The following is a 111620-nucleotide window of genomic DNA, read 5'->3' on the forward strand; positions in this document are numbered from 1 at the left end:
CACGGTCGGCGCTCAACGATGCCGTCGGCGGCAAGACACAACTCACGAACGCCGTGGTCGCGCTCGTTCTCGTCGTCGTCCTTCTCTTTCTGACCGGCGTGTTCACGAATCTCCCGGAAACGGTCCTCGCCGCCGTCGTCATCGTCGCCGTCAAAGACCTCATCGACACGGCGGCGCTCCGTGAACTGTATCGCGTGAGCAAGAGCGAATTCGCCATCGCGATGGCGGCCTTACTCGGGGTTCTCGCAGTCGGGATGCTCTGGGGCGTCTTCGTCGGCGTCGTCCTCTCGTTGCTGGTCGCGATTTCTCGAGTTAGTAGTCCAGCGACACACGAACTCGGTCAGATCGCCGAAACGGACCAGTTCGTCGCTCTCGACCTGTACCCGGCGGCGACGCCCATCGCGGGCGTGTTCGTCTACCGCGTCGAAGCCGAACTGTTCTACGCCAACGCAGAGACGGTTCGTACCGACCTCCTCGACCGTCTCTCGAAGCGCGACTCCGACGTCGAACTGGTCGTCGTCGATCTCACGTCGTCGCCGACGGTCGACTTCGGGGCCGCGCAGATGCTGGAGGAACTCCAGCAGAAACTCGAATCTCGCGGCATCGACCTGCGTTTTGCCGGGGCGGAGTCCGACATCGTGCAAATGTTCGAAACGACGGGACTCGCGGCGAACGCGGGCGGCGTAAAGACCGAGGAATCGGTCGCCGACGCCATCGACCGCTGGAGAGCGGAGCAATCACCCTAATTCGGCTCTCCAGCCGAGGTGAACCGCCGCGGGGCACGTGGTTCGAGACGCCAACGGCGTCTCGTCATCACGAGAGAGCGAAGCTCTCTCGAACGACCCCGAGGCACTCGCCTTGCTTATCTGTAGACGGATGACCCGAAAGAGGATAGATATCCGATAATAGTCCGTACTGTGCGACGGCGACGTTTCCCTTTCGCTGCCGTACACGGTCGTCCCAGAGTAGGTTTATGCGGTCCGGTAGCGTACAGCTACTCGTAGAAGAGACGTGGAGCGGCAGTTCTCGGTACCGTACGCACCTCGGTCGGGAGGACGCGACGGTCGCCCGAGTGAACGAGAACCGCTCCGTCACCGAACGAATCCCGATTCGAACAGACAATCAGATGGAATTCACGAGCGCGACACGAAATTTGGTCGACGATCAACGACATCCCGTCACTTTGATCACCTACCTGCTGGCGCTCGTTGCGTGGGTGATGCTGGTTACCCGTTCACTTCCGATGCCCGGCCCGGAGATGGGTGCGGCGATGTCGAGTCCGGGAATCCCGGAGGCGATGGCGCTGGCGCACGGCGCCGTGGGTATCGGGCTCTATCTGCTCGTCTGGGGGGTGATGATGACCGCGATGATGTTTCCCTCTGCAGCACCGGCGTTCCGTGCTTACTATCGATCGTTGGGGAAGGCGCCGATTTCGACGAAGATGTCGCGAACCGCGGCCGTAACGGGAATATTTTCGCTCGTCTGGCTGCTCACGGGAGTAGCTTCGCTCGCCCTCAACATCGTCGTACCGATTTCCGGCGTCGCATCCCGCAGCTGGCACCTTCTGTTCGGCGTGTCTTTGGTAGTGGTCGCGACATATCAACTTTCGACCTACAAACGCCACCACTTAGAGCACTGCCGAGCACCGTTCGATATCGCTGATACGGGTTCTGACGTCCGAAGCACGGTACGCTTTGCGGTGCGTCTCGGCGCCTCCAGCGTTGGATGTTGCTGGGCGCTCATGGCCCTCGTGGTCGTCGTCGGGTCGATGAATCTGCTCTGGATGGCTGCAATCACCGTCCTGCTGTCCGCCGAACTGCTCGCCCGTCGTGGCGAACGTCTGGCTGAAGCCATCGGAGTGCTCTTCGGTATCGGTGGTGTAGCGGTGCTCCTCTCCGTGCTTGCGTAGCGGTCCCGACGCGAAAATCGTGCTAATCGGGGCGACGGTCGCTCGTGCGTCGAACGGCTGTATTCTGTCACGAGTGGAGGTCAGTCACGGTTCATAATCGGCCGTTTTGTCCGGAGGGAGTACCGTGGGTACGTTCGAGACCGGAGTATGGAGCGAGAGCGCACGAAAAGCGACTGCGAAGCGAGTGGGGAACCGATTCGATGTCAGTGAATGCGGTTGCGTCTGTGGGTTTCGATGGGGACACTCGTTCCAGGAATCGGGGAGTCCGAATCTTCGTAATCGCCGGACGGAAACCGATTATGAAGAACGAGACGTGCTATCTCGGCGGCGAGTCGCTCGCACTCGACCGGCACGATTCTTCGTATACTGCGTCTTGCCCGCCGTATGGGCTATTTCAGCCGATGTTCTCCGCCACCGGTACAAGTTCCTAGTTCGAATTTCACTCCTTCTTCACGGTCTATTACCGGGCGTTCGGGCCGATTATGAACCCTGTTCGACGCCGCGATTGAAGCGGAAAACTCTCATAATCGGTTCTCGTCCAGCGGTTTTGATTTAGACTACGTCGGGAACGCGCTGCAGGTACCGTCCGAAAGGAGCGACGGCACATTGAGCGTCGCTCGTCCGGCGGGGCGTATCAGAGCGCGACGATGTCGGTAGACGATAGTCACCCGGCGGTCGAAGAGGGAGGAGGACAGCCCGTTTCGACCACTGCCGTGGGGTCAGTTCGACGACCGTTCGCGCTCTCGTCGGGCTTCTATGTCGTCGACCGTCTCGTTCTCAAGCAGGCGCTCGACCCGACGCTCGAACTCCGCTTCGTCGATTTCGCCGCGAGCGTAGCGGTTTCGGAGTGTGTCGAGGGCGTCCTGCGTCTCTTCCCGTTCGTCTCGCTCGTTGCTCTCGCCCTCGTTCGCCGCGTCGGCGTCCGGTACGAACGTATCGCTGAGGATGGCCACCAACGGTAACACGACAGCGAACCCGACGGGGAACACCATCCACCACCAGGGCTGGCCGGTGAACAGCGCCACGAGCCCGATTCCGAGCACGAGGAAGACGGTGATGGCCGGCGCTTCCTCCAGCAGCGATGCGAGCGCGTCGTTCATGCGGGATAGCTCGCTCACCGGTCCTAAAAATCCTGTCACGTCTCGCGGGGCCGAGGGAGAAAGTAAACGTTATTCCTGCCGAGCGGTTTCTTCCGTGTACGGGTTCGTGGTCTAGTTGGTCATGACGCGGCCTTTACAAGGCCGAGATCGGTGGTTCGAACCCGCCCGAACCCATTTCTCACGGCGCAACGTGACGAGCGAATCCCTTCCGACGGGTTCGACTCGGGAACGGAGCGGTTCGCCGGGAGTACGCTGTCCCTCGGAGGACGGTCGCACGGCCTACCGCTTCCCGCAGTCGCTTGTAGGGGACTTGTGCGTTCGAGAACGCCGTCCTAACTGCTATCCGGTCACGCCGGACTCCCGCGTCGCGCGTCGCTTGCGCAGTTCGTGGCCGAGTGCGCCGCCGATGCTCCCGAAGACGACGGGGTAGGCGACGCCGGCGACGGCGGCCGCGGGGAAGTACCTCGGGTGGACGAGCGTCGCGTCGACGCCGACCGAGAACGCCAGCGTCCCGGCGAGCGAGAGCGGCAGGTAGCCGAGGAAGACGAGCGCTCCGACGGAGGCCGAGTGCCAGATGGTGCGGCCGTCGGATACGTGGGCCGCCAGCGCGCCCGCTCCGACGAGGAGGACCGGCGGCACGAGATAGAGGAGTTCGTACGCCGGCTTGGCCGCGGCGATGAGGTTCACCGACCCCTCGACCGTCTCCGTGGAGAACGGAACGAAGTGAGCGCTGTAGAACAGCCAGCCCGCGCCCTTCCAGGCGGGAACGACGACGCCATTCGTGCCGAGGTACGCGGCGAGGTCGTCGATTTCGGCGGTGCTCGCGAGTTCGACGTCCGCCAGCGCCCCCCAGACCGCGCCGCCGGTCCAGAGGAACGAGAGGAGATACCCGAGGAGGTACGCGACGATGCCGACGACGCCGGTCAAGAGGAGCGGGGACCGGAACGCGTCGCGGTCGAGTGCCATGACGCGAGTACGCCAACGTGACACAAATGTTTTCTGTACGATCGGATACAGAAGCGGTCCAGAAGAGCGCCGACCGCTATTCGCCCTCGATAGCGGGAGATTGCTCGCCCGTCGTCGGCGCGTTCCGGGCGTCCACCGTGTGCGCGATGGCCACCAGTGCGAAGGCGACGACGACGAGAACGGCGAGAGAGAGGTCCGCCAGTCCGCCGAACGGTGGGATTCCGAACGACGACGCCGCGACGGCGACGGAACCGGCCCCGGCCAGCGCGAGGTACCGCTTGCACCAGGTGATGTCGTCACGGGCATCCATCTCGAGATAGGGGTCGATCTGTTCGGCCGCCGTCGAGAGTTCGACGATGCCACGATTCTGATTGTAGTCGACGATGCCAGCGTCGTCGAGCTTCGGAAGATGAGACTGGTAGAGAGCGGTGTAGACTCGCTTGCGTTCCGCGGCCGATATCGTGTCGACGGCGGTGTCGTTCTCCCACGCCGCGACCTGCTCGGCGAGGTCGCTCAACTGGACCGTTCCGTCGATCTGCTTCAGGTAGTGGAGCGCGTACCGACGTCGCTGGTTCTTCAGGACGTCGAACACCATGTCTCGCGAGAGAGGGTCGTCACGTTCTTTCGATGCGTCTGAGTCGAGGATATCGGGGACGCGGCCGGCCATCCCTGATTCGTCCCCGTCTGTTTCGCCTCGGTCGTTGCCGTCTGTACCGGAGGAGTCGCCGATAGTACTCATTACTATGCCACCCCAAGCTCGTAACCCAGCATGGATTCGTACATTACTCGGTCCAGCCTTTGTTATTCACCATTTACCGGTTGTAAACTGGGGCTTACGGAAAGCGGTAGACAATCCCTATCGGAACGTTTTACGGTGGTAAGCGGTGGTTACCAGCCCGCTTTCGATTCGCGCCGATAGAAGTGATACGGGTCGAACAGGTCGCGGCTACCGGCCGTGGAGATTCTCGTGGAGTCCGATGACGAGCGCGGGGACCACGACCATGAACAGGTGTTCTTCGACCGGGATGCCGAGCAGATCGACGCCGGTCCGGAGCCGGATGGCGAACACGCCGATGGCGAGGGTGTACCAGTCCCAGAAGTAGGCCACGGGATAGAGCACGAGGATGGTCTTGCCGGCCCGGCGGAGGGCGTCGGCGCGGACGAGGAGCGCCAGGGCGACGGTCCCGAACGCTATCTCGGAGGCGAGGTACGTGTACGGTCCGAACAGTGCTCCGATGTCGGGGAGCGCCGTCGACGCTACGGAAGATACGAGCACGTTACGGAGTACGCACCGAGGCGAGAAAAGTATCCAGAAATGAGGGAATTGCGACAAAGTTCAAGACCGACGAGTGCGATGTTCGAAACGACGATGGATATATCTACCATTGCGAGGACGGACTACTACGAGATCGAGAGCGAGGAGCGACTGGGGAAGGCCCGCTCGATGTTCGAGGAACACAATCCCAAGGGCATCGTCGTAACCGAGGCGGGCGAGTACGAGGGAGTCATCACCCAGAAGCAGCTTCTCCAGTCTCACATCGAGGACCACACGAAGGTGGCGACGCTGACCAAGCCCGCGCCGAGGATCCAGCGCGACGACGATGTCCGGGACGTCGCGCGCTCGCTCGTCGAGGGCGGGACGAAGGTCGCCCCGGTGTTCGAGGACGGCACCCTCTGGGGCATCGTCGACGAGGACATGATTCTCGAAGGCGTCCTCGACAACCTCGACGCGCTCACCGTCGAGCAGATATACACCGAGGACCCGATCAGCGTCCCGGAGGACGGGACGCTCGGCCGTGTCATCAACCTGATGCGCGAACACGGCATCTCCCGTCTGCCGGTCGTCAACGACGACGGCTTCCTCACGGGCGTCGTGACGACCCACGACGTGGTCGACTTCGTCACCCGGAACATGGACAAGCCGACGCAGGGCGACCGCGGGGGCGACAACGACCGGATGCTCGACCTGCCCGTCTACGACGTCATGAACAGCCCGGCCGAGACCATCTCGCTGTCGGACACGGTCGAGGAGGCGGTCCGGAAGATGTTCGAGAAGGACTACGCCGGCCTCGTCGTCACGCCCGAGGACGACGACCGGGTCGTCGGCGGCATCATCACCAAGACCGACGTGCTCCGGGCGCTGACGTTCACCGAGGAGGATCACATGGACGTCCAGATAACGAACGTCAGCCTGCTCGACACCATCTCGCGCCAGGATATCCGCGAGAGCATCGAGGAGATCACGAGCAAGTACCGGGACATGCAGGTGCGCCACGCGCACGTCCGGTTCCACGAGCACAAGGAGAAGCTCCGCGGCACGCCGCTCATCCAGGCGAAGATTCGCCTCCGGACGAACCGCGGACAGGTCGCCGGGTCCGGCGAGGGGTACGGCGCGGCACAGGCGTTCAACGTCGCCCGGGACACGCTGGAGCGCAACGTCCTCGAACTCAAGGGCGTCCAGAGCGACCGCGAGTACGAAGGTCAGCTCCTCCGGAAGCTCGGCGAACTGTAGTCCGAAACCGACGTTGACCCTTTCAGGCGAACGCTCGCAACACGCCCTGACCGTCGGTACCACCGATGTCCGGGAGCGACGCGCGCTCCGGATGGGGCATCATCACCGCGACGCGTTCGGTGTCGCCGAGCACGCCCGCGACGTTGCCCTTCGAGCCGTTGGGGTTGGCGGCGTCGGTCACGCGCCCGTCTTCGTCGCAGTAGCGGAAGAGTATCCTGTCCTCGTTCTCCAGCGTCGCCAGTCCGTCGTCCGTTATCTCGAACCGGCCCTCGCCGTGCGCGATGGGAATCTCCACGACCTCGCCCTCGTCGTAGGCGCTCGTCCAGGGAGTGTCGGCGTTCTCGACCCGGAGGAAGACGTGCTCGCACTGGAAGCGGGCGCTCCGGTTGACCGTGAACGCGCCCGGCGTCAGGCCGGCCTCGCAGCCGATCTGTGCGCCGTTGCAGACGCCGAGCAGCGGGACGCCGTCCGCGACCGCGTCCCGGACGTCGGCCATCACGGGGGAGTTGGCGGCGATGGCGCCAGCGCGGAGGTAGTCGCCGTAGGAGAATCCGCCGGGCAGCATCACGCCCGAGACGTCCTCGGGGAGTCCGTCCTCGTGCCAGACGATCTCCGCGTCGACGTCGAGATGCGAGAGCGCGCGCTCGGCGTCGCGGTCGCAGTTGCTCCCGCCGAACCGCAGTATCGCTACCGTCATCGCTCCCGAACGTCGACCGCGTAGTCGTGGATGGTCGGGTTGGCGAGGAGTCGTTCGGCCATCTCCTCGGCGCGCTCGCCGGCCGCCTCGGCGTCGGCGGCGTCGAGGTCTATCTCGAACTCGTCGGCCCTGCGGAGCGACTCCAGTTCGAAGCCGAGTCGCTCCAGCGCCCGCTGGGTCGTCTCGGCCTCGGGGTCGAGGACGCCCGATTTGAGCCGGACGGTCACCGTCGCGGTGTAGGCAGTCATCGTCTTAAGGTGGTCGTCCATGCTCAAAAGCTCTTTTGGAACGTCGTCGTTGTGCACGAACGTGCGGTGCATCGACGAGTGTTGCGCCAGTGCGAACGCTTTTGCCCGACGACCTCGATTGAAACGTTCAATGGCTGCCCTCCTACCGCGGCTAGTGGTACGATGAGCGCCCGCGAGCTGACCGAGATAACCGTCGTCGGCGACGACGACACCGGACTCATCGCCCGGATTACGACGCTCCTGTTCGAGCACGGCGTCAACATCGAGGACCTGGACCAGGCGGTCAGGGACGACCTCTTCCGGATGACGATGCGCGTCGACGCGACGGAGATGGACGCGAGCGAACACCACCTCCGGCGTGAACTGGCGGCGCTCGGCGACGACCTCGGCGTCGACGTCCGGGTTCGGTTCCCCGCCGACCGCGACGCCCGACAGGTCGCGGTGCTGGTCACGAAGGAGTCCCACTGCCTGGAGAAGCTACTGGCGGCCCAGACCGAGGGGGAACTCGACGCGGAGATCGGCGTCGTCATCGGCAACCACGACGACCTCCAGCCGGTCGCCGAGCGCCACGGCGTTCCGTTCCACGACGTCGGCGACGAGAGCGGGAACCACGACGAGCGACGGTTGCTCTCGCTGCTGGACGACTACGACGTCGACCTCGTCGTGCTCGCGCGGTTCATGCGCATCCTCAGCCCGAAGGTCGTCTTCCGCTACGAGGGGCGCATCATCAACGTCCACCCCAGCCTCCTGCCGGCGTTCCCCGGTGCGAAGGCGTACCGCCAGGCGAAGGAGGCCGGCGTCCGCGTCGCCGGCGTCACCGCCCACTACGTGACGACCGACCTCGACCAGGGCCCCATCATCACCCAGCGCGCGTTCGACGTGCCGGACGGTGCGAGCGTCGAGACGATGCGCGAGCGGGGTCAGCCCCTGGAGGCCGAGGCGCTGCTCGAGGCGGTCGAACTGCATCTCAACGACGACGTGGTCGTCCGTCGCGGCCGCACTGAACTCCGCGACCCCGACCGGGAGTACCAGCTCGGGCTGCCCGACGCCGTCGACGGCGCGACGCCGGACTATCCCGTCGACGGCGAGCGGGAAGCGACGAGCGACGACTAGCGGGTTCGCGCGCCGTGACGACTGGACTCGGCCGCGGCCGGCAAACTCGTTCCGGATTCTGCTATCGGTCGGCGCGGACGTAGTCGAGCCAGCATCGAGAGGAGGAGAGCGAGATTCCGCCGCCGTCGTAGACCGCGACGTGGATGACCGGGTCCCAACAGAACTCGTTGGAGAATTCCGTCTCCAGACGGGTGCTCTCGTTTTCGATGGAGAGGTTGTACTCACCGTTGTCCAGCACGTCCTCCTCGGTCACTTCTTCGTTCGGCAGGAGGGCGAACTCCTCGGCGTAGCTCGCCGTACCGCCGTCCGTTCGCCGAATCGAGACGGAGAGGGCGCGGTCGACGGCCGTCTCGTTCGTTACGTGAAGGTCGGTGGACTTGGTCGACGCCGCGTACAGTCTGCTGCCGGCCACGACGGCGACCGGGGCGGCCGCTTTCAGTACGTCTCTCCGCCTCATCACGCGACGTTACTGTAGGATAGATTATAAAACGTTGGCGAAGCGCTTCACCTCCGCGCCGCTCTCGACGAACACCAGCACGCGCGGCGGTCGGACGGCCTTCGGGCGGGTGCGGAGGCCAGCCTCGCGCGCCGCCCGCGCGACGTCCTCGACGTCCTCCCGGAGTTCGACGTGAATCCGGTCGGGGTGGACGTAGACGCCGCCGAGGAGTTCGCCGTCCTCGTCGTCCGCGTCGCGTCGTTCGACCTCGTAGGCGAGCGCGCCGTCCTCGGTGGGTTCCACGTCGCGGTCGGCGTTCACGACGGCCAGGGCGTCGAGCGCCCCGTCCTCGCGGCCGTCGAGTTCCGACGCCAGCAGTTCCGCGATGCGCCGACCGTCCGTGACTCGGTCCTCGACCATACCGGACGTTGGCGCGGCCGGCGTTTAGGTTTCTCGTCTCGCGGACCGAACCCCGCGCCGAAGCGCATCACCGCGTCTCACTCCGACGATTTCAGCTCCTCGCGGGCCTCCTCCGCCTCGGCGTGGACGGTGACGCCTCTCCGGCGAGCGTAGACGACGGCCGCCGCCTCGACGGTCAGGCCGGCCTCCTGCTGGAGTTCGTTTATCTCCGCGACGGCGGTCCGCTTGTCGGTCCCCGCCGAGACCACCTTGTCGAGCACCTTCTCGAACGTCGACTGCTCGCGCAGCAGGCTCTCGTCGGGCACGAACTCCTCCGGTATCTCGACCTCGCTCGGGTCGAACTCCGCCACCAGTTCGCCGTCCTCGCGCGCGAGCAACCCCTGGCTCGTCGCCACGTCCACGAGGCGCTTGGCCTGGTCGGGCGAGAACCAGTCGCGGTCCAGCGACAGCGCGACGACGTACTCGCTCTCGCTCATTCGGTCACGACCCGTCTGCCGGAACGGCGCTGCCACCGCTGTCCGCAGGCTCATCGTCCCGCCGTCCCGCCCGCGCCGGCCTAAATCTGCCGATGTCGGGGCGCAATCGAGCCATTGAAGTGTGACCTGCCCGACCTGCCGTACATGAAAGACCAGGGACGCTCCACGCGCAAGCGGACCGGCGGCCGACTGAAGCATCTCCACAAGAAGAAAAAGCACGAACTCGGTCGCGAGCCGACCGAGACCCAGGTCGGCGAGAACGACTTCCGCACCGTCGACGCCCGCGGCAACACCCAGAAGATCCGGGCGCTCACCACGGACGTGGCCAACGTGACCGACGGCGACGAGACGGTCAACGCGACCATCCAGGACGTCGTCGAGAACGACGCCAACCCCAACTACGCTCGCCGGAACATCATCACGAAGGGCGCGGTCATCGTCACGAACGAAGGCAAGGCCCGCGTCACGTCGCGTCCCGGCCAGACCGGACAGGTCAACGCCGTCGCCGTCGACGAGTAACCGCCGCTTCCGTTCTCCCCCGTTCTCCACACGCGACCCTCGACAGCCCCGGGTCCGTCCTCCGATTCGATTCCGCGGGGCCGACTCGCGCCTACCCGTACCGCCGCGCGTGGTCCTCGCAGAACTCGGGGTCGTCGAGTTGGGCGCGAACGACGCCCTCGTGGCGGTGCGCGTTGTGCAGGCGACACCGCTCGTCGTCGCAGAACGCCTCGCCGGTCGCCAGGTAGTGGACCGCCTGGAGGACGTACCCCTTCAGCGCCTCGGTCGTCCGGGGGTCCTCGCGGCGCAGGAACGCTGCCTCGACTCGCTCGGCCAGGACGTCCTCCGGCGGCACCTCGCCCGTCGCTCGTGCGTACCGCCGCTGGTGCCAGTAGTACTCGGTCGGCTTCGCGGGCGCGCTCCAGAGACCTGGGACCGAGACGACCGCGGGCCGACCGAGGACGCTCACTCGGCGGTGCCAGCGGTCGTTCCCCCACGTCGCCAGCGGCAGGTCGAGCAGTGCGACCCGGCAGTGCGAGAGCGACCGGTCGCTCCCGGCGGCGTCCAGAGCGGCGTTGCAGGCCCGCTGGACGGCCCGCCCGTCGTACAGTCGTCCCTCGACGTCGTCGCTCGTCCGCGGCCCCGTCCGGGGACGGTCCGGGTCCGCGACCTGCCGGTCGACGACCGCGGACGGGTCGAGCGGGAACGGGTCGCGCACGGTCACGTCGGCGGTGAGGCGTCCGCGAAGCCAGTCCGCTATCGCGTTCGCGTCGACCGCGTCGGACTCGGGCCGGTACAGCGAGACGCGGCCGAGCACGGCTCTCAGTCGTCGGCCGGCGACGGGGTGCGCGCCATCTCGACGGGGTCGGCGTCGGCGTCGAGTTCGTCCAGCGCGACCTGGGCGGCGCGCTTGCCGGAGAGCAGCATCGCGCCGAACGTCGGTCCCATCCGGGTGAGGCCGTACGTCGTCGCGGTGGCGAGTCCGGTGGCGACGAGGCCCTCGTGTACTTTCCCGGTGTGTTCGACGACCTCGTCCTCGCTCTTGGCGACCCACATCGAGTCGTGGCCCGGCGAGTCGTGGCCCGGCGCGCCGTACTCGTCGTCGCCCGACTGGTCCATGCCCGTGTTGTGTTCCTGGGCGTGTTCGATGCCCGGCGCGTCGAGGACGCCGCGCTCCTGGAGCTTCGAGACGGCGACCGCCTCGTGACCCGTCGCGTCGATGACGAGGTCGGACTCGACGGCGATGGGGTCGACGCAGGTCAGCTCGCGCGGGAGCGCGTGGACCGGCGTCCAGTTCATCACGACGCCGCCGACGCGGTGGCCCTCGCGGACGACCACGTCGGTGAACTCCGTCATGTTCTGCATCTTCGCGCCCGCGTCGCAGGCGGCCTTGATGAGCCCGGAGCAGGCGTGCGGGCCGTTGGCGACGTAGAGGTCCTCGCTCTCGTCGCTCTCCTCGTAGGGCACGTCAAGTTCGTCGAGGACGGACTGGGCGGGGTCGCGCACGGTGACCTTGTTCATCAGGAAGCCGCCGAGCCAGAACCCGCCGCCGAAGTAGTTGTTCTTCTCGACGACCATCGTCTTGACGCCGCGCTCGGACAGTTCCTTCGCGGCCATCAGCCCGGAGGGACCGCCGCCGACGATGACGACCTCGCTCTCGCTGAACTCCATGAACTCGTCGCTCCACTCCTGACCGATGGCGCGCGTTACCTCCGCTTCGCCTACCTCGCTGAAGCCTTCGAAGTCGTTCATACCACCTAGTGATATTCCAAGGTGGTTGAAAATTGTTTCCCTCCGCTCGCCCCCTCCGTCGGCGACGAAACGCGATCGACGACGGAACGGAAACGCGACAGCGGCGTCGGTCGGACCGGAGCGGACGGTCGAAGCCTGGCTATCCCGCCTGTTCGACCATCAAGGTTATATGAATGGTGTGCCTTACCATAGCATGTATGGCCTCCGCACCGACCGGTGACGCTGACGAATCTGTTTTCGACCAGTTCCTGTCCGACCGCGGCCACGAGACCGAGCAGGTAGACTGGCAAGAGGAGTATAACAAGAAGCAGTGTCCGGAGTGCGGCGGACTTCACGAACTCGCGGCCTCCCGGTGCTCCGTCTGCGGGTGGGCACCGTAACCGTCGAACCGACGAGGCCCGTCGTCCGTTCACAGCGCGGTTATCATCCCGGCCCCGACGACGACCAGCGCCGCGCCCGCGACGACGCCGTACGTCACGCGCTCTATGTCCCGGAGCAGGAAGTAGGCGAAGAGAGTCGTGAAGAGCGGCGCAGTCCCCGTCAGCGGGTCGACGACGGCGATACGGCCGGCGGGCAGCGCCAGCGCGGCGAAAAGCGACAGCAGCGCGACCGCCGTGAGCAGACCGCTGACGGTGAACCGGGCGTACGTCCCCCGCGGTGCGGTCAGCACGTCCCACCGCCCGCGAACGGCGGCGTACCCCGCCAGTGCGACGAGCGCCGCCGTCTCGTTCAGCGCGACCGCCTGCAGCGCCGTGGCCGGCGACGTTTCGAGGCCGTACCGCCGGACGACGTTGCCGACCGCGAACGCGGCCGCGGCCGAGAGGGGAAAGAGCAGCTCGCGGGGCCGCCAGCCGCCGATGTCGCCACCCTTCGCGAGCGCGAGCACCACGAGTCCGGCGACGAGAACGACGATACCTGCGGCGGTCGCGAGCGAGACCGGTTCGCCGAGCCACGCGAACGCCAGCGCGGTCGCGAACAGCGGGCGAGCGCTGATGCCGGCGCTGTTGATGCTCGCGCCGACGCGGTGGACGCCCGTGAACGTCGCCAGCCGTCCCAGCGCGGTCCCGACCAGTCCGGCGACGAAGAAGACGGTGACGGCGGCCGGCGAGAGCGAGGCGAGCGGATCGGTGCCGCGCAGCGCCAGCAGTGCGAGCCAGTAGAGGCCGCTGTCGACGACGACCACGACCAGCGACGCCTGGAGCGCGCTCCCGCCGGCGTCCATCCCTCGCTTCGAGACGACCGGCTCGAACCCCCAGAGCACGGCCGGTACGAGCGAGAGGGCGTACACCGCTAGCGGAACTGCCATCGGCCCTACTCGCGTCGCTTTCGGCTTAGCTGTCGTGGCGGCGCACGCCCCGGACCGACGCCGACGCGGAGACGCCAGGGGCGGAATCCCGAAGCGGACGGTGCCGTCGTCACGTCGGATAGATGTCGACAGACATTTATTATAAGATTTCAATCCATGCGCCGAGCCAGAATGCCAGAGTGCCAGAACTGCGGGGCGTTCGTGACCGCGGCGTACGCGCGAGTGTTCACCCCACGAGACGTCGACGAGCCCCGCGTCTGTCCGGAGTGTGAGGACAAGATTCGCGACGGATCCGACGTCCGGAAGACGCGGTCACCACGTGGCAATTGAGTGACAGAGCGTCCGGCGAAACGGCGGTTTCGATTCACGTCGTTTTATAGGTTCCCGTCACTTGTGGTGGTGTAATGACTACGACAGAGGCCGAGGCGGAAGCGCAAGTAACCCGACTGTTCGGCGGCCCGGGAAGCGGTAAGACGACGGAGCTGCTGGACCGCGTCGAGGAGATCCTCGACCGCGACGATGTCGCCGTCAACGACGTGCTCGTCGTCTCCTACACTCGCGCGGCCGCGAACGAGGTCCGCGAGCGCCTCGCGGAACGCCTGGACGTCGACCCCCGCACCCTCCAGGGGAACGTCTGCACGATGCACGCGAAGGCGTACGAACTCCTCAACCTCTCGCGAGGCGACGTGGTCGGCGAGTCCGACAAGAAGGAGTTCTGCGAGGAGTACGGCCTGGAGTTCGAAGACGAGTACAGCGGCTCGGGCCGCCGAACCGCGCGTTCGACGACGCTCGGTAACAAGATAATCGCCACCTCGCAGTGGCTCCAGCGCACCCGCCGCGACGTGGCGGACTGGTACGACGTCCCCTTCCAGTGGAACGAGGAGGAGGTGCGTCTACCGCCGGACATCGACTCGAACGCCCAGGAGGGCAACAAGTACACGCCGACGTGGCCGAGCGACGACGACCGCTTCGACGTTCCCGAGGCCATCCGCGGCTGGCGGACGTACAAGGGCGAGAACGGCCTCATCGGGTTCGCGGACATGCTGGAGCGCGTGAAGCAGCGCTCGCTGCTCCCGAACGTCGACTACCTCGTCATCGACGAGTTCCAGGACATCACCCAGCTTCAGTTCGACATCTACGAGGAGTGGAAACCCCACATGAAGAACGTCCTCATCGCGGGCGACGACGACCAGGTCGTCTACGCGTGGCAGGGCGCGGACCCCAAGCTACTGCTCGGGGAGGGCGGCAACGACGTCATCCTCGACACCTCCCACCGCCTTCCGTCGCGCATACTGAAGGTCGTCCAGCAGGAGGTCGGCCATATCGAGGAGCGCCAGGAGAAGAACCTCTCGCCGCGCGTCGAGGGCGGCACCGTCGAGGCCGTCGAGAGCCCGTCGATGCTGGAACTCGTCCGCAACGTCCGGTACACCGTCGAGAACCACGACGGAACGATGATGATACTGTTCCGGGCGCGCTACCAGATGTTCCGGTTCATCGACGAGTTTATCGACGAGGGCATCCCGTTCCGCACCCTGACCGACCAGCGGATGTGGACCGACCGCCTGAACCAGTACGTCGACGCCGTCGACAAGATCGACCGCGACGAACCGGTGAACGGTCTGGAGGCCCGGCGACTCGCCGACATGCTCGCCGACTCGGCGTTCGGAACGAACGAGCGCGACGACTTCTTCGACGACATCGACGAGCGCAAGGAGGAGGCCGGCGTCGACGACCTCACCGAGATAGAGGTCGACGCCGACGTCGTCACCGACCACGTGCCGTTCATGCCCGGTCCGGCCGCGGCCGCCGACATGGTGCGGAAAGTCACGAGCTACCAGCGCAACTCGATGGAGTCGTACTTCGAGGGCGACTACCGGGAGATGGACCGCAGCCGCGTGCGCGTCGGCACCATCCACAGCGCGAAGGGTCGCGAGGCCGACCACGTGTTCGTCTCGACCGACCTCACGGAGAAGGTCGTCGAGCAGATGGCCGCCTCCATCGACGACGAGACCGAGGTGCCCGGCGTCGACGAGTTCACGTCCACCACCGACCCCGTGCCCGTCCTCACCGACAACGAACGCCGCGTGTTCTACGTCGGCATGAGCCGCGCCCGGCAGCGTCTCGTGCTCATGGAGAACCTCGTCAACGGTGCCCCGACGCTCCCGCTCGACGTCCTCCTCGACAACGAACCGGGCGACACCACGATCGAGGACGTGCTCGGCGAGGAAGTCGAGAGCACGCCCTGAGGGTCCGTCTCGGTTCGAGCGCTCGACCGTCCCGGGACCCGACGCGACCGAGCGGCGACGCTACCCGGACTGCGTCTCGATCGCGCCGGCGCTCGTTTCGACGCGAGCGTCGGACGAGACGTCGTCGAACTCCCCGGCCTCCGCCGCGGGAAGTTCGACGGTGAACGCGCTTCCGTCGGGGCCCGTCTCGGTCAGTTCGACGGTTCCGCCGTAGCGTTCGGCCAGCGTTCGGACGAGGTAGAGACCGAGGCCGTGAGTGGCCCCGGTGTTGTCGCTGCGCTCGAACAGCGTCGACCGCTCGTCCGCCGGAATCCCGGGACCGTCGTCCGCGATGCGAACGACGACCGCGTCGGCCGTCCGCTCGGCGGTCACGTTCACCCGGGCGGGCGCGCTGTCGTTGTGTTCGACCGCGTTCCTGAGCAGGTTCGAGTAGATGCGCGGAAGGAGGTCGTCGGCCACCACCGGGGCGTCGTCCGGGAGGTCGGCGTCGACCTCGACCGATTCGTAGGTGCTCCGGAGCTTCTCTAGTTCCGCGTCGAGCACGTTCGCGAGATTCTTCGGTTCCGGTTCGGTGACGTCCTGGGTCGCGTCTATCAGCACGCGAACGTCCTGGATGACCTTCGCCATGTCGCCGCTCTGGCGACGGATCGTCCGCAGGCTATCGCGGGCGTCGTCGGGGAGGTCGTCGTCCTCCAGCAGGAGCGACGCGTTTCCGGTGATGACGTTCGTCGTGTTCAACACCTCGTGTCTGAGGAGTCCGTTGAGGTAGTCCAGCCACTGGCGCTCCTTCTCGACGACTTCGGCGCGGACGGCGGTCCGTTCGGCGACGATTTCGCGTTGGATGGCCTGCGCCTCGATGCAACCGACCAGGAGACCGCCCGCCGCGCCGACGCTCACCGTGAACCGCACCCACCCGACCTGGGCCGGGAAGTCGTACGCCCAGATTACCAGCATGGGGAAGTTGATAGCGAGGGAGAACGCCGCGCCACTGCCTATCCACTTGACGATGCGTGGGTACCGTCCGGGCGGAAGGTCACTGCGAGCGAGCCAGTAGCCGCCGTAGAGGACCCCAACGACGAAGACGCCGGAGGTGAGAAGGCTGACGAGAAAGTCGTCCGAGGCGACGTACTCCGCGCCGTGGAAGACGACCAGTTCGCCGAGGAAAAAGACGGTGAGCAGAACGGCGAACCCGGACACGAGCGTCGGTATCTGCCGCGTCTTGAGAATCGAAGCGGAGGTCAGCTTCGCGTTCACGAACCGTCCATCGCACCCCCGTTCATAATGATTGCTGGCTGGTATTACGATTGATAATGAGGCCGCGAGGGCGCCCCGATTTCGCGGAGGTGCCGTGGTCGCCGTTGCCGACGCGCGGTCGTCAGGGCTCGAACACCGGTCGAACGCACCCGTCCTGCTTGTGTTTGAACAGTTCGTATCCGCGCGGCGCGTCCTCCAGCGAGAACCGGTGGGTCGCCAGATACGACGGGTCCATCTCGCCCTCCGCGACGTGCTCCAGCAACTGGGGAACGTACCGCTGGCCGTGTTGCTGGGCGGTGCGGACGGTGAGACCCTTGTTCATCACGATGCCGAGCGGGAACTTGTCCATCAGCCCGTAGACGCCGAGAATCGACAGCGTTCCGCCCTTCCGGCAGGCGACGATGGCCTGTCGCAGCGCCTCGCCGCGGTCGGTGTGGAGCCTGAGCGCCTGCTTCGTGCGGTCGTAGGCGTGCGCGATGCCGGTTCCGTGGGCCTCCATCCCCACCGCGTCGATGCAGGCGTCGGGACCGCGTCCGCCCGTCATTCCCTTCAGTTCGTCGACGACGCTATCGACCTCGGTGTAGTCGATGGTCTCGGACCCCGCCTCCTCCCGCGCCATCCGCAGTCGCTCCGGGATGCGGTCGATGCCGATGACGCGCTCGGCACCCATGAGAGCGGCGCTCTGTTGGGCCATGAGCCCGACTCCGCCGCAGCCCCAGACGGCGACGACGTCGCCCTCCTCGATGTCGCAGAAGTCCGCACCCATGTAGCCCGTGGGCCAGGCGTCGGAGGCGAACAGCGCCTGCTCGTCGTCCAGTTCGTCCGGGACGAGGAAGCAGTCCTCGTCGGCGTGGGGCACCCGCACGTACTCGGCGTGCGACCCCGCGTAGCCGCCGAAGGCGTGCGTGTAGCCGTAGATACCGGCGGTCGGATAGCCGAGGACCGGCTCCTGTAGCTCCGGATTCGGGTTCGTGTTGTCACAGAGCGACCAGAGGTCGTCACGGCAGTACGCGCAGTTGCCGCAGCCGACGAACGAGGGGACGACCACGCGGTCGCCCTCCTCGACCGTCTCCACCTTGCGACCGACGGCCGCGACCTCGCCCATGAACTCGTGGCCGATGACGTCCCCCTCGCGCATCGTCGGGAGGTACCCGTCGATGAAGTGCAGGTCGGAACCGCAGGCCGTCGACAGCGACACCCGCAGGACGACGTCGCGAGGGTTCACGATTTCGGGGTCGGGAACGTCCTCCACCTGCAGGTCGTTGACGCCCTCCCAGCAGAGCGCTCTCATATCAGATCACCGCTCCCGCGGGCGGACGGGTTGCGTTCGAGCGTCGGAATTTCGCCCGTCTCGGCGAGGCTCTTGAAGCGGCGGAGCGCCGTGCCGGCGAGCGCGTCGGGCACGACACCGAGGCGGTTCATCGCCGCGTCGCCGACGCGTCCGCCCGGCGGGTCGAACTGGACACGGAGGGTCACTTCCGTCCCCCGGTCGCCCGGCGCCGGGCGGAACTCCACCGACCCCTCGTTGGGCACCGCCGCGCCCGGAAGCGACTCCCAGTGCAGCGGTTCGCCGTCCGCGTCGAGTCGCGTCTCCCACGAGACGCTCCGTCCGAGCGGTCCCCCGACTTCCCAGCAGTGACGCTCCTCGCCCGCGGGCGTCACCTCCGCGAAGTGGCCGACGACGCGCGAGAGCCGTTCGGGGTCACGCCAGTACTCGGCGAGGTCGTCCGCGGATTCGCCGACGGTGATGGACCGCTCGACCGTCCGGCCGTCCGTCGCCACCCCGGGACCGCGTCGGTTCCCGGCGGGCGTGCCGAGCGAGCGGTCACCGTCGACGGCGCGGTACAGCAGCCACCCGCCGACCAGCGCCGCCGCCGTTCCGACCAGCGACCGTCGTCTGAGCCCGAACGACAGGAGCACCCCGCCGAACACCGCGGAGGCGACGCGTTCGACGTTGCCGGCGTCGGCGTCCGACGGGGAGTCCGCCGGCGCGTTCCGGGCCGGCAGGCTCACGCCGGACCCTCCGAGTCGTGGTCGAAAGCGGCGACCGCGGCGTCCCTCGAACCGTCGTTTTCCCACACGAAACTCCGTGAGTCGACCGCACCGGTCGGACCGTCGGCTATGGCTCGACGGTCGACAGCGTTGGTGAACATGTCGTTTCTCCCCCGACGCAAAATCAGCGGTTCCCGTATTGTACTTTGTGCCCAGGTGGCAGACGCACACGGCTTCCTCGTCGTCCGATTCCTCGGTCACTCCTCGTCGTCCGACTCCGCGACCCGACCGACGACACGCTGGGCGGCTTCCGCCGGGACGTCGGTGGGCGTCGTCAGCCACTCCTGGAGGACGACCATCAGGACGCCGACGGCGAGGAAGCCGCCGCCGACGAGCGTCTGACCCGCGAGCAGGCGCTCGACACCGAGCAGGGCGACGGGGAGCGCGAACACCAGCGTCGCCGCCAGGCTGACGGTGTCGAGGATTCCCAGGTCCATGGGAGTCGGTAGTCGGGGGGCGGGCAAAAGTCCGCCGGAGCCTCCCGACCGGCATTCGGAAGGATTTTCACCGCACCGCTTCACGAATCTGGTATGTTTACCGGAATCGTTGCGGAGGCGGGCGAAGTGCGCGCGGTAACCGACGACGAGGGCGGTCGCCGCCTGACCATCGCCGCTGACGAGGTGCTTTCGGACCTGAACCACGGCGCGAGCGTCAGCGTCAGCGGTGCCTGCCTCACCGTCGAGTCGTTCGACGAGGAGTCGTTCGAGGTGTTTCTCGCGAGCGAGACCGTCGAGAAGACCTACTTCGACGAGGTCGCCGTCGGCGACGCGGTCAACCTCGAACGCGCGCTCCGGGCAGACGACCGCCTCGACGGTCACTTCGTCCAGGGCCACGTCGACACCGTGACCGAGGTCGTGGACGTGCGGCGAGTGGGAGAGGACGGCGAAGTGCTCCGGACCTCGGAAGAGTCGAGCGGCGCTCCGCCGCGAGGGGGGTGGGAGTACGAGTTCGCCGTCCCGGAGGAGTACGAGGCGTACGTCGCCGACAAGGGGTCGGTGGCGCTCGACGGCATCAGCCTCACGGTTGCCGAGCGCGGCGAGGGGACGTTCACGGTCGCCGTCATCCCGACGACGCGCGAATTGACGAATCTCTCCGAGAAGGAACCGGGGGACCCCGTCCACCTCGAAGTCGACGTGCTGGCGAAGTACGTAGAGCGCATGCTAGCGGAGTGAGGTCGGTCAGTCGTCGAATCTCGACCGGGAATCGTCGTCGGCGTCGTCGGACTCCGTTCCGGAGTCGGCGTCCAGCCCCAACGCAGAGTCGTCGAACTCCGTCTCGGAGTCGACGTCCCGACCGACCGGGGAGTCGGCGGACTCCGCTCCGGAATCGGCTTCGACTCCGACAGCGGAGTCGTCGAGACCCGCCGCGCCCGCGGCGTCCGCGGTCGGGGCGGCCGCGAACTTCTCGTACGCGTTGCGGTAGCGCGCTATCTTCCGGTACAGCAGGTAGCCGAAGATGCCGTCGTAGACGAGCACGAAGGCGACGAAGGCCGCCGTGGCCGGTATCGACGGGAAGAGTCCGGTCACCACGGCGGGAACGACGCCGACCAGGGAGTTGTACGTCGCGTGGATGAATGCCGCGATGAGCAGTCCCTTGACGACGATGGGGCCGGCGTTCTCCTGGTTGAACTTCGCGAGGCCGAGGTAGTAGCCCGCGAACGCCGAGTAGATGACGTGGCCCGGGCCGGCGAACAGCCGGAAGACGGCGGTCCTGCCGGCTTCGACGAACGGCTGGGGGGTGGTGGAACTGGCGAGGAACTCCTGGCTGATGTAGATAGCGTTCTCGATGGTGGCGAAGCCCAGGCCGGCCACCGCGCCGTACACGGCACCGTCGACGACCGCGTCGAACTGGGGTCGCCGGAAGGGGTACAGCCGGACTGCGAGCATCTTCACCGTCTCCTCGACCGGCGCGACGACGACGTAGAAGAAGAGGACCATCCCGACGAGCGGAACGGACTGGAACAGCGGTTGCGCGAGACTGTTCAGGACGGCCGCGAACCCCGCGAACAGGATGCCCAGCATGAAGGTGCCGACGAGCAGCGACAGCGGTTCGGAACTGGTCACGTCCGCGTACCAGATGTACGCCACGATGCCGAACGCGGGGACGACCGACAGCAGGACGAACGCGCCGATCCAGGGGTCGGTGATGGCCGCCAGGCCGCCGAGCGCGAACTGGGAGACGAGGATGAGGAGCGCGAGCAGGACGACGACGGTGTGCGTAGTCCGAACGATGGCGGCGTAGACGCGTGTGGCGAACCGGTCGAACCGACTCCGCCGCTCCCACGTCGAAACCTCGTAGAGGTCCGTCGATTCGTCCGCCGAGCGGGCGACCGGATCCCGTTGCTCGTCCATGCCGGGCGTTCCGGAGCGGAGAGGGTAAATCGTTCGGCTCACGTACCTTATACTCCTTATATGTATACAAATAACATTGATTCTCGTAGGGGTGGCCTTATGAAGGATGCTCTGCGACCGTGGAACGATATGGCACCGAGAAGCTCCAGTCGGGGGTTCCTGTACTCCTCCCCGCCGACAGAGACAGACGACGCCGACGAAGAGACCGCCCGAGAGCGAGACGAACCGACGAACGACGTGGCCACCCGCGACGAATCGCCGACGCTCGCCGAGGGTGCCGCACGCGGGACGACCGACGCGAACTGGACCGGCGACGTCCCCGCCGACGACTGACCGGCCGACGACCGGCACCACGAGCGCGACCGTACTCGCCACCCTGAAGAGGACCCCGTCCGAACGGGACGCTATGCCAGCTGGCCCTGACCGCTCGTCCGCCGCGCCGACCGCCGACCGAGTTCTTCGGCCGCCTCGACCGGACGCTCCGCGAGCGGCGTGTCGACCATGAGTCGGGTGCGCGTCCGCGGTATCTACACGACGGCGCTGACCCACCTGCTCGCCGACGCGTTCGACGTCGTGCAGGCCTCGCCGCCCATTCGCCGGCGCTTCGACCGCGAGTTCGAGACGGGCGAGTACGACGCCACCGTCGAGACGACCGACGACCGCCAGGGCGTCGGCGTCTTCGGTCCCGACGCCGGAACCGTCGTCGACGAGCTCGCCGACGTGGGACGCGACACGCTCCACTGGACCGACGCCGCCCCACGCGGTGCCGTGTTCGACGGCGTCGTCGACGAGACGATGGGCAGCGGCGCGGTCGTCGACCTCGGCGAGCGCGAGGGCTTCCTCCCCTTCCGCAAGGTGGGCCGGCGCGTGCACGAGGGCGACGCGGTCAGGGTGCAGGTCCACGACCCCGCCGCGCCGTGGGACCGCGACCGCCCGCTCCTCGACACGGACGTCGCCGTGTTCGGCGGCGTCGCCAGCCTCTCGAAGGGCGTCGAACGCGTCGTCGCCGACGCCCCCGACGAGGCCAGCGAGCGGGAACTCGCCCGGACGACCGAGATGCTCCCGACCGACGTGCCCGACGGGTGGGGCGTCCGCTGGGAGTACGCCGCCGCCGACGCGAGCGTGGACGAGATGGACACCGCGCTCGGCCGCATGGCGACCGCCGCGGAGACGGTCGACGACGCGCTCGCCGACGCCCCCGACCCCGGAGACGCCGGGGCCAGCGAAGGCCTCCCGCGCCGTCTCGCCGCGCCGGAGGGGACGGCGTGGCTCTGGTTCGGCCGCGAGTCGCGGTTCGAACTCGACGCCGCCCGGCGCGCGGTGACGACCACGATGGCGGGACACCACCGCGTCAAGGCCGCCGCCGAGTCCGCGAGCACGGCCGTGGACTTCGTCGAGGACCTCTGTGACCCCGGCGAATCGTTCCCCACCGGTCCCGTCCTCCGGCAGTTCGGCCCCGCGGAGGGGGAGACGGTTCGCATCCGCCACGGCAAACCCGACGGCCGCTGCTTCTCGCTCGGCCGGGGCGAGGTGACCGAACTCGCTCCGGCGGAGGGCAAACTCACCGTGCGCCGCCGGATGAGCGCCGGCGGCGACTACGACGCGCTCGGCGTCCCCCGCGAGGACGGCGACGTCGCGGTGACGAAACTCCGCGAGGGGCGCTGGTGGTATCCGACCGTCTACCGCGACGAGGACGGCGACGTCAAGGGCACCTACGTCAACGTCTGCACGCCGGTCGAGGTGTTCCCGTCCTCGGTCAAGTACGTCGACCTCCACGTCGACGTGGTGAAGTTCCCGGACGGCCGCGTCGAGCGCGTGGACGACGACGAACTGGACGACGCCGTCCGGGCGGGTCACGTCCCGGAGGCGCTCGCGGAGAAGGCGCAAACCGTCGCGGCGAGCGTGGCGTCGGCGCTCGGGTGAGTCGGGAGTCCCTCATCGCCGCGACGCGACGAAGTTGACGAGCAGCAGCGCCAGCAGCGCGACGCCGGCGAGTTCGGGATGGTCCAGCAGGAGGTCGAACGGCGAACCGCCGCCGCGCTCGCCGGGCGTCGGCTGCGTCGTCCCGCCCGTCGTCGGCGGCGTCACCGCGAGCGTCCCGGCGTCGACGCCGCCGACGGCCAGGCGCTTCCGTCCCGCGGACTCGGCGCGGTAGGTGAAGGTCACCCGCTTCGTCTCGCCCGCGGGAACCCGGACCTCCTCGCGGGCGACCACCTCGCCGTCGACGGTGAGGTTGGCGGTGTACGTCCCGGAGGCGTTCCCCTGGTTCTCGACGGTGGCGCTCACGGTGACGTTCTCGCCCGCCGCGGCCGCCGTGCTGGACAGCGTGGCGTCGGTGACGGCGAGGTCGGCGGCGGGCCGGGACACGGTCACGTTCGCCGTCGCGGTGGCCGCGTTCCCGCCCTCGTCGACGACGGTCACGTTCGCGGCGTAGGACCCCGGTTCGTCGTAGGCGTACCGGACGGTCGGGGCGGACGTGGTCCGGTCGACGCTACCGTCGCCGTCGAAGTCCCAGCGGTAGCGCGCCACGTCGCCGTCGGGGTCTGTCGTCGCGTTCGCGTCGAAGGTCGCCTGTCGACCGACGAGCGCCGAACCGGGGGCGTCGAGTGCTGCGTCGGGCGGAGCGCCGCAGCCGCCGGATTTGACGACGACGGGGGCCGACGTGTCCAGTTCGGTCCGGTTCGGACCGCTCGCGCCGCTGGAGAGGACGCTCCAGGAGGTGACCGGTTCGAACGCCCGGTCGGGGCGGTAGAGCGCGGCCCGCTCGTTGAACGCCGGCGCGATGCGGATGCTGAAGTCGCCGGCCAGTCCGCGGAAGACCGCGCCGTCGGTCCGCGACCCGCCCCACCGCCAGTCGATCCGGTTCCGGGAGAAGCGGTCCTCGCGCCCGTCGTAGGTGTCGTCGACGAGGATCCACTCGCCGGACTCCGGCAGGCCGCCGAACCGGAAGGTGACCGCGCTGTGGGGGAGCGGCCGCACCTCGCGGTTCCGGCGAGCGTCGTGGACGGCGACGAGGCTGACGACGCCGTCAGGCCCCTCGTAGAGGAACAGCGAACTCCCGTTGTCGCTGGTGAACCGCCCTGGCATGAACGAACTGTAGAGCCAGCTACTCCGGGAGGTGTTCGGGTTACGGTAGTCGTAGAACGCGGCGACGTTTCGCTCGCCCTCGAACGGCGTCACCGGGACGCAGGTGTCGCCCTGCTCGACGGCGTAGGTCTGGTTCGACGCGGCGGGCGCGTCCGGCAGGTCGTCGCCGGGGATGCCGGGCGGCGGCACGTCGGGGAGGCCTGTCGCCGCCCCGCCCAGGACGGTCGACGCGACGACCAGGAGGGCGAGCGCGCGACGGAGGCGTCTCATCGGTCGCTCACGGGGAGGAACTCCCTCCGCTGTGCGGACCGCAGTGCCGTTCGCGCCGTCTCCCGGCATCGCGTCTCGGCTCTCGACCACCCGTCGGGGCGGCGCTCGGACGGAACGGTCGTCGCTCTCTTCGCTCGGAGTGTCACTGTCGGCCGGACGCGGAACGTGGACTTTGTTCCACGCCGGTTGACCGGCGTTAGTCGGGACCTGTAGCCGGACGCGGGCGGCGGGACCCGTCGACGTTAGCGAGCGCGGGCTTCCCAGTGGACGGCCTCCGGCGCGTCGACCGGGTCACCGTCGACGTCCACCACCGCGACGGTCACCGTCTCGGCGTCGACGGCTTCCGGGAACGCCCGGTTCTCGGACTCGGTCTGCAGGAGGACGCTCGTCGGCGGTTCGGCGAGGCCGTGCCGAACCGCCTCGCCGTGCGCGACGGTCGCGCGACCGCCGTTCTCGGTCGGGTAGCCGACGTTGTCGCGGACGAGGCTCGGTCGAGTTGCGTATCGGAGCGCCGCCTCCGGGTGGCCGGCGAAGGCGTTACCGACTACGCTCGTCCCGTCGTGGTCGCCCTCGACGTCGACGCCGACCCGCTGGCCGGGCGATGCCCGGTCGTCGTAGCAGTCGTTGTTCGCGAGCGTCGCGTACCGGTACGGTCCCTCGCCAGCGAGTCGGATGCCGGCGGCGTCCCCTCCCGCGCCGTTCCGGAACACCGAACAGCCGGTGACCCGGAGGTGGTCGCCGCCGTTCTCGAACCGGACGCCCGACCGGCCGTTCTCGAACACCGTCGAGTCCGCTATCGACACCGCTCCGGCGGGGGCCGCGACGAAGACGCCACAGCCCTCGTTCCCCGAGCAGTGACAGTCCGCCACGTCGAGGACGGGGGTCGCCCCGTCGAACGCCGCGATGCCGTGGCCGCCGTTGTCGACCGCGTGGCAGTCGCCGATGCGGTGTTCGGTCGCGGCGGGCGACGTGTCCGCCTTGTCGCTCACGACGAACCCGTGCTCGTCGTTCCCGGTCGCGGAACAGCAGACGAACTTCACGGCGCGGTCCGCCGAGTCGCGGAAGCCGATGCGGTTCCCCCGCGCGGTACAGCCGACGGCGGCCATGAACCCGGCGAGGACGTTCTCGTCGTCGGGGCCCTGTGCCTCGAACATCACGCCGTTGTTCCCGTTGTCCGCGGCGTGGCAGTCCGAGACGACCACGGTCTCGGCCGCGGAGCGACCCGCCCCGATGCCGATGCCGTTCGCGCCGATGTCGCCGGGCGACCGGAGTCGACCGTTGCGCTCAGCGACGCACCCGTGGACGAGGCTGTCGACCATGAAGTCCGTCCCGATGCCGGTCGCGGGCGCGCCGTAGGTGTACACGCCGAGGATTCGACAGCGCTCGACGTGCTGGAGGTAGACGCACTTCTCCCCGGTCGAGTACGTCTCCCCGTCGCCGAGGGCCGAGCAGTCGACGGTCAGTTCCTCGACGGAGAGGTCGGTCAGGGGGTCGTCCGGGGTTCCGAAGCCCTCCAGCGCAGCGTAGTCGTCCCCGTCCGCGAGCAGCGTCGTCGCGCCCGGTCCGTCGCCGCGGACCCGGACGCCCGAGCGGAGCGTCACCGGCGACGCGACGCGGTAGGTCCCGGGCGGGAGGGAGACGGTGCCGCCGTCGTCCGCCGCGGCGTCGACGGCCGCCTGAATCGCCGCCGAGTCGTCGGTCGTCCCGTCGCCGGCCGCCCCGTGGGCGGTCGCGTCGTGCCACTGCCCGCCGGCGGATGCGGTACCGTTCGGCGCGTCGTCGTTCGGTGGGTCGTCCATACGTCTTCCACCGCACGACTCGGCAAATCGCTCTCGGCCGTCTCCCGACTACCCCGAGTCGGGTCCCGGAATCTCGGCGTCCGGGACGTACGCGACCCACGCCGCCAGCAGGAGCGCGGCAGCGAGCAGTCCGACGCGCAGGACGGTCTCGACGAGTCCCGTCACGCCGAGGCCGTCGAGGACGAGGAGGCTGACCCAGAGGGTGGCGGCGGCCGCGAGCAGGAACAGGACGTGCCGGCGGAGTCCGGGAGTCCGCCCGGCGACGACGTAGGCCGCGGGGAGCATGAAAAGCAGCGCCGGCCCGACGAACAGCAGTTGCGAGTACGGGTCCGGCGGCGTGAGCGTCGCCCCGAGCACGAACGCGAGCGTGACGCCGACCAGGAGGGTCGAGGCGATTCGCTGGAGTGAGACCACGTTCGAACGTTCTCCCGCCGGGCCGTCAATCTTCTCCCAGCAGTTCCGGCAGGTCGTTCACGGAGTCGACGACGGCGGCCGCGCCCGCGTCCTCGTACTTCCGGCGACCCTCCGCGCCGGTGAGGCCGCCGGTCAGCACGCCGACGCCGTAGTAGTCGCAGTCGGGGTCGGCCTCGTCGGCGTTGACCGCCGTCTCTACGTCGTCCAGCGTGTCGCCGACGAAGACGACCGCGTCGGCGTCGAACCGTTCGGCGAGCGTCGTCAGCGCCTTCGGGTGGGGTTTGCCCTCCTCCCAGTCGTCCATCGTGAACCGGCGGTCGTCGGGGACGGAGAGACCGGCCCGCTCCAGCGCGATGTCCGCCTCCGCCGCGGGGCGGCCGGTGACGACGCCGACGGGGTAGCCCGCGGTGAGCGTCTCGACCGTCTCGGCGGCGACCAGCACGGGTTCGTCGTCGATGTACCCCTGGTCCGGTCCGTCGAGCGCGGCCGGGTCGCCGCCCTCGATGTCGGCGTACAGGTCCGGGCCGAGGTAGAGTTGCTGGAACACGTCGCGCAGGCGCTCGGGGTCCCAGGCGTCGCGGACGCGCTCGACGGCGGCGTCGGCGAGCGCGTCGTCGACGACCGCCTCGGCCGCGTCGAGGCCGCCGCCGCGCTCGGCGATGCGGTCGGTGAACGCCCCGACGGAGCAGTCGAGGCCCTCCCGGCGCGCGAGGACGTACAGCGCCGCGGCGTACGTGAGCTCCCAGTCGTTGTTGAATCCGCCGGCGTCTTTGAACGACTGCACGTCGGCCTTCGGGACGGTGTCGCCGTAGACGCGCTCGACGGAGTCGACGATGGCCCGGCGGTAGGAGTCGGCCACGTCCACGAGCACACCGTCCACGTCCAGCACGACAGCGTCGGCTTCCATGGTCGTGCGCTTGTGGCCGACCGACAAGGGTCTGCCGGATTTATCGTCCACCGTCGAGAACGCGGAGCCATGGAGTACGACGAACTCCAGCGGGTGTACGGTCGCGAGGAGTACTACTGGGGCACGGAGCCGAACGAACTGGCCGAGCAGGTGGTGGCGTTCGCGCCCGACCGCGACCGTCCCCGGGTCGTCGACGTGGGTGCCGGCGAGGGCCGGGACGCCGTCTACCTCGCCGAGCGAGGATGCGACGTGCTCGCGGTCGACGTCGCGCCGAACGGGCTGGCGAAGGCCGAGCGACTGGCCGACGAGCGCGACGTGGAGATAGAGACGCGGCAGGCGGACGTGAACGACCTCTCCCTGCCGCCGGTCGACGCCGTCTACTCCATCGGGACGCTCCAGTACCTCCGGCCCGAGAACCGCACGGCGCGGTTCGACCAGTTCGAGGCGGCGACGACGCCCGGCGGCGTCCACGTCCTGTTCGCGTTCGTCGACCACCCCGATATTCCGCCCGCACCCGACTGGGGCGAGGAGGAACACTTCTACCGGCGGGGAGAGCTCCGGTCGTACTACGACGACTGGGAACTGCTGGCCGAGGACGCGCTCGTCTTCGACGACGAGTCCGGCGGCGAACCGCACCGCCACGCCGCCGAGACGCTGGTCGCTCGGAAGCCAGCCGACGAGTAGTGTGAGGGAGACGACGAGGTCGTGACAGAAACCCTGTTATTTCGAGTTCGAGTGAACTCCCTAAGTTTTTAATTCTGGATGGAGAGATGCTAACATGGCGATAGAGACTATCCTGCTCGCCGTAGGACCGGGCGACGCGGAGAGAACCGACAAGCTAGCTTCGGCCGTCGCGGACGTCGCCGGGCCGACCGGCGCGACGGTCGTGCTCGCGCACGTGTTCACCGAAGACGAGTTCGACGAGGTCGTCGGGCGACTCGACTACGACCCATCGGGGACGCCGAACCCCGACGAGGTGGCGGCTCGGCACGCGACCATCCGTTCGCTCGCCAACTCCCTCGACGAGGAGGAGGTCAGATACGCCATCCGGGGAGCCATCGGCCAGCACGGCGAGACCATCGTCGACCTCGCGGAAGACGTCACCGCCGACAGCGTCTTCGTCGGCGGGCGCAAGCGTTCCCCGACCGGGAAGGCGGTCTTCGGGAGCACCGCCCAGGAGGTCATGCTCTCGGCGCCCTGTCCCGTGACGTTCGTCAGGTCGGACTGACCGCCGAACGACGCGGCTCCGAAGATACTCCCTTCTTTCGAACGCGACCGTCCGTCGTCCCGGGAGCCGACGACGTATCGTCCCGCGGGACGAGCGTCGCTCCGGGAACACGGCCGACCGGATGGACCAGTCTCCCCGCGGACAGTATCCGGGGAGTGAACGGTTCAGAGTGCGGGAAACTCCGGTACTCGCTGGCGAGTAAATGCTTGTAGTTAAGTGGGACGACGGCCCTCTTTGGAAGCAAATGGGCTACTACGCGGGCGTCGACCTCGGCGCGACGAACGTCAGGGCGGCAGTCGCCGACGACGAGGGAACGGTCATCGCCGCCCACGAACGACCGACGCCGCAGGGGCCGACCGGCATCGCGGTCACCGAGGCGGTCCTCGACGGCCTTCGCTCGGCCTGCTCCTCCGCGAGCGTCGACCCGTCGGCGGTCCTGGCGGCTGGTATCGGTAGCATCGGTCCCCTCGACCTGGCCGAGGGTGCGGTCGACAATCCGGCGAACCTCCCCGACAGCATCGACCGCATCCCGCTAACGGGACCCGTCGAACAACTCATCCACAGCGACCGGGTGTTCCTCCACAACGACACCAACGCGGGCGTCATCGGCGAGCGGTTCCACAGCGACCGCAACCCCGACGACATGGTGTACGTCACCATCTCCAGCGGTATCGGCGCGGGCGTCACCGTCGACGGCGAGGTCCTCTCGGGCTGGGACGGCAACGCGGGCGAAGTCGGCCACATGATAGTCGACCCGCAGGGCCGGCGCACCTGCGGCTGCGGCCGCGACGGCCACTGGGAGGCGTACTGCTCGGGCAACAACATCCCCGATTACGCCGAGATGCTGTACGAGGACGCCGACGTGGACACCGCACTCCCGGTCGAGGACCCCGACTTCTCCGCGAAGGACGTGTTCGACTACGCGGGCATGGACGCGTTCGCCGACCACGTCGTCGAGCAACTCGCGCACTGGAACACGCTCGGCGTGACGAACATCGCCCAGGCGTACGCTCCCATCGTCGTCCACGTCGGCGGCGCGGTGGCGCTGAACAACGAGGAACTCGTCGTCGACCCCATCAACGAACGCGTCGACGAGTACGTGTTCAACAACGTCCCCGAGGTGCAGTTGACCTCGCTCGGTGACGAAGTGGTGCTGAAGGGGGCCATCGCGAGCGCACTCACCGACGGAACCGGCGACCGGACCCGGATGCGTCGCTGAGGCGGGCCGCCGCTTCGCGGACACCGACCGTCGGCGGACACCGAGATATTTACCCGCCCCGGGCCGAACCTCAGCACATGATACTCTCGGACGCGGACATCCTCCGTCGCCTGGAGGAGGGCGACCTCGTCGTCGACCCGCTCGACGACCCCGCACTACAGATTCAGCCGGCGAGCGTCGACCTGCGACTCGGCGAGCAGTTCCTCGAGTTCCAGCACGCGAACATCCCCTGCATCCACCCGGACAGCGAGAAGGAGGTCGAGAACTACGTCACGGAGACGACGGTGCCGGAGGGCGAGGAGTTCATCCTGCACCCCGGCGACTTCGTCCTCGGGACGACGAAAGAGCGCGTCGAGATTCCGCCGGACCTGCTCGCACACGTCGAGGGACGGTCGTCGTTCGGTCGCCTCGCAGTGGTCATCCACGCGACGGCGGGCGTCGTCGACCCGGGGTACTGCGGCCAGATAACGCTCGAATTGTCGAACCTCGGCACCGCGCCGGTGGCGCTGACGCCCGGCACGCGCATCTCACAGCTCATCTTCACGGAGCTGAAGACGCCGTCCGACCGGCCCTACGGCAGCGAGCGCGGGTCGAAGTACCAGGACCAGGAGGGGCCACAGGCATCCCGCATCGGCGGCGACGAGGAGTTCGGTGGTGACCAGACGTGAAGTTCGCCGAGGAGGTCGTCGTCGAGGAGTTCCTCCCCACCTTCCGGTCGATGCTCGCCGCCGATCTGCGCGAACGCGACCTGACCCAGAGCGAGGTGGCGGACGCGCTCGGCGTGAGCCAGAGCGCCGTCTCGAAGTACGCGCACGGCGAGGTGGCCCAGAACGACCGCGTCCGCGACGACGAACGCGTCCGGCGCCTCGTCGAGGAGATCGGCGAAGGCTTGGCGACGGGCAGCATGAGTCAGGTGCAGGCGCTCGTCGAGGTCGAGGTCCTCGTCCGGCGACTGGAGGACCACGACCTCATCGCGCAGTTGCACGAGGAGGCGATGCCGGCGCTGGAGGGGTACGGCGGCGACTTCGACGTCCACGACCCCGACGACGAACTTCGGTCGACCGAGCGCGTGCTCACGTCGATGCGCCGGGCCATCCGTATCGTCGAGAACACGAGCGGGTTCGCCGCACTCATCCCGGCCGTCGGGGCGAACCTCTGTGAGTGCCTGCCGGACGCCGACGGCATCGACGACGTCGCCGGCATCCCGGGGCGCATCTTCGACGTGAAGGGCCGGGCGACCATCCCGGCCGAACCGGAGTTCGGCGCGAGCGAACACGTCGCCTCCGTCCTGCTGGCGGCCCGGGAGCACGGTAGCGACGCCCGCGCGGCGCTGAACCTGCGCTACGACCTGGACCTCATCGAGCGCCTCGAGGAACTCGGCCACGTCACCGCGGAGTTCGACGCCGAGTACGACGACGTCGCGTCGGTCGTCGGCGAGGCACTGTCGGAGACGTCGGACGCGACCGTTCTGTACCACACAGGCGGGTACGGCATCGAGCCCATCACGTACGTCCTCAGCGACAGCGCGGCGGACGCCGCCCGCGTCGCGCGGAAACTGGCGTAGGGCGTCGTCAGTTCCGGAACGCCCGAACGACCTCGTCCGGCGACGACCCCTCGTCGAGTTGCGCCTCGGCCGTCTCGGCTAGCGAGACGAGTTCGGCGACGGCCGCCTTCCGCGTCCGGACCTGCCCGACCGGGCGAGCGGCGGAGTAGCCGTTCTCGACGCCGTGTTCGAACTGCAGGTTCCAGTCCCCGTCGCCGCCGGTCAGCGCAGACCATATCGCGCGCACCGTCATCCGTCCGTCCCGTCGCTCCATGGCGATTTCCCGGCCGCGGTCCGGCGAGCGCTCCCATCCGTCGGGGAAGTCGGCGGTTTCGAGTGCGGACATACGTTCGAAAAGACCGCTTCGGGGCCAGTGTCTCCTGCCTGCATCTTCATCCCCCTTACGGGGGCCCCTGAATTTGCGGCCGAGAGCGAGAGACGACTCGCCTTCGCCCGCCGTCGGTGGTCCCGGGTTCCCGGGCGTCCTCGACTTCGGACTGGCGTCGGCGACCTCGCACACGTGTCAGCTTCCCCACCACGGCGGATTCGTCATGCACAAAGTATATACTTTGTTAGTGTGTCGGTTTACTTACCTCGGGTAGGGGTACGCGAGGTATTCTTTCGGTGCCGACGGCGAGCGGCCGCGCTGGTCGGTTCGAGCGACGGATACCGTCGCGGACCCCGTCGGCCGGGCGAAAAACGTCCCCGAGGGTCTCAGTCGGCGGCGAGGACGAGGTGGTCGTCGTCGACGTTGGCGACGTCGTCGTCCTGGAGTGCGTACGTGTTCTCGCCGTACTCTCCCACGTCGAAGCGGGTCTTCATCTCCTCGACCCTGTCCTCGTCGGCCTCGACGTGCGCGGTACCGTGCTGGACGTCGGCGACCACGCCCACCTCGGTCCCGTCGGCGTCGACGACTCTCTTCCCTTCGTCTTCTTCCGAGAGTGCGACTGACATCGGGTCGAAGGAGGGTCGCGGCGGGTTTCAGGGCTGTGGCCGACCGGGCGTCTCCGGCGCGGTCGCCCCCTCGTCGCGACCGCGAGCGAACAGGAACGCCGCGAACGCCAGCGGCGACAGGAGCGCGGCGACGAAGCTACCGCCGACCGCCAGTTCGCCCGGTCCCATCGAGGCGGCGCCGCCGCCGTCGGCGGACGCGACGCCGGCCTCCTCGCCGACGACCACGACCCCCGTCATCCCCATCGACTTGTGGGGCGAGCAGACGTACTTCGACGTTCCCGTCTCCTCGAAGGTGTGTTCGAACGTTGCGCCGGCTTCGCCGAGCATCTCGCTCTCGAAGCTCCCGTCCTCGGCGACGACGTTGTGCATCCCCTCGCCGGTCCACTTCCACCGCACGGTGGTTCCGGGGTCGACGCGGACGGCTTCGGGGCCGAACGCGTACGGTCCGCCGTTGCCCTGGACGCCCACCTTCACGATCACTTCGCTCTTTCCCGTCTCGTCGACGACGTCCGGCGCTGTGTTCGCGGCGGCCGGGGTCGACGCCAGCGCGGCGGCTCCGACCGCCCCGCGGACGAACGTTCTGCGGTCGATTTCTGTCATCGAATCACCCCTCGTAGCCCGCGTACTCCATCAGCTGTCCGAAGATGTCCGAGTTCATCGCTTCCTTGTAGACGATGGCCGACAGCATCCCGCCCGGATAGCTGGCCCCGTTGCGGACGTGGTCGACCTTGTGACAGTGCATCAGGTAGATGCCGGGGTCGGCGTCCGCCTCGAACTCCAGCGTGTACCGCTCGGCGGGCGAGACGCTCACCACGTCCTGGGGGAACTGCATCGCCTCCGGGTAGTCGGCGCCGTCCTTCTCGACGATTTTGAACCGGTGGTTGTGCGTGTGCAGCGGGTGCGACATGAACCCGGCGTTGACGAAGTGGATGCGAACGGTGTCGCCCTTCTCGACGATGAACGGCGTGCCGTCCTCGGGGTGGAGCGTGCGCGGCGCGCTCTTGCCGTTGACGGTGAACACGTCCGGGTTGCGCTTTCGCAGGTCGAAGCTGCTGTTCTTGCCGGCGTACATCCGCGAGAGACTGGAGTCCCACTCTCGTACCGTCGCGAAGTACTCCTTGTCGGCCTCCTCGTACCCCTTCGGGTCGACGCGGAGGATGCCGTACATCCCCATCTCCATGTGCATCGGGGTCTGGTAGTGGCAGTGATAGAGGTGAGTGCCGGGGACGTTCGCCGGAATCGTGTAGGTGTGTTTCTCGCCCGGTTTCACCGTGACGCCGGTCGTCGTCGGGACGCCGTCGTTCTTCCACGTCTTCCGGACGCCGTGGAAGTGCAGCGTGTGCGGGTTGTTCATGCCCGAGTTGTCGAGCGTTATCTTCAGGTCGTTGCCCTCGGTCGTCCGGAGGATGGGTCCCGGAACGCTCGGCTCCCTGTCGTCCGCCCGGAACGCCCACGTCTTCGGCAGGTTGACCGGGCCCCCCATCGTGTCGAGGGGGTGTACCTCGTGGCGGGCCGGGACGGCACTCATCGTCACCTCGTGGTTCTGCTCGTCGAGGTCGACGACCTGTGGGACGCTCGTCTTCGGCAGTTTCGCCGCAGCGCCCTTGTTCATCGCCTGCTGGTCGCGCTGTTCCGGCTGGGACGGCGCGGTACAGCCAGCGGCGGCCACGACGCCCGTCGCGCCGGTCGCCTTCACGAAGTCGCGTCGCGAGATACCGGATCCGGGTGCTCCAATTTGAGTCATACACGTACTGCTTGGAATAGAGGGAGTATAAGACGGAACGCCCGTTCTCGCGCATTGAGATGCGTTCTCAGTTGCTGGGAACGGCTCGAACATGTTCGGAGAACGACGTTCTCCGGGGGTTCACGAGAAGTACTTCAGCAGGTCGTCGCGCTTCTGGTCGTGCAGGTGTGTCTTCACCGCCTCCTGGAGCGCGTCGATGTTGCCCCGTTTCGCGCTGATGGGCGCGATGGTGTCTCGCCACTGCTTCCACGGCGGATACAGCCCGAGGCGGTCACAGAGGTCGTTCAGGCGCTCGTCGCGGTCGTCGACCTTGTCCATCTTGTTCACCGCGACGACGGTCGGAACGCCCACGTCTCGGAGGAAATGGAACATTTCCACGTCGTGGGGGACCTCGTCGCCGCCGGAGTGGCGGTCGATGATGTCGACGACACTCTTGCCGTCGACGACCAGCACGCCCACGAGGATATTGTCGGCGTGTTTCTCGATGTACTGTACCACGTCGGTCTTGATCTGCTCGCGGCGCTCCTCGGAGACGCCGGACATGAACCCGAAGCCGGGCAGGTCGGTGAGCACGAAGTCGTCACCGGCCCAGTCGTAGAAGTTCGGCGACCGGGTGACCCCCGGCTTGCCGCCCGTCTCGAACTGGTGGCCGGTCAACTCGCGCATCAGCGTCGACTTGCCGACGTTCGAACGACCGACGAACACGACCTCCGCATCGCGGTCCGGACGACCCTCGAACATATCCGCCCTTTCGCCTCTCGGGGCTTAACCTCCGCGGTTGCACGAACGCTCCCGCAAGCAGGTGGACCAGACCCCCACGGCCGAGCGAACGTCGCCTCTCGCACTCGATGCGATGCCAGCGGTTATTTCGTCCTGCGCGCTCGAAGCGAAACTGTGCGTCACGTAGAGGTCACGATTCCGGCCGGTGAGCGGGAGACGGTAGTCGAGACGCTAGAGGAGATGGGAATCGACTACTACCTGACGGACGCGACCAGCGGACCAGCAGGCGACCGCGAACACACGGCCGTTGCGACGTTCCCACTGCCGGAGACCGCTGTTCAGCCGGTGATCGACGAGCTGCACAGTTCGGGTCTGAGCGAGGACGCCCACGTGGTCATCATCGACGCCGAGGTCGACACCTCGCGGCGTTTCCAGGAACTCACCGAAAGGTTCGAGACCGAAAACAGCGTCGACCGCATCGCCCGGGAGGAGATACTCATCCGGGCGCACGAGCTGTCGCCCCGCTTCTGGACGTTCATCACCATGACGATAATCAGCTCCGTCGTCGCCGCGGCGGGGCTGTTGCTCGACTCGCCGGCGGTGGTCGTCGGGTCGATGGTGATCGCGCCGCTGGTCGGTCCCGCGCTCTCGACCGGCGTCGGGACCGTCCTCGACGAGGACGACCTGTTCCGTCGCGGGGTGAAACTCCAGGCCATCGGCGGGGTCGTCTCCATCCTCAGCGCGACCGTGTTCGCGTTCGCCGTCAGGAGACTGTACCTCTTCCCGCCGAACACGAACATCGCGACCATCGGCCAGATAAGCGGGCGGTTGACCCCCGACTTCCTCTCGCTCATCGTCGCGCTCGGGGCGGGCGTGGCGGGCGTCTTCAGCCTCGCGACCGGCGTCTCGGTCGCGCTGGTGGGCGTCATGATCGCGGCGGCGCTCATCCCGCCCGCCGCCGCGGTCGGCATCGGCATCGCGTGGCTGCATCCGACCGTCGCTCTCAGTTCCGGCGTGCTCGTGCTGGTCAACGTCCTCTCGATAAATCTCGCCGCCATCCTCACGCTCCGGTACATGGGCTACCAGCCCAGGAGCTGGTTCAAGATGGAGCGCTCCCGGCGGGAGATGGTCAAGCGCATCGGCGTACTGGTCCTCGCCATCGCCCTCCTCTCGGTGTTCCTCGGCGCCGTGACCTACTCAACGTACCAGGACGCTCAGTTCGAGCACAACGCGGACGATACAGTCGGCGATACGCTCGGCGAGGCGCCCTACGATGACGTCCAGAAAATCGGGGTCGAGGTGAACTACCGCCAGGGGTCGATGTTCGGCAACGGGATGTTGCCCACGAGCACGCTGTTCCACGAACCCGATCGGGTAATCGTCACCGTCGGGGTACCGTCCGACGGCCGCTACCCGCGCCTCGCGGGTCAAATCGAACGGAACATCGAACGGAGGACCGACGCGGACGTGACCGTCGAGCTCCGCTACATCGAGACCGACCAGGCGAGTTAACCGCGTCGGGCCCGCCACGACCCGACGGGGAGTCGACCTCGGCGGCGGGACGGGCGGCCGAGCGGAGGATTGAACCACCTACCCTGTGACGTTCCGGGCATGGAGACGGTACGCACCCTCCTCGTTGACGCCTTCACCGACGAACCGCTCGCCGGCAACGCAGCGGGCGTGGTCCCGGACGCAGACGACCTGACCGGGGCGCAGATGCAGGCGGTTGCCCGCGAACTGTCGGTCAGCGAGACCGCGTTCTTCGTCGAGAGCGACGACGCCGACCGCCGGGTCCGGTACTTCACGCCGACGACGGAAGTGGACCTCTGCGGTCACGCGACCATCGCGTCGCACGTCCACCTGCTCGAAGACAGCGAAATCGAACCGGGAACCCACTCGCTGGAGACGAACGTCGGCGTGCTCGACGTCGACGTGGCCGAGGACGGTACCGTCTGGATGACGCAGGACGACCCCACCGTCGAGCGCGTGGACGTCGACTACGACAGCGTCGGCGACGCGCTCGGCATCGACCCCGCGGCGCTGCGCGACGTCGGCGCGGACCTGCCGCTGGCCGTCGCCTCGACCGGCCTCCCCTTCCTCGTCGTCCCCGTGAACTTCCTCGAACACCTCGGGAACGCCGACCCCGACATGGCTGCGGTCGAGGCGCTCTGCGAATCGGTGGACGCGGTCGGCGTCTACGCGTTCAGCTTCGACGCCCTGGACGGAGACTCGACGCTCCACGGCCGGATGTTCGCACCCCTCGCCGGCGTCCCCGAGGACCCCGTGACCGGCACCGCCAGCGGCGCGACCGGTGCGTACCTGCGGAGATTCGACGCCTTCGACGAGCCCGAGGCACAGCCTGCCCCAGACGACGCGACCGGTGACAGCGGGAGCGTTCCGGAGGAGATGCGCTTCGAGCAGGGACACTTCGTGGACCGTCCGGGCCACGTCCGCGTGCGCGTCGGCGACGAAGTTCGGGTCGGCGGCCGAGCGGTCACCGCGCTGGAGGGGAGCCTGGTCGTCCCCGAGGCGGACGACGGAGACGACATCCTGGAAGCCTGACCGTGGGCACGTTCGGCGGCGTCGACGGCCAGGCGTCCGGGTCGCTACCGAATGCGGCGGTACTCGTACTGGTCGCGGACGTTCTCGTGGAAGTACGACCCGTGGGAGCGCGCGCTCAGCAGGTCCCGGTAGACGTCGTCGGGCACGTCGAAGTACCGGTAGACGCCGCCGCTCCGGAACGCTATCTCCAGGACCTCCTCCTCCGGTTCGTAGCCGACGCTGGCCAGGTTGGACGAGGCGACGGGCGTCCTGGTCCGGGCGACGTACTCCAGATTCCCGTAGGGAACGTACCCCACCGTGGCCCCCTCGTGGTCGCGGAGGACGACGCCGTGCTGTCCCTCCTCGAAATCGTGGCATTCGACCTGTTCGCCGCCGGAGACGTTGGCTTTCATCGACGGTTCCACGACGGCGACCGGCGTCAAACCATCGGCTTACCGGCCGACCGGTGACGAGTTGAGAAAATACTCGGTTTCGAGTTAATTTGACCGTCGTGACTGGTCGGAAGGTTCTTTATCTATCTTCGTGTGTCCACTCGTACGCACATGGTTGTACTCTGGCTGGACGAGATCAGCGCAGACGACCTCGAACTGGTAGGCGGCAAGGGCGCGTCGCTCGGTGAACTCACCGGGGCCGACCTGCCGGTGCCGCCGGGGTTCGTCGTCACCGCCGGGACTTACCGCGAGTTCATCGAGGAGACCGGCATCGAGGACGAGTTGTTCGAGGCCGTCTCCGTGGACACCGAGGACTCCGCCGCGCTTGCGGAGGCCGAGGAGCGCGCCGAGGAACTCATCCTCGGGACGGACATCCCCGAGGACATGCGGGCGGGCATCCTGGAGGCGTACGATAACCTGGACGACGGCGAGGCGTTCGTCGCCGTGCGCTCGTCCGCGACCGCCGAGGACCTGCCTGACGCCTCCTTCGCCGGCCAGCAGGAGACGTTCCTGAACATCACCGGGGAGGACCTCATCGACCGCGTCAAACGCTGCTGGGCGTCGCTTTTCACCCAGCGCGCCATCTACTACCGCGAGGAGAAGGACTTCGCGCACGACAAGGTCGACATCGCTGTCGTGGTCCAGCGCATGGTCGACGCCGAGAAGAGCGGCGTCATGTTCACCAGCCACCCGTCGACGGGCGACGACAAGATAATCATCGAGGCGGCGTGGGGGCTCGGCGAGGCGGTCGTCTCCGGCTCCGTCTCCCCGGACAACTACGTCGTCGACCGCGCCTCCGGCGCGACGGAGGAGGTCACCATCGCCGACAAGAAGGTGATGCACGTGAAAGACTCCGAGACCGGCGAGACGGTCGAGCGCGAGGTGTCCGACGACAGACGCGAGCAGCGCGTGCTCTCGGACGACGACATCGACCGACTCGTCGAACTCGGCGAGGAGGTCGAGGACCACTACGGCACCCCCCAGGACGTGGAGTGGGCCATCGTCGACGGGACCGTCTACATGCTCCAGTCGCGACCCATCACCACCATCGACGAGGGCGACATCGGCTCCGACGCGGCCGAGGCCGAGAGCGCCACGGAGGGCGTCGCCGACGGCAGCGGCGCGGTCGAAGCCGCGGGCGGCGGCGGTGGAAGCGGCAGTCAGCTCGTGAACGGCCTCGGCGCGAGTCCCGGCATCGCCAGTGGCCCGGTCCGCATCGTCGACAAGCTCGACCAGCTCGACAAGGTCGGCGACGGCGACATCATCGTCACCGAGATGACGACGCCGGACATGGTGCCCGCGATGAAGCGCGCGGACGGCATCATCACCGACGAGGGTGGCATGACCAGCCACGCCGCCATCGTCTCCAGGGAGCTCGGCGTGCCGGCGGTCGTCGGCTCCACGGACGCGACCGACAAGCTGGAAGACGACATGACCATCACGCTCGACGGCGACAAGGGTACCGTCACCGAGGGCCAGCCAGAGACCGAACAGGAGCGCGAACCCATCGAGGACGCCCGCCCGAAGACGCCCGTCAAGCCGATGACGGCGACCGAGGTGAAGGTCAATGTCTCCATCCCGGAGGCCGCGGAGCGCGCGGCCGCCACGGGTGCCGACGGTGTCGGCCTGCTCCGGATGGAGCACATGATCCTCTCGACCAACAAGACGCCCGCGAAGTACCTCGAGGACCACGGCGAGGATGCCTACGTGAACGAGATAATCGAGGGCGTCCGGGGCGTCGCCGAGGAGTTCTACCCCCGACCGGTGCGGGTTCGCACCCTCGACGCGCCGACCGACGAGTTCCAGCAACTGGAGGGCGGGGAGAACGAGCCGACCGAACACAACCCGATGCTGGGCTGGCGGGGCATCCGGCGCAGCCTCGACAAGCCCGAGGTGTTCAAGCACGAACTCGAGGCGTTCCGGGAGCTGTACGACATGGGCTACGACAACGTCGAGATAATGTTCCCGCTCGTCAACGACGCCGAGGACGTCCACCGGACCCGCCGGCTGATGACCGAGACGGGCGTCGACCCCGAAAAGCGCACGTGGGGCGTGATGATTGAGACGCCCGCGAGCGCGCTCCAGATAGAGGAGATGGCCCAGGCCGGCATCGACTTCGCCAGCTTCGGGACGAACGACCTCACGCAGTACACGCTCGCGGTCGACCGGAACAACGAGAACGTCGCCGGTCGGTTCGACGAACTCCACCCCGCCGTGCTCGAACTCATCGGCCAGACCATCGAGTGCTGTCGCGAACACGACATCGACACCAGCATCTGCGGCCAGGCCGGGTCGAAGCCCGAGATGGTCCAGTTCCTCGTCAACGAGGGGGTCTCGTCCATCTCGGCGAACATCGACGCGGTCCGCGACGTCCAGCACGAGGTCAAGCGCGTCGAGCAGAAGCTGATGCTCGACTCGGTGCGCTGACCGCGCCGTCGGCGGGACACGCCGTCACGACGCGACCCGGCCGTTACGGCTCGTCGTGCGTGCCACGTCCGGTCACGCGACCTTTATTATACGTTACCATATACGTGAGTTCGTAGACATGAGTACGCGACCGCTTGCCGCCCTCCTTCTCGCCACCAGCCTGCTCGTCGCAGGGTGCGTCGGCGGACCCACAGGCGGAACGACGACCGCACCGACCACCGACACGACCGACGCGGCCGAAACGACCACCGCGGCCGAAACGACCACCGCGGCCGAAACGACCACCGCGGCCGAAACGACCACCGCGGCCGAAACGACCGCCACGACCACGCTCGACCCGGCGAACGTCGACCTCCCGCCGGGCGTGACGTCCGACGGCGTGGCGAACGCGTCCGCCCTCGTCTCGGCCCACCAAGACGCGCTGGCGGAAACCGGCTACGAGTTCGAACTCCGGACCTCTCGCGATAGCGGAGCCGAGAGCGTTCAGCGCGGTGCCGCTACGGCCGGCCTGTCGTCGATTCTCCTGACCGAGACCGCGACGTCCGACTCGGCCACAGATGAGAGAGCCATGTGGGCCAACGAGTCGGTCGTACTCGTGAAGTACGACGAGGGGAGCACCACCCTGTACAACGAGGTGCGACGAACGTCCGAGGGCCGGACCGGATTCGTCGGACGCGCGACGAAGGCTGCCACGCTCGCGGAGCTACTCCGGACGGGCGAGTTCACCGTAAGCCGCGTCGTGCGGACCGACGAGGGGACGCTCACCACGCTCCGCGCTGACAGCTACTCCGGCGGGGGCTACTTCGGAGAGGTCTCCGAGTACGACGCGACGCTCGTCGTCGACTCGACGGGGCGCGCCCGCGAGTTCCACTGGTCGGTCGCGTCCGAAAGGACGACGTTCGACCGCACCTTCGAACTCACCGCACTCGGTCGAACGACCCTCGATCGACCCGAGTGGACCGACGAGGCGATAGCCGTCCCGTCGCTGACCATCAGTACGACGACGGACTCGGGCCGTCTCGAAATCACTCACGAAGGCGGTGACGTCCTTCCCGCCGGGTCGAAACTCGACGTCGAGCACGACGGCGAAATCTACGTCAGAACGTTCGAGGAACCGCTCGAAGCGGGTGACACGGCCTACTTCTACCTCTCGAGCGACGGCGGCGACCCCGTCCTCACGACCGACGACCCCGGCCCGGAGGCTGGCGTGAGATTCGACGGTAAGTATCTGGTCCGCATCCTGGGTCCGAACGCGAATCCGGTGTACTCGGCGGGGTTCTCCGTCGGCCACGGCGAGTCGTCCTCGGACGAACCGACGACCGAGACGGCGAGCAGGTCCGAGGGCTGACCGGAACGCCGGATAACGGAACCGCTAAACCGCGGGAACGTCTTCTCCCCGACATGAGCAAGCAGGGGACCGCGCCGCCGGAACCGCAGGATTTCGAGCGCGTGCTCTCCTCGATGTGTACGGTACCGCACCCGGCCGCTCGCGAGGCCGCGGAGCGCTTTCTCGCCACTAACCCCGGCGACCCGACGACGTACCAGACCGTCGCGGAACTGGAGCGGGAGGCGGTCGCGACGCTCGGCGAGATGACCGGCCTCCCGGACCCGGAGGGGTACGTGGCCAGCGGCGGCACCGAGGCGAACCTCCAGGCGGTCCGGGCGGCGCGGAACCTCGCCGCGAGCGACGACCCGAACGTCGTCGCACCCGAGAGCGTCCACTTCAGCTTCCAGAAGGCCGCCGACGTGCTCGGCGTGGAACTGCGCCTCGCCCCCACCGACGACCGGCGGGCCGACCCCGCGGCGATGGCGGACCTGGCGGACGAGGACACCGCGCTCGTCGTCGCCGTCGCCGGGACGACGGAGTACGGGCGCGTCGACCCCGTTCCGGCGCTCGCCGAGGTGGCCGAGGACGCTGACGCGCTCCTGCACGTCGACGCCGCGTGGGGCGGGTTCGTCCTCCCCTTCACCGACCGCGACTGGCACTTCGGCCACGCCGCCGTCGACACGATGACGGTCGACCCGCACAAGATGGGCCGGGCGGTCATCCCGGCCGGTGGCTTCCTCGCTCGCGACGAGCGGGTGCTCGACGCGCTCGCGGTCGACACGCCGTATCTCGAATCCACCTCGCAGGCCACGCTGACGGGCACGCGGAGCGGCGCGGGCGTCGCCAGCGCGCAGGCGGCGATGGCGGAACTGTGGCCGGCGGGCTACCGCGAGACGTACGAGCGCGCCCAGGCCAACGCCGAGTGGGTCGCCGACGCGCTCGAAACCCGAGGCTACGAGGTCGTCGACCCCGTGCTGCCGCTCGTCGCGGTCGACGTTCCCCGGGCGACCGTGGAGGCGCTCCGGGACCGCGGCTGGCGCGTCTCGCCGACGAGCGCTGGGGAACTCCGGGTCGTCTGCATGCCCCACGTCACCCGCGAGATGCTGTCGGCGTTCGTGGACGACCTGGACTCGGTGTAAATTCCGGCGTCAAGACTCCTCGACCGGCGAACCGAGGGCGTTCCGCTTCACGCTCTCGATGCCCTTCTTCGCGGCGCGCTTCGAGGAGTAGCCCTGTCCGCTGTCTGCGACGACGTTACCGTTCTGGTGTCGGAGCCGCCAGCGCCACGCGCCGCTTTCGTCCTCGTACACCTCGAAGGTGGCCTGTGCGGGCGGGCGGAACGCCTCGACGGTCGTCCCGTCGGCCTGGGTCACGGCGATGGGCCACGACGCGGGTTCGGCCGTCTCCTCGACGTTGCCGGCGAGGCTCCGGTCGCTTTCTCGGACACGCCCGACGGCCTGGCGAACGTAGTTCGCGGCCGTCGTCCCGTAGCGCTCGACGATGCCGGAGGCGAGCGCCGTCGAGAGGTCGCGGTCCAGCAGCGGTTCGCCGTCCCGCGAGAGGACGACGCGACGTCCCTGCAGTTCGACGCCGGCGTCGGAGTCGGCCCACTCCCCTTCGGCGTCGCTCCGGCCGTCACGACGGTACTCCAGGTCGACGGTCAGCCGGTCGAGGCTGCCTTCGTCGGTTGCGACGGCGGCGGTCACGCGCAGGTTCGGACGAACGACGACGCTGTACTCGTGATCGGGTTGCACAGCCGGATTTGGATGCGGGACGGTATGAGTCTGTTTGCCAGCGGAACTCGCGGCTCGCGTCGAAACGAAAGTTTACAACCCCCGACGACCGAGAGGGACGTGTGCTATCAGGGCTTCTCGCCGCGTTTGCGGACGCAGCCACGGGTGGGGTCGTCCTCGACCTGTTCGGGCTGCAAGCGGCCGTCGAGACCGCGACCGGCTGGCTCGGCCTGGTCATCATCGGCGTCTACTCGTTTCTCATCGCGTTCATCCTGCCGCTGCCGAGCGAGGTGGTCCTCGCCGCCCCGCTGGACCTCGGACTGGGGCAGTCGCTCCGACTGGGAACCATCATCCTCGTCAGCGGGGCCGGCAAGGCGGTCGGGAGCGTGTTCGCGTTCCACATCGGGCACGAAGCCAAGCAGTCGGGACCGGTCATCCGCGCACTCCAGCGCTCGCGGTTCGACGTGGTCGAGTGGTCGGAGAAGAAGACGGTCGCGGTCGCCAGGAAATGGGGGTACGTCGGGCTGGCGATGGCGCTGTCGGTGCCGTTCTTCCCCGACACGCTGTCCATCTACGCGTTCACCATCCTCGAAGAGGACTACGTGAAGTTCGCCGCCGCGACGTTCGTCGGGAGCGTCGGCCGACTGCTCGTCACCGTGGGTGCCGGGGCCGCCGTCTTCGCCATCTCCTGACCCGCGAAGTCGTCGGGAACGCGGCGCGTACGTTTATCCCGGATGACGGACCAAACGCCGGGCGTGACCGAACCGACGGCGGTATCGGAAGACGGCGGAGGGGTCTCGATGCAAAGACAACGCTTAAGCGACGTCCAATCTACCATAAAAGTACGATTATGGGCGTTATAGAGGACGTGTACGGGGACCTCGACGCCGACGTCTCTCTGGAGGAGTTCCGGGAAGCGGTCGAGGACAAAGTCGACCAGATGGGCGGACTGGCGGACGAAGAGACCGCCGCGATGCTCATCGCCCACGAACTCGACGAGGACGAGGTGAACGGGGTCGCCGACGTCGAACCTGGCATGGAGGAGGCGAAGTTCGTCGCGAAGGTCGTCAGCGTCGGCGACGTCCGGACGTTCGAGCGCGACGGCGAGGACGCCGAGGACGGCCACGTCCTGAACGTCGAGGTCGCGGACGAGACTGGCTCCATCCGCATCTCCCTGTGGGACGAGCAGGCGCAGGCCGCGAAGGAGGAACTGGAGAAGGGCCAGGTGCTCCGAATCAAGGGCCGCCCGAAGGAGGGGTACAACGGTACCGAGGTCTCGGTCGACAAGGCCGAACCGGACGAGGACACCGAAATCGACGTCCAGGTCCAGAACACCTACGCCGTCGACGACCTGTCGCTGGGCCTCTCGGACGTGAACCTCCGCGGGAAGCTACTGGACACGGACACGGTCCGCACCTTCGACCGCGACGACGGCTCCCAGGGGAAGGTCTCGAACCTGACCGTGGGCGACGAGACGGGCCGCGTGCGGGTGACGCTCTGGGACGAGCGCGCCGACCTCGCCGAGGAACTCGACCCCGGCATCTCGGTCGAGGTCGTGGACGGATACGTCCGCGAGCGCGACGGGAGCCTCGAACTCCACGTCGGTAACCGCGGCGCGGTCGAGGAGATAGAGGAGGACGTCGAGTACGTCCCCGAGAGCACCGACATCGCCGACCTCGAACTCGGCGACACCGCCGACGTGGCGGGCGTCGTCAGGTCGGCCGACCCCAAGCGCACGTTCGACCGCGACGACGGTTCGGAGGGCCAGGTCCGCAACGTCCGGATTCAGGACGACACGGGCGACCTCCGGGTCGCGCTCTGGGGCGAGAAGGCCGACCGGGAGATAGCGCCCGGCGACGAGGTTCAGTTCGCGGACGTCGAAATCCAGGACGGCTGGGAGGACGACATCGAGGGGTCGGCCGGCTGGCAGTCGACCGTCACGGTCCTGGAGAGCGGTGCGGAGGTCGGCACCGGCACCGACGAATCGAGCGACGACGGCAGCTCCAGCGCGGGGCTCGACGCGTTCGGCGACGACGTCGACGACGGCGGGGACGACACCGCGACTGTCGGCGCGAGCGACGGCGAAAACGAGGACGGCGAGTACGTCGAGTTCACCGGGACGGTCGTTCAGGCGGGCAGTCCGGTCGTGCTCGACGACGGCGAGGAGACGGTGAGCGTCGACACGGACGCGGACGTCCACCTCGGTCAGGAGGTCACCGCCCGCGGCGAACTGCAGGACGGACGGCTCGACGCCGACGACGTGTTCTAGCTGTTGAACGGCTCTTCGTCACGGTGGTTGTCGACGTTCTGCTCGTCGGCAGCGGCGTCTTCGCGGGCCTCGTTCTGTTCGACGTCGGTCTCGTCTTCGAGTTCCTCCTCGCGGGCACGTTCTGCCTCCGCTTCGCCCTCTTGCGCCTGTTCCTCGTCTTTCTCCTTCGCCATCGTTCGGTCGCGCTCGTGGTCGTCGGACATACTCGCGGATTGGGAGTGCATCTTCTTAGGCGTGCTGGCGGTCCCCCTCGTTGTGCGGTTTCCAGGAAACGACGGTAGGGAAAGATTAAGGACGACTGGCTTCCGCCTTTGGACCATGAGCGTTGAGCTTCCGTTTGCGCCGGTCGACACTATCATCCGACGGAATGCGGGGGAACTTCGGGTCAGTGCTGACGCCGCCGAGGAACTCGCCCGCCGTATCCAGCGCCACGGGGCCGAACTCGCCGCCGGCGCGGCCGAGCGAGCGACCGCCGACGGACGGAAGACGCTGATGGCAGAGGATTTCGAGGTCGAACAGGTCGTCGACAAGGACGACCTGACGCTTCCGGTCGCCCCTGTCGACCGTATCGCGCGACTCGACATCGACGACGATTACCGGGTTTCGATGAACGCCCGCATCGCGCTGGCCGACATCCTCGAGGACTACGCCGACAACGTGGCGACGGCGGCCGCGATACTGGCGCGCCACGCGGACCGCAGAACCGTTAAGGCCGAGGACATCGTGACGTACTTCGAACTGTTCGAATGAAGTTCGGCTACAGCGAGGTCTGCCTCGAACACGACACCGGCCAACGCCATCCGGAGAACCCGGATCGGCTGCGGGCCATCCGGAAGACGCTCTCGCGTCGACACGGCGTCGAGTACGTCGAGGCTGACCCTGCAGACGAATCGACGGTGACCGCCGTCCACGACGCCGACTACGTCGAGGAGTTCCGCGAGTTCTGCGCCGACGGCGGCGGTAACTGGGACCCCGACACGGTCGCCGTCGAGGAGAGCTGGGACGCCGCACTCGAGAGCGCGGGCCTCGCTCGCTGGTCGGCCGAGACGGCGCTGGCGGGCGAGGACGGCCGCGACACGCCGTTCGCCATCGGTCGACCGCCGGGCCACCACGCGGTCGTCGACGACGCCATGGGGTTCTGCTTCTTCAACAACGTCGCCGTCGCGGCCCGGTACGCCCTCGACTCGGGCGACGCCGACAGCGTCGCTGTCTTCGACTGGGACGTCCACCACGGCAACGGCACGCAGGACATCTTCGCCGAGGACGGCGACGTGCTCTACTGCTCGCTCCACGAGGACGGCCTCTACCCCGGCACGGGCGAGATAGACGAGGTCGGCGAGAGCGACGGCGCGGGGACGACGCTGAACGCACCGCTGCCCGCGGGGGCCGGCGACCCCGAGTACCGGACGGCGTTCGACGACCTCGTCGAACCCGCGGTCCGGTCGTTCGACCCCGACCTGATACTCGTCAGCGCCGGGTTCGACGCCCACCGCCACGACCCCATCTCCCGGATGCGCGTCTCGACGGAGGGCTACGGGATGCTCACCGCTCGGGTCCGAGACGTGGCCGACGAGACGGCGGCCGCGCTCGGATTCGTGCTCGAAGGCGGCTACAGCCTCGATACGCTCTCGGACGGCGTCGCGATGGTCCACGAGGTGTTCGACGGCCGCGACCCCGTCGTGCCGGAGGAGGACGCCGACGAGGACGTTCGCGACCTCGTCGACGAGGTCCGGGCGTCACACCCCATCTTCGACGGGGATAGCGACTAGGGCCGCGGGTCGAAGTAGCGAGCGAGTTCGACGCCGAACTCCCCGGCGAGGTCGGCCACGGCGTCGCCGCCGGCGAGCAGGTCGTACCCGTCACGTAGCGCGTCCTCGACGTGCACGCCGAGGGCAGCGTCGAACAGCGCGTCGCTCTCCAGGAACGCGGTCGCGGTCGTGAACTTCCGGGGGCGCTCGACCACGTAGCGGCCGTCGTCGACGAACGGACCGTACGTGCGGTCGCCGGACTCCGGGTCGCCGTCGCCGTTCGCGTACTTCTCGTAGAACCCCGCGGCGTGCCGGCGGACGTGGACCGGCGGGCCCTCGTGCCGCTCGACTGCGGGGCGTTCGGCGACGCCGAGTTCGAACAGGAGGACGGCGGAGTCGTCGGCGAACAGGTCGGCGCGCAACACCTCGAACCCCCGCCGTTCGAGGGCCTCGCGGACGCCCGACAGCGACTTGTCCAGCTGGGGGTACAGCTGGTCCTCGACCACGTCCGGCGCGGGAAAGCGCAGCGCGACCGGCGTCGTCCCGCGGTCGGCGACGAACTCGCGCACGTCGGCGGGCGAGAGCGGGTCGGGCGACTCGGGGAAGAAGAGCGACTCCCGGGGGGCGTCCAGCAGTTCGCGGGCGTAGTGCTGGAGGCGCGCGAGATTCGCCGCCGAGAGGACGGCCGCCACGTTGCGCTCGGGGTCGGTGGGGTCGACGACGACCAGCGGGTCGTCGAACTCCCGGGTGCCGTGGTCCTCGGGGTCGAAGCGAACCGGCGGTTGCCAGTCGACCGCCGCTTCGAGCAGCGGGCGGAGGCCGCCGTGTTCGAGGACGAGCAGTTCGGCCAGGAAGCCCGAGAATCCGCGCGTCCGGAGGTCGCTACCGTACGCGCCGATGCCGGTGAGGAACTGCTTGAACACCCGGATGTCGTTCGCCAGGTCGTCGTCCAGGCGCGCTTCGAGGTACCGCGTGTGGAACGGCGTGCGGTCCACCGCCGACCGGATGTCGGTCGCGGACTCGACCCGGTAGCAGGGGACGAGGTCTACCTCGAAGCCCTCGAACTCCCCTTTCACGTAGGGATGTTCGGCGTACTCCTCGTGGCCGTCGGGGAGGACGGCGTGGCCGACGTCGAGGCCGTACGATTCGAGGTCGTCGCGGTCGCAGTCCGGCGGAAACCGCACGAACAGGTCGATGTCGCGGTCGCCGCTGAGCCACGTTCCGCGGGCGGTGCTGCCGACCTGGAGCACGTCCGCCTCGACGGGCAGGTCGTCGACGGCCGACTCCGTGCGCTCGACGAGTCGCTCGACGACCGTCCCGAGGCGCGACCGCTCCTCGGCGTCCGGTTCGACGCGTTCGCGGACCGCCGCGACGACGTCCTCGAAAGCTGCCATTGCCCGAGCGTACCCCTTGATGCGGGGAAAGCGTGTCGATGCCGTCGGGTGAAAGCGAAAGCCCTATCAAACAACTGCGTCTATGAACGATTGCAACGGGCCGTCGTAGCTCAGCTGGTAGAGCACCACGCTGTTAACGTGGTTGTCCCAGGTTCGAGCCCTGGCGACGGCGCTTCTCTCGACGCATCATCGCCACGAGCGTAGCGGCCGTGAGGCGGCGACGGAACGCCGTCGCGCCCGGAGAAAGCCGGTAGGCTAAAGAGGAGGCGTCAAATACGACTACCTGAGCAGGGCCCTTAGCTCAGTCTGGTTAGAGCGCTCGGCTCATAACCGAGTGGTCGATGGTTCGAATCCGTCAGGGCCCATGGAACCTGCGACGCCGGAACCGTTCCGGTCCGACGTCTTCTGCGAGAGAGTTACTCGACGAGCGAAGCGTCCGCACGGGAGCGGGCACGACGAGCGGCGGGACGCCGAACCGCACGTCCGTCTTCCCACGGCCAGACTCGCCTCGCTCGACGCGGACCGACGTGAATTTCTCCCGTCACTACCCCGCCACTTGTTTTGTCCCCTAGCTGTCTCCTCGGCGGTCCGTCTTGCATTCCGAGAGGAAAGGCCGAGACGTTTCGGACGAACGGCTCCGAGACGGTCGAGTAGAGTTCGACGGCGATCCGGTAGAAAAGTAACCTTCCGAACCGTTCTCCAAAACCAGTTTAGCCATATCATAAATAAGTCGGTGGGGTCGGAAGGGAGTGATATGTCGATGTGGCGGCGGTACTCGCTCGGAAATCTGGTGCGCGTTCTGCGCGACCCGCGTCTCCTCCGCGGGGAGACGCGACGACTCCGAGACGACGCTCTCGCGCTGAACGCCCGGTGTTATCGGCTGCTGAACCGCGCGGAGCGCGTCGACGTGATGGACGAGGACTGGGACAACCTGGTCGTCCTCGACGCCTGCCGGTACGACATGTTCGAAGAGCAGACCGACATCGGCGACACCGTGACGAGCAAGCTCTCGCCCGGCAGCGAAAGCTGGGAGTTCATGCAGGAGAGCTTCGTCGGCCGACAACTCCACGACACGGTCTACGTCACCGCCAATCCGCACACCTACAAGCTCCCCAACGACACGTTCCACGCCGTCGTCAACCTGCTCGACGACCACTGGGACGACGAACACCGGACCGTGATGCCCGAGACCGTGGTCGAGCAGACGCTCGCCGCGTTCGAGCGGTATCCCGACAAGCGCGTCGTCGCACACTTCATGCAGCCTCACTTCCCCTTCGTCGGCGAGACGGGCCAGGAGATCGGTCACGCCGGCATAGAGATGCAACTGGACGCCGACGAACGGAGCGAGGAACCCCATCCGTGGAACGCGCTGTTCCACGGCGAGGTGACCGACGAGGAGACCGTCGTCGACGCCTACCGGGAGAACCTCGACGTGGTCGTCCCCCACGTCGAGACCCTCGTCGACCAACTGCCGGGGAAGTCGGTCGTCACCGCCGACCACGGGAATCTCGTCGGCGAGCGGACCTACCCGATTCCGCTCCGGGCGTACGGCCACCCCGGCGGACTACACAAGCGCGAACTCGTCGAGGTGCCGTGGGCCACCGTCGAGGCCGACGAGCGCCGGGCGGTCACCGCCGAACCGCCGGAAGCGCGGGAGGAGATAGACGAGGGCGTGATAGAAGACCGGCTGAAGAGCCTGGGATACCGGGAGTGAGAGCGGGCCGGGGCTACGCCAGCGAGGCGAGACGTGCGACGTAGACGAGGCTGAGGACGTGGTCGTTGGTGTCCAGGTCGTCCGGTTCCTCGCCGTCGAAGCGGTCCACCTCGGAGAAGCCGTGCATGTACGACCGCAGGTCCTCGTGTGCCTCCGGGCTGAGCCAGTCGACGGATTCGTAGTAGTCGAGCGCGGCGTCGGTGTTCGCGAAGCCGGCTTTCTCGACGAGAAAATCGAGCCACTCGAAGACGACGACCTCCGCGCCGTATCGAGTCGGCAGGGATTCGAGATACGGTTTCTCCGGCAGTCGACCGGAGCTCATGAACTGCGTCTGGAGCTTCATCAATTCCTCGCGCTGGCCGAGTCGGAACGCCTCCTCGCCTGACTCCTCGGGCACGTCCAGCGGCGGGTCCTCCTCGTCGGCCATCCTGCGGAGTTCACGCAGGTCGTAGTCGCCGGGTTAGACGGTCATCTCTGCTGTTTCGAATACAAGCTACCCTACCTATTTAACTCTTGGTGCGACTAGAATCGAATGTAAACGGGAACTCGTCCGCTGAATGGCGCTCTCACGGAACTCTGTGTTCCTTCGCTGTTATATCGTCGGTCAATGTCCTGCATGCCGTCTCGTCCCCTCCGAGCGGACGCGCCGTCCCCGCCTGCGCCCGGCGTCCTCGACCGTCACGGGCGGAACTCCTGCTCCCAAAAGGTAACCATTATACTGCGCGGGGACCCGGGCTAGGATATGCAACGACGTGCAGCGGGAGTATACGTCGCGGTCTTTCTCATCATCGCTGCCGGGGCGTACTCGCTCATCGGGGCCGCCCAGGAACCGACTATCGAGGTCGACAACCCGCAGAAGACGCTCGAGAGCCAGGGACAGAACGTCACCGTCGACGGCCGACAGTACAACGTCACGTCGCTCGGCGGAGGGTCCGCGGAGGTGGCGTGGACCAATGAGTCAGCACGCTTCAGCAAGACGCTGAGCAACAACACGACGGTCCAGTACCAGAACGAGACCCGCCGGGTGGTCATCCCCAACACGTCCGACCCCAATCGGGCGACGCTCCGCGAGGTACAGAACCTGAGCAACGACACGCAGACAGTCACCCAGAACAACGAAACGTTCGTCGTCACCAACGGAAGCCAGGGCAACAAGACGCTGGTGCCCGTCGACGAGTACAAGCGCCAGCAGTTCGGCGAACCGAACACCACCACGCTCCAACAGGGCAACAATTTCCAGTTCGCCAACAACTCGACGACGGTCGCGAACATCACCAACCAGTCCGTCGTCCTGCGGTGGACCGCTCCGAAGACGAACACCGTCTCCATCAGCGACGGTAGCACCGTCACGCTCGGGCCGAACAACAAGCGATTCGTCGCCCACGCCGAAAACGGGAAGATGTTGCTGTCGACGAACGTGAAAGCCTACAACGAGCAGAAGAGCGAGATAGCACACTTCAACGAGCGCATCGCGGGCCTCTGGGGCGTCACCATCATCAGCTTCCTCGCAGCGGTCCTGCTGGGGATGCTCGGCTACCTGCCCAACAAGGGCTGAAAACGACTCCTCTACTTCTGCGTCGCGAGCCACGCCAGGCCAGCGCCGACGCCGACGGCCGCGAGCGCGCCGAAAATCTGTCCGGCCGCGAGGACGAGGCTACCGGATTTGTATGCCCACGGCGTCCCGACGAGCGTCGCGATACCGACCAGGGCGAGGAAGACGCCGACGACGGTTCCGAGCGATCCGAGCGAGTCCGAAGCGAAACTGTTCATGTCGATGCTGTGAGCGCGGGTGACTTATAATCCCTCCTGAACTGTGCCGTCGTTTTTCCGGGGGACGGTCGTCGGTTGCAGCGAACGACCATACGCTGCGGGGTCTCCACCCATCTGGAGGTCAGAGATGCGTCTGGCCGAATATTTGCTTCAAAGAAGCGGGCTGGAAGGGATTTGAACCCCTGACCGTCTGGTTAAAAGCCAGACGCTCTGCCTAACTGAGCTACCAGCCCTCACCGAGTCTTGCGGGTGATGACGGTTAAACGTTTACCATTCCCGAGCGGACGGGGGCGATACCCGCAAACGAACTCCTTTTGAGTCCGGGAACCCCAGTTCCCTCCATGGCTACCGAACAAGCGTCCGAACAACGAGCGGCCCACCTGCGGAGCGTCACGGTCACGGCGATAGCAGCCCTGGCCGGCATCGCCGCGGGCGTCGCTTCCGCGTCCGTCGTCGGGACGACGAACGCGGCGGCAAGCGACCAGATGGGTCTGGCCATCGTGCTCGGATTCACCGTGGTCCAGCTGCCGCTCGTTCGCGCGCTCGGCTACGAGCTCGACGGCGCGAAAGACTACCTGTACGTGGCGTTCATGACGTTCTCGCTGTGGTTCATCACGTGGGGCATTCTGCTGACTAACCACGTCCAGGTGTAACCATGGCGGACGACAGTATCGCGGTCGTGGACCTGGAGCGCTGCCAGCCCGACCGCTGCAATTACGAGTGCAAGAACTACTGTCCGCCGAACCGGACCGGCAAGGAGTGCATCACGCTCCGCGGTGAGGACGCGGACGACGGCCAGCCCGACCAGATCGAGATCAGCGAGGAGATCTGTCTGGGCGAGACCTGCGGCATCTGCGTCGAGAAGTGCCCGTTCGACGCCATCGAGATCATCAACCTGCCCCAGGAGCTCCAGGACGACCCCGCCCACCGCTACGGCGAGAACGCCTTCTCGCTGTACGGTCTGCCCGTCCCTCAGGAAGGCCAGGTCACTGGCATCCTCGGGCCGAACGGGAGCGGGAAGACGACGGCCGTGCGGATTCTGGCGGGCGAACTCGCGCCGAACCTCGGCCGGTTCGGGAAGCCGCCGGACTGGGACGCGGTCCTCGAACGTTACCGCGGGACGGAGCTCCAGGACTACCTCGCGGACGTGCGCGACGGCGACGTGACCGTCGCGCGCAAGCCCCAGTACGTCGACAAGATTCCGGACCGGTTCGACGGCAACACCGCCGAACTGCTGGAGCCGACGAACGAGCGGGGCGCGCTCGACGACCTGCTCGAACGGCTCGACATCGAACACGTCCTCGACCAGGACATCGACAGCCTGTCGGGCGGCGAACTCCAGCGCGTCGCGATAGTGGCGTGTCTCGCCCGCGACGCCGACTTCTACTTCCTCGACGAGATAACGCCGTACCTCGACATCAGCCAGCGCGTCGCGGTCGCGCGTCTCGTCCAGGAGATGGCGGAGGAGCAGGACCGGTCGATGCTCGTCGTCGAGCACGACCTCGCCATCCTCGACCTCGTCGCGGACAACCTCCACGTCGCCTACGGCGAACCGGGCGCGTACGGCGTCATCACGTCGCCGAAGTCGGTGCGCAACGGCATCAACGAGTACCTGCACGGGTACCTCGACAACGAGAACATGCGCATCCGGCCGAACCCCATCGAGTTCGAGGAGCACGCGCCCCGGGTCGCGACCCACGCCGACGTGCTCGCGGAGTACCCCGACCTCTCGAAGTCGTACGGCGAGGGCGAGTTCGGTCTCGACGTGGAGGGCGGGACGATTCACGAGAACGAGGTGCTGGGCGTCGTCGGTCCGAACGGCATCGGGAAGTCGACGTTCGCCCAGCTGCTCGCCGGGCGACTCGAACCGGACGAGGGCGAACTGGACTTCCGGCTGGACATCTCCTACAAGCCCCAGTACATCGAGATAGACCAGCCGATGCGGGTCGACGCGTTCCTCTCCTCGCTTACAGACGACTTCGGGTCGTCGTACTGGAACACCGAGATCGCACAGCCGCTCCAGTTGGAGAGCATCATGGAGCAGAACCTCACGGACCTCTCGGGCGGCGAGCGCCAGCGCGTCGCCATCGCGGCCTGCCTCTCCGAGTCCGCCGACCTCTACCTGCTCGACGAGCCGTCGGCGTACCTCGACGTCGAACAGCGCGTCCGCGCCACGCAGGCCATCCGCCGGTTCGCCGAGATGCAGGACGCCACCGTGCTCGTCATCGACCACGACATCTACATGATCGACCTGCTGGCGGACCGCCTGATGGTGTTCGACGGCGAACCCGCAGAGCACGGTCACGCCGGCAAGCCGAAGGGGATGCGCGAGGGGATGAACGACTTCCTCTCGAACCTCGACATCACCTTCCGTCGCGACGAGAACGTCGGCCGCCCGCGCATCAACAAGCCGGGCAGCCAGCTCGACCGCAAACAGAAGACGGAAGGCGAGTACTACTACACCTGACCCGACCGCGGTCGGCCGCGGTCGGACAACGTTCGACTCTTCTCGGAGCGCTCGACGCGATTCGTCGCCGGAGTTCGGTCAGTGTCGCACGTCGGCCAGCGACTCCTGGACGGCGACGCCGAGCGTGTGTCGGAAGCCGGGACTGAGCGCGACCAGCGCCACGCCGTACGCCGCGGCCCCGGTCCCCACGAGCACGCCGAGGTCGACCCACGACCGGACCGGGAGCGCGGCGTGGGCGGCGGAAGCGACGGCGAAGGTGACGAGGCTCGCGCCGACCTGCGCCGCCATCGGCCGGGAGACGGGCGCGAACTCGGCCACCGACGACCACAGGAAGGCGACCGCTCCGGCGTACCGCAGCGCCTCGGCGACGACGGTGGCGGCGACCACGCCGATGGGCCCGAAGCGGAGCGTCAGGACGACGCCGAGCACGACGTTCACGGCGAGCGCGACGGCCGAGAGTCCCATCGCCACGTCCGGTCGGTCGAGGCCGTTTATCGCCTGCAGGAGCGGCCCCGTCTGGGTACGCAGGACGCGGTACAGGGCCAGACCGACGAGCAGCGTGGCCGCGTTCCGGTACGCCGGGCCGTAGACGGTGACGACGAGGGGGCGAGCGAGCGCGACGGCTCCGGCGAGCATCGGGAACGCCAGCAGGCCGGCGTACGCGACCGTGTTCGACACGTCCTGGCCGACGCCCTCGCCGTTGGCCGCGCGCCCGCTCACCTTGGCCATCAGCCCCCGGCCCGCCACGTCCGCGACGAAGACGGCGGGCATGGTGAGCATCCACGCCACCTCGTAGAAGCCAGCGGCGGCGGGCACGAGCAGGTAGCCGAGCAGGAGCAGGTCGAGGCGGTCGTAGGCGGTGCCGAGCGCCGACGACGGAACGCTGTAGCGGGCGTAGTCGGCGAGGCTGCCGAGGAACGCCCGCGAGGGCAGTTCGGGGCGAGCGGCGACGAAATAGGAGACGACGGGGAGGGCCAGCAGCGATGCGGCCGCCAGCCCGTACACCATCCCGGCCGCGCCGATGAGCGCGACGAGGGCAATCTGCAGGGGCAGGGTCAGCACCGAGCGCAGGGCGTCGATCCACGTCGCGACGCTGATTCGCCCGCGACCCTGGACGAGGCTCTCTACCGTCTCGTAGGTCGACTCGCTGGCGAGCAGGAGGACGGCGAGCAGGGGCGCGGCAGCCAGCCCGGTGTAGTCCGCGAGCGCGTCCCCGGCGAGCAGCGCGGCGACCCCGGCGACCCCGACCCAGCCGAGGTCGAAGAGCAATTGCGCGCCGAACGCGGGCGACCGGAGCGCGTCGCTCTCCGAGAGCCGCTTTTTCGCCGCGAGCGACCAGCCGTTCATCGGGCGGTCCGCGAGTTTGACGACCGCCAACAGGAGGTAGACGCCGCCGAACGCCGACGGGCCGAGCCAGCGAGCGAAGATTATCGTCCCGGCGAAACCGACGGCGGCCATCGCGAACTGCGCTATCGCGCCGCCGAACGTCTCTCGGCTCAGGCTGACGTCGGCCGCCTCGCTCCGTTCGTCGTCCGCCACGGTCTATCCTTTCTCCGGCACGGGTTTACGTTCTTCCGTCACGGCGTCGCACCACCGACTCAGGCGTACCCGAGGTCGCGCAGTTGCGCCTCGACCGCCTCCGAGACGGCCACGTCGTCGCTGACGTCCCGGCGGTCGAGGTCGGCGACGAGTGCGTCGATGCGTTCCCGCGGGTCGTCGAGGTCGCCCTCCTCGCGGAAGCCGTCAGGCGTCTCCCAGCCGTAGTAGCCCGGGGCGGCCAGCGCGTGGAGTTCCCGGTCGAGCGCCGCGGCGTCGATTCCGTCCCGGGCGAGCGCGGCCCGGTGGCGGTCGGTCAGCCCGTGGTACTCGACGAGCCAGTCGCGGTCGCCCGGACCCCCGAGCAGGTCGCGACCCCGCGAGTCGCCGTCGAGGTCGGCCAGTTCGAGCACCGTCCGGTGGACGTCGAGCAGGCTCACCGTCTCGCGTCGTTCGCCGCCGAGGCCGTCGCCGGAGATGCAGAGCGGAATCCGCGTGATCTCGGGGGCGAGCCCGCAGAGGTGCTCCCAGTCGCCGCGCTCGCCGAGGGCCTCGCCGTGGTCCGAGAGGGTGACGACGTAGTCGAACTGCTCCCGGAGCTCCGCGAATATCTCGCGGTAGCGGTCTGAGAGGTAGCGCACGCTGTCGTCGTACGCCCGCCGGACGCGGTCGGGGTCGGCGACCGGTTCGCCCAGCGTCGCGCGGAGGCCGTTGAGTTCGGGCGGTTCGACGGTGCGGTACTCCTCGGGCGGGTCGTAGGGCGTGTGGGCCTCCATCAGGTTGACGAAGAGAAACTCCCCGTCGCCGAAGTCGGCGTCGCGGACGAACGCCAGGGCCTCCTCGGCCCCGTCGTCGCGCGTCGACCGACCCCAGCCGAGGTCGCGGAGTTTGAGGAGCGCGCCGCGCTTCAGCGAGGGGACGGTCGCACAGTCGCCCGCCAGCACCTCCTTCAGCGCGAGCAGGTACCGTTGGGGTCCCATGTCGTCGGTCTCGACGATGAACCGGTCCCAGTCGAAGCTGTTCTCGGCGAGCGCCCGGAGCCGCCAGCTACCCTCGAACTGGTCGAACCCCCGGTGGAAGTCGAACGGCCGGGAGACGTTGACGTTCGCGCTGAACGCCCGCGTCATGTACCCCGCCGCGCCGAACCGCTCGGCGAGGACGGGGGCGGGGCAGTCGAGCAGTTGCGCGCCGGCGTAGACGCCGAGTTCGCTGGCGTACCGGCCCGCGAACAGCGAGGCGTGGGCCGGTACGGTCCAGTGGCTCGTGGAGTAGGCGCGCTCGAACCGCACACCGGGCAGCCAGTCGAAGTGCTCGTCGAACGCGTCCTTCCGGAGGGTGTCCAGGACGACGACTGCGACGTTCATGTGTACCCGAGTGCGTCGAGTCGTTCGGAAACCGATACGTCGGCGCCCGCGTTCGCCGGGGCCGGCCGCGCGAGGTCGGGGTCGTGGTCGCCCGTGTCGCGGGCGCTCGTGACGACCCACGGAACCTCTCGGAGGGCGCGGATGGGCACCCGGTCGGGGTGGCCGTAGACGCCCCACTCGCCGAAGGCGTTGCCGTGGTCGGCCGTGAGCACGACGCGGTCGGCGTCGACGCTGTCGAGCAGGAGCGCAACGTCGTCCAGGACGTACCGGAGGTTCGCCCGGAACGAACGCCACACCCGGTCGCCGGAGAGGTCGCCGCGCCGCAGTCGCTCCCAGACGCCGACCCGGTCGCCGAACTCGTCGCGGCTCATCGCGCCGCCGGGCAGCGGGTCCGGCAGCGACGGGAAGTGCGGTTGCATGTAGTGGACGACCAGTCGTTCGGGGTCGCGGTCGCGGGCCGCGGCGACGGCGCGGTCCGTGACGGCGCGGGCGGGGACCGTCCCCCTGTCGTCGTCCCAGGCGTCGCGCCACACCTCATCGAGCAGGGCGAACTCGTCGGCATCGAGGTGGTCGGCGGAGTTCGGGTTCGCGGTGACGTGGACGGTGTCCGAGCAGTCCCGGTCGCCGAAGTTCGCCCGCATCCACTCGTCGGAGCGGGTGCCGGCCGACTCGAACCGGCCGACGCGACCGACGAACGCGTACTCGTCGGCGACCTCCCGCATCAGGTCGACCCGGCACCCGTCGAGGACGACGAGGACGTCCCACTCCCTGTCGTAGACGGACTCGCCGTAGTCGGTGCGCTCGCCGACGCGCCGGAGCAGGCCCTTGTAGAACTCGTAGGCCGACTTCTCCGCGCCGCTCCAGCCCTCCGTCCGGACGCGCTCGCCCGTCTCGACGAGCCAGTCGTGTAGCGTCACGAGTTCCCTCCCGCGTACCGAACCCGGTCCACGGCGTCCCAGAACCCCCGCCGCCAGAGCCAATCGTTGACCCGGCCGAGCGCGGTGTCCGGGACGATGCGCTCCTCGTAGCGTCGGGGGTACTCCCGCCGGAGGCGCGCCTCCTTCTCGTCGTCGATGCTCGCCCGCGGGGAGTCCGGATGGACCATCACCATCCCGTGGTCGTACCGGCACCGACCCCGGTCCTCCATTCGCCAGCCGAACTCGGTGTCGTCGCGCCAGCCCGCGTAGGCCGACCGGAAACCGCCCGCGGCGAGCGCGGTCTCGCGGTCGACGGCGAGATTGCAACCGACGTACAGTCCGGTACCGCGGTAGGTGCGGCCACCCTCGACGCGGCCCTCGACGCAGACGGCGTCGCCCGCGAGCGCGTCCCGGACGCGGGCGAGCCACTCCGGCGGCGGCCGGCAGTCGTCGTCGGTGAGCGCGACGATGTCTGCCGTCGCGGCCTCGATGCCGGCGTTGCGCGCCTCGCAGATGTCGAGGTCGGCGTCGTCGACGACCAGCACCTCGAACTCCTCGACGGTCCCTTCGCGGAGCGCGTCGACGACGGCGTCGTGGTCGTTCGCCGGCACCGTCGGAATCACGACGGAGACGTCGGGGTCAGCTGACGTGCGGGGTTTCCGTATCATCTACGTCGACCGCGGCGCGCTCGGTGGCGGCGTCCGCGTGGGTTCGGTTGACGACGGTCACGAGGTCCTCGGCGAACGTCTCGTAGTCGTATCGGCCGGCGAACCGCTGAATCTCGTCGGCGTCGAACGCACCGGGGTCGAACCGGCGGACCGTCTCGCGCAGGGACTCGACGGTGGGTTCGAACCGGAGGCCGGTCGTCCCCTCGACGACCTGGTGGCGGGTGAACCCCTCGTTCACGCCGAGCAGGGGTTTGCCGGCCGACAGCGCCTCCGCGCCGACGAGACCGAAGTCCTCGTTTCGCGGGGCGTAGACGACCGCGGTGGCGCGGGCGACGAGCGACTCCACGTCGTCGACGTAGCCCAGAATCTCGACGTTGTCGTGGCCGGCCGCCATCGCTTCGAGTTCCTCGCGCTGCTCGCCGTCGCCGGCGACGAGCAGACGCTCGTCCAGCCCCGCGAACGCCTCGACGACGAGGTCGATGCGCTTCTCTGGCGCGAGCCGCGACCACGTCACGAAGTAGCCGTCGTCGCCCTCCGTTCGCCAGTCGCCGGTGACCGGCGGGTAGACGACGGCGGCGGTACGGTCGTAGTAACGCTGGATGCGGTCGGCGACGAGTTCGCTGTTGGCGACGAAGCGGTCGACGTAGTCGTTGCCCTCCTTGTCGAGCGCCCGCCAGAGTTTCGCGTACGCTCGTATCGCGAATCCGACGCCGGGGTAGTCCAGCGCGGCGAGTCGGTCGCGGAAGAGGTCGTACAGCCATCGCGGCGGACTGTGGGGGTAGTGGATGACGGTCTGGTCCACGTCGGGCACGTACGACTTCGACAGCGGCGCGCTCTCCAGCAGCACGTCGTACTCCGCGAGGTCTTTGTGGGCGTCGGTCAGGTCGAGCGAGACCGACAGCGTCTCGAAGGGGTTCATCCCCTCGTTCTGCCACTCGAGGAGTCGTCCGGAGAGGCCGCTGGTGTACTTGTCCTGGCGCACCGGGACGACCCGAACGTCGTCCGGCAGGTCCGTCCCCGACGCGACGTAGGTCGTGTAGATGGGCGCGTCCAGCACTCGCGCCGCCTCGATGGCGAACCGCTCGCCACCGCCCATGCCGGGGAACCGGTCGTGCAACACCGCCGCGGAAACGTCCTCGATGTCCTCTCTCATTGCCCAATCCGAGCTTGCCGGTAGTACACCATCTCCACTTATAAATTGAATGTAATATTAGAAATTAAATCAGGGTGTTAGGTATAGTTCCTATCATTTCCAGTGCCAGTGGTCGACCCCGCGAACGCGGGGCCGCAACGCCCTACTGTTCGCGCCGAGAAGGGCGGATATGCCCACGTGTCCCGTCTGCGGTATGGCGGTCGACCGGACCAACCCAGCGGAGACCGACTACCAGGACGAGGAGTACGCGCCCGCGACGATGGAGTACGAGGGCGAGACGTACTACTTCTGCTCCACGGAGCACGAAGAGGAGTTCCGGAACAGTCCCGAGGAGTACGTCGAGTAGCGCGACGTCTCCGGAATCGGAGGAGAGCGCGGTCCGCTACAGGTCGTAGATGGCTTCGTACTTCTCGGTGACGTAGTCGAGGAAGTACTCCGCCGTCAGCGGTTCGCCCGTGGCCCGTTCGATCAACTCGTCGGTGGTGTACCGCTGGCCGTGGCAGTGGACGTTCTCGGTCAACCACTCGCGGATGGGCCCGAAGTTCCCCTCGCGTATCATCGCCTCGGGGTCGTCCAGTTCCTCCTCGATGGTCGCCCAGAGCTGGGCGGCGAAGACGCTGCCGACCGTGTAGTTCTGGAAGCCGGCGAACCTGCTCGACCAGTGGATGTCCTGCAGGCAGCCCTCGGCGTCCGTCTCCGGCACGACGCCGAGGTACTCGTCCATCAGTTCGTTCCAGCGGCCCGGAATCTCGCTCACGTCCAGGTCGCCGCCGACGAACTCCTGCTCGATCTCCGACCGGAGGATGATGTGCATGTGGTAGGTGAGTTCGTCCGCCTCCACGCGGATGAGGTTGTCCGTGAACACCTGGTTGACCGCCTCGTACGCCTCGTCGACGGTGACGTCCTCGAACTCGGGGAACCGCTCTTTCACCGTCGGCAGGAACCGCTCCCAGAACGCCTTCGTCCGGCCGACGTGGTTCTCCCAGAACCGCGACTGGGACTCGTGAATGCCGGAACTGCGGTAGTCGCCCAGCGGCGTCCCGTAGGCGTCGTCGCGCAGGCCGAGCTGGTAGGTCGCGTGGCCGAACTCGTGGATGGTCGCGGTCAGGGGGTCGACGAAGTCGGTCTCGTGGAACCGGGTCGTGATGCGGGCGTCGAACTGCGTCCCCGACATGAACGGGTGCGGCGCGGTGTCGAGGCGACCCCTGTCCCAGTCGTACCCGAGGAGGTCGAGGGCGTCACGACAGAGCGCCTCCTGGTCCTCGGGGTCGAACTCGCCCGCGAAGGCGTCGTCGGCGATGTCCGCGCCGTTCTCCTGAACGTCCTCGATGAGCGGCACGAGCCCCTCGCGCAGTTCGTCGAAGATGCGCTCGACGGTCGACAGCGGGAGGTACGGCTCGCCCTCCTCGAACATGACCTCGTAGGGGTCTTTCTCCGCGTCGACGTACTCGGCGCGCTCGACGTGGAGTTCGCGCAGTCGGTCGAGATACGGTTCGAACGTCTCGAACTCGTCCTCCTCTTTCGCCTCGCGCCACGCCTGTTGGGCCTCGCTTATCGTCTCGGACAGTTCCTTGACGAGGTCGCCCGGAACCTCCACCTCGCGTTCGTACTGGCGACGAACCTCGCGGACGACCGCCGCTTGCTCGTCGTCAAGGTCCTGCGATTCGAGGTCGGCGAGCAGGTCGCCGACCGCTTCGTCGGTCAGCAGGTCGTGTCTGACCGTCTGGAGCGCGGAGAGCTGTTTCGACCGCGCAGGGGTGCCGCCCTCGGGCATCTTCACCTGCTGGTCCCAGTAGAGGACGCCGGCGGCGTTGCCCACGTTCTCGATTCGTTTCACTCGGTCGAGCAACTCCGCGTACGCGCCGTCTGTCTCGGGGTCGGCGGTTGCCATGCGAACCGAAAGTTCGTGTCTCGTTATCAATTCCGGGGTAGCGGAAACCCGCCCCCTTCCATGAGAGGGACCAGACCTTTCACCCGGCGTGGGACAGGATAGCACATGAATCTCAGGCACGTCTTCGACGCCCCCGCTCCCGCGGTCGTGCTCGCGGAGGGGGCGTTCGGAACGATGGACGGAAAGACGGCCAACGGGGTCGTGATGCACAGCGAACTGTTCGACGCGCGAGCAGTCGTCGACTCCACGCACGCCGGTGAGTCGGCGGCGGACGTGCTCGGCCGCGACGACGTCGCGGACGTGCCGGTCGTCGCCTCCACCGCCGAGGCGCTGGAGCGCGCCCCCGACGCCGCGGCACTCGTCGTCGGCGTCGCACCCGCGGGCGGCGACCTGCCCGAGGAGTGGGTCGCGGACATCAAGGAGGCGATTCGAGGCGGCTGTGACGTGGTCTCGGGCCTGCACGTCTTCCTCGGCGATCGAGACGAATGGCGCGACCTCGCCGACGAGCACGGCGTGCGCATCTTCGACGTTCGCAAGCCGCCGGACGGCGACGGCCTCCGCGTGGGCGACGGGCGCGTGGACGACTGCGACGCGGACGTGGTGCTGACGGTCGGCACCGACTGCGCGGTCGGCAAGCGAACCACGACGTTCGAACTGTATCGCGCGGCGAAGCGCGCCGGCCTCGACGCCGGCTGGGTCGCGACCGGCCAGACGGGCATCATGGTCGGCGCGCACCGCGGCGTCGTCGTCGACCGCGTGCCCGCCGACTTCGCGGCGGGCGTCGTCGAGGACCTCGTCTGCGGGGTGGCCGAGGAGCACGACCTCGTGTTCGTCGAGGGGCAGGCGGCGCTCACCCACCGCGCCTACTCCGGCGTCACGCTGTCCATCCTCCACGGCGCGTGGCCCGACGCGGTCGTCCTCGTCGACCAGCCCGACCGCGAGCGGCGCACTCACTTCGACCAGTGGCCCGTCGCCGGCGTCGAGAAGGAGATGGAGCTCGTCGAAGGGCTGTCGGAGGCGACCGTCGCGGGCGTCTCGACGTGGGCCGACCCCGGAGCGGTCGAGTATCCGGTCCCCGCCGCGAACGTCTACGACGACGACGGGCCGGCCGACCTGCTGGCGACCGTCCGGGACACGCTCTGATCGCGAGCGCCTCCGCGCTCGCGGGAATACGGTTAACGAGCGCGGACCGGGGGGAGAGAGCTACGAGAGTTTAAGGGGAATGGCGAGCCAACTGCCGGTAATGATAGACACCGTCGTCGTCGCCACGGATGGTTCCGAAAGCGTCACTCGCGCGGTCACGGTGGCGCTCGACCTCGCGCGCCGATTCGACGCGGCAGTACACGCCCTCTACGTCGTCGACACCGGCGAAATAGAGTCCTCGCCCGAATCACTGCGCGACGAACTCCGGGACGCCCTGCACGAGCAGGGCGAGGAGGCGCTGGAGAGCGTCCGCGACCACGCCGACCGCGAGGTCGTCACCGCCGTCCGGGAGGGCGACCCCGCGGCCACCATCAGCGAGTACGCCCGCGAACAGGACGCGGACGTGGTCGCCACCGGCACCCGCGGTCGCCACGGCGAGAACCGCTTTCTCATCGGTAGCGTCGCCGAGCGCGTCGTCCGTATCTGTCCGACGCCCGTGCTGACGGTTCGACAGCTGGACGAGGAGGCGGCGTAGGGGGAGCTACTTGTCACGTCGCAGTAACGAACGGAGCATGGCCGCCATCGGACTGGACGGCGTGACCAAGCGGTTCGGGAACGTCGTCGCCCTCCCGAACGTGGACCTCTCCGTCGCGCTCGGCTACCGGCGATTCCGGGCTGCCGACCGCTGAGTCCGACGGCGAACGGGCACGCTGGCCGTCGGTTCGTAACGGGGAACTCTTTGCGACGCGGGCCGAGGAGACGGTATGGACGATTGGCTCATCGACGACGAGCGACTCTCGCTCGAACGGAAGTCGCTGCTCCCGGGCGAGGGATTCTTCGTGCCGGACTCTATCGAGGAAGAACAGGAGGAAAAGGAGGTACGGGAGGCGCTCGACGGCGCGGACGTCGCCGTCGTCGCCGACCCGGACGCGGACGGCCTCGCCGCGACCGCGCTGATACGAGAGGCGTACGGCGACGCGGCGCTGGTCCCCACCGGTCCGCACGACCTGGACGAGACCCTGGAGAACGTTGCGGCGTACGCCGAGGACGGCGCGACCGTGTTCGTCTGCGACCTCTGCCCGGACGCGTTCGAACCCATCGCCGCGGAACTGGCGGTGCTGGTCGAGGAAGCCGACGGCGTCTCGTGGTTTGACCACCACCAGTGGGACGAGACCGTCGCGGCGGCGGTCAGGGACGCGGGCGTCGACCTCGTCGTCGGCGAGTCCGACGAGGAGTGTACCGCCGACGTGGTCGCGCGGTCGCTCGACCACGACTTCCCGGAGTATCTCGTCGAACTCGCCGCCGTCACCCGGGACCACGACCTCTGGCTGCGCGAGGACCCGCGCAGCGACGACCTCGCCGACTACTCCTACTGGACGGAACCCGAGGAGTACATGGCGGTCGTCCAGGAACACGGCGCCGACCTCCCCCCGGAGGTCGAGGAGTTCATCGCCGAGCGCCGCGTCGAGAAGGACGCGCTCGTCGAGCGCGCCGTCGAGCGTGGCGAACTGAAGGAGGTCGGCGACTGGACGGTCGGCGTGACCTACGGTCGCTGCTCGCAGAACGAGGTCGCCGAGGCGATGCGCGAGGAGGGTGCGGACGCCTCCGTCGTCGTCAAGCCCGCCGGCAGCGCCTCCATCCGGGGCACCGACGCGTTCGAGCGCTGCCACGAGGTCGCCCGGCAGGTCAACGGCGGTGGCCACCCGAAGGCCGCGGGGTGCAAGCCGGACATCTACGACGACATGCTCGACTACGCCCACCACTGGACGACCCGGGGCGCGGTGGCGAAGCAGGTCATCCTCGACGGCTTCCGGAACCTCGACCCCGAGGACGGGGCGAGCGAGGAAGAGGCGAGCGACGGGAGCGCTGACCCGGCGGACGACTAGAGGACGCCCGACGAGCGCTCGCTGCTCGTCCGCTCCGGGTCGGGTCGCTTAACTCCCGCCGCGCCGACGCCACCGGCATGAACGGTTCCGCAGTCTTCGACGCAGACGACCCGGTCGTCGGCATGGTCCACCTGCCCGCGCTGCCCGGCGCGCCGGAATTTTCGGGCGACTTCGACGCGCTGGTCGAGCGCGCGCTGGCCGACGCCCGGGAACTCGAAGCCGGCGGCGCGGACGCCGTGCTGGTCGAGAACTTCGGCGACGCCCCCTTCTACCCCGACGAGGTGCCGCGGCACGTCGTCGCGTCGATGACGCGCGTCGCGACCGAGATTCGGCGGGCGGTCGAGCTACCGCTGGGGGTCAACGTCCTGCGGAACGACGCCGCGGCGGCGCTGTCGGTGGCGACCGCCGCGAACGCCGACTTCGTCCGCGTGAACGTCCACACCGGCGCGCGCGTGACCGACCAGGGAGTCGTCGAGGGACGAGCGCACGAGACGCTGCGACTCCGCGAGACGCTCGACTCCGACGTGGCGATACTGGCCGACGTGGCCGTGAAACACTCCGCGCCGCTCGCCGAGCGTCCCGTCGAGGAACTGGTCGCGGAGACGCTCGAACGCGGCAAGGCGGACGGCCTGGTGGTCAGCGGTCCCGGCACCGGACGGGCGGTGGACGCCGACCTGCTCGAAACGGTCGTCGCGCGCCGGGACGATCTCGGCGCGGACGCACCCGTCCTCGTCGGGAGCGGCGTCACCGCCGGGAACGTCGCCGACCTGCTCGCGGTCGCCGACGGAGCCATCGTCGGCACCGCGCTGAAGGAGGGCGGCGAGACGACGAACCGCGTCGACCGCGAGCGCGTCGCGACCCTCGTCGACCGGACGTGAACTCGCCGACCCCGGCTAGGAACCGCGTCGCCGGGGTCCGCTCGGATAGTCGAAGCCGGAGCGCTACGGACGGCGGAACTCGTAGTCGAAGTCGTCGCCGCGGACGACGATAGCGCCGCCGTCGTGGTCGAAGCGCAGTTCGTCGACGACCGCGTCGAAGTCGTGCAGCGGCATGCCCGCGCTCACCTCGCCGTCGCGGGCGACCGAGAACCGCGAGTTGTCCAGTTCCGCGACGACGCGCTCGCCGGCCGTGTCCACGCGCCCGGTGTCGGCGAACCGCCGCAGGTGTTCCTCGACGGCGTCCCAGTCGTCTATCGAGACGTGGTCGTAGCGGGCGTCCTCTGGGTCGGTCGACATGGAAGGTAGCGGGACCGCAGACCGGAAAACCGTGCTGGCCGCGGCCACGGGCCGCGTCTCTCCTACCGCTCGCCCGCGACCCACTTGTGGGAGTAGGCGGTACCGCAGTCGCAGTAGGCGTAGGCGTGAATCACGTCGCCCTCCGCGTAGATGTCGCCGACGTCCTCGTTCTGCTCCTCGGCGAACGCGAAGACGAACTCCGTCTCGTGGTCGGCGCTCTCGTCGCCGTCCGCCTCCTCGCCCGCCGCCGGGCACTCGCCGCCCGTGAGGTCGGCGTCGATGGTGCCCTCCGTTCCCATGGCGCGCTTGGCGAACCCCATCGCCTCCATCCCGGTCGCGGTCTGGAAGACGCTGCGGCCCGTGTCGCCCGGGACGACCAGCAAGGTGCCGTCCGGGACGGATTCGCCGTGGTCGGCCAGCGAGTCGCCGTCGACGAACGAGTCGGCCAGGAAGAGCGCCACGTCCTCGACGCGCTCGCCCGCCAGGAACTCCTCGCGCTTGCTCATCGTTCCTCGACCTGTTCCGCGATGTTCGCCAGGCCGTCGTCGGGACCTTCGGCCGCGTCGTAGACGGTGCGCTTGCCCGGTTCGCGGAGGCCGTACCGGAACTCCTCCGAGACGACGTCGAGCAGGACCGACTGGTCGAACTCTCGGTTGCTCGCCTCGAACCACTCTGTGAGGCGGTTCTCGCCGTCGCCGGGGTTGCGCGCGAGACTCGGCGTGTCGTACGCGCCGCGGATGAGTCGGCCGTCGCCGGTCAGTGGTCGTTCGATGCGCGCTCGGTACTCGGTGTCGTCGATGACGAGGCGGACGACGTCGTCCTCCGGGAACGCCTCGGCGTCGTCCGCAGGAATCTCGACGCACGGGCGGTCGGTCGCGCCGCTCCGGGTGACGGTGGCCCGGACGGTGTCTACAGTCTCGCTAGAAACCCGCTGAGTCATGTTCGTGTTCGTTCGAAGGAGACCGAGGCGTTTCAGTGCTTTGCTCGCCGAAGTCGCGGTCCGAGCCGAGACGGAAAGGACCGGGGCGACGAACCGCGACCGAGCGGAATCGGCCCTTCAGAGCGTCAGGACCATCTCCAGTTCGAAGCTCTCGGAGTCGGTGGTCTCGAAGCCGACGTCGCGGTAGAGGCCGACGGCGGCGCGGTTCCAGCGCTCGACGGTGAGCCAGACGCGGTCGACGCCGTTGGCCTTGCCGTGCCCCAGCAGCGCGCGGATGAGTTGGGAGCCGATGCCGGCGCGCTGGTAGCGCTGGTGGACGAAGATGGCGAGTTCGTACGAGCCGTTGCCGTCCGGGACGAGCGTGGCGTGGCCCGCGACCTCGTCCTCGTGCCACGCGACGACGTTCAGCCCCTCGCCGAGCGTCTCCACCCAGTCGCGGACCCGGGATTCGGTCGCGGGCGGGATGCCCTGCGCGCGGTCCGCGGGGTCGAAGTCGACGTACATCTCGACCAGCGCTTCCTCGTCGTCCACCTCGTACGGGCACACGTCGATGTCGCGGCCCTCGCGGTCGGTGAAAGAGAGCGGCGGCTCGGGGAACGGCCCCGACGGTTCGTCGGGGAAGCGTCGGTCGTGTCGCGTCATGATTCGCGCACCAGCTTCACCGTGACGTGGGAGTTCAGCAGGACGAACTCCGCTATCTGGCCGAGTTTTATCTTCCCCATCGGACTGCGCTGGCCGCCGCCGAGCACGATCTGGTCGAATCCCTCGCTCTCGGCGACGTCGAGCAACTGGCTCCCGGGGTCGCCGGTCAGTTCGCGTACCTCGGCGTCGACATCGGCGTCGGCGAGCACGCCCTCGGCCCTCGTCCGAACCTCGTCGGGCGTCAGGTCGCTCTCGGGGTTTTCGAGGACGGCGATGGTGAGGTCGTCGCCCGCCGCCCGCGCCCGCTCGACCGTCTGCTCCAGCGCGGTCAGCGAGTCGTCGCTCCCACCGATTCCCAGTAGCACTTTCATACACCCCTGTTCCGGTGCGGGCGTCAAAACAGTTCGGCTCCGGGCGAACCCGAGCGCCGTCGTTCCATCACCGACCGACGACACTCTTTTGCACCCCGGTTGGTAAGGTCCGGTATGTCAGACGAATCCTCCCTCTCGTCGGCCGAATCCGCCGAGAGCGACGAATCTCCGGACTCCGGCGCCGAGCAGACTGCGGCACAGCGACACGACGAGACCGACGCGTCGGACGTCGACGAGAACGATGCGCCGAACGCCGACGAGGCCGGCGCGTCCGGACCGGACGAAGTCGACGCGTCGGAGACGAGCGTCCCCGGGTCCGACGCCGGGGGAGACACTCCCGGGACGGACGCGGTCGACGTACCGCCCGAAGTCCGGAAGTACGAGCGGTTCAAGAAGATGGACGGCGCGCAGTACGACCGCGTCAACGAGTTCCTCCGCGAGCGGACGTACGTCACCGCCCGCGAGTGGGCCATCGCGCGGCTCTGTGCCGACTTCCGTACCGAGACCGGCGTCGAGATGACGAAGATAGGCGAGAACCTCCCGCACCTCGTCCCGTTCATGACCGACACGTACACGCCGCAGGCGGTCAACCAGGCGCGGTCGAGCTTCGAGGAGAAGGTCCACAAGGCCGGCGCGACCTTCCTCTACGGCGCGATGTGTAACTTCTTCACCGCCGAGGAGCTGGACGACCTGATGTACGAGGTCACCGAGGTAGCGAAGTTCCTGCTGGAGGTCGAAGGCGTCGACCTCTCGGTCGAGGAGGAACTGGCCGCCGAGGACCGCATCTCCGGAGTCATGCGCGAAGTGCGCGAGTCCAGCGAGCAACTGCGCCACGACGAGGTCGAGTGTCCGAACTGCGGCCACGAGATACACCCGGACGCGGAGTGACTACTCTCCAGTTCCGTCGTCCGCGTCCTCGCTCGTCTCGGTCTCGGGGGCCGGCGGCTGGAAAACGCTCTGGTCCTCGTGGGTGAACTGGATGCGGTCGTCGCTCAGCGTCCGGACGAAGGTGTACATCGTCCCCCGTTCGTCGGCGGCTTCGAGCATCTCCGCCGCGCCCTGGACGTCGTAGTACGCCGGGTACAGCACGGCGGTCTCGGCGTCGTGGTCCTCCATGGCGACCACGAGGTAGACCATGCGGTCTTCCGCCGCACGGAACGCCTCGAAGGAGTCGAAGGCGACGCCGTCCTCCAGCAGCGACTCCAGTTCCCCGAACTCGTCGTCCGGCACGAGCACGTCGAGGCCGTACTCGGTCACGTTACTCACGTCGACGGAGTCGCCGGCCGCGTCGGTGGACTCGACCTCGCCCGCGTCCTCGTCGGGGACGACCTCGACGTCGGCCGCGTCGAGTTCGACGTCGACTCCCTCGTCCGCACCCTCGTCGTCGGTGTAGACGACGGGCGTCACGTCGCCGGGGTGCAACAGCAGGGCGTCCCAGCCGGCGTCCTCGTACTCGGCCGCGGTGGCCTCCATGTCCTCGACTACCTCGTCCCAGAACTCCATCGCTCGGGTGTTGGCCGTGTAGTTCGGCGCGTCGCCACTCATACTGTCAATCCGCGCGCTTGTCGGCCAAAAGCGTTGTGCCACGCCGCGCGAGGAGAGCGCTCGCGGTGCAATCCTCGCGGTACCGTTTCGTTCCGAAACCCGTTGATTGATAATCACTGACACCAATTTGGCGACGATGGCAACCGAAGCCGCCGACGCGGACGCGGACGCGGACGCGTACGACCAGTTCCTCCAGAAGGTGAAACGAATCAACAACGTCGAGGGTGCGGCCGGCATCCTGGGCTGGGACCAGGAAGTCATGATGCCCGAGGGCGGCACGCCCGCGCGGTCCCGGCAGCGCTCGGCGCTGTCGGCCATCTCCCACGACCTGCTGACCGACGACGAGATGGCCGACCTGCTCGCCGACCTCGAATCGCAGGACCTCGACGACGAGCAGGCAGCGGTCGTCCGAGAGGTGCGCCGGAAACACGAGCGCGCGACGAGCGTCCCGACCGACCTCGTCGAGGAGATATCCCGGACCACCTCCGAGGCGCTGCCGAAATGGGAGCAGGCCAAGGAGGAAGACGACTTCTCCATCTTCGCGCCGACGCTGGAGAAACTCGTCGAACTCGAGCGGGAGTACGCCGAGCACATCGACCCCGAGAAGGACCCCTACGAGGTGCTGTTCGAGGAGTACGAGCCCTACCTCGGCATCGACACCGCCGAGGAGACGCTCGAACGCCTCCGGGACGAACTCGTCCCGCTCATCGACGACGTGCGCGAGAGCGACGTCGACCTCGCGTCGCCGTTCGACGGTACCTACGACGCGGACACCCAGGAGGACCTCGCCCGCGACGTGCTCGACACGCTCGGCTACGACTGGGACCGCGGCCGCCTCGACACCGCCCCGCATCCGTTCTCCAGCGGCAACCAGTTCGACGCTCGCGTGACGACGCGGTTCGACGAATCCGACCCGCTCGGCGCGCTGATGAGCACCATCCACGAGTTCGGTCACGCCACCTACACCCTCGGCCTGCCTGACGAGGAGTACGGTACGCCCCTGGGGCAGTCCCGGGACCTCACCGTCCACGAGTCCCAGTCGCGGCTCTGGGAGAACCACGTCGGGCGCTCGAAGGCGTTCTGGGAGCGGTTCCTCCCCGAACTGGCCGAGCGGTTCCCGGAGGCCGAGGACCTCACCGTCGACGACCTGTACGAGGCCGTCAACGAGGTGTACGAGGACAACCTCATCCGCGTGGAGGCGGACGAACTCACCTACCACATGCACATCGTGGTCCGGTTCGAGATCGAGAAACAGCTCATTCGCGGCGAGATAGACGTCGAGGACGTGCCGGAGCTCTGGAACGACAAGTACGAGGAGTATCTCGGCATCCGCCCCGACTCCGACGCCGAGGGCTGCCTGCAGGACATTCACTGGAGCCACGGCAGCTTCGGCTACTTCCCGACCTACTCCCTCGGCAGCGTCCTGGCGGCCCAGCTGTACGCCACGGCCGAGGACGACATCGACGACCTCGACGAACGCGTCGCGGAGGGCGACTTCGAGCCGCTGCACGACTGGCTGACCGAGAACGTCCACCAGCACGGTGCCAGATACACCACCGACGACCTCATCGAGCGCGCGACCGGCGAGTCGTTCACCGCCGACTACTTCCTCGACCACGTCGAGTCGAAGTTCTCCGAGCTGTACGACCTCGACAGGTAACCCGACGACCGCGACCAGACACCCGTTTTTCCGTCGCTGAACCGACGCCGGAGAGCGGTGCGTCTCGGCCGCCGCCGGAGCGGTCGGCACCGCTGTCCGCTGCCCGAGGAGGGCGGCGTCCCGGGGACGGTCGCGCTACTCGCCGACCCGACCGCTCGCCTCTCGAAACAGCCCGTCGAGTATCTCGGGCGTAGTGGGGTGGAACGCCCGGTCCGGCACGTCGCGGACGTCCATCTCGCCATCAATGACGACCTGCATCGTCTTCGCCATCACGTCGGCGTGGTAGTGCAGCCCCTGGTAGCCGAGTACCGTGCCGTCGTCGGCGTCGACGACGAGTTTCGCCAGCCCCTCGGAGGCGTGTTTGGTCTTGAACACGCCGTCGTCGGTGGCGCGGCGGGTGACGGCGACGTAGTCGCGGTCCTCGGCCTCGATGGCCGACTCGGAGAGGCCGACGTGAGCGAAGGGGTAGACGCCGGTACCGGAGAACATCACGTGGTGACGGGTGTTCTCGTACGGTTCGAGGTCGTCGCCATGGGCGTGCGCCAGGACGTTCGCGGCGGCCTGGAACCCCTGCTCTTTGGCGACGTGGAGGATGGGTTCGTGACCGTTCGCGTCGCCGACGACGAAGGTCCGGGGGTCGTCGCGGGCCTGCATCGTGTCCCGGACCCAGCCCGGGCCGGGGTCGAGCGCGGTGGCGTCGAGACCGAGACCGTCAAGGGCGGGCCGGCGACCCGTGAACAGGAACAGTTCGTCGGCCTCGACGGCGCGCTCCTCGCCGTCCTCCTCGACGTGGAGGCGGACGCCGTCGCCGGCGGGTTCGACGCGCCGCTCGTCCGTCTCGGTCAGCACCTCGACGTCGAACCGCTCGCGGTAGATGTCGAGCAGTTCGTCGCCGAAGGCGTCGTCGGCCTCGTCCAGCGGACGCTCGTCGTGCTCGACGACGGTGAGGTCCATCCCCGCAGCCTCCGAGAGGTAGGGGACGAGTTCGACGCCGACGTACCCGAAGCCCATGACGATGCCCGAGTCGGGGAACTCGGTCGCGTCGAGCACGTCGTCGCTGGTCGAATAGTCCACGGCCTCCAGGCCGGGCAGGTCGGGGACGTTGACGTCCGACCCCGTGGCGACGACGACGTAGTCGGCCTCCATCTCGCGGTTGCCGACCGCGACGACGTGGTCGTCGACGAACCGCGCGGTGTCGTGGTGGAAAGTGACGTTCTCCCGCTGGGCCATCTCGTGGACGGTGGCGCGGCGATGGCTGGCGAAGCTCTCGACGTGGTCGTCTTTGCGGTCGACGACCGACTGGAGGTCGACCTCCGGCGTCCCCTCGAGGCGAGGGTCGTCGCGAACCTGGAAGCGGTGGGCCGTGGCCGACAGCACTTCCTTCGACGGCATGCAGCCCCGGAGGATGCAGAGACCGCCGCCAGGGTCGCCGTCGTCGACGAGCGTCAACTCCACGTCCGGCTCGTCGACCAGTTCGCTCGCCACGGCAACGCCCGCACTTCCGTACGCCCCAACGACGACGATGTGCGTGGTCATGGTCGCGCTTTTGGACGCCCGGCCCTTTAGCAGTTCGTCCGCCGGCCGGCGGCCCCTGCCCGTACGATACCGGACGGGGCGTCGGCGTTCGGAGAGTCCGACTGCGCTACCGCGATATCGCGCCGCGGTCGGCGTCGACGACCGCCTCGACCTCCTCGCGGGTGACGACCGCGACGTCGCCCGGAATGGTCCGCTTCATCGCGGCGGTCGCCGCGCCGTACTCCAGCGCGGTCTGCACGTCGTCGCCCGCGAGGCGGCGCGCGACGAACGCTCCGACGAAGGCGTCGCCGGTGCCGATGGGGTCGACCGTCTCGGTCTCGACCGCCGGCTGTTCGAAGACTGCGCCGTCGTGGAACGCCAGCGCGCCGTCTTCGCCGCGCGTGACGACGACCGTCTCGAAGTCGTGGTCGTCGGCGAGGCCGCGAGCGATGCTCTCGGCGTCGCCCTCCCGCCCGAGCACCTCACGAGCGTCGCGCTTGGCTGTCGTCAGCACGTCGACTGCCGGGAAGAGTTCGGTCAGGGTCGCCCGCGCCTCTTCGGGCGACCAGAGCTTCGAGCGGTAGTTGACGTCGAAGGAGGTGGTCGTTCCGGCGTCGCGTGCAGTCGAGAGAACGTCGGCGACGGTCGATTCGAGGGTCGAGGAGAGCGCTGGCGTGATGCCGCTCGTGTGGAACCAGTCGGCGTCGCGGACGGTCGAGAGCGGGAGGTCGTCGGGGCGGGTCGTCGTGACCGCGGCGTCCGAACGGTCGTAGATGACGTTGGTGCCGCGCGGGGTGGACCCGTGTTCGAGGTAGTAGGTTCCCTGGCGACCGTCGTCGCTCCACGCGACCGCCGCGTCGATGCCGTGCGACCGTAGCTCGGCGGCGACGCGCCTGCCGAGCGGGGAGTCGGGGAGTTTCGACGTCCAGGTGGCGTCTGCGCCGATGCGCTGGGCGGCGATGGCGACGTTGCTCTCCGCGCCCGCCGCCCGAAGTTCGAGCGTCGACGTCGTCTCGATTCGCTCGCGGTCCGGAGGCGAGAGTCGAAGCATCGTCTCGCCGAACGTGACCAGGTCGGCCATGTGCGCGAGGTAGAGAGCGACTCCTATAGTTCGACCGGTCGCGGTCCACGTACGAGAGAGCCTTCGGCGGTCGAGCGGTAGCGAACGACGTCCGTTCGTCAAACCTCATACCTCTTCGGAGTCGGAAAATGGCTCTCCCGGTAAACTTTTACTTTGCCGACATCAAAGGTGACCGGGTATCGACCGACGAATGAACGAGCCTCCGAAATCGGACCAGAACGAACTGGTGTTCGACGACGCGTTCTCGACGGACATCTACGACGGGGTCCCGGACGTCATCTACGCCTTCGACCGGAACTGGCAATTTCGGCGCTGGAACGACCGACTGCTCGAACTGACCGGATACAGCAACGCCGAAATCGCCGAGATGAATCCTATCGAGTTCATTCCCGAGGACGAACGCGAACACGTGAGCGAACTCGTCATGGACGTTCTGGAACGCGGGAAGTCCCGGAGCGTCGATACGACCCTGTTGGCGAAGGACGGCGAACCGCTCCCCTTCGAGTTCAACGGGTCGCCGGTGCGAGCGGAGTCGGGAGCCATCGTCGGCGTGGCGGGCAGCGGACGCGACATCTCCGAACGCAAGCGACGCGAACGCGAACTCAGCCAGTACGAGACGCTGTTCGAGACCGTCGGGGACGGCGTCTACATCATCGACGAGGACCTGCGGTTCGTCACGGTCAACGAAGCGTTCGCGTCGATGACGGGGTACGACCGCGAGACGCTGGAGGGAAGTCCCATCTCGCTCGTCAGTTCGGAGGCCGGTCTGGCGAAAGCCCAGCGACTGGCCGACGAGTTACGCACCAGCGACCGCGAAGTGGCGAACCTCGATGCCAGCGTCATCTCGGCGTCCGGAGAGGCCGTTCCGACGGAGACGCGTTTCTCCCTCCTGCCGGACGGGGACGCCGGCGGTATCGTCGGCGTCACGCGTGACGTGACCGAGCGCCGACGGCGCGAGCGCAAACTCCGTCGACAGCGCGACGAACTGGAGACGTTGAACCGCATCAACGTCGTCATCCGCGAACTCACCCGGTCGCTCGTCTCCACGGCGTCCCGCGAGGGAATCGAGACGACCGTCGTCTCGCAACTCGCGGATTCGGACCTCTACCAGTTCGCCTGGATCGCCGAGCGCGACCGCACCGGCACCGGACTCTCCGTCCGTTCGGAGGCGGGCGAAGACAACGGCGTGCGCTCGCTGGTCGGCGAAGTGGTCGGCGAGGAGGACCGACCGGCGAACGTCGCCCTCCGGACCGGCGAGACGCAGATCGCGAACGACGCCCGGCTACGGCCGATTCCGCCCGAGTCGGAGACCACCCTGGCGGAGTCGTCCGTCGAGTCCGGCATCGCCGTTCCGCTGTCGTACGGCGAGGCGACCTACGGCGTGCTCGTCGTCTACGCGACTCGGCCGAACGCGTTCAGCGAGCGCGAGCAGGCGGGTTTCGAGGCGCTCGGCGACATCGTGGCGTTCGCCATCAACGCCGTCGAGAGTCGCCGACTGCTGTTCGCCGAGTCGGTCGTCGAGCTGGAGTTCGCGGTGACCGACCGCAGTGCGCTGTTCGTCCGCCTGTCGGACGAGTACGACTGCCGGTGTACGCTCGAAGACGTACTGCCCGCGGAGGAGGAGACGATGCTCTGTTTCGTCCGGGTCGTCGGCGAGTCGCCCGACGTCGTCCTCGACGCGGTCGAAGCGGCCGACCAGGTCGACGGCGCCAGGCTCGTCAGCAGGGACGGCGACGAGTGCGTCCTCGAGGTTCGCGTCACCGGTCCGTCGCCCGTCGTGACGCTGGCCGACCACGGCGCGTCGGTCACGCACGCCGTCACCGAGGGCGGCGAGGGCCGAATCGTCGCCGAACTCGCCCCGGACGCCGACCTTCGTGCGGTCGTCGAAGTGGTCGAGTCGGCGTTCCCCGGCACGAAGATGGTCGGCAAGCGCGACGCCGAACGGCCCGCCGGGTCGGCCGCCGAGTTCCGTACGGCGCTCGACGACCGCCTGACCGACCGGCAACTGACCGCGACCCGGGCGGCGTACCGCGCGGGCTACTTCGACTGGCCGCGCGCCAGCACGGCCGAGGAGGTCGCCGACGCGCTCGACATCTCCGCGGCGACGTTCCACCAGCACCTCCGAAAGTCACAGGAAAAGCTGCTCGACGTGTTCTTCGGCGAGTCCGACTAGTTCCAGGGCGCGAAGTCGGGGTCGACCTGTCGCTCCTCGCGGTCGAGGTTCTCTATCGCCTCGACGTCCTCGTCGTCGAGTTCGAGGTCGAGCGCGTCGAAGTTGTCCTCGATGTGGTCGTAGCTGCTCGCCTTCGGGATGGCGACGACGTCGTCCTTCTGTGCCAGCCACGCGAGGCTGACCTGCGCCTCGCTGACGCCGTGTTTGTCGGCTATCGCCGACAGTTCGTCGACCTCAAACACCTTCCCGCGTGCCAGCGGCGAGTAGGCGACGAGCGTGAGGTCGTGCTCGCGGGCGTACTCGACGAGTTCGTCCTGCTGGAGCAGGGGATGCATCTCGACCTGGTTGGCGAACAGCGGCGCGTCGAGCGTCTCGCGCGCCGTATCGAGGTGGCGGGGCTCGAAGTTGCTCACGCCGACGTGGTCTATCGTGCCCTCGTCGTACAGTTCGTCGAACGCAGAGAGGGTGTCCTCGGGGTCGTACTCGTGCGCCGGCCAGTGGACGTACAGCAGGTCCAGGCTGTCGACGCCGAGTTTGTCGAGGCTCTCCTCCGTGCTGGCGAGCACGTCGTCGTGGGCCAGATTGCTCGTCCAGACCTTCGTCGCGAGGAAGACGTCTTCGCGGTCGACGCCCGCCTGGGCGATGCCCTCGCCGACGTGCCCCTCGTTGTCGTACGCCTGCGCCGTGTCGACGTGCCGGTAGCCGATTTCGAGCGCGTGCGCGACGCTCTCCACGCAGGCTTCGGGGTCAGTGTTCTCCCACGTTCCGAGTCCGAGTTTGGGTATTCCTACCCGGTCTGCATCTGAAGACATCGGTGTCCCCGTCTTGGGAGAGCGTCCGGAAAGCGATTACGGCGCCGGAACGTCTCGTTGTCGACGACCGCGACTCGCCTGGCGAGCGCGGTCGCTTTCCGCCGGCGGTTACCCGGCCCGCGACGCCGCTACTCGGAGTCGAGGTCGCAACCGCCAAATACAACGGAAATCTGACACCACCCTCCCATTCTGCTTTCGGAGGAGTAACGGACGTTACTCCGCTATCGCGCGGTCGGCGGGCGTTCGTCCCGTCCGAGTCGTCGCCGTCGGACGTAGTGAACCAGCGCCGAGAGCGCGAACGCAGCGACGATGAGCACTCCCCAGATCTCGTCGGGGATGGCCGTGAACGGCGGAATGCCGAGCCAGTCCGCGAAGACGAGAACCGCGCTCACGATGGCAAGCCCGAGGTAGTACCGTACCCACGGAAACTCGTCCTGGGGCCGCAGATACCCCTCTAGCTGGGCCGCGTTCTCCGAGAGTTCGACGACGCCGCGACTCTGGTTGTAGTCGACAATGCCCGCGTCCGCGAGTTTCGGCAGATGCGTCTGGTAGAGGGAGGTGTAGACCGACTTGCGCTCGTTGGCCGACAGCCCTTCGACGGTCGTGTCGTTCTCCCAGGCCGCCACCTGTTCGGCGAGTTCGCTGAGTTCGACCGGACGGTCCTTTTGCTTGAGATAATGCAGCGTGTATCGACGACGCCTGTTTTTCAACACGTCGAAGATGAGGTCCTCGGACAACTGTTGTGGAGTACCGTCAGTGGAACTCATGCTACCTGGGACGCCCAATCGGTTGTTGTGTCTGTGCCATAGCCACCCGATGTAACGACGACGTGAAGTTACTGCGGACAACACTTTGTTATCCAGTGCTTAGGCGGGAAAATCCGAAATGGAGGTTACATTGCCGGCGTTTAAGGCCGGAGTTCGGTCGGATAACGCGGCCATTCTCCGCGTTTCAGCCCCTCTCGCCGTCGTTCTCCTCATAGAACGTCGATAAAATACATCTACGGAATCCGACTAAGCCGACCGCGGCGCGCCGACCGTCGCCCGGTGCTCGGCGAGCGTCGTAGGTCCGGGGTTCGGCCGAACAGTCCCCGTCCTCTCACGAGTCGGCCGTCCGTTCCCGGGCGAGCGCCACCGGACGAGGGGTACCGACGCTCTCGACGAACTCGACTCCGTCGCGCTTCCAGCGTCTCCCCATCGTCTTAGTGAAGCGCTGGCCAGGTTCGCGGCCGTCGAAATCTGCGGTCGCGGAACGCCCGGTCGAGAAACGCGTGGCGCCCGTCCCGTCGGAGTCAGTACGGTCCCCGTATCGTGCGAGTACGCGGCGGACGCCCCCTCGCCGGCGCGACGGTGCCGACGGGGACGGCGCATCGAAAACGAGGTCGACCGCTCAGTCGTCCATCGCCGCGGGGGCGCGCCGGTCCGAGCGCGGCCCCTCGATGTCGACGCCCGGCAGTTTGTCCCGCAGGTACCGTCCCGTGTGGGAGTCGTCGTTCCGGGCGATCTCCTCGGGCGTCCCGGTGGCGACGACGTCGCCGCCGTTCTCGCCGCCCTCCGGGCCGAGGTCGATGACGTTGTCGGCGTTCTTCACGAGGTCGAGTTCGTGCTCGATGACGACGACGGTGTTGCCCTGGTCGGACAGGCGCTGGAGCACTTCGATGAGTTTGCCCTCGTCCTCCTTGTGCAGCCCCGTCGTCGGTTCGTCCAGCAGGTACAGCGTGTCGCCGCTGTCCTTCTTGCCGAGTTCCTCGGCGAGCTTGATGCGCTGGGCCTCGCCGCCCGAGAGGGTCGTCGAGGGCTGGCCGAGCTTCATGTAGTCGAGGCCGACGTCCTTCAGCAGTTTGAGGCGGCGACGAATCTGGGCGTTCGCCTCGAAGAAGTCGTACGCCTCCTCGACGCTCATGTCGAGCACGTCGGAGATGGTGGCGTCCTTGTAGGTGACGTCCAGCGTCTCGTCGTTGTACCGCTCGCCGCCGCACTCCTCGCAGGGGACGTACACGTCCGAGAGGAAGTTCATCTCGATCTTCACCGTGCCCTGTCCGCCGCACTCCTCGCAGCGGCCGCCCTTCACGTTGAACGAGAAGCGACCCTTCTCGTAGCCCCGCTGCTTGGCGAGTTTCGTCTCCGCGAACAGCTCGCGGACGTAGTCGAAGACGCCGGTGTACGTCGCGGGGTTCGAGCGCGGCGTCCGACCGATGGGCGACTGGTCGATGAGCCGCACCTTCTCGACCTTCTCGATTCCATCGATGGCGTCGTGGTCCCCGGGGTCGACGCTCGTGTTGTCGTTCATCTCGCGGGCGAGTCCCTTGTAGAGGATGTCGTGCATCAGCGTGGACTTTCCGGACCCGGAGACGCCCGTGATGGCGGAGAACTGGCCGACGGGAATCTCGACGTCGACGTCTTTGAGGTTGTGCTGGCGCGCCCCCCGGACGACCAGCGCCGCGTCGCTGTCGCGGCGGTCGTCGGGGACCGGAATCTCCTTCCGGCCGGCGAGGTAGTCGCCTGTGATGCTCTCGTCGTGGGCCATTATCTCCTCGACGTCGCCCTGCGCGACCACTTCGCCGCCGCGCTTGCCGGGGCCGGGACCCATGTCGATGACGTTGTCGGCGCGGCGCATCGTCTCCTCGTCGTGTTCGACGACGATGAGGGTGTTGCCGAGGTCGCGCAGCCCTTCGAGGGTGTTCAGCAGGCGGTCGTTGTCCCGCTGGTGCAGCCCGATGGAGGGCTCGTCGAGCACGTAGAGCACGCCGACGAGGCCGGACCCGACCTGCGTCGCGAGCCGGATGCGCTGGCTCTCGCCGCCGGAGAGCGTCGACGCCTCGCGGTCGAGCGTCAGGTACTCCAGGCCGACCTCCTCCATGAACCCGAGGCGAGCGCGGATCTCCTTGAGAATCTCCTCCGCGATCTTGGTGTCGCGCGGCGAGAGGTTCGCTTCGAGGTTCTCGAAGTGCTCCAGGGCGTCGCCGATGGACATCTGGTTGACCTCGGTGATGGAGGTCCCCTCCACGTACACCGACCGGCTCTGGTCGTTGAGACGCGTCCCCTCACAGACCGGGCACGTCGTCACCGCCATGTAGTCCTCGATGTGGTCGCGGGTCGAGTCCGAGTCCGTCTCGACGTACCGGCGTTCGAGGTTCGGGATGACGCCCTCGAACCGCTCGTCCTTCTCGCGGACGCCGTTCTTCGTCGTCCACTCGAAGTGGACCGTCTCGTCCGTGCCGTAGAGGAACGCCCGCTGTACGTCCTCGTCCAGGTCCTCGAACGGCGTGTCGACGCTGACGCCGAAGTGGTCGGCGACGTTGTCTATCTGGCGCCGGTAGTACGTCCGCTGGTAGCGCCACGGCTCGAAGACGTGTTTCAGGGGTTTGCTCTCGTCGACGACGACGAGGTCCTCGTCGACCTCCTTCGTCTCGCCGATGCCCTCGCACTCCGGACACGCGCCGTGGGGGCTGTTGAACGAGAAGCTCCGGGTCTCTATCTCCCGGAAGTCGATGCCGCAGTGGGTGCAGGCCAGGTCCTCGGAGAACTCGACGACGAGGCGGTCGTCGTCGTCCCCCGCCAGGTCGCCGGTCGACCGGGCCTCGACGCCGAGGTCGGCGTCCTCCGGCGGGTCCGAAACGATTAGCTTCATCACGCCGTCGGCCTCTTCCAGCGCCGTCTCGACGCTGTCGGTGATGCGCGAACGCGCCTCCTCGCTGACCTTCACGCGGTCGACGATGACGTCGATGTCGTGGTCGTAGTTCTTGTCGAGGTCCGGGCGGTCCATCGTCAGGTCGAACTCCTCGTCGTCGACCTCGACGCGGGAGTACCCCTCGGAGACGAGGTCGTCGAACAGGTCCGCGAACGCCCCCTTCTGGTCGCGGACGACGGGGGCGGCTATCTTCGCCTTCGTCCCCTCCGGGAGTTCTAGCACCCGTCGGACCATGTTCTGGGCGCTCTGTTCGCCCACCTCCTGCCCGCACTCCGGACAGTGGGGCGTACCGACCCGGGCGTACAGCAGTCGGAGGTAGTCGTGCAGTTCCGTCACCGTGCCGACGGTCGAGCGGGGGTTGTTCGCCGCGTTCTTCTGGTCGATGGAGATAGCCGGCGACAGTCCCTCGACGTTCTCGACCTGCGGCTTGTCCATCTGCCCGAGGAAGTTGCGGGCGTAGGCCGACAGGCTCTCGATGTAGCGGCGCTGCCCCTCGGCGTACACCGTCTCGAACGCGAGCGAGGACTTCCCAGACCCCGACAGGCCGGTCACCACGTTGAACTCCTCTCGTGGAATCCGGACGTCGAGGTCCTTGAGGTTGTGTTCCTCGGCCCCCCGGACGTCGATGTACTCCTTGCTCATCTATGGGTAAGACAGCGACCGCATCGGCCTATGTTTGTCGGTTGCGCGAGAAAGCGGAGCGAAAGTGAAGCGACGGGAGGACGTTCGAAGTTACCTCCCCACCTGAAAGGCACATAGCCACCGGGACCGTAGGTGAGTCGATTGGTGAAACGATTCAGCGCGAACGACGACGCGAGCGAACGAGAGGAGGAACTGACGAGCGACGGCTCGATGTGGCGGCTCTACGCGGAGTACGGCCGGGAGTCGACGCCGCAGTTCGCGGTCGGGTTGGTGGCGACGGTACTGTCCCGACTGCTGGGACTGGTTCCGCCGGTCGTCCTCGGACTCGCCATCGACGCGGTGTTCCTCGACCGGCGCGCCTACCGGCTGGCGTTCCTGCCGGCCTCCCTGGTGCCGGAGACCCCGCTCGGACAGCTCCGGCTCTCGGTCGCCATCATCGCGGGGTCGTTCGTCGTCGGGGCGGCGTTCTCGTGGCTCCAGAACTGGGGATGGAACGCCTTCGCTCAGCGCGTCCAGCACGCGCTCCGGGTCGACACCTACGACGCGATGCAGTCGCTGGACATGGACTTCTTCGACGACCGCCAGACCGGCGAGCTGATGAGCGTCCTCAACAACGACGTGAACCAGCTGGAGACGTTCCTGAACGACGGCCTGAGTTCCGCGCTTCGCATCGGCGTGACCGTGCTCGGTATCGGCTGGGTCATGGTCACGCTGAACCCCCAGCTCGCGCTCGTCGCGCTCCTGCCGGTGCCGCTACTCGCCGCGTTCACCTACCTGTTCGTCCGGACGATACAGCCGAAGTACGCTGCGATGCGGGCCAGCGTCGGGGCGCTCAACTCCCGGCTCGAGAACAACCTCGGCGGCATCGCGGCCATCAAGGCCGAGAGCGCCGAGACGTTCGAGAGCGGCCGCGTCGCGGACGCGTCCCGGGCGTACTACGACGCCAACTGGGACGCCATCCGGACCCGCATCACGTTCTTCCCCGGTCTGAGCCTCATCACCGGCGTCGGCTTCGTCGTCACGTTCGCCGTCGGCGGCTACTGGCTGGTCGTCGGCCCGCCCTGGCCGCTCACGGGGGCGCTGGACCCCGGCGAGTTCGTGACGTTCATCGTCCTCAGCCAGCAGTTCGTCTGGCCGATGGCGCAGTTCGGCCAGATAATCAACATGTACCAGCGGTCGGAAGCCTCCAGCGCTCGCGTGTTCGGCCTGCTGAACGAGCGCGGGACGCTCGAAGCCAGCGAGGACGCCCCGGACCTCCGGGTGAGTCGCGGGCGCGTCGAGTACGACGACGTGAGCTTCGGCTACCGCCACGCCGGGGACGACGGCGAGCCGGTCGTCTCGAACGTCGACCTGACCGTCGAGCGCGGCGAGACGCTGGCGCTCGTCGGCCCGACGGGAGCCGGGAAGTCGACGGTGCTCAAGCTGTTGTTGCGGATGTACGACGTGGACGAGGGCGCGATACGCGTCGACGGCACGGACGTCAGGGACGTGAACCTCCGGAGTCTCAGGCGGGCCATCGGCTACGTCAGCCAGGAGCCGTTCCTCTTCTACGGCACCGTCAGGGAGAACGTCGCGTACGGCTCCTTCGACGCCAGCGACGAGGCGGTCGTGGAAGCGGCGAAGGCGGCGCAGGCCCACAAATTCGTCCGGAATCTGCCCGACGGCTACGACACGATGGTCGGCGAGCGCGGCGTGAAGCTGTCGGGCGGCCAGCGCCAGCGCATCGTCATCGCTCGGACGATTCTCAAGGACCCGGACGTCCTCGTGCTGGACGAGGCGACGAGCCACGTCGACACCGAGACGGAGGCGCTCATCCGGCACAGCCTCGCAGACCTCGCCGCCGACAAAACGACGTTCGTCATCGCCCACCGGCTCTCGACTGTCAGGGATGCGGACCGGATACTCGTACTCGACGACGGCGAGGTCGTCGAGCGCGGCACCCACGCGGAACTGCTCGCCCGGGACGGCCTCTACGCGAACCTCTGGCGGGTGCAGGCGGGCCACATCGACGACCTTCCCCGGGAGTTTCTCGAACGGGCGATTCGGCGGCAAGCGCGGGTCGAGAGCGCCGACGCTCCCGCCGAGGGCGAATGAGGGCGAATTGTCCCGAGATTTAAATAGGAGACCGTGAGAAACGAGCGACCATGAGCGACGAACTTCGAGGCGGCGAGGCCATCCTGGGTCTCGAACTCGGCGACGACGAGTACACGGTCAAACAGAGTCTCCTCCGGAACAAGTACCGGGTGTACGACTCCGAGGGGAACCTCGTCCTGCAGACGAGACAGAAGCTCCTGAAGATGAAAGAGGAGTTCCCCTTCTCGGACGCCGACGGCGACACCGTCTTCCGGGTGAAGGCGAAGAACCTCCTCGACGTGGCCGGCGACTACGCCCTCGTCGACGAACGCACCGACGAGACGGTGCTCGTACTGACGAAGAACTTCACCTTCTTCCACCACAAGTGGACCCTCAAACGCCCGGACGGCGAGGTGCTGGCGACGGTCGAGTCCCGGAGCGCCGTCCTGGAGGCGTTGCGGTCGCTCGTCGACGTGCTCTCGTTTCTCCCGCACAAGTACGACATCCGGAGCAGCGACGGTCGGCAGGTCGGCGAGATAGCGGGGCGATTCTCGCTCCGGGACGTCTACGACATCCGCATCGACGACCCCGGGGCGCTCCCCCGGACCGCGCTCGTCGCGGGTGCGGTTGCCATCGACGCGCTGGAGGGGAACTAGCTACTCCCGCAGTCGGTCCGCGGCCGCCTCGCGCTCTTCGGGCGTGTTGACGTTCGTCGACCAGCCGTCGAGCGTCAGCGCCAGCATCGTATTGCCGGCGTCGACGAACCGCTGGATGGACTCCGCGAGTTCGCGCTCGCCGCGTTCGGAGTAATCGGTCGCCTCGCACGCCGCGAAGATGGCGGGGTGATAGACGGCGACCCCGCCCGCGACGAGGCTGCGCTCCGGCGGGTCGTCCGGTTCCTTCTCGATACCCCGGAGTTCGTCGCCGTCCACCTCGCAGATGGCCTTCTCGCGGGCGACCTCGGGCGGGACGCGCTCGACGTGCTGGACGGCGTCGACGCCCGACTCCCGCGCTCGCTCGACGAGCGGAGCGAGGTCCGCCTCGAACACGCAGTCGCCGTCCGCACAGACGAACCGGCCGTCGACGTGCGGGCGAGCCTGCAACAGCGCGTGGGCCATCCCCTCCCGTTCGTCCTGCCACGCGTAGGTGACGGGCACGCCGGAGAACGAATCGCCGTACTGCTCGACGATGCGGTCGCCCTCGTAGCCCGCGACGACCACGAACTCCTCGGGGTCGACTGTCAGCAGCGCCTCGAAACAGCGCGTCAGCAGCGGTTTCCCCGCGATGTCGACGAGCACCTTCGGTTTCTCGTCGGTCAGCGGTCTGAGACGCGTTCCCTCCCCGGCGGCGAGGACGACGGCTTGCATGAGCGGGCGCACGACGCGTCCGCGGAAGGAGTTTCGGGTTACTCGCGCACGTTCTCGCCGACCGCGTCCCCGAACTCGCCGTCCGCGGGGCCGACGCCGTCCGGGGTCAGCGAGGCGTCGTGGGCTTCGTACACCACGGACCCGCGGACCATCGTCAGCCGGGGGAAGACGCCGGTCCAGCCCTCAAACGGCGTCCACCCGCACTTCGAGTGGAGGTCCTCTCCGCGGATTTCGCGGGTCGCGTCGGGGTCGACGAGCACGAGGTCGGCCATCCGACCCTCCTCGATGCGTCCCTTCCGGGGCAGTCCGAATATCTCAGAGGGGTTGCGCGCCGTGAGGTCGGCGACGCGGTCGTAGCTCAGGTTGCCCTTCCGGGCCTGCTCCAGCAGGAGCGTGAGCATCGTCTCCACGCCGGGAACGCCGCTGGGCGCGTCCCAGATGCCGGCGTCCTTCTCCTCGCGCGTGTGGGGCGCGTGGTCGGTGGCGACGACGTCGACCGTCCCGTTCGCCACCCGAGCGAACACGTCCTCGCGTCGCTCCTCGCTGCGCAGCGGCGGGTTCATCCGCCCGTGCGTACCGAGTTCGGAGAGTTCGTCGCGCGAGAGGAACATGTGGTGGGGCGTCACCTCGCAGGTCGCGCCCGCGGCCGCCGCGGCGTCGACCGCCTCCGGCGTGCTCGTGTGGGCGACGTGGACGCGTGCGCCCGTATCGTCCGCGAGGTCGAGCGCGCGCTCGACCGCCGCTATCTCCGCGTCGGCGGTGCGGTAGGCGCTCCAGGCGTCGGCGTCGTCGCGCTCCTCCGCACTCGCGGCTTCGCCGTTGGCGTTCGTGCCGCGTGGCAGCACGCTCTCGTCGAACAGGTCGGCGTCCTCCGCGTGGACCGTGACGACCACGTACTCGTCGCTCGCGCGTTCGAGCGCCTCGCGGAACAGATCCTCGTCGATGCCCATCTCGCCCGTCGAGTCGGCGAGGAACACCTCGCCGAGCGCGAGCACGGGGCGGTCGAACAGTTCGTCCGGATTCCAGTCGGCCGTGACGCCGCCGTTGATGCCGTAGTCGACGAGCGAGGCGTCGGCGAGGTCGGCCTTCTCGTCGAAGGCCGGCCCGTCGACCGTCGGCGGGTCCGTGTTCGGCTGGTCGACGACGGTCGTCACGCCGCCCGCCGCGGCGCTCGCGCTGCCCGTCTCCCACGTCTCCTTGTGGGGAAAGCCCGGCTGGCGGAAGTGGACGTGGGCGTCGATGGCGCCCGGCAGGAGGAGGTTTCCGGCGGCGTCGACGACGTCGCCGGACTCGGTGAGCGAGGAGCCGACGGCGGCGATGCGGCCCGCGTCGGTGTCGATGCGAACGTCGCGCCGGCTGCCGTCTGCCAGCGTCGCGTCCCGGATGGTGAGCATACCGGCCGTTCTCGCGTCGAGCGCTATAAGGTTTCGAGTCCGGGGAGACGAACGTCGGCCGGAACGGTCGAGAACCGACGGTGACGGCCGGCGAAGCGGTAGCCCGCCGGTAGTACTTTGTTCACCGACGCCGTTCGGTTCACGATACCTGCTGGCACACCACTATGGCACTCCGACACCCACCCTTGCGTTCCCGGCTTCGGTTCGCCGCCTCCGCGCTCGTCGTCGCGGGTGCCGGCGTCTCCTACGCCGCGCTCGCGTCGCACCCGGACCCGACGTTCCCGGTCATGTCCACGGCCCTCCTCGGCGCGACGGTGGTCGCAACCGTTCTCGCCGGGTACGTCACGTACGTCGCGTATCCGGCCTTCTCACAGCGCGTCGGGGCCGCCTACGTCAGGGTGGTGGTGCTCGCTGCCCTCACCCTACTCTGGAACGTGTACGTGGCGCTCGCCATCACGTAGTCGGTCGACTCGACCGCCAGAAAAACTCGCACCGCGTCGGCCGTGCGGTCAGTCCTCCGCCGGTTCCGCCGCCCGACTCGCCTTCGAGGGGGCCGTCTCGGCGTCGTCCCGGCCCACGACCTCGACGTTCGCGCTGGCGTCGCCGACGAGCAGTTCCTCGACGACGGCGACGACGCGTTCGGGGTCGGCGTCGCCCTCGGCACGGGCGACGCTCCCCACGGAGTCGGGGTCGAAGGGCACGTCGAGCGCGGCGTAGATGGGGTCGAGCGCGCCGGCGATCTCGCCGTGGTCGTCGACGACCACGACGCCGGAGACGAGCGCCGCGCCGGACTGGACCCGCTGGGCGACGCCCGCTATCTTGCCGTTCCACTGGAGCGAGTAGTCGCCCGCGCAGAACGACCGCGGCGGTTCGCCGCGCTGGGCGGGCACGCCGACCCGCCAGAGCGCACGCTGGACCGCCCGAGTCGTCTCGACGTACCGCTCCTCCATCCCGGTCCGCATGTCCGAGAGCGGGACGGTCCGCGCGAACGCGACCGTCGTCCCGGTGTAGGCGACCGCGCGCCCGCCGACGCTGCGTTCGACCGGTTCGAACCTGCAGGCTCGCGCGACCGACTTGGCCACGTCGAAGTCGTCGGCGCGCGCGTCGCGCCGCCCGAACGCGACCTGCCGGTGGGGGGTCCAGACGCGGACCGCAGATTCACCCGACTCCGCGGTGTCCGCGAGCATCTCCGCGGTCACTGTCCGGTCCTCGTCCCGGGTCGGCGCCCGGCCACGGAGCACGCGCATACCCCCCATTGTGACCCGACGTATGTAAACGCTCCCCGTCCGAACCGCCGGTATGGTCACGCTGCCCGCAGACGCGCTCGCTCCCTTTCCGCGGTTCTCGCTTTACAACTCGCCGTACGTCTCCCACGACGAGGGCTGCGCTATCGACCTCTACCCCGGTGGCGAGGCGGCGGACGCGGACGGCGGAAGTCGCGCGAAAGCCGCACCGTCGCCCGTCGCCGGCGAGGTCGTCGCCACGCGAACCGTCGACGCGCCGTCGAAACCCTACGCCGTCGAACGCGACCATCTCATCGTCGTCGACACGGGCGACCACCTCGCCCGCGTCCTCCACGTCGACCCCGAGGTTGCCCCCGGCGACGAGGTCCGGGTCGGCGACTCGCTGGGCGAACTCGTGCGCTCGGGCTTTTTCGCCCCCTGGGTCGGCAACCACGTCCACCTCGGGTTCCGCGAGCGCGACGCCGACCCCCTGCGCGCATCGGGGTCGCTGCCGGTCGACGTCGCGGTCGACGTCGACCCGGTCACGTGGGACGGCACCGGCCGCGTCGTCTCGCGCGGCGAGACGTACGTCGTACTCGACGCCCCCGGACATCCCGCGCCGGGCGAGCGGTTCGCCGGCATCGCGGGCACCCCGGGTGGCGCGGACGCAACGAACGGCGGTAGGGGGGTGCTCGACGGCGGCCTCCCCCACTACGAGGGCGGCGGTCTGCTCCCCTCGGGCGACGGTCCCGTCTCACTCGCGGGGCGGCGCGTCGGGACGGCGAACGGGCGAACCGTCGCGTGGGACGACGTCGAGGTGCGCACCAACGGGACGGCCATCACCGGCGTCTCGCTGTTCGTCTCCCGCGAGGCGTTCGGCGCGAAACTGGTCTGTCCGGACCACGAGTTCGCTCCGGGCGAGCGCGTCGAGGTGACCGTTCACCGATAGCGTCCGCGCTCGCCGCCCCCTGAGCGCCCGCCGTCGGACCGACCGTCCGGAACGCGCCGTAGTCGGCTACTCGAAGGTCAGGTCGTCCAGCGAGGTGCTCTCGCCGAACAGCCAGGTGGCGTGGTCGGTGGCGTACTCGTGGTGTTCCTCCTCGATGTAGCCGATGGCCTCCTCGACGAGCACTGGCTTGAAGTCGCGGAGGCCGGCGCTGCCGGCGGTGTGGAGCACGCAGACGTTCGCAAGCGTGCCACAGAAGAGCAGGTCGTCGATGCCGTGGGCGTCGAGGTACCCCTCGAGTTCAGTCTCGTGGAAGGCGTCGTAGGTGTACTTCTCGACGACGTGGTCGGCGTCCTCGACGGGAAGTTCCTCGACGATTTCGGTCTCCCACGTCCCCTCGACGACGTGTTCGCCCCAGCGCTCGAACTCGTCGTAGTAGTGGTTGCCCTCGAACTGTTCCGGCGGGTGGACGTCCTTGGTGAACAGGACCGACGCGCCCGCTTCGTCGGCTCGTGATATCAGCGACCGGGCCGGAGCGATGGCCTCCTCGCTGCCGGGCGCGTACAGGCTCCCGTCTGGGTGGCAGAACCCGTTCTGCATGTCGACGACGACGACCGCCGTCGAGTCGGGGTCGAAGTTCATGTTCGATGGTAGGTATGGTCGGTACGAAACGTTTTCGCACTACTGTACGTGTCGACTGCCGAAATTTTCACGGCATTTTTTATACAGTAGTCCTTCGTGGCATCTACAGAAATGCGAACTGTCACTGCCATCGCGGTCGCGGTCATGCTCGTGCTCGCCGGTTGTTCGCAGGCACCGGGCACGGACACGACGACCGGACCGAACGCGACGACCCAGGGAACGCAGTCGACGGCCGCGCCCGGCGACGGCGCGGCGGTCGTTCATCCGCCCGACCCTGATTCCGACGTCCTCGGATGGGAGAATGGGGTGTGGTACAACGAGACCATCAACGTCACCCGGTCGGACGGACTGAACAACTCCGAGATGGACGCGGTCGTCAATCGCGCGATGGCTCGCGTCGAGAAGATTCGGCAACTGGAGTTCGAGAAGAAGGTGCCCGTCAAGGTCGTCTCGCGCTCGGAGTTCAAGAAGAACCAGCAGAGCCAGAAGACGCCACCGAAGCGTCGGACGTTCGACAACGTCAAGTACGAGGCCCTGATGATGGTCGGCGAGTCGACCGACTCCATCGCCGTCCAGAACCGGAACACGGGGTCGTCGGTCGGCGGGTACTACAGCCCGAGGAAGGAGTCCATCGTCGTCATCTCGAACAACGAGTCCGCGCCGAAGATGGACGAGATAACGCTGTCCCAGGAGCTGTTCCACGCGCTCCAGGACCAGAAGTACAACCTCTCCACGTTCGACCAGCGGACCCGCGAGGACCACAACGCCGTCGACGGCATCGTCGAGGGCGACGGCAACTACGTCGACCACCTCTACGAGCAGCGCTGCAAGAACGCTTGGAAGGGCACCTGTCTGCTCCCCCAGAACGAGGGTAACGGGGGCGGTGGCGGCGACCTCGCCAACATCGGACCGTACCTGCTGAAGTTCCAGCCGTACAGCGACGGTCCGCCGTTCGTGAAGTCCGTCCGCCAGAAAGGAGGCTGGCAGGCCGTCAACGACCTGTACCAGAACCCGCCCGCCAGCACCGAGCAAGTCATCCACCCGAAGAAGTACGGCGCGGACGCTCCCGCCGACGTCAGCATCCGGGACACTACGAGCAACGGTTGGCAGCGCCTCGAACCGAAGGGACGGCCGAACTACGCCAAGGTCGGCGAGGCCGGTATCATGTCGATGTTCACCTATCCGACCTACGAGAGCCAGGGGAAGACCCAGATAATCCCGTTCAACAAGTTCGTCAACAGGAAGAACGGCGAGCCCGCAAAGTTCGACCCGCTGAACTATAGGAGCGAGCCGTCGGCGGGCTGGGACGGCGACCGCATCGCCGTCTACACGAACGGTCGGGCCGCGGCGAACGAGACCGGCTACGTGTTCAAGACGAAGTGGGACTCCAGGAAGGACGCCCGGCAGTTCGTCGACACGTACGAGCGTCTGCTCCAGTATCGCGACGCGAAGAAGGTCGACGACCGCGCGAACACCTGGGAGGTTCCCCAGAAGAACGGCTTCAGCGACGCCTTCTACGTCCAGCAGAAGGGTGATACGGTCGTCATCGTCAACGCGCCGTCCGTCGGCGACCTCTCGGACGTGCACGCCGGCGCTGCGCCGAAACAGTAAGCGGCCCTCTCTCCTCGAATCCGGACCTTTATCGCGTTGCCCGAGAGTAGCCCCGACCATGACCGACGAACCGGGGAACGGGCCGTTCGACGTGATTCCCGAGGACGCCATCCGAGACGGAAGCGCGACCGACGCCTACTTCCTGCGGACGGAGACCACGCTCGACGCGGCCGACAGGAACCCCCACGTCGTCGCGGAGGTGACCGCCGACCAGTTCCCGACCGGCGAGTTCGAGGTGCTGGCGGGGCTGAAAGACGCCGCCCACCTGCTCGAAGGGCTCCCCGTCGACGTGGACGCGATGCCCGAGGGGCGGCTGTTCGACGGCGGTCCCGTCCTCACCGTCGAGGGGCGGTACCGCGAGTTCGCCCGGTACGAGACGTCGCTGCTGGGTTTTCTGTCACACGCCTCGGGGATGGCGACCAACGCGCTGGAGGCACGGGTCGCCGCGCCCGACTCGCAGGTGCTGAGTTTCGGCGCGCGCCACGTCCACCCCTCCATCGCGGCGGTGGTCGAGCGGTCGGCGCTGCTGGCGGGCCTCGACGGGTTCTCGCACGTCGCCGCCGGCGAACTGCTGGGACGGCCGGCCAGCGGGACGATGCCGCACGCGCTCGTCATCTGCTTCGGCGAACAGGAGGCCGCGTGGACGGCGTTCGACGACGCGGCCCCCGAGGACGTTCCGCGCGTCGCGCTCTGTGACACCTACTCCGACGAGAAAGACGAGGTGATACGGGCCGCCGAGACGCTCGGCGACGACCTCGACAGCGTCCGCATCGACACGACCGGGTCGCGCCGGGGGGACTTCCGGCACATCCTCCAGGAGGTGCGCTGGGAGCTCGACGCCCGGGGGTTCGAGGACGTGGACGTGTTCGCGAGCGGCGGCCTCGGTCCCGCAGAACTGCGCGAACTCCGGGACGTCGCGGACGGCTTCGGCGTCGGCAGTCACGTCAGCAACGCCGAGCCCGTCGACTTCTCGCTCGACATCGTGGCGGTCGACGGCGAGCCGGCGGCCAAGCGCGGCAAGCTCTCGGGCAAGAAACAGGCGTATCGCACGCGCGACGGCGGTCACCACGTCGGTCTGGCGCGCCACGACGGTCCGGCGGACGGCGAACCTCTCCTGGAACCGCTGCTCCGCGACGGCGAACTCGTCCGGGAGTTCGAGCTGGACGAGGCGTCTGAACGGGCGCTCGACGACGCGGCGGCAGTCGACTTTCGAGAGTAGCGGGCAGACGGGTCAGATTCGCTCGATGCTTCCCTCGGGTTCGCGCTCGCGGAACACCGGTCCGTCGACCAGGAGAACGGCGACGTCGTCGTCCTCCCAGGCACCGCGCGGGAGCCCCGCCTTCCGGCAGGTGCGGTCCAGATACTCGAACGCGCTCCAGTCGTTCTCGACGGGGAGCGTCGGGAACATCGACGCACGCTCGCCGCGCCCCTCGACGGCGACGCCGTGCGTGCCGAGTTCGATGTCGTTCGCGGGGTCGTCGGTCAGGACGGTGTCTTCCACGACGAACACGGATATCTCGAGGTTCGAGAGCTCCGCGGGTTCGACCTCCGACCCGCAGGAGTCGTCGCTGGCCGCCGAGATGGCCGAGTTGACGATGACGTGGCCCAGTTGTTCGCTCGTCTCGTGGGCACCGGCGCACCCGCGCAGGCTTCCGCGCCCCCGCGTGGACTCCAGGCGGACGAAGACGCCGGTCCGCGCGTAGAACGCCTCACGCATGCTTCCGGGCTGCTCGCGTTGTCCGTTTATCACGTAAGAATTGACCGCCTCCCGAGCGAGTTCGACCGCGCGAGTGCCATCCTCGTAGGTGAGGGTCACTGCCTGTGCCTCAGACATACGTAACACCTTATGGGCAGAAGCGTCTTCAACGCTTCCCTTCAATCTGGCCGGTTTTAAGATGGTGTTGTGAGATAGTACGGTGAAATTTCCGCCCGTTACGGTCAGCGATACGGCGTAGACGGGAATACGGCGTTCGAATGCCCGGGAGAGCGTCTCGCGGGCGAGCGAAATCGACGATAGAGACGAGGAAACGTCGACCGTCGGTCGTCTCCGCGGAGAGCTTTCGCGTGGTATGCTCCCCTTGACGCGGGAAAGGTCGGCTTGAACGCCCGAAGCGTCGGACGGCGGAACTCCTGGCCTGGCGGTAACGTAACGCCGTCGCGCCCGCGCGGAACGAACTAAATCGCCGCGCTCGCCGGTCGACGCACGTCGCCGTTTTCGCCCGATTTCGCACCGTATGGTACGGTGAACCGAACCATTTTTGCCCACTCACCGTTCATAGCCAGATAATCGTGACCGATTTGCTATCGATCTCGGATCTGAAGACGCAGTTCAACACCGAGCGAGGGACGGTCAAAGCCGTCGACGACTTCGACCTGACCATCCGGGAAGGCGAGACGGTCGGCCTCGTGGGGGAGTCGGGGTCGGGCAAGAGCGTCACTGCGCTGTCGGCGATGCAGCTCATCGACGAACCCGGAGAGATAGCGGCCGGAGACATCCAGTTCCAGGACGCGCCAACCGTCGCCCGGTTCGCGCGCAAGTATCCGTCGGGCGTCGCGACCGACGCCCGGAACGGCTTCGTCGTCGTCGAGAGCGCGACCGTCGACCGGAGGCGCGCCCCGGACGACGAACTCCTCGACGACCCGGACCTGTCTGAGTCCGAACGCGCCGCTCGGTTGGCCCGCGAGTATCCCGACGGAATCGCGGTCGACGACGAGGAGGACGACGACGCGTTCCTCACCATCGAGGAAGGATACCTCGACCTCATGAACGCGCCCGAGTCGGCGATGCGCGACATGCGCGGCGGCGAGATGGGGATGATTTTCCAGGACCCCATGACCTCGCTCAACCCCGCGCTGACCGTCGGCGAGCAGGTGGCCGAGAGCCTGCAACTCCACCAGCACGGCGGGAAGCAGAAGGACAACTGGTGGAACGCGGTACGCGAGATACTGCCGAAGATCGGCGGCGACGAGTTCGACGAGGAGGTGTTCGAGGCGACCATCGACATGCTGGAGGAGGTCGGCATCCCCGAACCCGAGTCGCGGGTCGAGGAGTACCCTCACGAATTCTCCGGCGGCATGCGCCAGCGCGTACTCATCGCCATCGCCCTGGCCTGCCGGCCGAAACTCCTCATCGCGGACGAACCGACGACGGCGCTCGACGTGACCATCCAGGCCCAGATTCTCGACCTCATCAACGACCTGCAGGACGAACTCGGGATGTCCGTCCTGTTCATCACGCACGACCTCGGCGTCGTCGCCGAAACCTGCGACCGCGTCGCGGTGATGTACGCGGGCGACCTCGTGGAGGTCGGCCCCGTCGACGAGATTTTCCACAACCCGAGCCATCCGTACACGTACGCGCTCCTCGAATCCATCCCGCAGGAGGACAAAGAGCGCCTGACGCCCATCGAGGGGAACGTCCCCGACCTCATCGACATGCCCGACGGCTGTCACTTCGCGCCGCGGTGTCCGTGGGCGAAACCGGAGTGTCGGCAGGGCGAGATTCCGCACCTCCAGCACGGCCCCGACGACGTTGACCACCACGCGAAGTGCGTGCTGGAGGACTTCGACGAGAACGAGTACGCCGAACAGTACGAGAGCGTCACGACGACCGACCACGAAACCGGCGACGAACTCGTCACCGCCGACGGGATGAAGAAACACTTCTCGCGCGCCGACGACTTGCTGGACAAGTGGCTCGGCGACGACCCTGGGAGCGTCAAGGCGGTCGACGGCGTCTCGTTCGACATCTACGAGGGCGAGACGCTCGGACTCGTCGGCGAGTCCGGCTGCGGGAAGTCGACCGCGGGCCGGACGCTTCTCCGGCTCGAAACGCCGACCGACGGTCGCGTCGTGTTCGCGGGGACCGACGTGACCGACCTCGACAGCGACGACCTCCGAGACCTCCGGAAGGAGATGCAGATGATCTTCCAGGACCCGCTGTCGAGTCTCGACCCGCGGATGACCGTCAGCCAGACGATAGCGGAGCCGCTGAAGATTCACGACCTGCCGGAGAAAGACCCCGACGACGACGACCGGTCGCGCAAGGAACAGCGCCGCGACCGCGTCACGGAACTGCTGGAGGCGGTCGGACTCGACCCGGACCAGCGCGACCGCTACCCACACGAGCTGTCGGGCGGCCAGCGCCAGCGCGTCGGCATCGCGCGAGCGCTCGCGGTCGACCCGGACTTCATCGTCGCCGACGAGCCGGTGTCGGCGCTGGACGTCTCGGTCCAGGCCCAGATACTCAACCTGCTGGAGGACCTCCAGGACGAGTTCGGCCTGACCTACCTGTTCATCGCCCACGACCTCTCTGTCGTCCGCCACATCTCCGACCGCGTGGCCGTGATGTACCTCGGCGAAATCGTCGAGGTGGCGGACACGGACGAACTGTTCGCCGACCCGAAGCATCCGTACACACAGGCGTTGCTGTCGGCGATTCCCGAGCCGGACCCGCGCGTGGACACCGACGACCGCGTCATCCTCAAAGGTGACGTACCGTCGCCCATCAACCCGCCCTCCGGCTGTCACTTCCGGACGCGCTGTCCGAAGATCATCCCGCCCGACGGGATGGACGTAGAACAGGACGCGTACCGCGAAGTGATGGACTACCGCGAGCGCGTCGAAGACCGCGCCATCAACCTCGACGTGGTCCGCGAGACGGCAGCCGACGGGGCTGATGCGCCCACGCGGGAAGCGACTGCCGCGGACGGCGGCCACACCGCCGACGCGTTCCGCGCTGCCCTCTGGGAGGACCAGTTCGACGTGGAACCGACCGGGCGGCCGCGTGAAATCGTCGTGGAGTCGTTCGACCACCTCGCCGACGGCGACTGGGAGGCGGCCGCGTCGGTGCTGCGCCAGCACTTCGAGAGCGTCTGCGAGCGGAAAGACCCGGTACTGCAGGACGAAGCCCACCCCTCCGCGTGTCACCTCTACGACCAGCCCGAGTAGCGTTCCGATTCGCTCCGGCGTTGGTCTCTCTCCATCTCGCACTATTTCTACCCGGTAGCAGGAATGAATACCGATAAGTTATATATTTTAACTTATCTACGAAGTTTACTATCCGGTCCGGCAGTATTATGCCCACTATCGTTGACGTTTCCGGAGGATGACACCGAATGACACAACGACGACGAGACGAAGCTTCCTGAAAGCGGCGGGCGGTGCGGCCGCCGCGGCGACCGTGGCGACCCCGGTCGCGGGGGGTGGGACCGACGCCGCTCGACAGGACGGCCAGCAGGGTGGTCTGCTGACGTACGCGCGTGGCAACGACTCGGGGACGCTCGACCCGCAGAACACGACGAGCGGCGAGGACGCGAAGGTCACGAACCAGATGTACGACACCCTCATCGCGTTCGAACCGGGCGGGGCGTCGCTCACCGCAGGGTTGGCGACCGAGTGGAACCTCGAGGAGACGACGACGACGCTCACGCTCCGTGAGGGCGTGCAGTTCCACAACGGCGAACAGTTCACCGCCGACGACTTCATCGCCACGTTCCGGCGGTTCACCGACCCGAACTTCGAGTTCTTCCCGGGACAGGAGTATATCTCCGGGTACAGTTCCTTCACGCTGGGTGACTGGGTGGAGTCGGTCGAGAAGGACGGCGACTTCGGCCTCACGATAGAGTTGAGCCAGCGGTACGCGCCGTTTCTCCGCAACCTGGCGATGTTCGCGTCGGCCGTGCTCTCGGAGCAGGCCATCCAGAATCTCGGCCAGGACCTGAGCGAACAGCCCGTTGGCACCGGGCCGTTCCAGTTGGAGAACTGGGACCAGGGCAACCAGCAGATTCGCCTCTCGGCCTACGACGACTACTGGGGTGAGGGCCCGCAGGTCGACGAGGTCGTCTTCACGGCCATCGGGCAGAACTCCACGCGCGCGCAGGCGCTCGATACGGGCGAGGCCGACATCATCGATGGCCTCGGTGCGCAGTCGTCCCAGGTCGTTCAGCAGTCGAACAACGCCGAACTGCGGGAGAAGGCGGGCATCAACATCGGCTACATGGCGTTCAACATGGCGAACTTCGAGCCGTTCCGCGACCGGCGGGTGCGTCGCGCCATCAGTCTCGCCGTCAACACGGAAGCCATCGTGAACAACATCTTCCGTGGCATCGCCGAGCAGGCCAGCCAGCCGATTCCGTCGAACGTGCGCGGGTACAACGAGGAGATTGACCCCTACCCGTACAGCCCGGAGCGCGCCCAGCAGCTGTTGCAGGAGGCCGGTTACGGCGACGGCTTCGAGTTCGAACTGGCGACGTTCCAGAACCCGCGGACGTACAACCCGAACCCACAGCAGGCCGCACAGGTCGTCAAGTCGAACCTGGCCGACGTCGGCCTCACGGTGACCATCAACCGGATGCCGTTCAATCCGTTCCTGGACTACACCGACCAAGGCAAGCACGACGCGTGCTTCCTCGGCTGGATGACCGACAACGCCGACCCCGACAACTTCTACTTCGCGTTGCTGCATCCGGGCGTCTCGCAGGACGACGTGCCCGAGGGACAGGACTGGGTGGGCTGGGACACCGAAGGGTTCAACACACTCGACGTCGCCGCGTGGGCGAACACCGACTTCATGGACCTCACGGAGCGCGCACAGCGGACGTACGACTCCGAGGAGCGCGCCGACCTCTACCGGCAGGCCGGACAGCTCGCACGCGACGAAGCGCCGTGGGTGTTCATGGACCACGCGAAAGAGCTCCGGGGCGTCCACAACCGAGTCGACGGGTACGTGGTCGAGGTCATCGGCGGCCCGTTCCTCAGACTCGTCTCCCTCGGCGGCGGATAACTGGCGTTCACGCGCTACCGACTACCATTTTTCGTGCGAATCGGATAGTGAATCCCGCTCGAATCACAAGTCCATCGTTCTCTTCGTGGTTACGGTTACCAAGTGGCAGTCCGGTATGTTTATATATCCTATGTGAGCACACAGGCGTATGGCGTCACGTGACAACGTAACTGACAGGCGCAGTTTCCTCAAGGCCGCTGGCGGCGCGACCGCCGCAGCGACCCTTGCTGGCTGCCTCGGCGGCAAACAGGGCGACGGCGGTAACGGCGGCGGTGGCGGCGGGTCTCTCACGTACTCCCGTGGGAAGGATTCGTCGACGCTCGACCCGCAGGCGACGACGAGCGGCGAAGACGCCAAGGTGATGAACCAGATCTTCGACCGCCTCATCCACTTCAAACCCGGAAAGACCAGCCTCAAGAAGGGGCTCGCCAAGGAGTACAAGCTCGAGGGCAAACAGGCGAAGCTGACCCTCCAGGAAGGCGTGAAGTTCCACAACGGCGAGGAGTTCACCGCCGACGACTTCATCGCCACCTACCGGCGGTTCCTCGACAGCGAGTACAAACACTACGTCGGCGAGAGCAACGCGTCCGTCTACGGACCGTACCTCCTCGGCAAGGTCAACGACGTGAAGAAGAACGGGAAGTACGAGCTAACCTTCGACATCAAGCAGAAGTACGCGCCGTTCCTCGCCAACCTGGCCGTGTTCGCACTCGCCGTCCTCTCGAAGAAGCAGATCGAGAACGAAGGCGGAAAGATCGGGAAGAAGCCGGTCGGCACCGGTGCGTTCGAGTTCAAAAACTGGAACTCGGGCAACGGGACGATTCGGCTGAAGGCCAACGGCGACTACTGGGGTGAAGGCCCGCACGTCGACGAGGTCGTCTTCGAGGAGATTCAGCAGAACTCCACGCGCGCGCAGTCGCTCGGCAACGGCGAGACGCACATCGTCGACGGACTGGGCGTTCAGGCGGCGAAACAGGTCGAAAACTCCGGCAACGCGAAGCTGAAGAAGCAGGAAGGGATGAACGTCGGCTACATGGCGTTCAACATGGGTCGCGTGGAGGAGTTCCGCAAGAAGAAGGTGCGGAAAGCCATCAGTCACGCCATCAACACGAAGGCCATCGTCGAGAACATCTACGAAGGGATGGCCGTCCAGGCCAGCCAGCCGCTCCCGCCGGGCATAATGGGGTACAACGAAAGTCTCGATCCCTACCCCCACGACAAGCAGAAAGCCAAGAGGCTACTCGAAGAGGCCGGCCACGGCGACGGCTTCGAGTTCGAGCTGGCGACGATGACGAACCCGCGCCCGTACTTCCCCTCCCCGGTGCAGACCGCGAACACCGTCAAGTCCAACCTCAACGAGGTCGGCATCAACGTCAGCATCAACAAGCAGTCGTGGGACCCCTACCTCACCTACACCGGGAAGGGCAAGCACGACGCGTGCTTCCTCGGCTGGATGACCGACAACGCCGACCCCGACAACTTCTACTACGCGCTCCTGCACCCCCAGACCGACGCCCCGCAGGACCAGGACTGGGTGAGCTGGGACAAGCTGGAGAACACCAGTAACCGCGCGGCGTGGGCGAACGCGGAGTTCATGGACCTCGTCGAGAAGGGACAGAAGAACTACGACAAGGGCAAGCGCAAGGAGCTGTACAAGGAGGCCGGCAAGATAACCCACGACGAGGCACCGTGGGTGTTCGTCACGCACACCGAGACCATGCGTGGCGTCCACAACGACGTCAAGAACTTCACGCTCGCACCGATTAGCGGGCCGTTCCTCAATCAGGTCAAACTGTAGAACGTGAACGTATCTTTTTTGTTTACTGCTCACATGCGCTTAGGTGATGATTAGCAAGCGGTTCATCCTCAAGCGGCTCCTACTGCTCGTCCCGGTGCTGCTGGGGGTGGCGACGCTGGTGTTCGCCATCCTCCACCTCTCGCCCGGGAACCCGGCGCGGGTCATCGCCGGACAGCGAGCATCCGAGGAGTTCGTCAAGCAGGTCGAGCGAGAACTCGGGTTGAACGACCCACTCTACGTCCAGTACGGCCGTTTCCTCGTCGAAGCGGTGCAACTGGACTTCGGCCAGTCGTACTCTATCCGGAAGGGGACGCCAGTCACCACGGTGTTGAAGAACAAGCTCCCCGTCACGCTGGAGATGGCGATCTACGGTCAGTTCTTCGGTATCCTGTTCGGGATTCCGCTCGGGATTCTCAGCGCGGTCAAACAGAACACGTTGACCGACCACGTGACCCGTATCGGCGCGCTCACCGGTATCAGCGTTCCCATCTTCTGGAGCGGACCGCTGTTCATCCTGCTGTTCGCCCAGATTCTGGGCGTCCTGCCGACCAGCGGACGCATCGCGACGGAGTACTCGGTCCAGCGAATCACGGGACTCGTCACGCTCGATTCGCTACTCACGACCAACTTCGACGCGTTCTTCTCCGCGGCACGCCACCTCATGTTGCCCAGTCTCGTCATCGGCATCTACTCGATGGCGCTCATCTCCCGGATGATGCGCTCGTCGATGCTCGAAGTCGTCCGCCAGGACTACATGCGGACTGCCCGCGCGAAGGGGCAGGGCGAGAAGATTACGACGCTGAAACACGGCTTCAGGAACGCGATGATTCCCGTCATCACCGTCATCGGTATCCAGTTCGGCTCCCTGCTCGGCGGGGCGGTCCTGACCGAAACCGTCTTCGGCATCACGGGCATCGGTCGGCTGCTGGTCAACGCGATTCAGGTCGGCGACTACCCCGTGGTACAGGGAACCGTATTGACGTTCGCGTTCCTGTTCACGCTGGTGAACCTCGGCGTCGACATCACTTACTCCTACCTCGACCCCCGGATAGAACAATGAGTGTCACTGTCCCATTCCAGTCGGTCACCGCCCGGAGGCTCCATCGATGAGTACGGAAATCGAACGCGACGAGGTGACGGAGAGGCGCGGACTGCTCGAGCGCCTCCGCGCGTCGCCGTTCCTCTCGGAGCTCCTGTCGAATCGTCTCGCAATCATCGGTCTGGCCATCATCGGGCTGATGACGGTCACGGGGGTGTACGCCCGCCTGTTCCTCGACATGGGGGAGCTCGCAGCCTCGAACTTCGGCTCCGCCAGTTCGCTGAGCGGCCCCTGTGGTGCTCGGACGCTGCCGAACATCCTGGGGTCGGCGGGCTCCTGCGCGTACCCGTTCGGGACCGACGTGCAGGCCCGGAATATCTTCCTGCGGGTGCTGTACGGCGCGTGGCTGGCGCTGAAATACGGCACCATCACGGTCGGCGCGTCCACCGTTCTCGGCGTCGGTCTCGGTATCATGGCGGCCTACTACAGCGACATCACGGACAACGTCATCATGCGCTCGATGGACGTGCTGCTGGCGTTCCCCGCGCTGCTGCTGGCGCTCGCGCTAGTCGCCATCTTCCCCCAGAGCTGGGGCCTCTGGCGGGCCGTCGTCGCGCTGACGCTCGTGTACACGCCGCGGTTCGCGCGCGTCGTCCGTGGCGCGGCGCTGAAGGTGCTCGAAGACGAGTACATCGACGCGACGGTGGCGCTCGGCGCGAAGGACCCGCGCGTGCTCGTCCGTCACGTCCTGCCGAACTCGCTCGCCCCCATCACCGTCCAGAGTACGCTCAACTTCGGGCTCGCTATCATCGACCTCGCGGCGCTGTCGTTCCTCGGCTTCGGCGCGAGTTCCGGGACGCCGTCCTGGGGACTGATGCTGTCGAACGGCGTCAACAACGGCCTGCTGTCGGGCATATGGTGGTGGTCGTTCTTCCCGGGACTGTTCCTCGCCGTGACGGTGCTGGGATTCAACCTGCTCGGCGACGGCATGCGTGACGCGCTCGACCCGCGGATGCGAGAAGCCGTCGACTAATGGCGTTCGTCGACGAGTATCTCCGCCCGCGCGTCCGCTTCGTCGCCCGGTTCGGTCTTCTCGGGGTCGCGCTGAGCGTCGTCGGCGTCGTGCTCGCGCTCGCTGCCGGCGAGACGGCGTCGTTCGCCACCCGGAAGGTGTTCGCGCTCGGCGCGCTCGGGTTCGGGTTCGCGCTGCTCGGATGGTCCGGGTCGGTGTTCGCGGGCGAAGCTATCGAGCACATGCAGGACCACATGGACACGGCGACGAACTGGACGGAGGCGGACTCCCGGCGTGCGATGACGGTGGTCGGGAGCGTCGGTGCCGGCGGGATGGTCGGTGCGAGCCTGGTGGCGTACGTCCTGCGCGCGGCGCCCTGACCCGGGCGCTTTCTTAGTCGTCGCGGCGAACGGACGGGGGACGCCGCGGTCCGGCGTCGTCGTCGCGGTATCTCGGCCCCAAGTCCGAACTACCTCAGTCCACTATCGCGCGTGATGGCCCGAGATCCGACCTACGAAGTCGTCGTGGTGGGGGGAGGTCCGGCAGGACTGACGACCGCGCTGTACGTGACTCGCCTCGGTCACAGGACCGCTCTCGTCAACCGCGAGGGCGGTCGGTACGAGTCCGTCTCGTCCGTCCACAACCTGATAGGAGTCTCCGAGGACGTGTCGGGAAAGGAGGTGACGGAGCTCGCCATCGACCAGCTCCAGGAGTACGGCGTGGACTACTACGAGGACGACGTGCGCGAAATCGAGGAATCGACGGCCGCGGACGAAGCCGAGTTCGAGAACGAGAGCGGCGAGAAGCAGTTCCGCGTCGACGGGGACAGCGTCGAACTCCTCGCGGACCGCGTGGTGCTGGCGACGGGCTTCGCCGACGAGCCGCCGACGGTCCGTGGGCTCGAACGGTTCACGGGCCGCGGGCTCCACTACTGTCTCCACTGCGACGCCTACGACCTCGGCGACCAGAGCGCGTTCGTCGTCGGGGAGAGCGACGCCGCGGCGCACGCGGCGATGAGCATGCTCAACTTCACGGACGACGTCGACCTCCTGCTGAACGGCGAGGAACCGGCGTGGAGCGAGGAGACGGCCGAACGGCTTCGGGTCAACCCGGTCACGGTCGTCGACGACCGCATCGACCGCGCCTTCGCACGGAACGACGCCGACGGAGAGGAGGAGTGGCTCGGCGGACTCGAATTCGCCGACGGCGACACCGAGAACTACGGCGGGGGGTTCGCGATGCACGGCAAGGAGTACCGCAACGAACTTGCCACCGACCTCGGCTGTGACCTCGCCGACGACGGGTCGATAGCGGTCGACGAGCGCCGCGAGACCAGCACCGAGGGCGTCTACGCCGTCGGGGACGTCACCCACGGACAGAACCAGACCCCCATCGCCATCGGCGACGGCGCGTACGCCGGCATCGCGCTCCACAAGGACCTCCGGCGGTTTCCGCTCTCGCCCGAGGAGGGCGACGGGGAGGACGACGTCGAGACGCCCGCGATGCCGGACGACCTCCGGGCGCGGATGTGGCAGGTGCAGTCGGCGGACGAACACGTCGGAATGGTGCCGCCGGACTGGGAGTAGGCTACTGGTTCGTCGAGACGATTTCGACGACGGCGCGGTGGTCGAGCACCGAGTCGGCCCCGACTTGGCGCTGGCTGCGACAGTCGATGCCGTGCAGGAAGCCCTCGCCGATGTCGCCGTGGAGGTGGTACGCGAAGTCCTCGGCGGTCGACCCCTCGGGCAGGAGGAAGCAGTCGCGAAAGACGCCCTTCTCGCTCTTCGAACCGTTGGCGGAGCCGGGGAACACGGCGACGAGGTCGAGCACGTCGAACAGCGCGGTTTCGAGGGCCGTCTGGACCCCCGTCCCGCCGAACTCGTCGACGAACTCCCGAATCTGTTCCAGTCCCTGCTCCTGTTCGTCGCTCACGTCGTCCTCGATGGTGAACTCGCCGTCCCCGGGGTCGTAGTCGACGACGTCCCGCTCGGCGGCGGTCTTCAGCGCCTTCTCGGCGTGGGCGCTCACCGGAACGATGGTCAGGTGGTCGTAGTCGGGGTCGTTCCGGATGGCCTCGTAGTTCGCCTGGGCTTCGGGCGTGTCCATCTTGTTCGCGGCGACGACCATCGGTTTCGTGCGCTTGCGTATCTCGCGGGCGAGGGCCGCGCGGTCGTCCTCGTCCCACGCGTCGGGGTCGAGGTCGAGGTCGAGCGAGAGTATCACCTGCTTTATCTCGTCTTCGTTCGTTCGGAACGCGGACATCTGTTCGGCGAGGTCCGCCTCGATGTCGTCCTCGCCGCCGTCGTAGCCCGTACGGTAACGCTCGATGCCCTTCTCCAGAACTTCGAGGTACCACATGTCGAGTTCGCGTTCGAGGAAGTCGATATCGTCGCGGGGGTCGTGGTCCTCGGTCGGTTCGCCTTCGAGGTCGGTCCGGCCGGAGAAGTCGACGACGTGGACGAGCACGTCGGCCTCGTTCAGGTCGGTGAGGAACTGGTTGCCGAGGCCGTTGCCCTCGTGAGCGCCCGGGATGAGGCCGGCCACGTCCACGAGTTTCGTCGGGACGTAGCGGGTCCCGTCCTCGCAGAAGCCGACGTTCGGCGTGCAGGTCTCTTCGAACTCGGGAGCAGCGCAGTCGACGCGGACGTACGCCTCGCCGACGGCGGGATCGATGGTCGTGAACGGATACGCGCCCTCCGGCACGTCGTTCATCGTCGCGGCGTTGAAGAACGTCGACTTGCCCACGGAGGGCTTGCCGACGAGGCCGATGCGGTAACTCATTACACCGCTTTCGGCGACCCGCCGGTGAAGTAGTTTTGGAAGCTGACAGGTCTGTCGCGTGCTAACTGGTGGTCCAGGAACGGGCGGCACGCACGCGGTCGCTGCGCGGAACCGAACCACATTTCTCCGACCTCTCCGAACCGCCGGGCGTGTCCCCGGACGTATCCTCCGCGCTCGCGTGGCTGGCGGTCCCCGGACGGCGCGCGAAGCTGCTCGCCGTGCTCGGCGTCGCGCTGCTGGCGGCCGCCGCGGTCGGTGCGCTCGCCGCCCCCGCAGAGCCGCGGCTCGCCGTCGACGACGACCGCCCGCGGAACAACACCCTCGTCGCGCTCCAGGGGTACGAACACGAGGGGAAGGTGGTCGAGGTGACGCCCGACGGCGAGGTCGTCTGGGAGTACGCGAAGGCCGACGACGTGTTCGACGTGGAGGCGCTCGGCGACGGTCGCGTCCAGGTCGCCGTCGCCGACGAGATTCCCGACGGGAAGTGTCCGGACCGCTTCCGGAACGACGGCCACGAGAACTGCGTGCGCAACTCGCTGCGCATCGTCGACAGGGAGACGAAGGAGACGCTGTGGGAGTACGCGTGGTTCGACGCGAAACTCCACGCGCACGAACTCCACGACGCCGACCGCTACACCGTCGACGGCGAGCCGCGCTGGGTGCTCGTCGACATGGGCAACGACCGCGTGTTCGCGGTGAACCGCTCGAAGGAGGTCCTCTGGCAGTGGAACGCGACCGACCGCTACGAGCGCCCCGAGAAGATGGGGCCGGAGGGCGACTGGACGCACATGAACGACGTCGACCGCGTCGGCCGCGACACCTTCCGGGTCAGCCTGCGGAACTTCGACACGGTGGTCGACCTGCACGTCGAGCGGGGGGCGAGCGGCGGGAACGGGTCGGTCCGCGTCGACCCCGTCGTCGGCCCCGACGACTTCCACGAGCGCGGCGACGTGCTCCACGAGCAGCACAACCCGGACACCCTCGATAATGGTACTCTGCTCGTCGCGGACAGCGAACACGACCGCGTCGTCGAACTGAACCGGGAGGGAGACGTCGTCTGGAAGTACGGCGGCAGCGCGATCTTCGACTGGCCGCGGGACGCCGACCGCCTGGCGAACGGCCACACGCTCGTCGCCGACTCCTACAACGACCGCGTCGTCGAGGTGGACGAGGACGGCGAGGTCGTCTGGTCGGTCGAGACCGGCGGACTCCCCTACGAGGCCGACCGCCTGCCGGGCGAGGGGAGCGACGGCCCCACGGCCCGCGAAGCCGGGATTCCGAACCGGACGAGCGACGCCGGCGTCGTCCGCGAGCGCGCCGCGTGGGCCGTCTCGATGGCGAAGTACGTCGGCCCGGATCGGCTCGCGGAACAATTGTTCCTCCTCGCGGCAGGCCTGCTCGCGCTGGTCGGCGCGGGAGTCGAGCGCTGGCGGTCGCGCAAGCGGTAGCACGACCACCTCCTCGTCGCCGCCGGTTCCGTCGTCTCCGTCCGCAGGTCGCGTCCTCCGGGTGCTCGTCGGGAAGCGCGAGACGGCGCTGCTCGGCGACGCGTCGCTCATCGCGTCGCGTCGGTCGATAGAGTCGGAGCCGCCTCGACGGACTCGCCCTCGCTCGCCAGATACTCCGTCACCGGTAGTTCGAGCAGAGTCAGGAGCGTGTAGAGTTCGGTGGTGTTGTCCGCGCCCGCCAGATGGTTCCGGTAGCACTCCTCGACGTCCGACCGCGACAGGAACGGGAGCCGGGCCACCAGGTCCCCGTGGTCGTCGAGTCGCTCGACGGCCTCGTCGTCGGTCCGGAGGAGTTCACCGACGTCCGTCCACGGTCCCTCGGTGAGGTGGGGCTTCGACCGTCGGTCGGACCGGACGTGTCGCCGCCAGAACGCGACGGCGTTCTCGGCGAGGAAGTAGGCGTGGTAGGGGTAGTCGAGGGGCACGCGCGACTCGCCGTGGGGGAGTTCGGCCAGGTTCGGGGCGAGTCGTTCGAGCGCCCGGTTGACGACGTTGCGCCGGAGCCGATACCGTATCGGCATCCGGAGATGGAGGTCGACGAGCCGGTCGTCGAGGAACGGCGACCGGTACGGCAGCAGTTGCATCGCGCTGTTCGTGAATATCTGTTCGGTGTCGTTCGACAGGGGATAGTACTCGCTACAGAGGACGAGTTCGCGGACCGAGTCGTACTCGACGCCGTGGTGGTCGATGGACTCGCCGTCGTACTGGACGTTGTCGGCCAGTATCTCGCGCATCGAGACCGAATCGTCGACGTACGTCGGCAGGTCCCTGGCGTAGTGGTCGACGAACTCCTCGACGGTTTCGACCCGATCCTCGACCGGGGGGTGGAGCGTGCCGAGCGCCCCGAGCGATACCGCCGGCGTCGGGATGCCGTGGTCCTTGAACAGCGTGTCGGCGTACATGCCGGAGAGGAGGGCGTCGACCTCGTCGGTCAGCGTCGCCGCGAACCCGGTCGTCCGGGCCTGACTGAACCAGCCGTCGAAGTTCGACAGCGGCGCGTTGCGTTCCAGCGCCGACCACTGGTACTCCCGGCCGCGCTCCAGCAGTTCGAACTGCACCCCGGCCTCGTCGGCGGCGGCGACCGCAGTTCGCGCCTCCCGGTTCAGCCAGTCGTTCATGTGGAACGCGGTGGCGTCCTCGCCGAGCGCGGCGAGCACGAGGCGGGAGTCGCTGCCGCCGCTCAGCAGGACGCCGTAGTCCACGTCGTCGCGCGTCCACTCGTCGATGACCGTCCGGAACGTCCGCGTGAACCGGTCGACGAAGTACGAGAACGGCCGGTCCAGCGGGTCGAATATCGGTTCCCAGTACCGTTCCTGCTCGACCGACATCGAGTCGAGGTCGACGGTGGTCACCGTCGCGGGCGGCAACTTCTCGACGCCCTTCAGGGGCGTCGTCACGCCGAACGACCGCTTGTACGCCAGGTACTCGTAGACGTACTGGGGGTGGAACTCCGTCTCGAAGGTCGGGTGGCGCGGCAGCGACTGGACGTTCGTGGAGAACAGGAACCGGTCTCCGTCCGGCCGCGCGCGGAAGACGGCCTTGGTGCCGAGGCGGTCGGTCGCGACGTGGACCGTCGCCTCGGACCGGTCGTAGACGACGCCGACGAAGCTCCCGTTGAGCCCCGCGAAGCAGTCGACGCCGTGGTCGCGGTAGCGACGCGCGCAGTACTCGACGCAGTCCATCCCGTCGGGGCGGGGAGCGTACCGGGTTCCGTCGTCGAACCCGTACACCTCGCCGACGAGCCAAAGGAGCGTGTCGTCGTCGACCTCGCGAACCGGAGCCGCCGCGAGCAGGGGATGGGTGGAGGCGTGGACGGCGACGCGGTCGCCGTCGTGGGTCGACGACCGCTGTCCGCCCGCCCAGACCAGGTCCGCCGCCAGGGGACCGACGTCGGCGTCCCGACCGAGTACGCCGCAGATGCCGACCATTACGGCGACCGTATCGAGACGTCGGTGCTCGCGACCGGCCGCCCGTCGTCGGGAGTGCGTTCCGGGGTCGATCGCTCTCGTATCGACGGTTCGGGGTTCTCGTGGCGTCTCATCGCGTCGCACTTCCGGCGGACGGCCGTTTGTTATGAGTCGTCTACTCCGGAGCGGGTCCGGCGTCAGGGTGGACCTGACGGCCGGTAGGCCGTCGATACTCGCCCGAAGAGGGGCCGTCGTGCCCGGGCGGCGACCCGAACCGCAACCACTACCACCTGCGGCCCGGAGTCTCCGGGTATGCAACTGGGCGTCATCGGACTGGGCCGCATGGGACGTATCGTGGTGGAGCGCACGCTCGAAGCCGGCCACGACGTGGTCGCGTTCGACCTGGACGAGGCGGCGGTCGCGGCGGCCGCGGACGCGGGTGCGACCCCCGCCGACTCCGTGACCGACCTCGCGGAGCGACTCGGCGAGGAGAAGCGAATCTGGCTGATGGTTCCCGCGGGCGACCCGGTCGACGCCGCGCTCGACGACCTCGCATCGCACCTCGACGCCGACGACGTGGTCGTCGACGGCGGCAACTCCCACTTCGAGGACTCCGTGCGCCGGGCGGAGTCGACCGACGCCGCATACCTCGACTGCGGCACCAGCGGCGGTCCCGCGGGCGCGGAACTCGGCTTCTCGCTGATGGTCGGCGGTCCCGAGTGGGCCTACGCGGAACTCGAACCGGTCTTCGACGCCGTCGCCACCGGGCCGGCGGGCCACGACCGGATGGGTCCCGCCGGGTCGGGCCACTACGTGAAGATGGTCCACAACGGCGTCGAGTACGCGCTGATGCAGGCGTACGGCGAGGGGTTCGAACTCCTGCACCGCGGCCGGTACGACCTCGACCTCGAAGCGGTCGCCCGGACGTGGAACAACGGCGCGGTCATCCGCTCGTGGCTGCTGGAACTCTGCGAGGAGGCGTTCCGGGAGGAGGGCACCGACCTCGGCGACGTGGCCGACCACGTGGCCGGCGGGTCGACGGGCACCTGGACGGTCCAGGAGGCGCTCGAACAGGAGGTTCCGCTCCCACTCATCTACCAGGCGCTCACGGAGCGGTTCGGCAGTCGCGCGGGCGAGGAAGGTCGGTTCTCCCGGCGACTCGCCAACCGCCTTCGCTACGGCTTCGGCCGGCACGAAGTCGTGCGTCGGGAGTAATCGACCGGAGGCAGCGGGCCGACTGACCGGCAGTTGCGCGCCGACCGACCGTCCGGTGGGTGTCGCGCCTGCCGACCAGCCGTAGAGGGGTGGCGAACTCGCCGCGAGTGAGCGAAGCCCGAACGAGCGGCCGACGACCGGTGCGAGACGCGAAGCGTCTCGGAAAGCGAGCGGCGAAGCCGCGAGCAAGGGAGGGAGGAGTGTCTTCCTGAGCGCAGCGAACGAAGGCTCGGAAGACGCAGCGCGTCTTCCGGCGCTTTTGGTCGAGCTTTCTATCGAGGGGTTGGCGGTGCCGACCCCTCGCAATAAAAAGGTAGGTCCTTAGAGATGATCGCTGTTCGGCGAGCCCTCGCCGCGGCCGCCGCGACCGCCCTCGTTGCGGTCGATGCCCATGATGCTCTCGGCCTGGTCGGGGGCCCAGTCGCCGCCGTCGTCGGCGACGCGGACGACGACCTCGTCGACCTCGTCGAACTCCTTCGCGAGGTCGACCTTGATGTTCTGGGTCGTGCGCGGGCTGATGGAGCAGCCGCTGCACGCACCGCCGAGTTCGACGACCACCTCGCCGTCCTCGGGGTCGGCCTTCTGGACCGCGCTGGTGCCGCCGTGCATCTGGATGATGGGCATCTGGCCGGCGAGCCAGGTCTCGACCCGCGATTTCAGGGTGTCGTCGGTCGTGGTCTCGGTCATGATGGTTACTTGTTCGATGTAGGGGCTGGAAGTACGGGAATGTTTGGGTTCCGGTCGACGGCGGGACGGGCAGTCGAAACGAACGCCCGGTGCCGCGACCAGCCCGCGACTTCTTTACCGCGGGGTACGAATCGGACCCATGAACTTCGGCGTCGTCAGCACGGCGAACATCGCCACGAAGGCGGTCGTTCCAGCCATCCAGGACTCCGAGCACGAGGTCGTCGCCATCGCCTCGCGCGACGCGTCGCGGGCGACGACCACGGCCGAGGAACTGGACGTCGCGCGCGCCTACGGCTCCTACGGGGAACTGCTCACCGACGAAGCGGTCGAGGCCGTCTACAACCCGCTGCCGAACGCGCTCCACGCCGAGTGGACGAAGAAGGCCGCCGACCACGGACACCACGTCCTCTGCGAGAAGCCACTGGCCGTCGACGCCGACGAAGCCCGGGAAGTGAAATCTCACTGCGAGGAACAGGGGGTGACGCTCGTGGAGGCGTTCATGTACCGATACCACCCGCGCACGCTCCGAGCGGCCAGCGTCGCCCGCGAGCACCTGGACGACGTGCGCTCGGTGACGGCGACGTTCCAGTTCCCGATGGACGACCCCGACGACGTCCGACTCGACCCCGACCTCGCCGGGGGCTGCCTGATGGACGTCGGCTGCTACGCCGTCAACGCCGCCCGGCTCTTCCTCGGCGAACCCGAGCGCGCCTACGCCACGACCGCGGACACGTTCGGCGCGGGCGTAGACACTGAACTCACCGCGATACTCGAATACGGCGACGGCGTCACCGCCGAGATATCGGCCGGATTCACGACGAGCGACGTCCAGCGGTACCGCGTCGAGGCGACGAACGGCTGGCTGGAGGCCCCCGAGGCGTTCGTCCCGCGCGGCGACGACGGCACCGAACTGGCGTACGCCGTCGACGGCCGCCGCGTCACGGAAACGTTCGACCCGACCGACCAGTACCGCCGCGAGGTGGAACGGTTCGCGGACTACGTCGAGTCGGGCGAACGGCCGCGGACCGACGGCGCGGCGGCGGTCCGCAACATGGCCGTCATCGACGCGCTGTACGAGAGCGCCGACGCCGGCCGACCGGTCGCCGTCGACGGACGGGAGTGACCCCGGCGGCACGTGACCGCCACGAGTTCCCACCGGCGTCGACGTCGGTCGGTGTCCCGAGGCGAGGGGGTCCGCGAGCTACCGCGTGGCGAGGAGCACGACGAGACTCCACGCGAACGCGACGAGTCCGGCACCGAGCAACAGCGGCCGATAACCGGTCGTCAGCGCCAGTCCGGCGAACAGGACGGGGCCGAGCGACCGCCCCAGGAACGTCGTGCTGTTGCGGATGCTCAGCGCGCCGGCCCGGTAGCGGTCGGAGACCAGTCCACTGATGGCCGCGTCGACGGAGGGCATACTCAGCCCGAGTCCCGCGCCGACGAACGTCACCGCGACGCCGACGAACAGCGCCGTGGGTGCGAGCCACGTGCCGACGAGTCCGATCCCGAAGGACGCGAAGCCGCCGGCGACGAGAAGACGGTTCGAAAGCGAGCGCGCGAGCCGTCCGTTCTGCGAGGAGACCACGATGGAGACGACCTCCGCCGCGGTCACGACGAGGCCGATTCCGACCGGCGAGAGGTCGTACTGGGCCGTCAGGAGGAACGGGAGGGCGGTGAGCACCGACCCGAACAGCAACACCTCGGTC

Annotated in this window: 111 protein-coding genes and 4 tRNA genes (2 of these 115 only partly in view); 56 read left to right on the top strand and 59 right to left on the bottom strand. The window is 67.8% G+C overall.

Going from position 1 to position 111620, the window contains the following annotated elements; translation table 11 throughout:
- Both ACRYA2_RS06965 and ACRYA2_RS06970 read left to right on the top strand, forming a co-directional pair.
- A protein-coding gene (locus ACRYA2_RS06965) for a SulP family inorganic anion transporter (RefSeq protein ID WP_433625738.1) crosses the window boundary here: on the top strand, positions 1-746 show its end. 970 nt of this gene lie to the left of the window's left edge; 746 of the gene's 1716 nt are visible here — the last part of the coding sequence; its start codon lies beyond the left edge, outside the window; its stop codon occupies positions 744-746.
- A 326-nt stretch (positions 747-1072) separates the two neighbouring features.
- Positions 1073-1909 carry a DUF2182 domain-containing protein gene (locus tag ACRYA2_RS06970; RefSeq protein ID WP_433625741.1) on the top strand — a complete coding sequence of 279 codons (837 nt, stop codon included), beginning with the start codon at positions 1073-1075 and terminating at the stop codon, positions 1907-1909.
- Positions 1910-2628: 719 nt separating this feature from the next.
- On the opposite strand, the gene ACRYA2_RS06975 is transcribed toward ACRYA2_RS06970, so the two are convergent.
- Complete coding sequence (locus ACRYA2_RS06975) at positions 2629-3009, bottom strand: SHOCT domain-containing protein (RefSeq protein ID WP_433625743.1); 381 nt, start codon at positions 3007-3009, stop codon at positions 2629-2631.
- A 100-nt stretch (positions 3010-3109) separates the two neighbouring features.
- Here ACRYA2_RS06975 and ACRYA2_RS06980 point away from each other — a divergent pair.
- Positions 3110-3183: transfer RNA gene (locus ACRYA2_RS06980), tRNA-Val, on the top strand.
- 165 nt (positions 3184-3348) lie between these two features.
- On the opposite strand, the gene ACRYA2_RS06985 is transcribed toward ACRYA2_RS06980, so the two are convergent.
- From ACRYA2_RS06985 to ACRYA2_RS06995, 3 genes are all read right to left on the bottom strand, one after another.
- Positions 3349-3975, bottom strand: coding sequence for a DUF7978 family protein (locus tag ACRYA2_RS06985; RefSeq protein ID WP_433625746.1), 627 nt, complete (start codon positions 3973-3975; stop codon positions 3349-3351).
- A gap of 76 nt (positions 3976-4051) precedes the next feature.
- Positions 4052-4714, bottom strand: coding sequence for a DUF7344 domain-containing protein (locus tag ACRYA2_RS06990; RefSeq protein ID WP_433625749.1), 663 nt, complete (start codon positions 4712-4714; stop codon positions 4052-4054).
- Between the two features lie 207 nt (positions 4715-4921).
- The gene (locus ACRYA2_RS06995) at positions 4922-5251 is read right to left on the bottom strand and encodes a lycopene cyclase domain-containing protein (RefSeq protein ID WP_433625752.1); all 330 of its coding nucleotides are present in this window, start codon (positions 5249-5251) and stop codon (positions 4922-4924) included.
- Between the two features lie 93 nt (positions 5252-5344).
- Here ACRYA2_RS06995 and ACRYA2_RS07000 point away from each other — a divergent pair, with 93 nt between their 5' ends.
- Entirely contained in the window at positions 5345-6487 is a 1143-nt protein-coding gene (locus ACRYA2_RS07000; protein WP_433626029.1) for a CBS domain-containing protein, read from the top strand.
- A gap of 22 nt (positions 6488-6509) precedes the next feature.
- Here ACRYA2_RS07000 and purQ read toward each other — a convergent pair whose 3' ends face one another.
- Together purQ and purS are read right to left on the bottom strand one after the other, a co-directional pair.
- Positions 6510-7184 (bottom strand): phosphoribosylformylglycinamidine synthase I, encoded by a 675-nt coding sequence (gene purQ, locus ACRYA2_RS07005; RefSeq protein WP_433625755.1) that lies wholly within the window; start codon positions 7182-7184, stop codon positions 6510-6512.
- The gene (gene purS / locus ACRYA2_RS07010) at positions 7181-7432 is read right to left on the bottom strand and encodes a phosphoribosylformylglycinamidine synthase subunit PurS (RefSeq protein WP_433625758.1); all 252 of its coding nucleotides are present in this window, start codon (positions 7430-7432) and stop codon (positions 7181-7183) included. Before purS ends, purQ begins: the two co-directional genes overlap by 4 nt.
- Positions 7433-7594: 162 nt before the next feature.
- Here purS and ACRYA2_RS07015 point away from each other — a divergent pair, with 162 nt between their 5' ends.
- Complete coding sequence (locus ACRYA2_RS07015; RefSeq protein ID WP_433625761.1) at positions 7595-8545, top strand: formyltetrahydrofolate deformylase; 951 nt, start codon at positions 7595-7597, stop codon at positions 8543-8545.
- 61 nt (positions 8546-8606) lie between these two features.
- On the opposite strand, the gene ACRYA2_RS07020 is transcribed toward ACRYA2_RS07015, so the two are convergent.
- The 3 genes from ACRYA2_RS07020 to ACRYA2_RS07030 all read right to left on the bottom strand — a co-directional run bounded on the left by ACRYA2_RS07020 (position 8607) and on the right by ACRYA2_RS07030 (position 9931).
- On the bottom strand, positions 8607-9002 hold the full coding sequence (locus ACRYA2_RS07020) for an Ig-like domain-containing protein (protein WP_433625764.1): 396 nt from the start codon (positions 9000-9002) through the stop codon (positions 8607-8609).
- A 24-nt stretch (positions 9003-9026) separates the two neighbouring features.
- Complete coding sequence (locus tag ACRYA2_RS07025) at positions 9027-9401, bottom strand: DUF7993 family protein (RefSeq protein WP_433625767.1); 375 nt, start codon at positions 9399-9401, stop codon at positions 9027-9029.
- Positions 9402-9478: 77 nt separating this feature from the next.
- Positions 9479-9931 carry a DUF2240 family protein gene (locus tag ACRYA2_RS07030; protein WP_433625769.1) on the bottom strand — a complete coding sequence of 151 codons (453 nt, stop codon included), beginning with the start codon at positions 9929-9931 and terminating at the stop codon, positions 9479-9481.
- 90 nt (positions 9932-10021) lie between these two features.
- Here ACRYA2_RS07030 and ACRYA2_RS07035 point away from each other — a divergent pair, with 90 nt between their 5' ends.
- A complete protein-coding gene (locus ACRYA2_RS07035) occupies positions 10022-10396 on the top strand; it encodes a 30S ribosomal protein S8e (protein ID WP_433625772.1) in 375 nt (124 codons plus the stop codon).
- A 91-nt stretch (positions 10397-10487) separates the two neighbouring features.
- Here ACRYA2_RS07035 and ACRYA2_RS07040 read toward each other — a convergent pair whose 3' ends face one another.
- Positions 10488-11192, bottom strand: coding sequence for a DUF7001 family protein (locus tag ACRYA2_RS07040; RefSeq protein WP_433625774.1), 705 nt, complete (start codon positions 11190-11192; stop codon positions 10488-10490).
- Between the two features lie 5 nt (positions 11193-11197).
- On the bottom strand, positions 11198-12127 hold the full coding sequence (locus tag ACRYA2_RS07045; protein ID WP_433625776.1) for a sulfide-dependent adenosine diphosphate thiazole synthase: 930 nt from the start codon (positions 12125-12127) through the stop codon (positions 11198-11200).
- A gap of 197 nt (positions 12128-12324) precedes the next feature.
- On the opposite strand from ACRYA2_RS07045, the gene ACRYA2_RS07050 reads away from it, so the two are divergent.
- Positions 12325-12507: an HVO_0416 family zinc finger protein gene (locus tag ACRYA2_RS07050; protein ID WP_433625778.1), complete on the top strand. Its 183-nt coding sequence runs from the start codon at positions 12325-12327 to the stop codon at positions 12505-12507.
- Between the two features lie 29 nt (positions 12508-12536).
- On the opposite strand, the gene ACRYA2_RS07055 is transcribed toward ACRYA2_RS07050, so the two are convergent.
- A complete protein-coding gene (locus tag ACRYA2_RS07055) occupies positions 12537-13433 on the bottom strand; it encodes an EamA family transporter (RefSeq protein WP_433625780.1) in 897 nt (298 codons plus the stop codon).
- A 171-nt stretch (positions 13434-13604) separates the two neighbouring features.
- Here ACRYA2_RS07055 and ACRYA2_RS07060 point away from each other — a divergent pair, with 171 nt between their 5' ends.
- Together ACRYA2_RS07060 and ACRYA2_RS07065 are read left to right on the top strand one after the other, a co-directional pair.
- Positions 13605-13763, top strand: a complete 159-nt coding sequence (locus ACRYA2_RS07060; RefSeq protein WP_433625782.1) for a DUF7563 family protein — start codon at positions 13605-13607, stop codon at positions 13761-13763.
- A gap of 74 nt (positions 13764-13837) precedes the next feature.
- Positions 13838-15679: a UvrD-helicase domain-containing protein gene (locus ACRYA2_RS07065; protein WP_433625784.1), complete on the top strand. Its 1842-nt coding sequence runs from the start codon at positions 13838-13840 to the stop codon at positions 15677-15679.
- 60 nt (positions 15680-15739) lie between these two features.
- On the opposite strand, the gene ACRYA2_RS07070 is transcribed toward ACRYA2_RS07065, so the two are convergent.
- The 4 genes from ACRYA2_RS07070 to ACRYA2_RS07085 form a co-directional block, all read right to left on the bottom strand.
- Positions 15740-16933: an ATP-binding protein gene (locus tag ACRYA2_RS07070; protein ID WP_433625787.1), complete on the bottom strand. Its 1194-nt coding sequence runs from the start codon at positions 16931-16933 to the stop codon at positions 15740-15742.
- A 121-nt stretch (positions 16934-17054) separates the two neighbouring features.
- Positions 17055-18224, bottom strand: coding sequence for a zinc-dependent alcohol dehydrogenase (locus tag ACRYA2_RS07075; RefSeq protein ID WP_433625790.1), 1170 nt, complete (start codon positions 18222-18224; stop codon positions 17055-17057).
- Positions 18221-18946: an SRPBCC family protein gene (locus ACRYA2_RS07080; protein ID WP_433625793.1), complete on the bottom strand. Its 726-nt coding sequence runs from the start codon at positions 18944-18946 to the stop codon at positions 18221-18223. Before ACRYA2_RS07080 ends, ACRYA2_RS07075 begins: the two co-directional genes overlap by 4 nt.
- A 236-nt stretch (positions 18947-19182) precedes the next feature.
- Positions 19183-19422 (bottom strand): DUF7533 family protein, encoded by a 240-nt coding sequence (locus ACRYA2_RS07085; protein WP_433625796.1) that lies wholly within the window; start codon positions 19420-19422, stop codon positions 19183-19185.
- A gap of 93 nt (positions 19423-19515) precedes the next feature.
- On the opposite strand from ACRYA2_RS07085, the gene ribE reads away from it, so the two are divergent.
- Positions 19516-20157, top strand: coding sequence for a riboflavin synthase (ribE, locus tag ACRYA2_RS07090; protein ID WP_433625798.1), 642 nt, complete (start codon positions 19516-19518; stop codon positions 20155-20157).
- Between the two features lie 6 nt (positions 20158-20163).
- Here ribE and ACRYA2_RS07095 read toward each other — a convergent pair whose 3' ends face one another.
- The gene (locus tag ACRYA2_RS07095; protein ID WP_433625801.1) at positions 20164-21336 is read right to left on the bottom strand and encodes a PrsW family intramembrane metalloprotease; all 1173 of its coding nucleotides are present in this window, start codon (positions 21334-21336) and stop codon (positions 20164-20166) included.
- Between the two features lie 129 nt (positions 21337-21465).
- Between ACRYA2_RS07095 and ACRYA2_RS07100 the strand changes: the two genes are divergently transcribed.
- Positions 21466-21669: a hypothetical protein gene (locus ACRYA2_RS07100; protein ID WP_433625803.1), complete on the top strand. Its 204-nt coding sequence runs from the start codon at positions 21466-21468 to the stop codon at positions 21667-21669.
- Between the two features lie 168 nt (positions 21670-21837).
- Complete coding sequence (locus ACRYA2_RS07105) at positions 21838-23259, top strand: ribonuclease FAU-1 family protein (protein ID WP_433625806.1); 1422 nt, start codon at positions 21838-21840, stop codon at positions 23257-23259.
- Between the two features lie 12 nt (positions 23260-23271).
- On the opposite strand, the gene ACRYA2_RS07110 is transcribed toward ACRYA2_RS07105, so the two are convergent.
- The 4 genes from ACRYA2_RS07110 to ACRYA2_RS07125 all read right to left on the bottom strand — a co-directional run bounded on the left by ACRYA2_RS07110 (position 23272) and on the right by ACRYA2_RS07125 (position 27813).
- Positions 23272-24693 carry a PKD domain-containing protein gene (locus ACRYA2_RS07110; protein WP_433625808.1) on the bottom strand — a complete coding sequence of 474 codons (1422 nt, stop codon included), beginning with the start codon at positions 24691-24693 and terminating at the stop codon, positions 23272-23274.
- A 242-nt stretch (positions 24694-24935) separates the two neighbouring features.
- Positions 24936-26492 (bottom strand): right-handed parallel beta-helix repeat-containing protein, encoded by a 1557-nt coding sequence (locus ACRYA2_RS07115; protein ID WP_433625811.1) that lies wholly within the window; start codon positions 26490-26492, stop codon positions 24936-24938.
- A gap of 48 nt (positions 26493-26540) precedes the next feature.
- Complete coding sequence (locus ACRYA2_RS07120) at positions 26541-26906, bottom strand: hypothetical protein (protein WP_433625814.1); 366 nt, start codon at positions 26904-26906, stop codon at positions 26541-26543.
- A 25-nt stretch (positions 26907-26931) separates the two neighbouring features.
- Complete coding sequence (locus ACRYA2_RS07125) at positions 26932-27813, bottom strand: TIGR01548 family HAD-type hydrolase (protein WP_433625816.1); 882 nt, start codon at positions 27811-27813, stop codon at positions 26932-26934.
- Between the two features lie 69 nt (positions 27814-27882).
- Here ACRYA2_RS07125 and ACRYA2_RS07130 point away from each other — a divergent pair, with 69 nt between their 5' ends.
- The 5 genes from ACRYA2_RS07130 to ACRYA2_RS07150 all read left to right on the top strand — a co-directional run bounded on the left by ACRYA2_RS07130 (position 27883) and on the right by ACRYA2_RS07150 (position 31824).
- Positions 27883-28497: a methyltransferase domain-containing protein gene (locus ACRYA2_RS07130; protein WP_433625819.1), complete on the top strand. Its 615-nt coding sequence runs from the start codon at positions 27883-27885 to the stop codon at positions 28495-28497.
- A 94-nt stretch (positions 28498-28591) separates the two neighbouring features.
- Complete coding sequence (locus tag ACRYA2_RS07135; protein ID WP_433625822.1) at positions 28592-29041, top strand: universal stress protein; 450 nt, start codon at positions 28592-28594, stop codon at positions 29039-29041.
- Between the two features lie 244 nt (positions 29042-29285).
- Entirely contained in the window at positions 29286-30260 is a 975-nt protein-coding gene (locus ACRYA2_RS07140) for an ROK family protein (RefSeq protein WP_433625825.1), read from the top strand.
- Between the two features lie 77 nt (positions 30261-30337).
- Complete coding sequence (gene dcd, locus ACRYA2_RS07145) at positions 30338-30928, top strand: dCTP deaminase (protein ID WP_433625828.1); 591 nt, start codon at positions 30338-30340, stop codon at positions 30926-30928.
- Entirely contained in the window at positions 30925-31824 is a 900-nt protein-coding gene (locus ACRYA2_RS07150; RefSeq protein ID WP_433625830.1) for a thiamine-phosphate synthase family protein, read from the top strand. Before dcd ends, ACRYA2_RS07150 begins: the two co-directional genes overlap by 4 nt.
- Positions 31825-31831: 7 nt before the next feature.
- On the opposite strand, the gene ACRYA2_RS07155 is transcribed toward ACRYA2_RS07150, so the two are convergent.
- The 5 genes from ACRYA2_RS07155 to engB all read right to left on the bottom strand — a co-directional run bounded on the left by ACRYA2_RS07155 (position 31832) and on the right by engB (position 35242).
- Entirely contained in the window at positions 31832-32149 is a 318-nt protein-coding gene (locus ACRYA2_RS07155; protein ID WP_433625834.1) for a hypothetical protein, read from the bottom strand.
- Positions 32150-32517: 368 nt separating this feature from the next.
- Positions 32518-32757 (bottom strand): PRC-barrel domain containing protein, encoded by a 240-nt coding sequence (locus ACRYA2_RS07160; protein WP_433625837.1) that lies wholly within the window; start codon positions 32755-32757, stop codon positions 32518-32520.
- A 27-nt stretch (positions 32758-32784) separates the two neighbouring features.
- Entirely contained in the window at positions 32785-33357 is a 573-nt protein-coding gene (locus ACRYA2_RS07165; protein ID WP_433625840.1) for a halocyanin domain-containing protein, read from the bottom strand.
- Positions 33358-33361: 4 nt separating this feature from the next.
- A complete protein-coding gene (locus tag ACRYA2_RS07170; RefSeq protein WP_433625843.1) occupies positions 33362-34501 on the bottom strand; it encodes a multicopper oxidase domain-containing protein in 1140 nt (379 codons plus the stop codon).
- 120 nt (positions 34502-34621) lie between these two features.
- On the bottom strand, positions 34622-35242 hold the full coding sequence (gene engB, locus ACRYA2_RS07175; protein WP_433625845.1) for a GTP-binding protein EngB: 621 nt from the start codon (positions 35240-35242) through the stop codon (positions 34622-34624).
- A 153-nt stretch (positions 35243-35395) separates the two neighbouring features.
- Here engB and ACRYA2_RS07180 point away from each other — a divergent pair, with 153 nt between their 5' ends.
- The gene (locus ACRYA2_RS07180; RefSeq protein ID WP_433625848.1) at positions 35396-36733 is read left to right on the top strand and encodes a TIGR00341 family protein; all 1338 of its coding nucleotides are present in this window, start codon (positions 35396-35398) and stop codon (positions 36731-36733) included.
- Between the two features lie 99 nt (positions 36734-36832).
- Positions 36833-37783 carry a PhzF family phenazine biosynthesis protein gene (locus ACRYA2_RS07185; RefSeq protein WP_433625850.1) on the top strand — a complete coding sequence of 317 codons (951 nt, stop codon included), beginning with the start codon at positions 36833-36835 and terminating at the stop codon, positions 37781-37783.
- A 44-nt stretch (positions 37784-37827) separates the two neighbouring features.
- Here the strand turns inward: ACRYA2_RS07185 and ACRYA2_RS07190 are convergent, their stop codons facing one another.
- Positions 37828-38175, bottom strand: coding sequence for a KTSC domain-containing protein (locus ACRYA2_RS07190; RefSeq protein ID WP_433625853.1), 348 nt, complete (start codon positions 38173-38175; stop codon positions 37828-37830).
- Between the two features lie 150 nt (positions 38176-38325).
- Between ACRYA2_RS07190 and ppsA the strand changes: the two genes are divergently transcribed.
- The 3 genes from ppsA to mfnA all read left to right on the top strand — a co-directional run bounded on the left by ppsA (position 38326) and on the right by mfnA (position 43107).
- On the top strand, positions 38326-40641 hold the full coding sequence (ppsA, locus tag ACRYA2_RS07195; protein ID WP_433625856.1) for a pyruvate, water dikinase: 2316 nt from the start codon (positions 38326-38328) through the stop codon (positions 40639-40641).
- A 118-nt stretch (positions 40642-40759) separates the two neighbouring features.
- Positions 40760-41989 carry a hypothetical protein gene (locus ACRYA2_RS07200; protein ID WP_433625859.1) on the top strand — a complete coding sequence of 410 codons (1230 nt, stop codon included), beginning with the start codon at positions 40760-40762 and terminating at the stop codon, positions 41987-41989.
- Between the two features lie 53 nt (positions 41990-42042).
- Positions 42043-43107 carry a tyrosine decarboxylase MfnA gene (mfnA, locus tag ACRYA2_RS07205; protein ID WP_433625861.1) on the top strand — a complete coding sequence of 355 codons (1065 nt, stop codon included), beginning with the start codon at positions 42043-42045 and terminating at the stop codon, positions 43105-43107.
- 9 nt (positions 43108-43116) lie between these two features.
- Here mfnA and ACRYA2_RS07210 read toward each other — a convergent pair whose 3' ends face one another.
- Positions 43117-43722 carry an HVO_2922 family protein gene (locus ACRYA2_RS07210; protein WP_433625864.1) on the bottom strand — a complete coding sequence of 202 codons (606 nt, stop codon included), beginning with the start codon at positions 43720-43722 and terminating at the stop codon, positions 43117-43119.
- Positions 43723-43823: 101 nt separating this feature from the next.
- On the opposite strand from ACRYA2_RS07210, the gene ACRYA2_RS07215 reads away from it, so the two are divergent.
- Both ACRYA2_RS07215 and ACRYA2_RS07220 read left to right on the top strand, forming a co-directional pair.
- The gene (locus ACRYA2_RS07215) at positions 43824-44393 is read left to right on the top strand and encodes a YqaA family protein (protein WP_433625866.1); all 570 of its coding nucleotides are present in this window, start codon (positions 43824-43826) and stop codon (positions 44391-44393) included.
- A gap of 158 nt (positions 44394-44551) precedes the next feature.
- Complete coding sequence (locus ACRYA2_RS07220) at positions 44552-45970, top strand: single-stranded DNA binding protein (RefSeq protein ID WP_433625869.1); 1419 nt, start codon at positions 44552-44554, stop codon at positions 45968-45970.
- Here ACRYA2_RS07220 and ACRYA2_RS07225 read toward each other — a convergent pair.
- Complete coding sequence (locus tag ACRYA2_RS07225; RefSeq protein WP_433625871.1) at positions 45967-46173, bottom strand: hypothetical protein; 207 nt, start codon at positions 46171-46173, stop codon at positions 45967-45969. The two genes, ACRYA2_RS07220 and ACRYA2_RS07225, sit on opposite strands and share 4 nt — an antisense overlap.
- Positions 46174-46288: 115 nt before the next feature.
- On the opposite strand from ACRYA2_RS07225, the gene ACRYA2_RS07230 reads away from it, so the two are divergent.
- Positions 46289-46720: a histone gene (locus ACRYA2_RS07230; RefSeq protein ID WP_113279176.1), complete on the top strand. Its 432-nt coding sequence runs from the start codon at positions 46289-46291 to the stop codon at positions 46718-46720.
- Entirely contained in the window at positions 46717-47739 is a 1023-nt protein-coding gene (locus ACRYA2_RS07235; protein ID WP_433625874.1) for a histone deacetylase family protein, read from the top strand. Before ACRYA2_RS07230 ends, ACRYA2_RS07235 begins: the two co-directional genes overlap by 4 nt.
- On the opposite strand, the gene cca is transcribed toward ACRYA2_RS07235, so the two are convergent.
- Positions 47736-49112: a CCA tRNA nucleotidyltransferase gene (gene cca, locus ACRYA2_RS07240; protein ID WP_433625876.1), complete on the bottom strand. Its 1377-nt coding sequence runs from the start codon at positions 49110-49112 to the stop codon at positions 47736-47738. The genes ACRYA2_RS07235 and cca overlap by 4 nt on opposite strands.
- 99 nt (positions 49113-49211) lie before the next feature.
- On the opposite strand from cca, the gene ACRYA2_RS07245 reads away from it, so the two are divergent.
- The 3 genes from ACRYA2_RS07245 (at position 49212) to ACRYA2_RS07255 (ending at position 50826) form a co-directional block, all read left to right on the top strand.
- Positions 49212-49284 (top strand) — tRNA-Asn (locus ACRYA2_RS07245).
- A 118-nt stretch (positions 49285-49402) separates the two neighbouring features.
- A tRNA-Ile gene (locus ACRYA2_RS07250) sits at positions 49403-49477 on the top strand.
- Between the two features lie 389 nt (positions 49478-49866).
- A complete protein-coding gene (locus ACRYA2_RS07255; RefSeq protein ID WP_433625878.1) occupies positions 49867-50826 on the top strand; it encodes a hypothetical protein in 960 nt (319 codons plus the stop codon).
- A 13-nt stretch (positions 50827-50839) separates the two neighbouring features.
- Here the strand turns inward: ACRYA2_RS07255 and ACRYA2_RS07260 are convergent, their stop codons facing one another.
- Positions 50840-51253, bottom strand: coding sequence for a FlaD/FlaE family flagellar protein (locus ACRYA2_RS07260; protein ID WP_433625880.1), 414 nt, complete (start codon positions 51251-51253; stop codon positions 50840-50842).
- 315 nt (positions 51254-51568) lie between these two features.
- On the opposite strand from ACRYA2_RS07260, the gene ACRYA2_RS07265 reads away from it, so the two are divergent.
- On the top strand, positions 51569-52381 hold the full coding sequence (locus ACRYA2_RS07265) for a hypothetical protein (protein WP_433625882.1): 813 nt from the start codon (positions 51569-51571) through the stop codon (positions 52379-52381).
- Between the two features lie 11 nt (positions 52382-52392).
- Here ACRYA2_RS07265 and ACRYA2_RS07270 read toward each other — a convergent pair whose 3' ends face one another.
- Both ACRYA2_RS07270 and ACRYA2_RS07275 read right to left on the bottom strand, forming a co-directional pair.
- A complete protein-coding gene (locus tag ACRYA2_RS07270; RefSeq protein WP_433625885.1) occupies positions 52393-52596 on the bottom strand; it encodes a DUF8123 family protein in 204 nt (67 codons plus the stop codon).
- Between the two features lie 159 nt (positions 52597-52755).
- Positions 52756-52829 (bottom strand) — tRNA-Lys (locus ACRYA2_RS07275).
- A 108-nt stretch (positions 52830-52937) separates the two neighbouring features.
- Between ACRYA2_RS07275 and ACRYA2_RS07280 the strand changes: the two genes are divergently transcribed.
- Entirely contained in the window at positions 52938-53249 is a 312-nt protein-coding gene (locus ACRYA2_RS07280) for an EMC6-like membrane protein (RefSeq protein ID WP_113279169.1), read from the top strand.
- A 2-nt stretch (positions 53250-53251) separates the two neighbouring features.
- On the top strand, positions 53252-55063 hold the full coding sequence (locus ACRYA2_RS07285) for a ribosome biogenesis/translation initiation ATPase RLI (protein ID WP_433625888.1): 1812 nt from the start codon (positions 53252-53254) through the stop codon (positions 55061-55063).
- Between the two features lie 78 nt (positions 55064-55141).
- Here ACRYA2_RS07285 and ACRYA2_RS07290 read toward each other — a convergent pair whose 3' ends face one another.
- From ACRYA2_RS07290 to ACRYA2_RS07310, 5 genes are read right to left on the bottom strand one after another with little or no spacing between them, the layout of a single operon-like run.
- A complete protein-coding gene (locus ACRYA2_RS07290; protein ID WP_433625890.1) occupies positions 55142-56602 on the bottom strand; it encodes a lipopolysaccharide biosynthesis protein in 1461 nt (486 codons plus the stop codon).
- Positions 56603-56661: 59 nt separating this feature from the next.
- Entirely contained in the window at positions 56662-57963 is a 1302-nt protein-coding gene (locus ACRYA2_RS07295; protein WP_433625893.1) for a sulfatase-like hydrolase/transferase, read from the bottom strand.
- Entirely contained in the window at positions 57960-58880 is a 921-nt protein-coding gene (locus tag ACRYA2_RS07300; RefSeq protein WP_433625896.1) for a hypothetical protein, read from the bottom strand. Before ACRYA2_RS07300 ends, ACRYA2_RS07295 begins: the two co-directional genes overlap by 4 nt.
- A complete protein-coding gene (locus ACRYA2_RS07305; protein WP_433625899.1) occupies positions 58877-59548 on the bottom strand; it encodes a glycosyltransferase family 2 protein in 672 nt (223 codons plus the stop codon). Before ACRYA2_RS07305 ends, ACRYA2_RS07300 begins: the two co-directional genes overlap by 4 nt.
- On the bottom strand, positions 59520-60701 hold the full coding sequence (locus ACRYA2_RS07310) for a glycosyltransferase (protein ID WP_433625901.1): 1182 nt from the start codon (positions 60699-60701) through the stop codon (positions 59520-59522). The genes ACRYA2_RS07305 and ACRYA2_RS07310 overlap by 29 nt, the downstream gene beginning before the upstream one ends.
- Before the next feature lie 169 nt (positions 60702-60870).
- Between ACRYA2_RS07310 and ACRYA2_RS07315 the strand changes: the two genes are divergently transcribed.
- Entirely contained in the window at positions 60871-61047 is a 177-nt protein-coding gene (locus tag ACRYA2_RS07315; RefSeq protein WP_433625904.1) for a YHS domain-containing protein, read from the top strand.
- Positions 61048-61083: 36 nt separating this feature from the next.
- Here ACRYA2_RS07315 and ACRYA2_RS07320 read toward each other — a convergent pair whose 3' ends face one another.
- A complete protein-coding gene (locus ACRYA2_RS07320; RefSeq protein ID WP_433625906.1) occupies positions 61084-62592 on the bottom strand; it encodes a carboxypeptidase M32 in 1509 nt (502 codons plus the stop codon).
- Positions 62593-62697: 105 nt separating this feature from the next.
- Between ACRYA2_RS07320 and ACRYA2_RS07325 the strand changes: the two genes are divergently transcribed.
- The 4 genes from ACRYA2_RS07325 (at position 62698) to ACRYA2_RS07340 (ending at position 66499) form a co-directional block, all read left to right on the top strand.
- Complete coding sequence (locus tag ACRYA2_RS07325; RefSeq protein WP_433625909.1) at positions 62698-63735, top strand: N-acetyltransferase DgcN family protein; 1038 nt, start codon at positions 62698-62700, stop codon at positions 63733-63735.
- A 100-nt stretch (positions 63736-63835) separates the two neighbouring features.
- Positions 63836-64270, top strand: a complete 435-nt coding sequence (locus ACRYA2_RS07330) for a universal stress protein (RefSeq protein ID WP_433625912.1) — start codon at positions 63836-63838, stop codon at positions 64268-64270.
- A 229-nt stretch (positions 64271-64499) separates the two neighbouring features.
- The gene (locus ACRYA2_RS07335; RefSeq protein ID WP_433625915.1) at positions 64500-65621 is read left to right on the top strand and encodes a DHH family phosphoesterase; all 1122 of its coding nucleotides are present in this window, start codon (positions 64500-64502) and stop codon (positions 65619-65621) included.
- A 77-nt stretch (positions 65622-65698) separates the two neighbouring features.
- Positions 65699-66499, top strand: coding sequence for a BtpA/SgcQ family protein (locus ACRYA2_RS07340; protein WP_433625917.1), 801 nt, complete (start codon positions 65699-65701; stop codon positions 66497-66499).
- A 63-nt stretch (positions 66500-66562) separates the two neighbouring features.
- Here ACRYA2_RS07340 and ACRYA2_RS07345 read toward each other — a convergent pair whose 3' ends face one another.
- The 5 genes from ACRYA2_RS07345 to ACRYA2_RS07365 form a co-directional block, all read right to left on the bottom strand.
- Complete coding sequence (locus ACRYA2_RS07345) at positions 66563-66856, bottom strand: hypothetical protein (RefSeq protein WP_433625920.1); 294 nt, start codon at positions 66854-66856, stop codon at positions 66563-66565.
- Between the two features lie 62 nt (positions 66857-66918).
- On the bottom strand, positions 66919-67362 hold the full coding sequence (locus tag ACRYA2_RS07350; protein WP_433625922.1) for a DUF5807 family protein: 444 nt from the start codon (positions 67360-67362) through the stop codon (positions 66919-66921).
- Positions 67359-67796 carry a DUF7112 family protein gene (locus ACRYA2_RS07355; RefSeq protein ID WP_433625925.1) on the bottom strand — a complete coding sequence of 146 codons (438 nt, stop codon included), beginning with the start codon at positions 67794-67796 and terminating at the stop codon, positions 67359-67361. The genes ACRYA2_RS07350 and ACRYA2_RS07355 overlap by 4 nt, the downstream gene beginning before the upstream one ends.
- A 117-nt stretch (positions 67797-67913) precedes the next feature.
- Positions 67914-68438: a GNAT family N-acetyltransferase gene (locus tag ACRYA2_RS07360; protein ID WP_433625928.1), complete on the bottom strand. Its 525-nt coding sequence runs from the start codon at positions 68436-68438 to the stop codon at positions 67914-67916.
- Positions 68435-68809: a universal stress protein gene (locus tag ACRYA2_RS07365; protein WP_433625930.1), complete on the bottom strand. Its 375-nt coding sequence runs from the start codon at positions 68807-68809 to the stop codon at positions 68435-68437. The genes ACRYA2_RS07360 and ACRYA2_RS07365 overlap by 4 nt, the downstream gene beginning before the upstream one ends.
- Before the next feature lie 114 nt (positions 68810-68923).
- Here ACRYA2_RS07365 and ACRYA2_RS07370 point away from each other — a divergent pair, with 114 nt between their 5' ends.
- Positions 68924-69697: a DUF5806 family protein gene (locus ACRYA2_RS07370; protein WP_433625932.1), complete on the top strand. Its 774-nt coding sequence runs from the start codon at positions 68924-68926 to the stop codon at positions 69695-69697.
- Here the strand turns inward: ACRYA2_RS07370 and ACRYA2_RS07375 are convergent, their stop codons facing one another.
- On the bottom strand, positions 69698-70354 hold the full coding sequence (locus ACRYA2_RS07375; protein WP_433625935.1) for a DUF7529 family protein: 657 nt from the start codon (positions 70352-70354) through the stop codon (positions 69698-69700).
- Between the two features lie 136 nt (positions 70355-70490).
- On the opposite strand from ACRYA2_RS07375, the gene ACRYA2_RS07380 reads away from it, so the two are divergent.
- Positions 70491-72014 carry a carboxypeptidase M32 gene (locus ACRYA2_RS07380; RefSeq protein ID WP_433625937.1) on the top strand — a complete coding sequence of 508 codons (1524 nt, stop codon included), beginning with the start codon at positions 70491-70493 and terminating at the stop codon, positions 72012-72014.
- A 135-nt stretch (positions 72015-72149) separates the two neighbouring features.
- Here the strand turns inward: ACRYA2_RS07380 and ACRYA2_RS07385 are convergent, their stop codons facing one another.
- Together ACRYA2_RS07385 and kdgK1 are read right to left on the bottom strand one after the other, a co-directional pair.
- A complete protein-coding gene (locus ACRYA2_RS07385) occupies positions 72150-73550 on the bottom strand; it encodes a dihydrolipoyl dehydrogenase family protein (RefSeq protein ID WP_433625939.1) in 1401 nt (466 codons plus the stop codon).
- Between the two features lie 106 nt (positions 73551-73656).
- Positions 73657-74610, bottom strand: coding sequence for a bifunctional 2-dehydro-3-deoxygluconokinase/2-dehydro-3-deoxygalactonokinase (gene kdgK1, locus ACRYA2_RS07390; protein ID WP_433625942.1), 954 nt, complete (start codon positions 74608-74610; stop codon positions 73657-73659).
- A gap of 190 nt (positions 74611-74800) precedes the next feature.
- Here kdgK1 and ACRYA2_RS07395 point away from each other — a divergent pair, with 190 nt between their 5' ends.
- Positions 74801-76783 (top strand): bacterio-opsin activator domain-containing protein, encoded by a 1983-nt coding sequence (locus tag ACRYA2_RS07395; RefSeq protein WP_433625944.1) that lies wholly within the window; start codon positions 74801-74803, stop codon positions 76781-76783.
- Here the strand turns inward: ACRYA2_RS07395 and ACRYA2_RS07400 are convergent.
- The 3 genes from ACRYA2_RS07400 to uvrA form a co-directional block, all read right to left on the bottom strand.
- On the bottom strand, positions 76780-77595 hold the full coding sequence (locus ACRYA2_RS07400; protein ID WP_433625947.1) for an aldo/keto reductase: 816 nt from the start codon (positions 77593-77595) through the stop codon (positions 76780-76782). The two genes, ACRYA2_RS07395 and ACRYA2_RS07400, sit on opposite strands and share 4 nt — an antisense overlap.
- Before the next feature lie 221 nt (positions 77596-77816).
- The gene (locus ACRYA2_RS07405; RefSeq protein WP_433625950.1) at positions 77817-78362 is read right to left on the bottom strand and encodes a DUF7344 domain-containing protein; all 546 of its coding nucleotides are present in this window, start codon (positions 78360-78362) and stop codon (positions 77817-77819) included.
- A 622-nt stretch (positions 78363-78984) separates the two neighbouring features.
- Positions 78985-81927, bottom strand: a complete 2943-nt coding sequence (uvrA, locus tag ACRYA2_RS07410) for an excinuclease ABC subunit UvrA (protein WP_433625953.1) — start codon at positions 81925-81927, stop codon at positions 78985-78987.
- A 210-nt stretch (positions 81928-82137) separates the two neighbouring features.
- On the opposite strand from uvrA, the gene ACRYA2_RS07415 reads away from it, so the two are divergent.
- Positions 82138-84021, top strand: a complete 1884-nt coding sequence (locus ACRYA2_RS07415; protein WP_433626032.1) for an ABC transporter ATP-binding protein — start codon at positions 82138-82140, stop codon at positions 84019-84021.
- A 50-nt stretch (positions 84022-84071) separates the two neighbouring features.
- Positions 84072-84656 (top strand): LURP-one-related/scramblase family protein, encoded by a 585-nt coding sequence (locus ACRYA2_RS07420; protein ID WP_433625956.1) that lies wholly within the window; start codon positions 84072-84074, stop codon positions 84654-84656.
- On the opposite strand, the gene ACRYA2_RS07425 is transcribed toward ACRYA2_RS07420, so the two are convergent.
- Positions 84657-85367 (bottom strand): sugar phosphate nucleotidyltransferase, encoded by a 711-nt coding sequence (locus ACRYA2_RS07425; RefSeq protein WP_433625959.1) that lies wholly within the window; start codon positions 85365-85367, stop codon positions 84657-84659. It abuts the gene before it with no gap.
- A 38-nt stretch (positions 85368-85405) separates the two neighbouring features.
- Entirely contained in the window at positions 85406-86761 is a 1356-nt protein-coding gene (locus ACRYA2_RS07430; protein ID WP_433625961.1) for a dihydroorotase, read from the bottom strand.
- 164 nt (positions 86762-86925) lie between these two features.
- Here ACRYA2_RS07430 and ACRYA2_RS07435 point away from each other — a divergent pair, with 164 nt between their 5' ends.
- On the top strand, positions 86926-87222 hold the full coding sequence (locus ACRYA2_RS07435) for a hypothetical protein (protein WP_433625963.1): 297 nt from the start codon (positions 86926-86928) through the stop codon (positions 87220-87222).
- Between the two features lie 48 nt (positions 87223-87270).
- Here ACRYA2_RS07435 and ACRYA2_RS07440 read toward each other — a convergent pair whose 3' ends face one another.
- A complete protein-coding gene (locus tag ACRYA2_RS07440) occupies positions 87271-88008 on the bottom strand; it encodes a lipoyl protein ligase domain-containing protein (RefSeq protein ID WP_433625965.1) in 738 nt (245 codons plus the stop codon).
- A gap of 52 nt (positions 88009-88060) precedes the next feature.
- Here ACRYA2_RS07440 and ACRYA2_RS07445 point away from each other — a divergent pair, with 52 nt between their 5' ends.
- A complete protein-coding gene (locus ACRYA2_RS07445; RefSeq protein WP_433625968.1) occupies positions 88061-88933 on the top strand; it encodes a DUF8155 domain-containing protein in 873 nt (290 codons plus the stop codon).
- Positions 88934-88999: 66 nt separating this feature from the next.
- Here the strand turns inward: ACRYA2_RS07445 and ACRYA2_RS07450 are convergent, their stop codons facing one another.
- Positions 89000-89572: a cysteine hydrolase family protein gene (locus tag ACRYA2_RS07450; protein ID WP_433625971.1), complete on the bottom strand. Its 573-nt coding sequence runs from the start codon at positions 89570-89572 to the stop codon at positions 89000-89002.
- 96 nt (positions 89573-89668) lie between these two features.
- Between ACRYA2_RS07450 and ACRYA2_RS07455 the strand changes: the two genes are divergently transcribed.
- Together ACRYA2_RS07455 and ACRYA2_RS07460 are read left to right on the top strand one after the other, a co-directional pair.
- The gene (locus tag ACRYA2_RS07455) at positions 89669-91183 is read left to right on the top strand and encodes an Hvo_1808 family surface protein (protein WP_433625974.1); all 1515 of its coding nucleotides are present in this window, start codon (positions 89669-89671) and stop codon (positions 91181-91183) included.
- 58 nt (positions 91184-91241) lie between these two features.
- Positions 91242-92402: a nicotinate phosphoribosyltransferase gene (locus ACRYA2_RS07460; protein ID WP_433625976.1), complete on the top strand. Its 1161-nt coding sequence runs from the start codon at positions 91242-91244 to the stop codon at positions 92400-92402.
- A gap of 12 nt (positions 92403-92414) precedes the next feature.
- Here ACRYA2_RS07460 and ACRYA2_RS07465 read toward each other — a convergent pair whose 3' ends face one another.
- Positions 92415-93017, bottom strand: coding sequence for a TIGR00296 family protein (locus tag ACRYA2_RS07465; RefSeq protein WP_433625978.1), 603 nt, complete (start codon positions 93015-93017; stop codon positions 92415-92417).
- 455 nt (positions 93018-93472) lie between these two features.
- On the opposite strand from ACRYA2_RS07465, the gene ACRYA2_RS07470 reads away from it, so the two are divergent.
- From ACRYA2_RS07470 to ACRYA2_RS07500, 7 genes are all read left to right on the top strand, one after another.
- On the top strand, positions 93473-96133 hold the full coding sequence (locus ACRYA2_RS07470) for an ABC transporter ATP-binding protein (RefSeq protein WP_433625980.1): 2661 nt from the start codon (positions 93473-93475) through the stop codon (positions 96131-96133).
- A 157-nt stretch (positions 96134-96290) separates the two neighbouring features.
- A complete protein-coding gene (locus ACRYA2_RS07475) occupies positions 96291-97967 on the top strand; it encodes an ABC transporter substrate-binding protein (protein WP_433625982.1) in 1677 nt (558 codons plus the stop codon).
- A gap of 148 nt (positions 97968-98115) precedes the next feature.
- Entirely contained in the window at positions 98116-99765 is a 1650-nt protein-coding gene (locus ACRYA2_RS07480) for an ABC transporter substrate-binding protein (protein WP_433625986.1), read from the top strand.
- Positions 99766-99811: 46 nt separating this feature from the next.
- Positions 99812-100825: an ABC transporter permease gene (locus ACRYA2_RS07485; protein ID WP_433625988.1), complete on the top strand. Its 1014-nt coding sequence runs from the start codon at positions 99812-99814 to the stop codon at positions 100823-100825.
- Between the two features lie 46 nt (positions 100826-100871).
- Positions 100872-101837, top strand: a complete 966-nt coding sequence (locus ACRYA2_RS07490; RefSeq protein WP_433625990.1) for an ABC transporter permease — start codon at positions 100872-100874, stop codon at positions 101835-101837.
- Positions 101837-102196, top strand: coding sequence for a DUF7268 family protein (locus ACRYA2_RS07495; protein ID WP_433625993.1), 360 nt, complete (start codon positions 101837-101839; stop codon positions 102194-102196). Before ACRYA2_RS07490 ends, ACRYA2_RS07495 begins: the two co-directional genes overlap by 1 nt.
- Before the next feature lie 114 nt (positions 102197-102310).
- Positions 102311-103402 (top strand): NAD(P)/FAD-dependent oxidoreductase, encoded by a 1092-nt coding sequence (locus tag ACRYA2_RS07500; RefSeq protein ID WP_433625996.1) that lies wholly within the window; start codon positions 102311-102313, stop codon positions 103400-103402.
- Position 103403: 1 nt separating this feature from the next.
- On the opposite strand, the gene ACRYA2_RS07505 is transcribed toward ACRYA2_RS07500, so the two are convergent.
- Positions 103404-104597 carry a redox-regulated ATPase YchF gene (locus ACRYA2_RS07505; RefSeq protein WP_433626000.1) on the bottom strand — a complete coding sequence of 398 codons (1194 nt, stop codon included), beginning with the start codon at positions 104595-104597 and terminating at the stop codon, positions 103404-103406.
- 68 nt (positions 104598-104665) lie between these two features.
- Between ACRYA2_RS07505 and ACRYA2_RS07510 the strand changes: the two genes are divergently transcribed.
- Entirely contained in the window at positions 104666-106045 is a 1380-nt protein-coding gene (locus ACRYA2_RS07510) for a hypothetical protein (RefSeq protein WP_433626003.1), read from the top strand.
- 107 nt (positions 106046-106152) lie between these two features.
- Here the strand turns inward: ACRYA2_RS07510 and ACRYA2_RS07515 are convergent, their stop codons facing one another.
- Positions 106153-108033, bottom strand: coding sequence for an asparagine synthase-related protein (locus ACRYA2_RS07515; RefSeq protein ID WP_433626006.1), 1881 nt, complete (start codon positions 108031-108033; stop codon positions 106153-106155).
- Positions 108034-108324: 291 nt separating this feature from the next.
- On the opposite strand from ACRYA2_RS07515, the gene gnd reads away from it, so the two are divergent.
- Positions 108325-109227, top strand: a complete 903-nt coding sequence (gene gnd, locus ACRYA2_RS07520) for a phosphogluconate dehydrogenase (NAD(+)-dependent, decarboxylating) (RefSeq protein ID WP_433626009.1) — start codon at positions 108325-108327, stop codon at positions 109225-109227.
- A gap of 321 nt (positions 109228-109548) precedes the next feature.
- Here gnd and ACRYA2_RS07525 read toward each other — a convergent pair whose 3' ends face one another.
- Complete coding sequence (locus ACRYA2_RS07525) at positions 109549-109914, bottom strand: NifU family protein (protein ID WP_113279127.1); 366 nt, start codon at positions 109912-109914, stop codon at positions 109549-109551.
- Between the two features lie 139 nt (positions 109915-110053).
- Between ACRYA2_RS07525 and ACRYA2_RS07530 the strand changes: the two genes are divergently transcribed.
- Positions 110054-111037, top strand: a complete 984-nt coding sequence (locus tag ACRYA2_RS07530) for a Gfo/Idh/MocA family oxidoreductase (RefSeq protein WP_433626012.1) — start codon at positions 110054-110056, stop codon at positions 111035-111037.
- A 78-nt stretch (positions 111038-111115) separates the two neighbouring features.
- Here the strand turns inward: ACRYA2_RS07530 and ACRYA2_RS07535 are convergent, their stop codons facing one another.
- Positions 111116-111620 carry the 3' end of an MFS transporter gene (locus ACRYA2_RS07535; RefSeq protein ID WP_433626015.1) on the bottom strand. Its footprint extends 686 nt past the window's final position, so 505 of the gene's 1191 nt are visible here — the last part of the coding sequence; the start codon falls outside the window, past its right edge; it ends in the stop codon at positions 111116-111118.

Source organism: Halomicrococcus pelagicus (assembly GCF_050954125.1).

Coding starts and splice junctions, on each gene's coding strand:
- ACRYA2_RS06975 (WP_433625743.1), bottom strand. CDS start 3,009: ATGAACGACGCGCTCGCATCGCTGCTGGAGGAAGCGCCGGCCATCACC.
- ACRYA2_RS06985 (WP_433625746.1), bottom strand. CDS start 3,975: ATGGCACTCGACCGCGACGCGTTCCGGTCCCCGCTCCTCTTGACCGGC.
- ACRYA2_RS06990 (WP_433625749.1), bottom strand. CDS start 4,714: ATGAGTACTATCGGCGACTCCTCCGGTACAGACGGCAACGACCGAGGC.
- ACRYA2_RS07000 (WP_433626029.1), top strand. CDS start 5,345: ATGGATATATCTACCATTGCGAGGACGGACTACTACGAGATCGAGAGC.
- purQ (WP_433625755.1), bottom strand. CDS start 7,184: ATGACGGTAGCGATACTGCGGTTCGGCGGGAGCAACTGCGACCGCGAC.
- purS (WP_433625758.1), bottom strand. CDS start 7,432: ATGACTGCCTACACCGCGACGGTGACCGTCCGGCTCAAATCGGGCGTC.
- ACRYA2_RS07015 (WP_433625761.1), top strand. CDS start 7,595: ATGAGCGCCCGCGAGCTGACCGAGATAACCGTCGTCGGCGACGACGAC.
- ACRYA2_RS07020 (WP_433625764.1), bottom strand. CDS start 9,002: ATGAGGCGGAGAGACGTACTGAAAGCGGCCGCCCCGGTCGCCGTCGTG.
- ACRYA2_RS07025 (WP_433625767.1), bottom strand. CDS start 9,401: ATGGTCGAGGACCGAGTCACGGACGGTCGGCGCATCGCGGAACTGCTG.
- ACRYA2_RS07030 (WP_433625769.1), bottom strand. CDS start 9,931: ATGAGCCTGCGGACAGCGGTGGCAGCGCCGTTCCGGCAGACGGGTCGT.
- ACRYA2_RS07035 (WP_433625772.1), top strand. CDS start 10,022: ATGAAAGACCAGGGACGCTCCACGCGCAAGCGGACCGGCGGCCGACTG.
- ACRYA2_RS07045 (WP_433625776.1), bottom strand. CDS start 12,127: ATGAACGACTTCGAAGGCTTCAGCGAGGTAGGCGAAGCGGAGGTAACG.
- ACRYA2_RS07050 (WP_433625778.1), top strand. CDS start 12,325: ATGGCCTCCGCACCGACCGGTGACGCTGACGAATCTGTTTTCGACCAG.
- ACRYA2_RS07055 (WP_433625780.1), bottom strand. CDS start 13,433: ATGGCAGTTCCGCTAGCGGTGTACGCCCTCTCGCTCGTACCGGCCGTG.
- ACRYA2_RS07060 (WP_433625782.1), top strand. CDS start 13,605: ATGCCAGAGTGCCAGAACTGCGGGGCGTTCGTGACCGCGGCGTACGCG.
- ACRYA2_RS07065 (WP_433625784.1), top strand. CDS start 13,838: ATGACTACGACAGAGGCCGAGGCGGAAGCGCAAGTAACCCGACTGTTC.
- ACRYA2_RS07075 (WP_433625790.1), bottom strand. CDS start 18,224: ATGAGAGCGCTCTGCTGGGAGGGCGTCAACGACCTGCAGGTGGAGGAC.
- ACRYA2_RS07085 (WP_433625796.1), bottom strand. CDS start 19,422: ATGGACCTGGGAATCCTCGACACCGTCAGCCTGGCGGCGACGCTGGTG.
- ribE (WP_433625798.1), top strand. CDS start 19,516: ATGTTTACCGGAATCGTTGCGGAGGCGGGCGAAGTGCGCGCGGTAACC.
- ACRYA2_RS07095 (WP_433625801.1), bottom strand. CDS start 21,336: ATGGACGAGCAACGGGATCCGGTCGCCCGCTCGGCGGACGAATCGACG.
- ACRYA2_RS07100 (WP_433625803.1), top strand. CDS start 21,466: ATGGCACCGAGAAGCTCCAGTCGGGGGTTCCTGTACTCCTCCCCGCCG.
- ACRYA2_RS07105 (WP_433625806.1), top strand. CDS start 21,838: ATGAGTCGGGTGCGCGTCCGCGGTATCTACACGACGGCGCTGACCCAC.
- ACRYA2_RS07110 (WP_433625808.1), bottom strand. CDS start 24,693: ATGAGACGCCTCCGTCGCGCGCTCGCCCTCCTGGTCGTCGCGTCGACC.
- ACRYA2_RS07115 (WP_433625811.1), bottom strand. CDS start 26,492: ATGGACGACCCACCGAACGACGACGCGCCGAACGGTACCGCATCCGCC.
- ACRYA2_RS07125 (WP_433625816.1), bottom strand. CDS start 27,813: ATGGAAGCCGACGCTGTCGTGCTGGACGTGGACGGTGTGCTCGTGGAC.
- ACRYA2_RS07130 (WP_433625819.1), top strand. CDS start 27,883: ATGGAGTACGACGAACTCCAGCGGGTGTACGGTCGCGAGGAGTACTAC.
- ACRYA2_RS07135 (WP_433625822.1), top strand. CDS start 28,592: ATGGCGATAGAGACTATCCTGCTCGCCGTAGGACCGGGCGACGCGGAG.
- ACRYA2_RS07140 (WP_433625825.1), top strand. CDS start 29,286: ATGGGCTACTACGCGGGCGTCGACCTCGGCGCGACGAACGTCAGGGCG.
- dcd (WP_433625828.1), top strand. CDS start 30,338: ATGATACTCTCGGACGCGGACATCCTCCGTCGCCTGGAGGAGGGCGAC.
- ACRYA2_RS07155 (WP_433625834.1), bottom strand. CDS start 32,149: ATGTCCGCACTCGAAACCGCCGACTTCCCCGACGGATGGGAGCGCTCG.
- ACRYA2_RS07160 (WP_433625837.1), bottom strand. CDS start 32,757: ATGTCAGTCGCACTCTCGGAAGAAGACGAAGGGAAGAGAGTCGTCGAC.
- ACRYA2_RS07165 (WP_433625840.1), bottom strand. CDS start 33,357: ATGACAGAAATCGACCGCAGAACGTTCGTCCGCGGGGCGGTCGGAGCC.
- ACRYA2_RS07170 (WP_433625843.1), bottom strand. CDS start 34,501: ATGACTCAAATTGGAGCACCCGGATCCGGTATCTCGCGACGCGACTTC.
- engB (WP_433625845.1), bottom strand. CDS start 35,242: ATGTTCGAGGGTCGTCCGGACCGCGATGCGGAGGTCGTGTTCGTCGGT.
- ACRYA2_RS07185 (WP_433625850.1), top strand. CDS start 36,833: ATGGAGACGGTACGCACCCTCCTCGTTGACGCCTTCACCGACGAACCG.
- ACRYA2_RS07190 (WP_433625853.1), bottom strand. CDS start 38,175: ATGAAAGCCAACGTCTCCGGCGGCGAACAGGTCGAATGCCACGATTTC.
- ppsA (WP_433625856.1), top strand. CDS start 38,326: ATGGTTGTACTCTGGCTGGACGAGATCAGCGCAGACGACCTCGAACTG.
- ACRYA2_RS07200 (WP_433625859.1), top strand. CDS start 40,760: ATGAGTACGCGACCGCTTGCCGCCCTCCTTCTCGCCACCAGCCTGCTC.
- mfnA (WP_433625861.1), top strand. CDS start 42,043: ATGAGCAAGCAGGGGACCGCGCCGCCGGAACCGCAGGATTTCGAGCGC.
- ACRYA2_RS07220 (WP_433625869.1), top strand. CDS start 44,552: ATGGGCGTTATAGAGGACGTGTACGGGGACCTCGACGCCGACGTCTCT.
- ACRYA2_RS07225 (WP_433625871.1), bottom strand. CDS start 46,173: ATGTCCGACGACCACGAGCGCGACCGAACGATGGCGAAGGAGAAAGAC.
- ACRYA2_RS07230 (WP_113279176.1), top strand. CDS start 46,289: ATGAGCGTTGAGCTTCCGTTTGCGCCGGTCGACACTATCATCCGACGG.
- ACRYA2_RS07235 (WP_433625874.1), top strand. CDS start 46,717: ATGAAGTTCGGCTACAGCGAGGTCTGCCTCGAACACGACACCGGCCAA.
- cca (WP_433625876.1), bottom strand. CDS start 49,112: ATGGCAGCTTTCGAGGACGTCGTCGCGGCGGTCCGCGAACGCGTCGAA.
- ACRYA2_RS07255 (WP_433625878.1), top strand. CDS start 49,867: ATGTCGATGTGGCGGCGGTACTCGCTCGGAAATCTGGTGCGCGTTCTG.
- ACRYA2_RS07260 (WP_433625880.1), bottom strand. CDS start 51,253: ATGGCCGACGAGGAGGACCCGCCGCTGGACGTGCCCGAGGAGTCAGGC.
- ACRYA2_RS07265 (WP_433625882.1), top strand. CDS start 51,569: ATGCAACGACGTGCAGCGGGAGTATACGTCGCGGTCTTTCTCATCATC.
- ACRYA2_RS07270 (WP_433625885.1), bottom strand. CDS start 52,596: ATGAACAGTTTCGCTTCGGACTCGCTCGGATCGCTCGGAACCGTCGTC.
- ACRYA2_RS07280 (WP_113279169.1), top strand. CDS start 52,938: ATGGCTACCGAACAAGCGTCCGAACAACGAGCGGCCCACCTGCGGAGC.
- ACRYA2_RS07285 (WP_433625888.1), top strand. CDS start 53,252: ATGGCGGACGACAGTATCGCGGTCGTGGACCTGGAGCGCTGCCAGCCC.
- ACRYA2_RS07295 (WP_433625893.1), bottom strand. CDS start 57,963: ATGAACGTCGCAGTCGTCGTCCTGGACACCCTCCGGAAGGACGCGTTC.
- ACRYA2_RS07305 (WP_433625899.1), bottom strand. CDS start 59,548: ATGATACGGAAACCCCGCACGTCAGCTGACCCCGACGTCTCCGTCGTG.
- ACRYA2_RS07310 (WP_433625901.1), bottom strand. CDS start 60,701: ATGAGAGAGGACATCGAGGACGTTTCCGCGGCGGTGTTGCACGACCGG.
- ACRYA2_RS07315 (WP_433625904.1), top strand. CDS start 60,871: ATGCCCACGTGTCCCGTCTGCGGTATGGCGGTCGACCGGACCAACCCA.
- ACRYA2_RS07320 (WP_433625906.1), bottom strand. CDS start 62,592: ATGGCAACCGCCGACCCCGAGACAGACGGCGCGTACGCGGAGTTGCTC.
- ACRYA2_RS07325 (WP_433625909.1), top strand. CDS start 62,698: ATGAATCTCAGGCACGTCTTCGACGCCCCCGCTCCCGCGGTCGTGCTC.
- ACRYA2_RS07330 (WP_433625912.1), top strand. CDS start 63,836: ATGATAGACACCGTCGTCGTCGCCACGGATGGTTCCGAAAGCGTCACT.
- ACRYA2_RS07335 (WP_433625915.1), top strand. CDS start 64,500: ATGGACGATTGGCTCATCGACGACGAGCGACTCTCGCTCGAACGGAAG.
- ACRYA2_RS07340 (WP_433625917.1), top strand. CDS start 65,699: ATGAACGGTTCCGCAGTCTTCGACGCAGACGACCCGGTCGTCGGCATG.
- ACRYA2_RS07345 (WP_433625920.1), bottom strand. CDS start 66,856: ATGTCGACCGACCCAGAGGACGCCCGCTACGACCACGTCTCGATAGAC.
- ACRYA2_RS07350 (WP_433625922.1), bottom strand. CDS start 67,362: ATGAGCAAGCGCGAGGAGTTCCTGGCGGGCGAGCGCGTCGAGGACGTG.
- ACRYA2_RS07355 (WP_433625925.1), bottom strand. CDS start 67,796: ATGACTCAGCGGGTTTCTAGCGAGACTGTAGACACCGTCCGGGCCACC.
- ACRYA2_RS07360 (WP_433625928.1), bottom strand. CDS start 68,438: ATGACGCGACACGACCGACGCTTCCCCGACGAACCGTCGGGGCCGTTC.
- ACRYA2_RS07365 (WP_433625930.1), bottom strand. CDS start 68,809: ATGAAAGTGCTACTGGGAATCGGTGGGAGCGACGACTCGCTGACCGCG.
- ACRYA2_RS07370 (WP_433625932.1), top strand. CDS start 68,924: ATGTCAGACGAATCCTCCCTCTCGTCGGCCGAATCCGCCGAGAGCGAC.
- ACRYA2_RS07375 (WP_433625935.1), bottom strand. CDS start 70,354: ATGAGTGGCGACGCGCCGAACTACACGGCCAACACCCGAGCGATGGAG.
- ACRYA2_RS07380 (WP_433625937.1), top strand. CDS start 70,491: ATGGCAACCGAAGCCGCCGACGCGGACGCGGACGCGGACGCGTACGAC.
- ACRYA2_RS07385 (WP_433625939.1), bottom strand. CDS start 73,550: ATGACCACGCACATCGTCGTCGTTGGGGCGTACGGAAGTGCGGGCGTT.
- kdgK1 (WP_433625942.1), bottom strand. CDS start 74,610: ATGGCCGACCTGGTCACGTTCGGCGAGACGATGCTTCGACTCTCGCCT.
- ACRYA2_RS07395 (WP_433625944.1), top strand. CDS start 74,801: ATGAACGAGCCTCCGAAATCGGACCAGAACGAACTGGTGTTCGACGAC.
- ACRYA2_RS07400 (WP_433625947.1), bottom strand. CDS start 77,595: ATGTCTTCAGATGCAGACCGGGTAGGAATACCCAAACTCGGACTCGGA.
- ACRYA2_RS07405 (WP_433625950.1), bottom strand. CDS start 78,362: ATGAGTTCCACTGACGGTACTCCACAACAGTTGTCCGAGGACCTCATC.
- uvrA (WP_433625953.1), bottom strand. CDS start 81,927: ATGAGCAAGGAGTACATCGACGTCCGGGGGGCCGAGGAACACAACCTC.
- ACRYA2_RS07415 (WP_433626032.1), top strand. CDS start 82,138: ATGTGGCGGCTCTACGCGGAGTACGGCCGGGAGTCGACGCCGCAGTTC.
- ACRYA2_RS07420 (WP_433625956.1), top strand. CDS start 84,072: ATGAGCGACGAACTTCGAGGCGGCGAGGCCATCCTGGGTCTCGAACTC.
- ACRYA2_RS07425 (WP_433625959.1), bottom strand. CDS start 85,367: ATGCAAGCCGTCGTCCTCGCCGCCGGGGAGGGAACGCGTCTCAGACCG.
- ACRYA2_RS07430 (WP_433625961.1), bottom strand. CDS start 86,761: ATGCTCACCATCCGGGACGCGACGCTGGCAGACGGCAGCCGGCGCGAC.
- ACRYA2_RS07435 (WP_433625963.1), top strand. CDS start 86,926: ATGGCACTCCGACACCCACCCTTGCGTTCCCGGCTTCGGTTCGCCGCC.
- ACRYA2_RS07440 (WP_433625965.1), bottom strand. CDS start 88,008: ATGCGCGTGCTCCGTGGCCGGGCGCCGACCCGGGACGAGGACCGGACA.
- ACRYA2_RS07445 (WP_433625968.1), top strand. CDS start 88,061: ATGGTCACGCTGCCCGCAGACGCGCTCGCTCCCTTTCCGCGGTTCTCG.
- ACRYA2_RS07450 (WP_433625971.1), bottom strand. CDS start 89,572: ATGAACTTCGACCCCGACTCGACGGCGGTCGTCGTCGTCGACATGCAG.
- ACRYA2_RS07460 (WP_433625976.1), top strand. CDS start 91,242: ATGACCGACGAACCGGGGAACGGGCCGTTCGACGTGATTCCCGAGGAC.
- ACRYA2_RS07465 (WP_433625978.1), bottom strand. CDS start 93,017: ATGTCTGAGGCACAGGCAGTGACCCTCACCTACGAGGATGGCACTCGC.
- ACRYA2_RS07475 (WP_433625982.1), top strand. CDS start 96,291: ATGACACCGAATGACACAACGACGACGAGACGAAGCTTCCTGAAAGCG.
- ACRYA2_RS07480 (WP_433625986.1), top strand. CDS start 98,116: ATGGCGTCACGTGACAACGTAACTGACAGGCGCAGTTTCCTCAAGGCC.
- ACRYA2_RS07485 (WP_433625988.1), top strand. CDS start 99,812: ATGATTAGCAAGCGGTTCATCCTCAAGCGGCTCCTACTGCTCGTCCCG.
- ACRYA2_RS07490 (WP_433625990.1), top strand. CDS start 100,872: ATGAGTACGGAAATCGAACGCGACGAGGTGACGGAGAGGCGCGGACTG.
- ACRYA2_RS07495 (WP_433625993.1), top strand. CDS start 101,837: ATGGCGTTCGTCGACGAGTATCTCCGCCCGCGCGTCCGCTTCGTCGCC.
- ACRYA2_RS07500 (WP_433625996.1), top strand. CDS start 102,311: ATGGCCCGAGATCCGACCTACGAAGTCGTCGTGGTGGGGGGAGGTCCG.
- ACRYA2_RS07505 (WP_433626000.1), bottom strand. CDS start 104,597: ATGAGTTACCGCATCGGCCTCGTCGGCAAGCCCTCCGTGGGCAAGTCG.
- ACRYA2_RS07515 (WP_433626006.1), bottom strand. CDS start 108,033: ATGGTCGGCATCTGCGGCGTACTCGGTCGGGACGCCGACGTCGGTCCC.
- gnd (WP_433626009.1), top strand. CDS start 108,325: ATGCAACTGGGCGTCATCGGACTGGGCCGCATGGGACGTATCGTGGTG.
- ACRYA2_RS07525 (WP_113279127.1), bottom strand. CDS start 109,914: ATGACCGAGACCACGACCGACGACACCCTGAAATCGCGGGTCGAGACC.
- ACRYA2_RS07530 (WP_433626012.1), top strand. CDS start 110,054: ATGAACTTCGGCGTCGTCAGCACGGCGAACATCGCCACGAAGGCGGTC.